79 protein-coding genes and 3 pseudogenes are annotated in these 88,445 nt (G+C 67.8%); 36 read left to right on the top strand and 46 right to left on the bottom strand.

The window, feature by feature from the left end; genetic code table 11:
• The 3 genes from CYU89_RS00330 to pilH form a co-directional block, all read left to right on the top strand.
• The coding region (locus CYU89_RS00330; protein ID WP_343125233.1) for a GIY-YIG nuclease family protein at positions 1–391 on the top strand (391 nt) is incomplete at its 5' end.
• Positions 392–502: 111 nt separating this feature from the next.
• On the top strand, positions 503–1,501 hold the full coding sequence (locus CYU89_RS00335; RefSeq protein ID WP_296278227.1) for an oxidoreductase: 999 nt from the start codon (positions 503–505) through the stop codon (positions 1,499–1,501).
• 102 nt (positions 1,502–1,603) lie between these two features.
• Positions 1,604–1,996 (top strand): twitching motility response regulator PilH, encoded by a 393-nt coding sequence (pilH, locus tag CYU89_RS00340; protein WP_055942820.1) that lies wholly within the window; start codon positions 1,604–1,606, stop codon positions 1,994–1,996.
• A 63-nt stretch (positions 1,997–2,059) separates the two neighbouring features.
• On the opposite strand, the gene cfa is transcribed toward pilH, so the two are convergent.
• The 3 genes from cfa to CYU89_RS00355 form a co-directional block, all read right to left on the bottom strand.
• A complete protein-coding gene (gene cfa / locus CYU89_RS00345) occupies positions 2,060–3,178 on the bottom strand; it encodes a cyclopropane fatty acyl phospholipid synthase (protein ID WP_296278228.1) in 1,119 nt (372 codons plus the stop codon).
• A 5-nt stretch (positions 3,179–3,183) separates the two neighbouring features.
• Positions 3,184–4,032, bottom strand: a complete 849-nt coding sequence (locus CYU89_RS00350; protein ID WP_296278229.1) for a DUF3298 and DUF4163 domain-containing protein — start codon at positions 4,030–4,032, stop codon at positions 3,184–3,186.
• A gap of 66 nt (positions 4,033–4,098) precedes the next feature.
• Positions 4,099–4,392 carry a GNAT family N-acetyltransferase gene (locus CYU89_RS00355; protein ID WP_296278230.1) on the bottom strand — a complete coding sequence of 98 codons (294 nt, stop codon included), beginning with the start codon at positions 4,390–4,392 and terminating at the stop codon, positions 4,099–4,101.
• Positions 4,393–4,591: 199 nt separating this feature from the next.
• On the opposite strand from CYU89_RS00355, the gene CYU89_RS00360 reads away from it, so the two are divergent.
• A complete protein-coding gene (locus CYU89_RS00360) occupies positions 4,592–4,795 on the top strand; it encodes a hypothetical protein (RefSeq protein ID WP_296278231.1) in 204 nt (67 codons plus the stop codon).
• Between the two features lie 144 nt (positions 4,796–4,939).
• Here CYU89_RS00360 and CYU89_RS00365 read toward each other — a convergent pair whose 3' ends face one another.
• From CYU89_RS00365 to CYU89_RS00375, 3 genes are all read right to left on the bottom strand, one after another.
• Positions 4,940–5,650: a hypothetical protein gene (locus tag CYU89_RS00365; protein WP_296278232.1), complete on the bottom strand. Its 711-nt coding sequence runs from the start codon at positions 5,648–5,650 to the stop codon at positions 4,940–4,942.
• 80 nt (positions 5,651–5,730) lie between these two features.
• Entirely contained in the window at positions 5,731–6,345 is a 615-nt protein-coding gene (locus CYU89_RS00370) for a rhomboid family intramembrane serine protease (protein ID WP_296278233.1), read from the bottom strand.
• Positions 6,346–6,354: 9 nt separating this feature from the next.
• A complete protein-coding gene (locus CYU89_RS00375) occupies positions 6,355–8,022 on the bottom strand; it encodes an MFS transporter (RefSeq protein ID WP_296278234.1) in 1,668 nt (555 codons plus the stop codon).
• Between the two features lie 214 nt (positions 8,023–8,236).
• On the opposite strand from CYU89_RS00375, the pseudogene CYU89_RS00380 reads away from it, so the two are divergent.
• Positions 8,237–9,925, top strand: a pseudogene (locus CYU89_RS00380) (M14 family metallopeptidase); the annotation flags it as partial.
• 125 nt (positions 9,926–10,050) lie between these two features.
• Here CYU89_RS00380 and CYU89_RS00385 read toward each other — a convergent pair.
• Complete coding sequence (locus CYU89_RS00385; RefSeq protein ID WP_296278236.1) at positions 10,051–10,803, bottom strand: glutathione S-transferase family protein; 753 nt, start codon at positions 10,801–10,803, stop codon at positions 10,051–10,053.
• Between the two features lie 197 nt (positions 10,804–11,000).
• Here CYU89_RS00385 and CYU89_RS00390 point away from each other — a divergent pair, with 197 nt between their 5' ends.
• From CYU89_RS00390 to dbpA, 4 genes are read left to right on the top strand one after another with little or no spacing between them, the layout of a single operon-like run.
• A complete protein-coding gene (locus CYU89_RS00390; RefSeq protein ID WP_296278237.1) occupies positions 11,001–12,008 on the top strand; it encodes a YbaY family lipoprotein in 1,008 nt (335 codons plus the stop codon).
• A 7-nt stretch (positions 12,009–12,015) separates the two neighbouring features.
• Entirely contained in the window at positions 12,016–12,588 is a 573-nt protein-coding gene (locus CYU89_RS00395; RefSeq protein WP_296278238.1) for a ribonuclease domain-containing protein, read from the top strand.
• Positions 12,585–13,019 carry a barstar family protein gene (locus CYU89_RS00400; protein WP_296278239.1) on the top strand — a complete coding sequence of 145 codons (435 nt, stop codon included), beginning with the start codon at positions 12,585–12,587 and terminating at the stop codon, positions 13,017–13,019. Before CYU89_RS00395 ends, CYU89_RS00400 begins: the two co-directional genes overlap by 4 nt.
• 41 nt (positions 13,020–13,060) lie before the next feature.
• Positions 13,061–14,437, top strand: coding sequence for an ATP-dependent RNA helicase DbpA (gene dbpA / locus CYU89_RS00405; RefSeq protein WP_296278240.1), 1,377 nt, complete (start codon positions 13,061–13,063; stop codon positions 14,435–14,437).
• Positions 14,438–14,611: 174 nt separating this feature from the next.
• Here dbpA and CYU89_RS00410 read toward each other — a convergent pair whose 3' ends face one another.
• The gene (locus CYU89_RS00410) at positions 14,612–14,821 is read right to left on the bottom strand and encodes a cold-shock protein (protein ID WP_296278241.1); all 210 of its coding nucleotides are present in this window, start codon (positions 14,819–14,821) and stop codon (positions 14,612–14,614) included.
• A 310-nt stretch (positions 14,822–15,131) separates the two neighbouring features.
• Here CYU89_RS00410 and CYU89_RS00415 point away from each other — a divergent pair, with 310 nt between their 5' ends.
• The 3 genes and pseudogenes from CYU89_RS00415 (at position 15,132) to CYU89_RS00425 (ending at position 18,555) form a co-directional block, all read left to right on the top strand.
• Positions 15,132–15,689, top strand: a complete 558-nt coding sequence (locus CYU89_RS00415) for a YaeQ family protein (protein ID WP_296278242.1) — start codon at positions 15,132–15,134, stop codon at positions 15,687–15,689.
• 4 nt (positions 15,690–15,693) lie between these two features.
• Positions 15,694–16,875: pseudogene (locus tag CYU89_RS00420) on the top strand (NAD(P)/FAD-dependent oxidoreductase).
• Positions 16,876–16,944: 69 nt separating this feature from the next.
• Positions 16,945–18,555, top strand: coding sequence for a carboxylesterase/lipase family protein (locus CYU89_RS00425; RefSeq protein ID WP_296278243.1), 1,611 nt, complete (start codon positions 16,945–16,947; stop codon positions 18,553–18,555).
• Between the two features lie 60 nt (positions 18,556–18,615).
• On the opposite strand, the gene CYU89_RS00430 is transcribed toward CYU89_RS00425, so the two are convergent.
• The 4 genes from CYU89_RS00430 to CYU89_RS00445 form a co-directional block, all read right to left on the bottom strand.
• Positions 18,616–19,596, bottom strand: coding sequence for an LLM class flavin-dependent oxidoreductase (locus CYU89_RS00430; protein WP_296278244.1), 981 nt, complete (start codon positions 19,594–19,596; stop codon positions 18,616–18,618).
• A gap of 85 nt (positions 19,597–19,681) precedes the next feature.
• Complete coding sequence (locus CYU89_RS00435) at positions 19,682–20,353, bottom strand: glutathione S-transferase (RefSeq protein ID WP_296278245.1); 672 nt, start codon at positions 20,351–20,353, stop codon at positions 19,682–19,684.
• A gap of 131 nt (positions 20,354–20,484) precedes the next feature.
• Positions 20,485–22,053, bottom strand: a complete 1,569-nt coding sequence (locus tag CYU89_RS00440; RefSeq protein WP_296278246.1) for a YdiU family protein — start codon at positions 22,051–22,053, stop codon at positions 20,485–20,487.
• Positions 22,050–22,799 carry a sulfurtransferase gene (locus tag CYU89_RS00445; protein ID WP_296278247.1) on the bottom strand — a complete coding sequence of 250 codons (750 nt, stop codon included), beginning with the start codon at positions 22,797–22,799 and terminating at the stop codon, positions 22,050–22,052. Before CYU89_RS00445 ends, CYU89_RS00440 begins: the two co-directional genes overlap by 4 nt.
• An 86-nt stretch (positions 22,800–22,885) precedes the next feature.
• On the opposite strand from CYU89_RS00445, the gene CYU89_RS00450 reads away from it, so the two are divergent.
• Together CYU89_RS00450 and CYU89_RS00455 are read left to right on the top strand one after the other, a co-directional pair.
• On the top strand, positions 22,886–23,248 hold the full coding sequence (locus tag CYU89_RS00450) for a metalloregulator ArsR/SmtB family transcription factor (protein WP_296278248.1): 363 nt from the start codon (positions 22,886–22,888) through the stop codon (positions 23,246–23,248).
• Positions 23,245–23,694, top strand: a complete 450-nt coding sequence (locus CYU89_RS00455) for an SRPBCC family protein (protein ID WP_296278249.1) — start codon at positions 23,245–23,247, stop codon at positions 23,692–23,694. Before CYU89_RS00450 ends, CYU89_RS00455 begins: the two co-directional genes overlap by 4 nt.
• Before the next feature lie 40 nt (positions 23,695–23,734).
• On the opposite strand, the gene CYU89_RS00460 is transcribed toward CYU89_RS00455, so the two are convergent.
• Positions 23,735–24,097 carry a DUF6164 family protein gene (locus tag CYU89_RS00460; protein WP_296278250.1) on the bottom strand — a complete coding sequence of 121 codons (363 nt, stop codon included), beginning with the start codon at positions 24,095–24,097 and terminating at the stop codon, positions 23,735–23,737.
• A gap of 75 nt (positions 24,098–24,172) precedes the next feature.
• On the opposite strand from CYU89_RS00460, the gene CYU89_RS00465 reads away from it, so the two are divergent.
• Positions 24,173–24,607, top strand: a complete 435-nt coding sequence (locus CYU89_RS00465) for an FKBP-type peptidyl-prolyl cis-trans isomerase (protein WP_296278251.1) — start codon at positions 24,173–24,175, stop codon at positions 24,605–24,607.
• A gap of 144 nt (positions 24,608–24,751) precedes the next feature.
• Here the strand turns inward: CYU89_RS00465 and CYU89_RS00470 are convergent, their stop codons facing one another.
• Positions 24,752–26,341, bottom strand: a complete 1,590-nt coding sequence (locus CYU89_RS00470) for a serine hydrolase (RefSeq protein WP_296278305.1) — start codon at positions 26,339–26,341, stop codon at positions 24,752–24,754.
• A gap of 94 nt (positions 26,342–26,435) precedes the next feature.
• Between CYU89_RS00470 and CYU89_RS00475 the strand changes: the two genes are divergently transcribed.
• Entirely contained in the window at positions 26,436–27,698 is a 1,263-nt protein-coding gene (locus tag CYU89_RS00475; protein ID WP_296278252.1) for a TIGR03862 family flavoprotein, read from the top strand.
• Between the two features lie 175 nt (positions 27,699–27,873).
• Here the strand turns inward: CYU89_RS00475 and CYU89_RS00480 are convergent, their stop codons facing one another.
• From CYU89_RS00480 to CYU89_RS00490, 3 genes are read right to left on the bottom strand one after another with little or no spacing between them, the layout of a single operon-like run.
• Positions 27,874–28,086 carry a hypothetical protein gene (locus CYU89_RS00480; RefSeq protein WP_296278253.1) on the bottom strand — a complete coding sequence of 71 codons (213 nt, stop codon included), beginning with the start codon at positions 28,084–28,086 and terminating at the stop codon, positions 27,874–27,876.
• 3 nt (positions 28,087–28,089) lie between these two features.
• Complete coding sequence (locus CYU89_RS00485) at positions 28,090–28,434, bottom strand: RidA family protein (RefSeq protein ID WP_296278254.1); 345 nt, start codon at positions 28,432–28,434, stop codon at positions 28,090–28,092.
• Positions 28,435–28,463: 29 nt separating this feature from the next.
• A complete protein-coding gene (locus CYU89_RS00490) occupies positions 28,464–29,126 on the bottom strand; it encodes a DUF998 domain-containing protein (RefSeq protein ID WP_296278255.1) in 663 nt (220 codons plus the stop codon).
• A 176-nt stretch (positions 29,127–29,302) separates the two neighbouring features.
• Here CYU89_RS00490 and CYU89_RS00495 point away from each other — a divergent pair, with 176 nt between their 5' ends.
• Positions 29,303–30,385 (top strand): diguanylate cyclase, encoded by a 1,083-nt coding sequence (locus tag CYU89_RS00495; protein ID WP_296278256.1) that lies wholly within the window; start codon positions 29,303–29,305, stop codon positions 30,383–30,385.
• Between the two features lie 9 nt (positions 30,386–30,394).
• Here the strand turns inward: CYU89_RS00495 and CYU89_RS00500 are convergent, their stop codons facing one another.
• From CYU89_RS00500 to CYU89_RS00540, 9 genes are all read right to left on the bottom strand, one after another.
• Entirely contained in the window at positions 30,395–32,203 is a 1,809-nt protein-coding gene (locus CYU89_RS00500; protein ID WP_296278257.1) for a GGDEF domain-containing protein, read from the bottom strand.
• 51 nt (positions 32,204–32,254) lie between these two features.
• Positions 32,255–32,530 (bottom strand): hypothetical protein, encoded by a 276-nt coding sequence (locus tag CYU89_RS00505; RefSeq protein WP_296278258.1) that lies wholly within the window; start codon positions 32,528–32,530, stop codon positions 32,255–32,257.
• A gap of 131 nt (positions 32,531–32,661) precedes the next feature.
• On the bottom strand, positions 32,662–33,465 hold the full coding sequence (locus tag CYU89_RS00510; protein ID WP_296278259.1) for an SAM-dependent methyltransferase: 804 nt from the start codon (positions 33,463–33,465) through the stop codon (positions 32,662–32,664).
• Complete coding sequence (locus tag CYU89_RS00515; protein WP_296278260.1) at positions 33,462–34,010, bottom strand: GNAT family N-acetyltransferase; 549 nt, start codon at positions 34,008–34,010, stop codon at positions 33,462–33,464. The genes CYU89_RS00510 and CYU89_RS00515 overlap by 4 nt, the downstream gene beginning before the upstream one ends.
• Before the next feature lie 76 nt (positions 34,011–34,086).
• The gene (trxC, locus tag CYU89_RS00520; RefSeq protein ID WP_296278261.1) at positions 34,087–34,527 is read right to left on the bottom strand and encodes a thioredoxin TrxC; all 441 of its coding nucleotides are present in this window, start codon (positions 34,525–34,527) and stop codon (positions 34,087–34,089) included.
• A gap of 32 nt (positions 34,528–34,559) precedes the next feature.
• Positions 34,560–35,912, bottom strand: coding sequence for a M24 family metallopeptidase (locus tag CYU89_RS00525; RefSeq protein ID WP_296278262.1), 1,353 nt, complete (start codon positions 35,910–35,912; stop codon positions 34,560–34,562).
• Positions 35,913–36,036: 124 nt separating this feature from the next.
• Positions 36,037–36,630 carry an RNA 2',3'-cyclic phosphodiesterase gene (gene thpR / locus CYU89_RS00530; protein WP_296278263.1) on the bottom strand — a complete coding sequence of 198 codons (594 nt, stop codon included), beginning with the start codon at positions 36,628–36,630 and terminating at the stop codon, positions 36,037–36,039.
• A 168-nt stretch (positions 36,631–36,798) separates the two neighbouring features.
• The gene (locus CYU89_RS00535; protein ID WP_296278264.1) at positions 36,799–38,916 is read right to left on the bottom strand and encodes a M13-type metalloendopeptidase; all 2,118 of its coding nucleotides are present in this window, start codon (positions 38,914–38,916) and stop codon (positions 36,799–36,801) included.
• Positions 38,917–39,096: 180 nt separating this feature from the next.
• Entirely contained in the window at positions 39,097–45,141 is a 6,045-nt protein-coding gene (locus CYU89_RS00540; protein WP_296278265.1) for an autotransporter domain-containing protein, read from the bottom strand.
• Positions 45,142–45,477: 336 nt separating this feature from the next.
• On the opposite strand from CYU89_RS00540, the gene CYU89_RS00545 reads away from it, so the two are divergent.
• Positions 45,478–47,553, top strand: a complete 2,076-nt coding sequence (locus tag CYU89_RS00545) for a bifunctional diguanylate cyclase/phosphodiesterase (protein WP_296278266.1) — start codon at positions 45,478–45,480, stop codon at positions 47,551–47,553.
• A gap of 21 nt (positions 47,554–47,574) precedes the next feature.
• Here CYU89_RS00545 and CYU89_RS00550 read toward each other — a convergent pair whose 3' ends face one another.
• Positions 47,575–48,489: an HDOD domain-containing protein gene (locus tag CYU89_RS00550; protein ID WP_296278267.1), complete on the bottom strand. Its 915-nt coding sequence runs from the start codon at positions 48,487–48,489 to the stop codon at positions 47,575–47,577.
• 250 nt (positions 48,490–48,739) lie between these two features.
• Here CYU89_RS00550 and CYU89_RS00555 point away from each other — a divergent pair, with 250 nt between their 5' ends.
• Entirely contained in the window at positions 48,740–49,195 is a 456-nt protein-coding gene (locus tag CYU89_RS00555; protein WP_296278268.1) for a PA2169 family four-helix-bundle protein, read from the top strand.
• Between the two features lie 163 nt (positions 49,196–49,358).
• On the opposite strand, the pseudogene ligD reads toward CYU89_RS00555, so the two are convergent.
• The 5 genes and pseudogenes from ligD to CYU89_RS00580 all read right to left on the bottom strand — a co-directional run.
• A pseudogene (gene ligD / locus CYU89_RS00560) lies at positions 49,359–51,860 on the bottom strand (DNA ligase D); the annotation flags it as partial.
• A 70-nt stretch (positions 51,861–51,930) separates the two neighbouring features.
• On the bottom strand, positions 51,931–52,560 hold the full coding sequence (locus tag CYU89_RS00565) for a GIY-YIG nuclease family protein (RefSeq protein WP_296278270.1): 630 nt from the start codon (positions 52,558–52,560) through the stop codon (positions 51,931–51,933).
• Positions 52,561–52,563: 3 nt separating this feature from the next.
• Positions 52,564–53,481 carry a Ku protein gene (locus tag CYU89_RS00570; protein ID WP_296278271.1) on the bottom strand — a complete coding sequence of 306 codons (918 nt, stop codon included), beginning with the start codon at positions 53,479–53,481 and terminating at the stop codon, positions 52,564–52,566.
• 91 nt (positions 53,482–53,572) lie between these two features.
• Positions 53,573–53,839 (bottom strand): DksA/TraR family C4-type zinc finger protein, encoded by a 267-nt coding sequence (locus CYU89_RS00575; protein WP_296278272.1) that lies wholly within the window; start codon positions 53,837–53,839, stop codon positions 53,573–53,575.
• A 95-nt stretch (positions 53,840–53,934) separates the two neighbouring features.
• Positions 53,935–54,861 carry a M14 family metallocarboxypeptidase gene (locus CYU89_RS00580; RefSeq protein WP_296278273.1) on the bottom strand — a complete coding sequence of 309 codons (927 nt, stop codon included), beginning with the start codon at positions 54,859–54,861 and terminating at the stop codon, positions 53,935–53,937.
• A 121-nt stretch (positions 54,862–54,982) separates the two neighbouring features.
• Between CYU89_RS00580 and CYU89_RS00585 the strand changes: the two genes are divergently transcribed.
• Complete coding sequence (locus CYU89_RS00585; protein ID WP_296278274.1) at positions 54,983–55,825, top strand: MnmC family methyltransferase; 843 nt, start codon at positions 54,983–54,985, stop codon at positions 55,823–55,825.
• 9 nt (positions 55,826–55,834) lie between these two features.
• Here the strand turns inward: CYU89_RS00585 and CYU89_RS00590 are convergent, their stop codons facing one another.
• The gene (locus CYU89_RS00590) at positions 55,835–56,425 is read right to left on the bottom strand and encodes a hypothetical protein (protein WP_296278275.1); all 591 of its coding nucleotides are present in this window, start codon (positions 56,423–56,425) and stop codon (positions 55,835–55,837) included.
• 224 nt (positions 56,426–56,649) lie between these two features.
• Between CYU89_RS00590 and CYU89_RS00595 the strand changes: the two genes are divergently transcribed.
• Entirely contained in the window at positions 56,650–58,479 is a 1,830-nt protein-coding gene (locus CYU89_RS00595; protein ID WP_296278276.1) for a PHB depolymerase family esterase, read from the top strand.
• Between the two features lie 48 nt (positions 58,480–58,527).
• Here CYU89_RS00595 and CYU89_RS00600 read toward each other — a convergent pair whose 3' ends face one another.
• Together CYU89_RS00600 and CYU89_RS00605 are read right to left on the bottom strand one after the other, a co-directional pair.
• Positions 58,528–59,286 carry a hypothetical protein gene (locus tag CYU89_RS00600; RefSeq protein ID WP_296278277.1) on the bottom strand — a complete coding sequence of 253 codons (759 nt, stop codon included), beginning with the start codon at positions 59,284–59,286 and terminating at the stop codon, positions 58,528–58,530.
• Positions 59,283–60,575, bottom strand: a complete 1,293-nt coding sequence (locus CYU89_RS00605) for an alpha/beta fold hydrolase (protein ID WP_296278278.1) — start codon at positions 60,573–60,575, stop codon at positions 59,283–59,285. The genes CYU89_RS00600 and CYU89_RS00605 overlap by 4 nt, the downstream gene beginning before the upstream one ends.
• 188 nt (positions 60,576–60,763) lie before the next feature.
• Between CYU89_RS00605 and CYU89_RS00610 the strand changes: the two genes are divergently transcribed.
• The 4 genes from CYU89_RS00610 to CYU89_RS00625 all read left to right on the top strand — a co-directional run bounded on the left by CYU89_RS00610 (position 60,764) and on the right by CYU89_RS00625 (position 62,278).
• Positions 60,764–60,916 carry a hypothetical protein gene (locus CYU89_RS00610; RefSeq protein WP_296278279.1) on the top strand — a complete coding sequence of 51 codons (153 nt, stop codon included), beginning with the start codon at positions 60,764–60,766 and terminating at the stop codon, positions 60,914–60,916.
• Positions 60,913–61,383 (top strand): YaiI/YqxD family protein, encoded by a 471-nt coding sequence (locus tag CYU89_RS00615; RefSeq protein WP_296278280.1) that lies wholly within the window; start codon positions 60,913–60,915, stop codon positions 61,381–61,383. The genes CYU89_RS00610 and CYU89_RS00615 overlap by 4 nt, the downstream gene beginning before the upstream one ends.
• Before the next feature lie 9 nt (positions 61,384–61,392).
• A complete protein-coding gene (locus tag CYU89_RS00620) occupies positions 61,393–61,731 on the top strand; it encodes a DUF6122 family protein (RefSeq protein ID WP_296278281.1) in 339 nt (112 codons plus the stop codon).
• Between the two features lie 205 nt (positions 61,732–61,936).
• A complete protein-coding gene (locus CYU89_RS00625) occupies positions 61,937–62,278 on the top strand; it encodes a YkgJ family cysteine cluster protein (protein ID WP_296278306.1) in 342 nt (113 codons plus the stop codon).
• 20 nt (positions 62,279–62,298) lie between these two features.
• Here the strand turns inward: CYU89_RS00625 and CYU89_RS00630 are convergent, their stop codons facing one another.
• Positions 62,299–63,348 (bottom strand): LD-carboxypeptidase, encoded by a 1,050-nt coding sequence (locus tag CYU89_RS00630; protein WP_296278282.1) that lies wholly within the window; start codon positions 63,346–63,348, stop codon positions 62,299–62,301.
• Between the two features lie 80 nt (positions 63,349–63,428).
• On the bottom strand, positions 63,429–63,611 hold the full coding sequence (locus tag CYU89_RS00635; RefSeq protein ID WP_296278283.1) for a DUF2892 domain-containing protein: 183 nt from the start codon (positions 63,609–63,611) through the stop codon (positions 63,429–63,431).
• Between the two features lie 174 nt (positions 63,612–63,785).
• Here CYU89_RS00635 and CYU89_RS00640 point away from each other — a divergent pair, with 174 nt between their 5' ends.
• Both CYU89_RS00640 and CYU89_RS00645 read left to right on the top strand, forming a co-directional pair.
• Positions 63,786–64,403, top strand: coding sequence for a dihydrofolate reductase family protein (locus CYU89_RS00640; RefSeq protein WP_296278284.1), 618 nt, complete (start codon positions 63,786–63,788; stop codon positions 64,401–64,403).
• 84 nt (positions 64,404–64,487) lie between these two features.
• On the top strand, positions 64,488–64,970 hold the full coding sequence (locus tag CYU89_RS00645; protein WP_296278285.1) for a VOC family protein: 483 nt from the start codon (positions 64,488–64,490) through the stop codon (positions 64,968–64,970).
• A gap of 23 nt (positions 64,971–64,993) precedes the next feature.
• Here the strand turns inward: CYU89_RS00645 and CYU89_RS00650 are convergent, their stop codons facing one another.
• A complete protein-coding gene (locus CYU89_RS00650) occupies positions 64,994–67,132 on the bottom strand; it encodes a prolyl oligopeptidase family serine peptidase (RefSeq protein WP_296278286.1) in 2,139 nt (712 codons plus the stop codon).
• A 176-nt stretch (positions 67,133–67,308) separates the two neighbouring features.
• Between CYU89_RS00650 and CYU89_RS00655 the strand changes: the two genes are divergently transcribed.
• Positions 67,309–70,206: a two-component regulator propeller domain-containing protein gene (locus tag CYU89_RS00655; RefSeq protein WP_296278287.1), complete on the top strand. Its 2,898-nt coding sequence runs from the start codon at positions 67,309–67,311 to the stop codon at positions 70,204–70,206.
• A gap of 28 nt (positions 70,207–70,234) precedes the next feature.
• Here the strand turns inward: CYU89_RS00655 and CYU89_RS00660 are convergent, their stop codons facing one another.
• A complete protein-coding gene (locus tag CYU89_RS00660) occupies positions 70,235–71,377 on the bottom strand; it encodes a beta-eliminating lyase-related protein (protein ID WP_296278288.1) in 1,143 nt (380 codons plus the stop codon).
• 232 nt (positions 71,378–71,609) lie between these two features.
• On the opposite strand from CYU89_RS00660, the gene CYU89_RS00665 reads away from it, so the two are divergent.
• The 3 genes from CYU89_RS00665 to CYU89_RS00675 are packed head-to-tail and all read left to right on the top strand — an operon-like array spanning position 71,610 to position 74,353.
• A complete protein-coding gene (locus tag CYU89_RS00665; protein WP_296278289.1) occupies positions 71,610–72,758 on the top strand; it encodes an SPFH domain-containing protein in 1,149 nt (382 codons plus the stop codon).
• A 12-nt stretch (positions 72,759–72,770) separates the two neighbouring features.
• Positions 72,771–74,096, top strand: coding sequence for a TFIIB-type zinc ribbon-containing protein (locus tag CYU89_RS00670; RefSeq protein ID WP_296278290.1), 1,326 nt, complete (start codon positions 72,771–72,773; stop codon positions 74,094–74,096).
• On the top strand, positions 74,093–74,353 hold the full coding sequence (locus CYU89_RS00675; RefSeq protein ID WP_296278291.1) for a hypothetical protein: 261 nt from the start codon (positions 74,093–74,095) through the stop codon (positions 74,351–74,353). Before CYU89_RS00670 ends, CYU89_RS00675 begins: the two co-directional genes overlap by 4 nt.
• A gap of 119 nt (positions 74,354–74,472) precedes the next feature.
• Here CYU89_RS00675 and CYU89_RS00680 read toward each other — a convergent pair whose 3' ends face one another.
• Positions 74,473–75,633, bottom strand: a complete 1,161-nt coding sequence (locus CYU89_RS00680; RefSeq protein WP_296278292.1) for an AraC family transcriptional regulator — start codon at positions 75,631–75,633, stop codon at positions 74,473–74,475.
• A 101-nt stretch (positions 75,634–75,734) separates the two neighbouring features.
• Between CYU89_RS00680 and CYU89_RS00685 the strand changes: the two genes are divergently transcribed.
• Positions 75,735–76,538, top strand: coding sequence for a DUF2306 domain-containing protein (locus CYU89_RS00685; protein ID WP_296278293.1), 804 nt, complete (start codon positions 75,735–75,737; stop codon positions 76,536–76,538).
• 146 nt (positions 76,539–76,684) lie between these two features.
• Positions 76,685–77,539 carry a PA4780 family RIO1-like protein kinase gene (locus tag CYU89_RS00690; RefSeq protein ID WP_296278294.1) on the top strand — a complete coding sequence of 285 codons (855 nt, stop codon included), beginning with the start codon at positions 76,685–76,687 and terminating at the stop codon, positions 77,537–77,539.
• A gap of 55 nt (positions 77,540–77,594) precedes the next feature.
• Here CYU89_RS00690 and CYU89_RS00695 read toward each other — a convergent pair whose 3' ends face one another.
• The 3 genes from CYU89_RS00695 to CYU89_RS00705 form a co-directional block, all read right to left on the bottom strand.
• The gene (locus tag CYU89_RS00695) at positions 77,595–79,883 is read right to left on the bottom strand and encodes a bifunctional diguanylate cyclase/phosphodiesterase (RefSeq protein WP_296278295.1); all 2,289 of its coding nucleotides are present in this window, start codon (positions 79,881–79,883) and stop codon (positions 77,595–77,597) included.
• Positions 79,884–80,205: 322 nt separating this feature from the next.
• Positions 80,206–81,027 carry an amidohydrolase family protein gene (locus tag CYU89_RS00700; RefSeq protein ID WP_296278296.1) on the bottom strand — a complete coding sequence of 274 codons (822 nt, stop codon included), beginning with the start codon at positions 81,025–81,027 and terminating at the stop codon, positions 80,206–80,208.
• 115 nt (positions 81,028–81,142) lie between these two features.
• Complete coding sequence (locus CYU89_RS00705) at positions 81,143–82,231, bottom strand: carboxypeptidase-like regulatory domain-containing protein (RefSeq protein WP_296278297.1); 1,089 nt, start codon at positions 82,229–82,231, stop codon at positions 81,143–81,145.
• Between the two features lie 184 nt (positions 82,232–82,415).
• Here CYU89_RS00705 and CYU89_RS00710 point away from each other — a divergent pair, with 184 nt between their 5' ends.
• Together CYU89_RS00710 and CYU89_RS00715 are read left to right on the top strand one after the other, a co-directional pair.
• On the top strand, positions 82,416–82,712 hold the full coding sequence (locus CYU89_RS00710) for an autorepressor SdpR family transcription factor (protein WP_296278298.1): 297 nt from the start codon (positions 82,416–82,418) through the stop codon (positions 82,710–82,712).
• On the top strand, positions 82,709–83,089 hold the full coding sequence (locus tag CYU89_RS00715; protein ID WP_296278299.1) for a hypothetical protein: 381 nt from the start codon (positions 82,709–82,711) through the stop codon (positions 83,087–83,089). Before CYU89_RS00710 ends, CYU89_RS00715 begins: the two co-directional genes overlap by 4 nt.
• 196 nt (positions 83,090–83,285) lie before the next feature.
• Here CYU89_RS00715 and CYU89_RS00720 read toward each other — a convergent pair whose 3' ends face one another.
• From CYU89_RS00720 to CYU89_RS00730, 3 genes are all read right to left on the bottom strand, one after another.
• Positions 83,286–83,816: a hypothetical protein gene (locus tag CYU89_RS00720; RefSeq protein WP_296278300.1), complete on the bottom strand. Its 531-nt coding sequence runs from the start codon at positions 83,814–83,816 to the stop codon at positions 83,286–83,288.
• A gap of 388 nt (positions 83,817–84,204) precedes the next feature.
• On the bottom strand, positions 84,205–84,612 hold the full coding sequence (locus tag CYU89_RS00725) for a hypothetical protein (protein WP_296278301.1): 408 nt from the start codon (positions 84,610–84,612) through the stop codon (positions 84,205–84,207).
• Between the two features lie 327 nt (positions 84,613–84,939).
• The gene (locus tag CYU89_RS00730) at positions 84,940–87,123 is read right to left on the bottom strand and encodes an AAA family ATPase (RefSeq protein WP_296278302.1); all 2,184 of its coding nucleotides are present in this window, start codon (positions 87,121–87,123) and stop codon (positions 84,940–84,942) included.
• A 182-nt stretch (positions 87,124–87,305) separates the two neighbouring features.
• Here CYU89_RS00730 and CYU89_RS00735 point away from each other — a divergent pair, with 182 nt between their 5' ends.
• Positions 87,306–88,181, top strand: coding sequence for a type II toxin-antitoxin system RelE/ParE family toxin (locus tag CYU89_RS00735; RefSeq protein ID WP_296278303.1), 876 nt, complete (start codon positions 87,306–87,308; stop codon positions 88,179–88,181).
• Positions 88,182–88,445 lie beyond the last annotated feature (264 nt).

The following is an 88,445-nucleotide window of genomic DNA, read 5'->3' on the forward strand; positions in this document are numbered from 1 at the left end:
ATCCCGGCGAAAGCCGGGACCCAGCGACTTTCGCTTGAAAGTGAAACGTGCAAGAGCGCAGGATCGCGTCGGGACCAAACAGGGCAAGGAGTGCCCGATGCGACAGCGCAATCCCTGCGTTTACATCCTGGCGAGCCAACGCAATGGAACGCTCTATATCGGCGTCACGTCCGATCTGGCGTCACGCGTTTGGCAGCACAAGAACGACCAGGTCTCCGGCTTTACTCGCCGCTACCGCGTCCACACGTTGGTCTGGTACGAGTCGCACGACACAATGCCGTCTGCCATCGCGCGGGAGAAAGCCCTGAAAGAGTGGAAGCGCGAATGGAAACTGAGACTCATCGAGGACACGAATCCGTACTGGCTTGACCTGTATGGTGGAATCGCATGAGCCTGCATGCCGGACCAAAGTCGCATGTCGACGCTTTGGCATTTATCCGGCAATGACCGCAGAATCCAGGTCACTGGGTCCCGGCTTTCGCCGGGATGACGGAGCACACGCATGACCCTGCCTTCCACCGCCTTCAACGCCTTCCGCATCCACAGTGACGACACCGGCTATCGCAGCGGCATCGAGTCGCTCACGCTCGATGCGCTGAATCCCGGTGAAGTGGTCATCAAGACCGCCTACTCATCGGTCAACTACAAGGATGCGCTCGCCGGCACAGGCGAAGGCAAGATCCTGCGTCGCTTCCCGCTGGTCGGCGGCATCGACGTGGCCGGCCACGTCGTGGCCTCCACCGATCCCGCCTTCAAGGAGGGCGATGCGGTACTGGTGACCGGGTCGGGACTCAGCGAAACCCGCGACGGCGGCTACGCCGACTACGCGCGTCTCGATGCCAAGTGGGTCATTCCCCTGCCCACCGGCCTGAGCCTGCGCGAAAGCATGATCCTGGGCACGGCAGGGTTCACGGCCGCACTGGCGCTGTATCGCATGCGGGAAAACCGCCAGACGCCCGATCTCGGTCCGCTCGCGGTCACCGGTGCCACCGGCGGCGTCGGCTCACTGGCCGTCGATATCTTCAGCAGGGCCGGGTTCGAGGTGCACGCGATCAGTGGCAAGCCCGAGAACGCGGCCTACCTGACGTCGATCGGCGCCACCGAGGTACTGGGTCGCGATGCGCTCGCGAAGGCGCGCCCGATGGAATCCGCGCGCTTCGGCGGCGGACTCGACAACGTCGGTGGCCCCATGCTCGCCAGCCTGCTGGCGCAGACCACGCCGTATGGCAACGTGGCGAGCGCCGGTCTTGCCGCGAGTGCCGACCTGCCCATAACTGTGATGCCCTTCATAATTCGGGGTGTATCGCTGCTCGGCGTGGCATCGGCCGGCACCGCGCGCGACATCCGCGAACAGGTCTGGCAGCACCTCGCCAGCGACTGGAAGCCGCGGCACCTCGAGACCATCTGCACCCGCGAAACCACGCTGGCAGGGTTGCCGGAGGTGTTCCGCACCATGCTGGACGGGCGCTCGTTCGGACGCACCCTGGTACGAATGGGATGAACGGCATCGGCGGCGCGACGGACGTTGTCCGTTGGCCGCCCAGCCCATTGTGTTGTCACGGACAAGGTCTAAAATCGGTGTCGGGGAACACTGGGGACATCCATGGCAAAGATTCTGATCGTCGACGATTCACCGTCGCAACTGCTGGGCATCCAGCGCATCGTCGAGAAACTGGGGCACGAATCCATCACCGCCGAGGACGGCGCCGCGGGCGTGGAAGTCGCCAAGCGCGAGCTGCCCGACATGGTGCTGATGGACGTGGTGATGCCGAACCTCAACGGGTTCCAGGCCACGCGCACGCTGAGCCGCGAGGCCACCACCAAGCACATTCCGGTGATCCTGGTGACCACCAAGGACCAGGATACGGACCGCATGTGGGGCCTTCGCCAGGGCGCCAAGGCATACCTGACCAAGCCGTTCTCGGAAGACGAACTGGCCGAGGTCATCGAGCGCATCTTCAACGCGCGCGAACTGCCTTCCGCGCCCTCCGCCTGACGCCGGTCGCGATTGCACGCTGAAGAGCAGGCCCCGGCCTGCTCTTTTCGTTTGCGTGTCCGTTCAACGTGGCGCCATGTAGCCGCCCGGTACACCGCGTGGCGAAAGCACCAGCTGCCACAGCTGCGAGCGGCGGCTGCGGAACGTGGCCATGGACGCGGCCAGGTAGAACCGCCACATCCGGCGGAAGCGCGCGTCGTAACGCGTGTCCAGGGATGCCCAGGCCGATTCCACGTTGTCCTGCCACGCCTGCAGCGTACGGTCGTAGTCGGCGCCGAAGTTGTGCCAGTCCTCGATGACGAACCGTCCTTCCACCGCCGCGGCGATCTGCGCCGCCGATGGCAGCATGGAATTGGGGAAGATGTACCGCGCGATCCAGGGATCTGTCCGTCGCACCGATCGGTTTCCCCCGATGGTATGCAGCAGGAACAGGCCTTCCGGCGGCAGGCAATGGCGAACGACGTCGAAATAGGTGGCGTAGTTCTTCACTCCCACGTGTTCGAACATGCCCAGCGAGAACGCCGCGTCGAAGGGCTCTCGCAGCGCCCGATAGTCCTGCAGGCGGATCTCGACCGGCAATCCGGCGCACAGCTGCCTGGCATACGCCGCCTGCTCCCTGGAGACCGTGATCCCCACGCCTTCAACGCCATAGCGCTCCACGGCGAACTTGAGCGCTTCACCCCAGCCACAGCCGATGTCGAGCACCCGCATGCCAGGCAGCAGGCGGAGCTTGCGGCAGACCAGCTCCAGCTTCGCTTCCTGCGCTGCGTCGAGATCGGTGGCGTCGCGCCAGTAGCCGCAGCTGTAGACCAGGCGGCGGCCCAGCATCGCGGCGTAGAGATCGTTGCCGAGGTCGTAATGGCGGCGCCCTACTTCGCCACTGCGATGCGGCGACTGCAGGTTGGTCAGGCGGGCGCGCAGCGCATCGAACAGCTCCCCTGCACCGTGTACCTGTTCGTCCACGCCGGCGGCAAGCAGGCGGAACAGCAGACCATCGAGCGAGGGGCTGTCCCACCAGCCGTCCATGTAGCTTTCGCCCAATCCCAGCGACCCCTGCCCCAGCACCCGGGCATGGAAGCGGGGGTCGTGGATCCGGATATCCCAGGGGCGGTCGCCCCCGATCCGCACATCCGCTCCGGCCAACAGGTCTGCGATCCTGCGCTCGAAGCGGGCGTGCGGCATGTCGGTCAGCGCGCGAAGAGCTCCGCGTACGCCGGGGCGACGTGCGGCAGCAGCAAGGCAGCAGGCACGTCCACCGTCTGCGTACCGTCGGCGTACGGGCCCACCTGGTAGGGGGGGAAGACGAAGCGAAGGGCCGTGATGCGGCCTGCCGCATCCAGCACCGGCACGAATTCGCTGAAGTTGGCAGCGTCGGGTTCGGTGCCTTCGTCGATCATCCGGAACGTGCTCTTGATCAGGGCGGCGCGGTCCACCGGGGCGAGTTCGTCCTCGTCGGCACGGTTCACCACGGCGGTGTGCAGCTGTTCGCGGACGTAGTCGCTGACGGCCTGCCAGCCCTTGGTGCCGGGGATCAGCGCGGCCGCGGTCAGGCGCGCGTCCTGCTGCGGCAACCAGACGAAGCGCGCGATCAGCGGCTGGCCGTGTGCGCCGCCCGTGTAGCGGCTGCCATCCGCCGCCACCGCGACGATCTGCGGGGTATCCACTACCTGCTCGAATGCCAGGGAAAGCTCGTAGGGTGCCGACGGCTTGTCGTTGCCGAAGGCGTCGACGGCCTGCATCAGTTCGGCGCGCTCGGCGGCCGTGTAGTCCGACAGCGCCTTCGCCAGCCCGGGATGGCGATTGACGGCCGCGGGATAGCTGATGCCGATGACATAGCGGTCGTTGCTTTCGATGACATCCTTCAATTCGACCGGCGCTCCGGCGGTGGCCGCCGGCGTGGCCACGGGAGGCGGCGGTTCGCCGGCCGCGTCGGATGCCGGCGGCGTCTCGCGCTGGCAGGCCGCCAGTGCGAGTGCGGCGACCAGAACCAGGCTCGCGTGGGGGAAAAGGTGGCGTGACAAGGGGGGGGGTGACACGTTCGGGCTCCTTCCGAGTGTGATGGCGATCATTCTAAGGCGGCGCCCGTGCAGCCTCCATCACGCTCAGGCATCCACCAGATCAGCGTACTGGGGATGACGCTGGACGTACGCGGCGGAATAGGAACATGCAGGCACCACGCGCCATCCCTGTGTCCGTGCATGGTCCAGCGCCGCCTTGACCAGCGCGGCCGCGATCCCCCGTCCGCCGATCGCCTCCGGCACACCCGTGTGCTCGATGACCATGCGCCCGTCCCGCAGGGAATAGACGAGTTCGGCTTCGTGACCCTCCAGGCGGGTGGAAAAGCGGCGAGAGTCCGCGTCGTGATGCAGGTCGAAGGCAGGCAGGTCGTCGGTCATGGCGTCTCCGTGGTGAGGGGCTCAATGGCATTGTGACCCACTGCCCAGCCGGCGCCGTGGCAGAACTGGACGCAGCGCGTCACATTCATGCTTGTGAAAGGCATGAGGAGCGCCAGTGAGCGTGATCGACTTCGCAGTTTCGACGTTGGCACGATTGCTGCGAGGTACGGACCATAGACCTGCCTCTCGGAGTTTCGCCATGAGCCTGATCGACACACTGCCCGACGTCTCCAACGCCAACAATTTCACCCTGCTGGAAGGTCTGTTCCAGCTCACGGTGACCGGCCATACCGACGCCTGGGAATTCGAACGCCTCAACAACGCCGTGTACGAGCGCCTGATGTCGGCCTACTCCGGCAGCGAGAAGGCGGGCGTACACGCCGTGCATTCCCTGGTGGACTGAGTCGCCGCACCTCTTCATCGGGTGCTCCGGCGCGGCGCAGGGGTCCGCCTTCGGGTGTGACTGCCGCGTCGGAGTCCCGTCCCACCTGCTTCGTCGAAGCAGGCAGAACGAAACATTCCCTCCCATCGATCCCGCCGCGGTTCACTATTCGCCGCGATTATCCCGTTTGCCCTGGTTGCGACGATCCTGCGTGCCTGCGCTGCCCTGGATCGCTTTGAGCCGGCTTTCCGCAGCATGCAGTTCCATCGCCTTGTCAGCCGCCTCGTTCGATACGAAGCCCGCTGTCGCCGTGGCACCCTGCCCATCCTGGTCCAATTGCTGCCATGACGCGGGCTGCCGATCATGCGCCTGCTTCTGCTCGAGCAACGACCGGGCGTTGGCCAGCGCCTGCGCCGGGGTAATCTTCCGGGGCGCACGTTTGCGCGCGGTCGCCTTCTTTGTCGTCCCCTTGCGTACGCTCGGCGTCCGCCGCGCTACCGTTGTTGCGGCGACCTTTTTCGCCGCCTTCGAAACCGCCTTCCTGGCTGGCTGCTCGACCGCTTTCCTCGGGGCGGCAATGCCTGTGGTCTTCTTCGCTACGTTGGGTGCCGCCTTCTTCGTTGCCGGAGATGTCGGCGCCTGCTTCGCGGCCTTCTTGGTTGCGGCCTTCTTGGTTGCGGCCTTCTTGGTTGCGGCCTTCTTGGTTGCGGCCTTCTTGGTCGCAGTCTTCCTCGGCGCGGTCTTCTTGGCCGTCACCGTTCTGGCGGAGGTCTTGGCCGGGACCTTCTTTACGGGTTTGCTTGCGCGCTTACTGGACGCTGCCTTGCCTGCGACTTTCTTGACTGCCTTTTTCGCTACAGCTTTGCGGGTCGCCATGTGCGGCTCCACGGGTGGGACACGACCCCGGGATAGCATGGCCCACCTTCAATGCAGGTGAGCAAAGCCGCAAGGTCGGCTTAACCGAAGCTCGGGCGCGAGAGCTCCTGCAGGAAGTGTTGCACCACCTCCGCATCCATCACCACCAGGAAAAGCACCCCGTAGGCGGCACCCGCCAGGTGGGCACCATGGTTGATGTTGTCGCCGCCGCGCTTGTCCATCCAGATGCTGTAAGCGATGTACAGCACGGCGAACACGATGGCCGGCATGGGAATGAAGAACACCCCGATCGTAGCCCAGGGGGCCAGCAGGATGAAGGCGAACAGCACCGCCGACACCGCACCGGACGCGCCCAGGCTGCGGTAATTCGGGTCCTTCTGGTGCTTCAGGTAGGTTGGCAGGATCGACACCACCAGTGCCGAGAAGTAGAACAGCGGGAAAACCCACGGCCCCTTCTGCTCGGCCATCCAGCCTTCGATCTGGCGCCCGAAGAAGAACAGCGTGAACATGTTGAAGAACAGGTGCCAGATGTCGGCGTGGATGAAGCCATACGTCACCAGCCGGTCGTACTGACGGTGGCGATCGATGGCCGGCGGCCACAGGATCAGTCGCATCAACAGCGATGGCGTGCGCAGCGCGATGAGGCTCACCACGCAGGTCGCCGCGATCAGCAGCAGGGTGATGGGGGCGGTCATGCTGGTTCCTCAGGCCGCGGTGCGGTAGTTGTCCTGCATCGGATACGTACGTGCGTACAGCGCGAACGCCAGCGCCGCGACGAACGCGAAGCCAGCGAAGAAGAACATCAGGAACGCGTTCTCGGTCCAGCCCTGCCCCTGGATCCAGCCGATCACGGCCGGGTCGCGCACGCTGGCATTCGTCAGCAGCACCCACAAGCCGCCGAAGGTGCTGGTGAGGTACCAGAACGCCATGATCACGCCCTTCATCGCCATCGGGGCCTGGCTGTAGGCGAACTCCAGCGCCGTCGCCGACACCAGCACTTCGCCGAAGGTCAGCAACAGATAAGGCAACGCCTGCCATGCGAGCGAGACCTTTTCACCGTCGTCCATCTGCAGCTGCAGCAGGCCTGCCACGATCCAGGACAACGCGGAGATCGCGATGCCCCACCCCATGCGGCGCAGCGCGGTGACGTTGAAGCCCATCTTCCGCAGTGCGGGGTACAGCACCAGGTTGTTGAACGGGATCAGCAGCATGACCATCAGCGGGTTGAGCGACTGCATCTGCGCAGCGGCCGCGGATATCTGCTTCGTATATTCCTCGGTGCCCATCAACGCGGTGGGCGGCTGGATCAGGAAGCTGGGCCACCACCATGCGTCGCCCGGCACGAACATCGCCCGGCCCTGGATGACCCAGGTCGACGCCTTCTGGTCGAACAGCGACCAGAAGGGCGTGACCAGGGCGAATACGATCAGGATGCGGAGCACCGAACGAACGCCTTCGATGGCGGCATCCGGGTGCAGGCCACGCGCCCGTTCGAGCTGCAACGATGCGCCGAAACCGACGCCGGCAATGATGGCGCCGAGCGCGAGGCAAGCGGTAATCACGAAACCCCAGGCGTCGGGCCAGAGGCCAACCCCTGCGAACTTCAACGCCCACAGCACCAGCATCGCCGCGGCGCCGATCACGCCAACGGCGGCGATCGCGGTGCCCAGGCCACGCTCGTTGCCCAACAGCGCGCTACGCACGATGTTAAGAAAAGAGTCCGGGTCGGTTCCGCGCGACGGCGGCACATTGACGTACTTCTTGCGCCCCGCCCAGAAGATCAGCGTGGCGATGAACATCAGGATGCCCGGGATACCGAACGCCCACGCCGCTCCCCAGTTGCGCAGCACCAGCGGCATCAGCAGCGAGGCGAAGAACGAACCGAAGTTGATGATCCAGTAGAACGCATCGAAGACGACCTTCGCCTTGCTCTTGTTGGTCTGGTCGAACTGGTCGCCGCAGAACGTCACCACCAGCGGCTTGATGCCGCCAGACCCCAGCGCAATCAGGAACAGGCCGGTATAGAAACCGGTGGCGTTGCTCTCGAACAGTGCCAGGCACGCATGGCCCGCGCAGTAGATGAGCGAAAACCACAGGACGGTGTTGTATTTGCCGAAGTAGCGGTCCGACAGCCAACCGCCCAGCAGCGGGAAGAAATAGACACCGATGACGAAACTGTGGAAAAGATCCTTCGCCGCACCCTCGCGCGCCGCCTGGTCGGGCAGGTACGCCAGCAGCACCGAACTGATCAGGAACGGCACCAGGATGTTGCGCATCCCGTAGAAGCTGAACCGTTCGCACGCCTCGTTGCCGATGATGTAGGGAATCTGGCGGGGCATGCGGCCCGGGCTGGCTTCTGCGGTCGTGCTCATCCGATCTTCCGGTGAAAAAGTCCCGGAAGGTTACCGTATCGGGCTGCGGCGGGTCGAACCGCCAGACCTGCATTCGCCCGTCCGACAGGGGCTGGGACTGACCGCGATTGCCGGGCATCATGCGCCCTGCCCTGTTCAGGATATGACCATGCTGCGACCGCTCTGCACCACGCTGTTGCTGGCCCTCGTGCCGCTCGCGCAGGCCCAGCCTGCCCTCACCACGGCGTCCGAGCGTTCGGGATTCGTCGACACCGGGCGGTACGATGAAGTGGTCGCGCTCTGCGATGCCTTCGCGCGGCAGTATCCGAAGGCCGTGCGCTGCACCACGTTCGGCACCACGCCGGAGGGTCGGCCGATGAAGGCGCTGGTCGCCTCCACTAGCGGTGCGCTCACGCCGGAACAGGCACAGCGCCGCCAGTTGCCCGTCGTGCTCGTGCAAGGCGGCATCCACGCCGGCGAGATCGATGGCAAGGATGCGGGCTTCCTCGCGCTACGCGAGGTGTTGGAAGGCAAGGCAGCCGCAGGCGCCCTCGACAAACTGGTCTGGGTGTTCGTGCCGGTGTTCAACGTCGATGGCCACGAGCGTTTCGGCGCCTGGAACCGACCCAACCAGCGCGGCCCGAAGGAAATGGGCTGGCGGACCACCGCGCAGAACTACAACCTCAACCGCGACTACGTGAAGGCGGACACGCCGGAAATGCAGGCCATGCTGCAGCTGGTGCAGCGTTGGGACCCGATCGTCGCCGTGGACCTGCATGCGACCAATGGTGCCCAGTTCGAACACGACATCTCCATCCAAGTGGAGCCGGTGCATGCCGGCGATGCCGGATTGCGCAAAGCCGGCCTCGCATTGCGCAGCGGCGTGATCGACGATCTGGCGAAGCAGGGGTCGCTGCCGCTGCCCTACTACCCTTCGTTCGTGGTGCAGGACGATCCCACCTCCGGCTTCGAGGACAGCGTGCCACCGCCGCGCTTCTCCCACGGCTATTTCCTGCTGCGCAACCGCATCGGCATGCTGGTGGAAACGCACTCGTGGAAGGAGTACCCGGTACGCGTGCGGATTACCCGCAACACCGTCGTCTCGGTGTTGGAGCACGTCGCCCGTGATGGCGCTGCGTGGTACGCCGCCGCGAAGCAGGCGGATGCTTCCGCCACGCAGCTGGCCGGCACCGCTGAGCCGCTGACCTGGGCCGCGGCCCCGACGTCCCGCACGGTCGACTTCCGTGGCTATGCCTACACCCGGACGAAGTCCGACGTCTCGGGCGCGTTGATGACGCGCTATGACGAGAACACACCGCAGATCTGGAAGGTGCCGCTGAAGGACGACATCCGTCCCGGCGTCGTCGTGGAGGCACCGCGTGGCGGCTATCTGGTCCCCGCCGCGGAAGCCGCCTGGGTCGCGCCCGTTCTGAAGACGCATGGGGTTGAGTACCGCCTGCTCGGCAAGCCGTGGCAGGGCGACGCGCAGGCGTTCCGCGCGACGAAGAGCAGCTTCGGTAGCGCTTCCGTGGAGACGCACCAGCGCCTGACCGTCGAGGGCGAGTGGGCGCGCGAAGCGCGCACCACGCCCAGCGGCGCGCTGTTCGTTCCGATCGCGCAGGCCAAGGCGCGCCTGGTGATGGCGTTGCTGGAGCCGCTGGCACCCGATTCCCTGCTAGCCTGGGGCCGTTTCAACAACGCCTTCGAGCGCAAGGAGTACATGGAGGACTATGTGGCCGAAAGCGTGGCGCGCGAGATGCTGCGCGACCCCGCGATCAAGGCCGAGTTCGAGCGCAGGCTGCGCGAAGACAAGGCCTTCGCGGCCGATCCCGCCGCGCGGCTGGAGTTTTTCTACCGCAGGCATCCGTCATGGGACGAGCGCTACCAGCTGTATCCGGTGTTGCGCATCGACACGGCGCCTTAGCCCTGACGCTCCTTCAGCCGCGGCGCATGTCGGGACCCTGCAGCCAGCGCGGCCACCGACGTTCACCGAGCTTTCGCCATGCGGTCGTGATCCGCGCCAGCCCGTCGGCATGGCAAGGCGCGCGCTCAGGCCAGCCGCCGCATCCCGTAGCGTGCCGGCGCATTGCCGAGAGTCGTTTCGGTGAGCGGTGCGCCCATCGCTGCGAGTACGCTGCGCTGCTGGTCCAGCGGGGTACGCAGCATGTCGTTCTCGTACGTCGCCAGCGTCTGGAACGCGGACAGCGCCCAGGCGCGTTCCAGCAACCCGGCCACGCGCGGCCACCGCGACGCATCGACGTCATGACACACGAAGACGGCGTTGCGGAAGAAGGCGGCAAGCGTGATGTCGGCGATCGAAAGCTCGCCGAAGATCCAGCCCCGCTCCGGCAGCTGCGACTCCAGATAGTCCAACGCAACGGGCAGTTCTTCGTCGCGGGCCTTGCGGACGACATCGTCGTCGGTACCTTCATTGAAGAGAAAGCGCCGCACGCCTTTCTGGAAGAACATGCGCCAGACGATGACGTCGCCCAGCTGGGAGTCCGCATATTCCTCGAGCCAACGCGCCTGGGCCCGCGGCACGGCGCCTGACGGATACAGCGACGGGTCGGGATAGCGGTCCTGCAGATATTCGCAGATCACCGTGGAGTCGTTGAGGACCAGCCCGCCATCCAGCAGCACGGGGATGCGCCGGAGCGGACTCAGGCGACTGAACTCCTCGTTGCCGACGAACGGTGCGATGGGATCGATCCGGTACGGGATGCCCTTCAGTTCGAGACAGACCAGCACCTTGCGCACATACGGCGACAGGTAGTTGCCGATGATCGTGACGGGTTCGCTCATGTCCGGCCTCCGCTCGGGTGCGGACAGCGTGCGCAGCCCAGCCCGAAGGGTCAACCCCACGCTGGGCCCGCAGCGGCGACGCATGCGCGCATGCGCCGGGCATGGAGAAACGTCCGCGTATCGACGCTCCCTGCGTTGACGGACCATTACGTCCGCCATCGGTAAGCTGACGGGCCATCACCTGCGGGGAGCACGTCATGTTCCGTCCTTTGCTGACCACCGCCTGCCTGCTGGTGCTGGCAGCGTGCCAGTCGCCGCCTGTCGCGCCGGCCGCCGATGACGCACCAGCCGCGACGCCGCCTGCGACCGTGATCGAAGGGCGGGCGACGTATCTGCAACGGATAGCGCCACCGCCGGGCGCGGTGCTGAGCGTGGAGTTGATCGACAACCAGCTGGCCGACACGCCGGCCGCCATCGTCGCGCGTGCGGACTTCACCGACCTCCAGGGCCCACCGTTCGCCTTCTCCCTGCCCTATGACGCCTCCAAGCTCCGCCGCAACGGGCAGTACGGCCTGCATGCCGGCCTGCGCGATGCCGAAGGCAGGCTCTGGTTCGTCACCGACACGCGCGTGCCGGTCACGCCAGGCGCGACGTCACCCGTGGAATTCCGGATGGTGCAGGCAGGCGCCGAACCGACCCCGCCGATCGGCACCACCTATTGGCAATGCGGCGACCAGCGCATCGGCGTCCGCCCCGACACCGCGAAGCACCAGGTGGCGCTGGATATCGGTGGCGACGTCCTGACCCTGCCCCATGCCACGAGCGCATCCGGCACGCGGTATGCCGATGCCGCAGGCAACACGTTCTGGAGCCAGGGTACGGACGCTACCCTGACGCTTGTGGGCGAGCCTGCGGTGCCCTGCCTCGCCGCGGAACAGGGCTCGCCCTGGGATGCCGCGAAGGCGCGTGGCAGCGTGTTCCGCGGGCTGGGCACCGAGCCTGGCTGGTCGGTCGAGGTCGGCGGCGGTGAAATGCCCCGGCTGCAGGCCGAACTGGACTATGGCGAACAGAGGGTCGACGTTCCGCAGGCCCGCAGGACGGCCGAGGGTTACGCCGGCAGTACCGGCGATGGCCGGGCCGTGTCGCTCGTCACGAAGAAGGAAAGCTGCAACGACGGCATGAGCGACAACACCTATCCGGCCTCCGTGATCCTGACGGTCGGCGACAACACCTACCGCGGCTGCGGCCGCTTCCTGACGGAATGATGCACGCATGAGTCGACGTTCCCGCGCACGCCGCCAGAACCGCCAACGCCTTCCCCTCTTCGCCTTCCTTGCGCTGCTCGTACTCGGCGCGGGTGCGTGGTGGTGGTCCCAAAGCGACGAGGCTCCCGCCGCCGCTACGGCCACCCGCGACGCCGCTCCCGATCCGAAGCACACCAGCGCCGTGCTGGCGCTGCCGCCGGTTGAACACACACGCCCCCGCGATCTGGCCGGCAACGTGCCCGACGTCGCGCCTCCGGCGACGCCCGCACCGTCCGCTCGCGACGCGGACGCGCTGCCCGCCTTCCTGCCGCCGGAAGCACGGCAGACGCTCGCGCTGATACAGCGCGGCGGCCCCTTCCCGCATCGGCAGGACGGCAGCGTGTTCCAGAACCGCGAAGGACGCCTGCCGCGCCGGGAGCGAGGTTACTACCGCGAGTACACGGTCGACACGCCGGGGCTGGACCACCGGGGCGAGCGCCGCATCGTCGCCGGCGGGCAACCTCCGCGCGAGTACTACTACAGTGACGACCACTACGAGAGCTTCCGGCGTTTCGAGATCGGCAGCGGAGCGGCGCGATGAGCGACTCCGGTTTCGACCCCGGCCTTGCCGATCCCGCCCGCGCCGGTGTGTTCTTCGTTACCGAAGACGACCTCGGCCCCTTGGCCGCCGTCGGCCGCGATGCCGGCCTGCTGGCACGCCGCATCGACCTGTCCGGCTGCGACGGCAAGTCCGCGCTGCTGCTCCGAATCGCGACGGTGCTGGATTTCCCGCAGACATCGGGCCGCAACTGGGACGCGCTGTCGGACAGCCTGCGCGACCTGTCCTGGCTTGAAGCGCCGGGTTACGTACTGCTGTTCGAGCAGGCGCATGAACTGCGCGACCGCGCCGAGGCGGATTTCGACACCCTGCTCGACGTGCTCGACGAGGCCTCGCAGGCCTGGGCGGTGGATGACGTGCCGTTCTGGGCCTTCATCGCGTTGCCGGAAGAGGACTTTCCCGACCTCCAGTAGCGGTGCCGGGCAGCGATCGCCGCTATCTGCGAAAATGCGGCATGCTCGATTTCACCTCTCTTCCGCTGGCGCCCGGCCTGCAGCAGGGCGTCCAGGCGCTCGGCTACACCCAGCCCACCCCGATCCAGGCCCGCAGCCTGCCCGCCATCCTCGACGGCCGCGACGTCATCGCGCAGGCGCCGACCGGCAGCGGCAAGACCGCCGCGTTCGGCCTGGGGCTGCTGCACCGGCTGGATATCGCCATCGTGCGCACCCAGGCATTGGTGCTGTGCCCGACGCGCGAACTGGCCGACCAGGTCGCGCAGCAACTGCGCAAACTCGCGGTCGGACTTCCCAACCTGAAAGTGCTGACGCTGTGCGGCGGCATGCCGCTCGAACCCCAGTTGCGCTCGCTGGAGGCGCACGACCCGCAGGTGGTCGTCGGTACGCCCGGGCGCATCCAGGAACTGCTGCGCAAGAAAGCGCTGCATCTGGGCGGCGTGCGCACCTTGGTGCTCGACGAGGCCGACCGCATGCTCGACATGGGATTCGAGGAGCCTATCCGCGAGATCACCGGCAAGACCCCGAAGGACCGCCAGAGCCTGCTGTTCTCGGCCACCTTCACCGACGCCATCCGCGACATCGCCCGCAACACGCTGCGCGACCCCCTCGAAGTGACGGTGGACGCACCACAGGCGCAGTCGGCGATCGAGCAGCGTTTCCTGCAGGTCGATCCCGCGCGCAAGCAGACCACGCTGGCGGGACTGCTCGCGCAGCATCGCGTCGAGTCCGGGGTGGTCTTCTGCAACATGCGCAAGGACGTGGACGAAGTCGCGATCTCATTGCAGCACTTCGGCTTCTCCGCACTCGCCCTGCACGGCGACATGGAGCAGCGCGACCGCGACGAGGTGCTGGTGCGCTTCGCCAACCGCAGCTGCAACGTGCTGGTCGCCAGCGACGTCGCTGCGCGCGGCCTGGACATCGAGGACCTGGCGCTGGTGGTCAACTACGACATGCCCAGCGACGCGGACACCTATGTGCACCGCATCGGCCGCACCGGCCGTGCCGGACGCGATGGCCTGGCGATCAGCCTGTGCACACCGCGCGAGCTGCCACGCGCAGCGGTCATCGAGGAACGGCTCGGCGCTCCCCTGTTGTGGGACCGCAACGCACCGCCCGCCCCCAAGGCCAACACTGCGCCTCCGGCCGCGATGACCACGCTGCGGATCGACGCCGGCAAGACCGACAAGCTGCGGCCGGGCGATGTACTGGGCGCACTGACCGGCGATGCGGGCCTGTCGGCGTCTGCCATCGGCAAGATCAACGTCTTCCCGACGCGTACCTATGTGGCGGTCGCACGCGACAAGGCCGCCGCCGCGCTGTCGCGGCTCAACGCCGGCAAGATCAAGGGCCGCAGCTTCCGCGTGCGCAAGCTCTGACACCCTGCAGCCCTGTAGGAGCGCCCCATGGGCGCGATGCTTTTTTCAGGATCACAAGGCAACAGCATCGCACCCATGGGGTGGTCCTACGGATCGTGCGAATTCCTGCCCACAAACAAAAACGCCGGCGCTTGCGCACCGGCGTCTTCTTGAACCATCGGGTTCAGCGCTGGATTACAGCGGCTGCACCTGGTCGGCCTGCATGCCCTTCTGGCCCTGCACGGCGACGAAGGAGACCGACTGGCCTTCCTTCAGCGACTTGAAGCCATTGCCCTGGATCGAGCGGAAGTGCACGAACAGGTCGGGGCCGCTCTGCGGGGTGATGAAGCCGAAGCCCTTGGCGTCGTTGAACCACTTGACGGTACCGGTCTGACGATCAGACATCTTTACTAACTCCTGAAACATGGATGAAAGGACCACAACCCCGGCATATGACCGGGACGGGACTGGGTTTGCAGGCGTTGGTAAAGCGGGAAGATGTAGCAGATGTATCTACCGCATCAGGCTCACGATTCACGGTGACCCTGGCAAGCACAGTGCCGCGCACTCTACCGGGCTTTTCATGTAAAAGCGAATCCCTTTTGCAAGAAAGCTGAACAGGGCTCTTTCCCGGCAGGCTTTAACCGATTGCAGCCGACGGCGGGCAGGCTCCGCCGCCGGCGTATCATGGCGCCCCGTTTTCCGAACCCCTGCCATGGCGCTCAAGTCCACCGTCGTCAAAGCCGAACTGCAGATCAGCGACATGGACCGCCACTACTACGGCACCCACAACCTGACCTTGGCGCAGCACCCGTCCGAAACCGATGAGCGGCTGATGGTCCGGCTGATCGCCTTCGCCCTGATGGCGCAGGACCGCCTGGAATTCGGCAAGGGCCTCAGCAACGAGGAAGAGCCCGACCTGTGGCGCAAGGATTACACGGGGTTGATCGAACAGTGGATCGACCTGGGCCAGCCCGACGAATCGCGTATCCGCAAGGCGTGCGGGCGGGCCCACGAGGTCATCGTGGTCAATTACGGGGGGCGCGCCGCCGACCTGTGGTGGGACAGGAATGCGGCATTGCTGGCCCGTCACCGCAACCTGACCGTGCTGGACATCGCGCCCGAGTCGGTGGCTGCCATCACGGCGCTCATGGTCCGCAGCATGCGCTTCAACGTGATGATCCAGGACGGCGAGATGCAATGGATGACCGACGACCAGGTGGTCGCCATCACGCCGACCGTCCGCCAGGCGGGTCTCGCGCGGGCCGCCTGACCGCATGGCGCCCACCCACGACGTACTGGTGGTCGGAGGCGGTGCGGCCGGCCTGATGGCCGCCTTGACCGCCGGCCGGCGCGGCCTGCGCGTGCTGGTGATCGAACACGCCAACAAGGTCGGCAAGAAGATTCTGATGTCCGGCGGCGGGCGCTGCAACTTCACCAATACCGGCACCACGCCGGCCAACTTCCTTTCCGCCAATCCGCACTTCTGCAAGTCGGCGCTGGCGCGCTAAACGCCGGGCGATTTCATCGCACTGGTCGAGCAACACCGCATCGCCTACCACGAGAAGGAACTCGGGCAGCTGTTCTGCGATGTCTCGTCCAAGCTGATCGTGAAGCTGCTGGTGGACGAATGCCTGGCCGCCGGCGTGCATATCGAGACGGGCTGCAGTGTCGGTAACGTCGAACAGACGGACGGCGTGTTCCGCCTGGACACCCCGCTGGGGCGCGTGGCCGCGCCGTCGCTGGTGGTGGCCACCGGCGGACTGTCCATCCCGAGCATGGGCGCGACCGGTTTCGGCTACGATCTTGCGCGCCGGTTCGGCCACGACGTGCTGCCTACGCGCGCCGGCTTGGTGCCGCTAACGCTGAGCGGCAAGCACCAGGAGCGCCTGGCCGACCTGAGCGGCGTGTCGTTCCCGGTCGAGGCACGCTGCGGCAAGGCGCGCTTCCGCAACTTCATGCTGCTGACCCACCGCGGCGTCAGCGGCCCGTCGATCCTGCAGATCTCCTCGTACTGGCAGCCGGGCGACGACCTGCGCCTGGACCTGCTGCCGGACCGCGACACGCTGGCATGGCTGCAGGCACAACAGCAGCAGCGGCCGGATGCCGAACTGAAGACCGTCCTGTCCGACGCGTTGCCACGTCGTTTCGCGCAGCGCCTGTGCGAGGTCTGGCTGCCCAACCGCCCGATGAAGCAGTTCAACGCTCCCCAGCTGAAAGAGGCCGCCGCCCTGATCGCCGACTGGCCGCTGGTCGCCAGCGGAACCGAGGGCTATCGCACGGCCGAAGTGACCCTCGGGGGCGTGGACACCGACGGCGTCTCCAGCAGCACGATGATGTCCAAGCGTGTGCCCGGCCTGTTCTTCGTCGGCGAAGTGCTGGATGTCACCGGCTGGCTGGGCGGCTACAACTTCCAGTGGGCGTGGGCATCGGGCCATGCTGCGGGCACGGCCGTCTGACGCAGTGCGGCGTTTCTGTCCGGGAGCGGTTTGTTAGCCTCTGGAAACCGGTGTCATCACAAGGTTTCCATGGCGGCCTCCCCTCCTCCTTCCCGTCGGCAGTTCCTGGCGCAGGTCGCCGGCACGTCCGGGCTGGCCCTGCTGGCCTCCACGTTGCCCTTCGGCGCCAGCGCGCAGCGCCAACCCGTCGCCACGACACGCAGTGGCCGCGTTGCAGGGACCACCGACGGCGGCGTCCAGGTGTTCCGCGGCATTCCTTACGCCGGCGACACCACCCGCCGACGCTTCCAGCGCGCCCTGCGCGAGACCGGCTGGACGGGCGTGCGGGATGCCTCCCGCTTCGGCGCCTCGGCTCCGCAGCGCGGTGACGCCGACGGGCAACCGGTCAGCGAAGACTGTCTGTTCCTGAACGTCTACACGCCGGCTCTACGCGATGGTGGGAAGCGCCCGATACTGGTCTACATCCATGGCGGCGGCTACAACAACGGCTCAGGCTCGCATCCGCTCTACGACGGCGCGAACCTCTGTCTTCGTGGCGACGTCGTCGTCGTCACCGTCAATCATCGGCTCAACGCGTTCGGCTACCTCTATCTGGGCGAAAGCGGCGACGAGCGCGTGCGGGAGTCGGGCAACGTCGGGCAGCTCGATCTGATCGACGCGCTGAGCTGGGTCCGCGAGCACGCACATGCATTCGGTGGCGATGCTGACAACGTCACCGTGTTCGGCCAGTCCGGCGGCGGCGCCAAGATCGCCACGCTGATGGCCATGCCGGAGGCCGATCGCCTGTTCCACAAGGCGATGACGATGAGCGGCCAGCAGGTCACCGCGGCCGGCCCGCGCGCCGCCGCGCAGCGCACGGCGCTGTTCATGGCCGAACTGGGCCTGGGCCCTCGCGATGTGGATCGCCTGCTGACGATGCCGATGGCCCGCCTTCTGGACGCCACGCGGGTGCGCGACCCGTCGCGCGTGGAGGACACCGCGCTCTACTTCGGCCCTGTGCTGGATACGCACCAGCTTCCGCGGCATCCGTTCTACCCCGATGCGCCCGCGCAGTCCGCCGGCATCCCGATGGTCATCGGCAATACGCGCGACGAGACGCGCGCCTTCCTGGGCAACGATCCGGCGAACTTCAGCCTGACCTGGGAACAGCTCCCGCAGAAGCTCCGCGAGCAGCAGTTCGTGGATGTGTCACCAGACGTGGTGATCTCCGAATACCGGCGCCTGTATCCGGACTACACGCCGTCGGAGGTCTTCTTCGCGGCGACCACCGCCGGGCGCTCATGGCGCGGCGCCATCGTCGAGGCCGAAGCGCGCGCGCGACAAGGATCGCCGGCGTGGGTCTACCAACTCGACTGGCGTTCGCCGGCAGACGGTGGAAAGCTGCGCGCGTTCCACACGCTCGACATTCCGCTGGTGTTCGACAACATCGCGAAAGAAGGATCGAAGACAGGGACCGACGCCCGCGCCCGCGCCATGGCGGCGCGCATGAGCGATGCGTTGATCGCCCTCGCCCGCCACGGCGACCCGAACCATGCGGGCATCCCCGCATGGCGTCCATACACCCTGCCACAGCGGCAGACCATGGTGTTCGACGACGAATCGTCCCTGCAGGACGATCCGCGTGGCGGCGAGCGCAGGCTCTACGAGCGCGTGCCCTTCATCCAGCGGGGCACCATGTAGCGTGCGCTGCGGGCACGACTGCGATGGCCCTCATCGTTGCGGTCGTGCGCGTGGCGCACGCTACGACATGACGTCGGCGGCGATCTCGAACGAACGCAGGCGCTTGCCGTGGTCGAAGATGTTGGCGGTCAGCATCAGCTCATCCGGGCGATGCCGCTGGATGAAGTCGGCGATGCCCTTGCGCACGGTATCGCGGCTGCCGACGACCGCGCACGCCAGCGCCTGCGCGACGCCGGCCTTTTCGTGCGGCTCCCAGAAGGCCTCGATGTCGTCGATCGGCGGCGGCACCCGTCCCGCACGGCCTCGACGCAGGTTGACGAAGGCCTGCTGTTGGGTGGTGAACAGGTAGCGCGCTTCCTCGTCCGTCTCGGCGGCCACGACGTTCAGGGCGAGCATCGCGTGCGGCTTGGCCAGACGCTTCGAGGGACGGAAATCGCGGTGGTACAGCAAGAGCGCCTGGTCCATCGCGTCGGGCGCGAAATGCGATGCGAACGCATAGGGCAAGCCCAGCGCGGCCGCGAGTTGCGCGCCGAACAGGCTGGAACCGAGCAGCCACACGGGCACCTCGAGTCCCGCACCCGGCACGGCACGCACGGCCTGCCCGTCCTGTGCCGGCTCGAAGTAGCGCAGCACTTCCTGCACGTCCTGCGGGAACTGCTCGGCACTGTCGAAGTAGCGCCGCAAGGCGCGTGCGGTCGCCTGGTCGGTGCCCGGTGCGCGACCCAGGCCGAGGTCAATGCGGCCGGGATACAGCGACGCGAGCGTGCCGAACTGCTCGGCCACCTGCAGCGGTGAATGGTTCGGCAGCATGATGCCGCCGGAACCGACGCGGATCGTCGACGTCGCACCGGCGACGTGACCGATCAACACGGCCGTCGCGGCGCTGGCGATGCCCGGCATGTTGTGGTGCTCGGCCAGCCAGTAGCGGGTGTAGCCCCAGCGCTCGGCGTGCTGCGCCAGGTCGCGCATGTGGACGAACGCCTGCGTGGTGTCGCTGCCCTCGCAGACGGGGGCAAGATCGAGGAGCGAATACGGGATCATGGAACGGCCTTGCGATGACGATGACATCGTCATGGGGATCCGCGGCGACGGATTCCACCGCCGCGTGCGGGATGCTGTATCCCGCTCAGCCCATCAGGTCGAACGGGCCGCCCTGGGCCAGGGCACGCTGGTAAGCGGGTCGCGAATGGATGCGCTGCAGGAAGCCGGCGAGGTTCGGGTAAGCATCGAGTCCGGCGCGCACGGCCGCCGCTTCCACCGGGAAACTCATCTGGATGTCGGCCGCACTGAACTGATCGCCCGCGAACCACGCGGCCTTGCCCAGTTCGGCGTTCATGTAATCTAGGTGCAGCTTCACCTGGGGCCCGACGAAGGTCCTCATCGCCTTGTCGGCGATGCCGCGTGCCACCGGCCGTGCGAAGAAGGGCATGGGGGCTTTCTTCAGGCGCGAGAACACCAGGCTCAGCAGCATCGGCGGCATCGCCGAGCCTTCGGCATAGTGCAGCCAGTAGCGATAGCGCAGGTGCTCGGCGGTGCCCGGCGACGGCGCGAACCGGCGCGCGGCGTCGTAGCGTTCCACCAGGTATTCGAGCACCGCGCCGGACTCGGCCAGCACGTGATCGCCATCCACGACCACCGGGGATTTGCCCAATGGATGCACCTTCTTCAATTCCAGTGGCGCCAGCATTGTCTTCGGGTCGCGCTGGTAGCGCACCACGGCGTAATCCAAGCCCAGTTCCTCGAGCAGCCAGAGCACGCGCTGGGAACGGGAGTTGTTGAGGTGGTGGACGGTGAGCATGCGCCAGCGCTCCGCGTGGGGTCCGCCATCCTACCTCGCGGCATATGCCGTTGTGGAAGCGACGTGAGTCGCGATGACGGAGCAGGGAAAGCGATCGCAACTCACGTCGCTCCCACACCTGTCATCACGCCCTATGAACTACACGACAGCATCGAACATCCCGCACGGTCACGTGCCCAGTCCGGCCGGCGCTGCGCGAACCGCTCGCGGCCGGGCTGGTCGTCGTAGGGCCGGCGCATGACGGTCAGCAGATCGTGTACCCCGGACAGGTCGCCGCCTTCGGCCGCCTCGATCGCCTGCTGCGTCAGGTAATTCCGCAGCACGTAGCGGGGGTTGGCCAGGCGCATGCGCTCGCGGCGCGTCGCGGGATCGAGCGGATCATCGTCGAGCCGGCGCGCGTGCGCTGCCAGCCAATCGCGGAGCGCTGGCGCCACGCGTTCGCGCTTGCCGGCGTCGTAGAACGCGTCGTCGAACGAAGCCAGCGAGGCATCGCCCAGGTCCGCATCGATCAGTGCACGGAAGAACAGGGTCATGTCGACCTCGCACTGCTGCAACAACGCCTGCAGATCCTGCATATGCTCGAGATCGCCGTCGCGACATGCCGCCAGGCCCAGCTTGCGCGCGACGGTCTCGCGTTCCTCGGCCGCATGGGTATCGGCAAAGGCCTGCAGCCCGTCCTGCAACGCGTCCACGCCTTCGAACAGGGGCGAGAGTGCATGGGCGAACCGGGTGAGGTTCCAGCCCGCCACGCGCGGCTGCCAGCCGAAGCGGTAGCGACGGCCCTGCGCATCGGTGGTGTTCGGCGTCCAGTCCGGATCATAGTCATCGACCCAGCCGTAGGGGCCGTAGTCGATGGTCAGGCCAAGCACCGACATGTTGTCCGTGTTCATCACCCCATGGACGAATCCCACGCGCATCCAGTGCGCCACCATCACCGCCGTGCGTTCGCAGACCTCGGCGAACCACGCGGCATACAGCGCCTCGCCTTCGCCGGACAGGTGGGGAAAATCGCGGCGGAGCGTGAAATCCACCAGCGCGCGCAGGAGATCGGTTTCGCCGCGCGAGGACGGCAACTGGTAATGGCCGAAGCGCAGGAACGACGGCGCCACGCGGCAGACGATCGCGCCGGGTTCCGCTTTCGGGTGACCGTCGTAGAACATGTCGCGCACCACCTGTTCGCCGGTACCGACCAGGCTCAGGGCGCGCGTCGTCGGTACGCCGAGATGGTGCATGGCCTCGCTGCAAAGGAACTCGCGGATAGACGAGCGGAGCACCGCGCGCCCGTCGGCGGTACGCGAATACGGCGTCGGTCCGGCGCCCTTGAGCTGCAGCTCCCAGCGTTCACCCCGCGCATTGATCACTTCGCCCAGGGTGATGGCGCGGCCGTCGCCAAGCTGGCCCGCCCACTGGCCGAACTGGTGGCCGCCGTAGTTGCCGGCGTAAGGCTGCATGCCCGGCAACAGGGCATTGCCGCCGAACACCTGCGCGAAGGCGTGGGACGCGACATCCGCCTCTTCCAGATTCAGCAGCGCCGCGACGTCGGGCGAATGCGCCAGCAGCGTCGGCGCGGCAACGGGCGTGGGCTGGGCCGGCGACCACACCGCGCCTCGAACCTCGCGACGCCGGTATCCCTGCTCCGGGTCCCCCGGCAGCTCGCGGACGAAGCGATTGTCGAAGCGCAGCGCGTCCAGGCCGCTCATGCGGCGTCCGCAGGCGCGTCCATCTGCGGCGTCAGGTCGGGCCACAGCGCCACCCGCTCGTCGAACACGAAGCAGGCACCCTCATAACCGAAACCGCCGACCTGCTCGAAGTAGCCGAGGATGCCGTCGTCGAGTTGCAGCACGTTGTCCATGCCATCGGCCTGCATCCACAAGGCCGCCTTCTCGCAGCGGATGCCGCCGGTGCAGAAGCTGACGACGGTAGCGTCCTTCAGTGCATCGCGATGCGGCGCCAATGCGGCCGGAAGATCGGTGAACTTGTCGATCGGCAGCGTCAGCGCGCCGGCGAAGGTGCCGTGTTCGGTCTCCTGTGCGTTGCGCGTATCCAGCATCACCACGCGGCGTCCCGTGTCGTCGTGGCCCTGCTCCAGCCAGCGCGCCAGCGTGCGCGGTTCGACGACCGGCGCGCGAGCGCTCTCCGGCGTCGTGCCGGGACGGCGGAAGCTGATGATTTCCGGCTTCACCTTGACCTTGAGGCGGGCGAAGGGAGCCCGGCGGCTGTAGCTGTACTTCACGCGCAGGCCGGCGAAGCGCGCATCCTCGTGCAGCGGTGCGAGGAAAGCGGCGATGGCCTCCGCCTCACCGGCCAGGAACATGTTCAACCCTTCGCCCGCCACCAGGACCGACCCGCGCAGCGACAGCGTTTCGGCACGCGTGCGCAGCGTGGCCGCGAATGTCTGGGGCGCGTCGATGGGCGTGAAGTGATAGGCGGCGATGTTGGTGACCATGTCGCGATTTTACCGCCCGTCAGCCTTTCCCCTTTATTCAACCAGATGGTTGACAGTAGGTGATGATCGAGCCAATACTCAACCATATGGTTGAACATGATGCCCCGCAACTCGATGCCGTCTTCCACGCCCTGGCGGATGGCACGCGCCGCCGCATGCTGCGCAGCCTGCGGGGGCAGGCCCGCAGCGTGGGCGAACTGGCGGCACCGTTCCGGATCTCGCTGGCGGCGGCGTCCAAGCACATCAAGGTCCTGGAGCGCGCCGGACTGGTCACGCGCCAGATCCGCGGCCGCACCCACCTGTGCTACCTGCAACCCCAGGCGCTGGCCGATGGCGAGGCGTGGTTGCGCGAGTACGCGCAGTTCTGGACCGCCCGCCTCGACGCGCTCGATACCGTCCTGCAAGCGGACACCCCACCTTCCGCCACGCCTACCCGGGAACAGCCATGACCTCTTCCGCCCCAGGCACGGTCGATGTCACCGTGCAACGCGCCTTCACGGCCTCTGCCGAACGTGTTTTCGACGCGTGGCTGACGCCGCGCCTGCTGGGCCAGTGGATGATGGGTCCCGACATTCGCGAGGAGAAACTGCTGCGCCTGGACGTGGATGCGCGCGTCGGTGGCCGCTTCTCGATGCTGGTCGAGCGCGACGGCGAGCGCATCGACCACGTCGGCGAGTATCTCGTCATCGACCGGCCGCACCGGCTGTCGTTCACCTGGACCATCGCCGGCGAGGCCGATCAGGACGGCAGCCGGGTCGATATCGTGCTCACGCCGACACCCGCCGGCTGCGAGCTGCGCCTGACCCATACCCTTCCGCGCGCCTGGGCCGACTATGCCGACCGCACGCAGCAGGGCTGGAGCACGATGCTCGAGGCCCTGCAGCGGCTGTTCTGATCCTCGGTACTGAACTCAGACCGGGCAAGCCGCCCAGCCGTCAGAGCAGCAACCAGGGCAATGCCAGCGTCACCGCGACGATGAAGAGCATCGCGGCCAGGATGCCGACGACGTACAGCGGCCGATCGCGCAGCAGCCCGGCGAACGTCTCGGCGTGCCCTTCGCGCTCGGCGGTGGCGCGTTCGGACCGTGCGTGCTCGCGACGCTTCGCCTGATAGCCCGCCATCAGCGTCTTCGCGCGCACCAGCTGGTCCGCATCGTCGATCCACAGGCCGCCGGCGGAGATGCCCCACGGGCTGGGCGGGGTTTCGTAGAAGTCGATCGCGTTGGCGCGCAGCAGTTGGCGCACGTCGTCGGCTTCGTCTACGGGCACGTTGCGCAGATTGAGGAACAGTTTGGCCATCGGGACAGTCTAGCGGGTCGACGTCGGGCGCACCGGCGTGCGGTACCCTGCACACCCCTCTCATCCGGACGACTCATGCGCTCCCTGCTGCTCGCCTTCTCGCTGACCCTGCTCGCTGCCTGTACGCCTGCCGGTCCGCCGCCTGGCGGCAGCGTGGCCGACCTGCAACGCATCGACACGCAGGCAGGCAGTGGCGCCATCGCCACCCGCGGCAGCGACGTCACCGTGCACTACACCGGCTGGTTGTACGACGAGACGGCGCCGCAGCAACGAGGCATGAAGTTCGACAGCTCGGTCGACCGCGGCGAGCCCTTCACCTTCCTGCTGGGCGCCGGCCAGGTCATCCGGGGCTGGGACGACGGGGTGGCCGGCATGAAAGTCGGCGGCAAGCGCACGCTGAAGATCCCGGGCGACCTCGCCTACGGCAGCAGCGGTGCCGGCGGCGTCATTCCGCCGAACGCTTCGCTGGTGTTCGACGTGGAACTGCTGGACGTGAAGGCACACGAGTGAGGGCGTGGGTTCTGTAGGAGCGACGTCAGTCGCGACCGCGCAGCCTGACCGCACGGCGCGGAAACTCGCGCGCGGCGTCGACGGTTCACGTGTCCTTTTTTCTCGCGGTCGCGACTCACGTCGCTCCTGCAGAGGAGGCCACGGCTACTCCACCGGCGCCAGCCGCAGGTCGTGGAAGTCGAAACTGAAATCGGTCAGCGGCGAGATCGCTTCCATCCGCGCCTCGCGGATGCCGCCGTCGGGTTTCAGCGAATACGTCAGGAAGGCGTCGGCGTTGAGCCAGCGTTCGCGCCAGCGCACCACGAAGGTGTCGTGCTGCCAGTGCTGCAGGTCGCCGACCAGTTCCGGCGTGCGGCTGAAGCGCAGCACCAGGCGCTCGCCTTCCTGGGCCACGACGACATCGCCATACCACGGGTCGCGCAGCGTGCCGGCGTATTTCGCCAGCGGCAGCGAGGGCTCCGACGTGGCGTCGCGCGCGGCCTGCAGTTTCTGCCAGTGTTCGTCGGCGTTGCCCTTGGCCTGCGCCACCTGCGCCTGGTAGGCGGCCAGCCAGTCGGTGCCGCTGTTCGCAAGGTAGGCATCCAGTACCTTCAGCGTCACGGCATTGAAGGCCGCACCCACCTCCTGGTTCGTCAGTACCACGACACCGAGCTTGCGCTCCGGCACCAGCGTCACGCGCGAGACCATGCCCGGCCATCCGCCGGTATGCCACACCAGCTTGCGGCCCTGGAAATCCGAGACCATCCAGCCTTCGCCGTAGCCGAGAAAGTTCGGCTTGGCGGCCTTCAGCGCCTCCACCTTGGGTTCCGGGATCGGGATCGGCGTGACCAGCGACCACATCGCCCTCTGGCGCTCCGGCGTGAACAGCGCATGCTCGCGCCCCTGCGCATCCCGATAGGTGCCGCCGGCGAGCTGGGTATTCATCCATTTCGCCATGTCGTTCACGCTGGCATAGAGGCCACCGGCGCCGGCCACATTGCGCCACGTCATCCGCGGCGCCGGCTGCAGCGTGGTGAAGTCGGCCATGGCGTGGCCGGTGGCGACATTGTCGCCCGGCTTCAGCGCATCGCTGTTGTAGCGCGTCTCGCGCATGTCCAGCGGCTGGAAGAAACGCGTGCGCAGGAACTGGGCGTAGGACTGGCCGCTGGCCTGCTCCACCACCAGCTGGGCCACACCGTAGAGGATGTTGTCGTAGGCATAGCGTTCGCGGAACCCGCCGCTCAACGGCACATCGCGCAGGCGCTCGGCCACTTCGCGGTTGCTGTAGGTGGTGGTGGGCCAGTACAGCAGGTCGCCCGCACCCAGTCCCAGCCCGCTGCGGTGAACCAGCAGGTCGCGGATGCGCATCTCGCGGGTGACATAAGGATCGGCCATGCGGAACCATGGCAGGTGGTCGATCACGCGGTCTTCCAGGGAGAGTTTGCCTTCGCCGGCCAGCATGGACAGCGAGGCCGAGGTGAACGCTTTCGTGTTCGAGGCGATGGCGAACATCGTGTGCGCGTCGACCTTGGCCGGCTTGCCGAGCTCGCGCTCGCCCCAGCCTTTCGCCAGCACCACCTCGCCGTCCTTCACCACCGCCACCGCGATGCCCGGTACATCGAACGCCTTGCGCACCGATTCGACGTAGGCATCGATATCCTGCAACTCGGGCGGCGGCGATGGCGCCCCGGCGAGCGCCACCGGCGTGGCAAGGCAGAGCAGCAAGAGCGCGCGGCGCGCGACCGCAGGCGACATCGACATCGGCAGATCCCCTTCACGTGTTGCGCACGACGATACCGCAGGCCGTGCATCCGCCGGGAGTGCTGTCCGGGCACGGCATACTATGCGGATGCCTTCACCCCGTAGCGATGCCCCACCCCTCCCGCACACCGTCGCCGTCATCGGCGGCGGGCCGGCAGGCCTGATGGCCGCCGAAACGCTGCGCGCCGCGGGGCTGCAGGTCGACCTGTACGACGCGAAGGGCTCGGTGGGAAGGAAGTTCCTGATCGCCGGCAAGGGCGGCATGAACCTGACCCACTCGGATCCGTTCGAGGTGTTCGTCACGCGCTACGGCACGCGCACGCGTGAGGTCGCCGCGTGGCTCCGCGACTTCGATGCGGATGCCTTGCGTACATGGGCGAGCGGATTGGGCGTGGAGACATTCGTCGGCACGTCAGGTCGCGTGTTCCCGTCCGATCTGAAAGCCGCACCCCTGCTGCGCGGCTGGGTGCGACGACTGCGCGAACAGGGCGTGCGGTTCCACGTACAACATCGCTGGCTGGGCTGGGACGATGCGGGCGCGCTTCGCTTCGCCGCCCCCGACGGCGAAGTCGCCATGCGCGCCGATGCTGCGTTGCTGGCCATGGGCGGCGGCAGCTGGCCGGAGCTGGGGTCCGATGGTGCCTGGGTGGCGCCGCTGAAAGCCAAGGGCATCCACGTCGCGCCCTTGCAGCCATCGAACTGCGGCTTCGACATCGACTGGAGCGAACACCTGGCGACGCGCTTCGCCGGCGCGCCCCTCAAGCCCGTCGTCGCGCATTGGCATGACGCCGACGGCACGCCGCAGCAGCGCCAGGGCGAATGCGTCATCACCGCCACCGGCATCGAGGGCAGCCTGGTCTATGCGCTGTCGCCGATGCTGCGCGACGCCCTCGCACGCGACGGCGAGGCCACGCTGGTGCTGGACCTGCTGCCGGGGCGCGAGGAACGCGATCTTGTGCGCCGGCTGGCGAAGCCACGCGGCTCGCGTAGCCTGAGCGAGCACCTGCGTCGCGAAGCCGGCGTGAGTGGCGTGCGTGCGGCACTGCTGTACGAAGTGCTCGACAAGGCTGCGTTGTCCGATCCCGCGAAGATCGCCGCGACGCTGAAGCGCTTTCCCTTCCGCCTGCAGCGTACCCGCCCGATCGCCGAGGCCATCAGCAGTGCCGGCGGCGTGGGGCTGGACGCGGTGGACGGGCGCCTGATGCTGAGCGACCTGCCCGGCGTGTTCGTGGCCGGCGAAATGCTCGACTGGGAAGCCCCCACGGGCGGCTACCTGCTGACGGCGTGCTTCGCCAGCGGTCGCCACGCCGCGCTGGGAGTGGTGGACTGGCTGGCGAAACGCAGCGCCTGAGTGGTCGTCCGCAGGGGCTGCGGCGCGCACCCGGGAAGTGCGTGCCGCAGCGGCTGCGGAACGTGGGGCGCACGATACGCGATGGATTGTTGAGGCCTGGTTAGCGTTTCAAAGCAGTTTTATTACAGACATTTACGGCGCGATGTGCATGCTGGCCCTCACGCCACTTCCACGTTCACTCTGCTTCATCGCGCGCCGTTTCGCCGACGCCGGCCACACGCCTGGCCTTGGCGGCCACATGCATGTTGTCGATCAGGTTGGGATACCGGCGGCCTGCGGCTGCGGCGCGGGCACGCGCCTCTTCCACCTGGGCCGGACTCAGCGTCGAGGGGCCACCGCGTCGTATCGGTGCGGGACGCTGCCAGGGAGGCGGATTGCGCTTCGCCATCGGTCAGAGGGCCGCGGTCACCACGATCTCGACCAGCCACGCGGGACGCGCCAGGGCGGCCTGCACGGTCGCGCGCGGCGGCGCATTGCCTTCCGGCACCCATGCATCCCACACGCGGTTCATCGCTTCGAAATCCTGCAGGTCCTTGATGAAGATCTCGGCACGCAGGATCTTCGTCTTGTCCGTGCCTGCGCGGGCCAGCAATGCATCGATCTCGCCGAGTACCTGCTGGGTCTGTCCGGCGACCCCCTGTGTCGCGTCCTCGGCGACCTGCCCGGCCAGGTACACCACGCCATTGTGGATGGCCATTTCGGACAGCCGCGTGCCTACATCGAACCGCTGGATCATGGGGGTTTCCTCCGTCGTGAGGCTGCAGCTTAGCGTCGCGAAGCGGCCGCCGCACCGGGCTCCATCCGCCAGAGCCACGAGCCCGCCAGCCACATCGCCGCGACGATCAGTGCGATCAGCAGCTTCTGCACCCACCCCTGCCCGGCCGGCGGCCACAGCGCGTGCAGCCAAAGCAGCGCATAGCAGGCGCTCGACCACGCAGCCGCCACCGGAAAATGGCGCCGCCAACGAGCGTCCAGCCGGAAACGCCACGCCTGCAGCAGCATCCCGGTGGTGACGCACAGGAACGCGGTGATCGCGCAGGTGTGATGGAACCACGCGTGGAAGTCCGGCGCGACCTGCGGCAACCACGAATCGCCTATCGCCACGCCCGCCAGCGCGAAGGCGCCCGTGCCGAACAGCAGCAGCGGTGCCGCGCTGCGCGCCGTCGCCGACAACTGCGCATGCAGCGCCCACGCCAGCAACACGACGGCCACCGCCAGCGCGCAATAGAGGCTACGCAGCAGCAGTCCCCACGGCCCGAGCAGGTACTGGCTCAGCGTTGCGCGCTGCCAGTCCAGATCGCCACGCACCATCTGCAACGATCCCGCGACCAGGAGGAAGCCGAGGGCGGCGGCCATCGCGGCCATCGCAGCCAGGCGGACACGTCCCGCAGGAATGCGTGGGTCGAGGGTGGAGGCGAGACGGGACATCGGGGCATCGCAGTGAGCGTCGACGCCGGATTATCGTCCAGCCACTCAAGAATCCGCGGGCGCCGCCGCTCTACAGGCATGGCTCCGCAGCGTGCCCGCCATCACGCTTTGGCCTACACTCGACCTGTCCCCGCCACCGGGGCATGGTCGCCACGAGCAAGGGAACTCACGCGCCAATGCCGTCCACCACGCCGCCGCCGGGCACCGATCCGGCGCGCCATACCCAACGTCTGCCGCGCCGGATCCATCGCCTCCGCACGCTCGGCATGGGGCTGGCCGCGTTGCCGACGGGCATGGTACTGCTGGAGAACCAGGCGGGTCCGGGGGCATGGGCGTTCCTTCTGTTCACCACCGTCGTGTGGCCGCAGCTCGCCTTGTGGCTGGCGCTGCGCCATCCGGAGCCGTTCCGGGGCGAGATCCGCAACCTGCTGGTGGACTCGATCCTGGCCGGCATGTGGGTGCCGCTGATGGCCTTCAACCTGCTGCCCAGCGTCCTGCTGGTCACGCTCACCACCGTCGACAAGATCAGCACCGGCATCGACCGCCTGTGGTACTGGTCGCTGCCGCTGATGGCAGCCGGCGCCGTGGCGGTGGGGGCAGCCACGGGCTTCGAGATGCAGCCGATGACGAGCATGGCGGTCATGGTCGCCTGCCTTCCCATGCTGATGATCCATTCCATCGCGGTCAGCCAGGCCAGCTACCACCTCGTGCGCAAGGTGAAGCGGCAGAACCGCCAGCTGGACGAACTGAGCCGGCGCGACACCCTGACTGCACTGGACAGCCGCCGCTACTGGCAGGAACAGGCCGCATTGTTGCTGGACCAGTGCGCCGCGACCGGCGAGCCCGCCACCCTGCTGATGATCGACATCGATCATTTCAAGGCAATCAACGACCGCCACGGCCACGCCGCGGGCGATGACGTGTTGAGGGCGACGGCGGAGGTCATCCGCCACAGCATCCGCCAGCAGGATGCGGCGGGACGGCTCGGCGGGGACGAATTCGCGGTGCTGCTGAGGGGCACCGACGTGACGGCCGCGGGCATCGTGGCGCAGCGCATCCGCGAGGGCGTGCAGGCGTTGAACGTGCAGAGCGCGCCCGGGCTGCAGCCCACGGTCAGTCTGGGCCTGGCCAAGGCGACGGCAACAGGATTGCGCACCTGGCTGGAGGCCGCCGACCGCGCGCTTTACCAGGCCAAGAGCCGCGGCCGCAACCAGATGGCCGTCGACGATGGCCTGCAGGCGGCCGTCGACCTGCCCTGAGCGACGCGCTCAGCTTCCCAGGTGTTCGGCGCGGTCGCGCTGGGGCAGTTCCAGCACATTGCTGGCGCGGACGTTGTCCTGCTCACTGTCGTAGACGCACACGCGGTTGCGCCCATTGTGCTTGGCGCGATACAGCTGCTTGTCCGCATGCGACAGCAGCCTGGCCAGGCTGTAGCCGGAGTGCTGGCTCGACGTCACCCCGAAGCTGCCGGTGATGGCGAAGACGTGGCCGGTCTCGCGGGTCTCGATCTGGGCGAGCCGCACGCGGCAGTCTTCCGCCACCCGCGCGGCGGCGCGCAGGTCGCAGCCATACATGAGGATCGCGAACTCTTCGCCCCCGAGACGGCCGAGCACATCGATGCGCCGACAGAAACCCTTGCTGGCCTCGGCCACTTCCTTCAGCGCCCAGTCGCCGGTGCCATGGCCGAAGCGGTCGTTGATGTTCTTGAAATGGTCCAGGTCGAACATGATCAGCGCCGCCTGCTCGCCATTGCGCGCGCACTCGGCCAGGGCGCGCTCGGCGCGCAGGGTGAAGTGGTGGCGATTGCAGATGCCGGTCAGCGCGTCCGTTTCCGCCATCTTCTTCAGCGACAGCTGCACCCGCTTGATCTTGAAGGCCCAGTAGCCGATCGACGCAATCAGCAGCACCAGCAGGATGACGATCAGCCGGGTGTTCTGCGCGGCCTGCTGGTCGACCTTGCGCTGCAGCTGCAGCACCTGGTTTTCCTGGTCGAGCATGCTGATCTGCTGCGTCTTCTGGAGAATCTGCTGGCGCACGATCTGGTAGGCAAGCTGGCGCGTCTTCACGTCGTTGAGGTACGCCTTGTCGGCATCGGCATACTGCCGGTAGCGCACGAGCGCGCCTGCCGGATCGCCCTGCCTTTCCGCGATCTCGTACAAGGTCTTGTACGCCACGACCAGCGGCAGCGAGGTCATGCCCGCACCACGCTCCACGGCTTCGTTCGCATGCGACTTGGCGGTGCGCATGTCGCCCAGCTTCAAATACATGCTGGCGAGCATCGCGTGGTATTCGCTGATGACCAGCGGATAGCCGGTCGCGGTGACAGCGGGCAGATAGCGTTCGAGGAGCTCGATCGCCTGGTCGACCTTTCCATCCTCGACCCATTTGCGGGCCAGGTAGGTGCGGGTAAGGCCGCCCAGGATCGGCTCCTTCTGCTCCTCGCACGTCTTGATGGTGCTGAAGATCGCCTCTTCCGAGGGTGACTTCTTCAACCCCAGCGCGGCCTCGGCCACCAGGTTGCCGGCCGCGCACCTGTTGCGCCCATCCGGCGCATCCGACAGTACCTGCTGCGCATACTGCTCACCGAGGGTGTACTCGCCGACCTGGTTGTACAGCAGCCCGGCGACGAGCAGCCCGCGGTGACGGACATCCTTCTTCTCCACCTTGGTGGCCAGCGGCAGGATGTCGTTGAGCGTGGTCAGCCCCTGCTCGAACTTGCGGGTCAACGCATAGGTATTGACCAGCAGCGATCCGGTCCAGAACAGCATCTCCGGGTCCTGCGTCTCCTGCTGGATCTGGCGGAGCTCCCGTATCGCGGGCTCCGACTTGCCCTTCATCAGGAATCCATGCGCCCTGAGCAGCCGCAGCTTGAGACGCTGCTCCGGGGTGGCTTCCTCGACGCGCTTTTCGAGCCGATCCAGCACCTCGTAGAAGCGGGCCGGCTGGGAGGTCTTGATCGTCTCCGCCTGCTCGATCAGCGCATCGATGCCCGGCGCCACCTGGGCCTGCGCCGGTGCGACGAACGCGCATGCCAGCGCACAGGCCAGCCAATAGGTACGTCCTTTCCCGAGCATCATCCCTTAGTCTCCCGACCGACTGCCGCCACCGGAGCCCGCTGGCCGCCGAGGTTACTCCTTTTCAGCCGGGTCCTCTTCCCCACCCGTCTGATCGTCCGCGTCTTCACGCGACTCGTCTTCCTTGCCCTCGTCCGGGGCGAGGATCATGCAGAACATGGCCGGCCGGGCGTCCAGCAGCCGGGTCAGCGATGCGACGTCGCGATCGCGCAACGCGGCACGCTGGTCGGCCTCGACATCGAGGGCGGCGACGGCGGCCAGATAGTCGGACGTCGCCTGCGACGAAGCGGCAGCACCCATGGACTCCAGGAAGCGGATGGCATTGGACACGCGGATTTCCCCAAAACAATGATGGTTGAAGCGATTCTGCAGCGCCCGCGCCGTACGCGCAGGCCTGCCCCCTTGGCGTGACAATACTCACTTTCAGGCGGGCTTGCCACGCCCCGGGCGGTCCGGCGCCCTCAGCCGCCCAAGGCGCGCAGGCGCGCCAGGACCCGCTCGTTCCTCCGCAGCGGGACGGCAGGCGGAACCACCAGGGTGGTCGCGACCGAAAGCGTCGCCGTGGGCAGCTGGTCCAGCGGCAGCCGGTCCATGCGGGGGCGCGAGATCGGCAGCGTGGCCGCCTCGTAGGCGATCACTTCATGGCCTGCCGGGTAATCGCCGAGCAACAGGTCCACCAGCACCTGCTTGGTACCGGCGTCGGTGGACAGCCGCCCGGTCGAGAGATCGCCCGCCACGCCGATCTGCCACAGGACCAGATACGCAGACGGGTCCACCCTGCGCTCGTAGAACATGAACTGGCTCGCTTCGAAATGCTGGCAACCCACTGCGCCCGGGTCAATGCCCAGGTCGGCGTAGAGGCAGTCTTCCGCCGACACCGCGGCTTCCATCACGGCCTCGAACCCCTCGGCGCGCGCCTGCTCCACCGCCCGGTGCGGCACCTGCGCGAACACGCCGGGGTGGCCATAGAAGGCACCGCATACACGTCGCCCCCGCCGCACCTCCGCCAGCATCGCCTCGACCATTTCACGGTATGTCTCGCGCCGCGGCTTGCCTTCCCGGTAGAGCGGCTGGAGGCTCCTGACATCGGCATTCATGCCCTGCACCCACAGTTCGACGATCGGGTCCGACATGGCACTGAACACGACGTCTGCCTGTTCGATATGGCTCCGCGCACGCGGTGCCAGGTGCGCCCCCAGCGTCATGCCCACGCCCACGCACGCCAGCCGGCCCCGCCCGGCGTCTGCTTCCTCGAGTCCCGTCACTGCCCTGCCCCTGCCTGAGCGGCGAACCGCCGCATCCACTCATCCCGCGTCATTTCCCAACCCCGGAACGCCGATCCCCCGGGCACCTCCGCCATCGCGTGGAACCCCAGCCGTCGCATGACGCCCGCACCGGCGTCATTGTCGCGCGCGTGGCGACTGAACGTGCGCGGCCACGCGCCTTCTTCGAACAGGTGGCCGGACAGGAACGCGATGGTCTCCTGCGCCACCTTGCGGCCTTGCCAGGGCGCCAGGACCATGACGCCGATTTCGGCCGCACCGGAATGCGGGGACAATGCGAGCAGGCCGACGACTTCGCTGTCGTCCCCTCCGCATTCGATCACCCAGCAACACGCACGTCGAAGATCCGCGTGCGCATTGGACCGGAGGAAGGCGTCGAACGCGCGCCGCGCGTCCGATGCCGTCATCGGCTCGCCGACATGACGCATCAGCGCGTCGTCCGTGTAGATGGCGACATAGAGCGCTTCGTCCTGCGCGGCCAGCGGACGCAGGCGGAAACGCTCCGTCGCGAGTGTCGGCAGCGTCACGCCCTGGCTCCTCCAGCGTCCGGGCTGCCCGCACTGCGCCCAGCACGGCCATCGCGGGCGGGCATCGCCTGCGCCCTCACGCCCGTTGTCCCCGTGCCCAGCGCACGATCGCATCCGCCTGCATCGCCCCGCTTTGCCGCGCGATCTCGCGCCCGCCCTGCAGCATCACCAGTGTCGGAATGCTGCGGATGCCGAATCGGTTGCCCAGTCCGGGACTGGCTTCCGTGTCCACCTTGGCCAAGCGCATCGCCGGCTCCAGCGCCATCGCGGCACGCTCGAAATGCGGCGCCATCTGCAGGCAGGGCCCACACCAGGGCGCCCAGAAATCGACCAGCAACGGCAGCGTGCTGCGCAGCGCGTGGCGGTCGAAATCGGCCTCGCCCAGTGCCAGCGGCCGGCCAGTGAACAAGGCCTGGTGGCAGCGCCCGCAGCTGGGCGCCTCGGCGAGCCGCGCCGGCGGCACACGGTTCATCGCCGCGCAATGCGGGCATGCGATCAGGTGGGCGTCGGCGCTCATGCGGGCATCCTATCGTCGGTGCGTACGGCGCGTCACCGCACAACGTGCCAGGCGACCTGGCGTCCAGCCAGGTAGGTCACCTTCGTTCCGTCGAACACAGCCATCTGCTCAAGCTTGATCTGCACGTTCTGCCCGCCCCACTCCGGCACATCCGCCTTCACGTTGCCCTCGATCGCGTAGACCGTGTCCGCATGCAGCGGCCAATCGCCTTGTCCCGGTGTCGCGCCCTGGTTGTCCCACATGCCGATCGTCGGCCCCGGTGCGTGGCCCACGAACCCGACCGGATGCGAATAGGTGGACGCACGCAGCTGCTGCCGCGCCACCTCGCGCTGCGTCGCCGCGAGGATCTCGTTGCCGGTGCGGCCAGCGACGAACTGCCCGGTCAGCACGTCCTGCCAGCGGTTGCCCCGGGCGAGCGCGGCACGCAGGCCGGCGGGCACGTCCGTTTCACCCGTACGGGCGACATAGGCCATTTCCTGGGTATCGGTGCACAGCTTGAGGTAGCACAGGCCCACGTCGGTATGCAGCACGTCGCCCGGCTGGATCACGCCCTCCTCGCCGCAGAACGGCGCGTCGTCGGTGCAGGCGGTACCGGCGCGCTGCAGGTTCACGTCCGGCATGAACCAAGGCGCCAGACCCAATGACTCGAAGCGCTGGCGGATGTACCACGCCACGTCGTCGGTGGTGGTGACGCCAGGCGTGATGACACGGCCCGAGAACGCTTCCCCGACCACGCCACGGGCGAGCGACACGATATGCGGATAGGCGGCGAGCTCACCCGGCGTGCGGGTCTCCATCCAGCGGACGACCAGCGTTTCCGCGGACACCAGCCGATCCCGCAGCGCGGCCGGCAACGCCGAGCGCAGGCGCTCGTGCAACGCATGCGTCAGTCCGTCGGCGACCGCCCATTCGTCCGACACGTCGATGCCGATCCTGCGCGGATCGCGCGCCGTGATCAGGGCGCCGAGCGCATCCCATTGGGCCTTCAGGTCGCCTCCGGCCCACGCCGTCTCGTACGGTGCGCCAAACGGGTAGCGATTGATCGACAGGCGCTGCACGCTGCCGTCGGGCTGACGATGGAACACCAGCATCGTGGTGCGCCTCGCGGCGTGTGCGGGTTGCGGGACCAGCGTGAAGTACACCGGATCCTCGGCGTATTCGCGCGCGATCACCACCCACATGTCGAGATCGGCGTCCTTCATCAGCCGTGGCAACAACGTGTCCAGCCGTTCGCGGAGCATGCGGTTCTCCGGATCGACCCGGTCGCGCGGCGCCAGTACCGCACCGACCTCGATCCCGTCCCGACCCTGCGTCGGCACCGGGGCCGCCTGGGATGCCGGCGCCATGCCGGCCAGCAACAGAAGCAAGGGAATGGCGACGCGCATGCGGGTACCTCGGGCGAAAGAGCCGTGACGCTAGCCGTCGTACCCCGATGGCGTCAACGCGGCGAAGCGCTCTTCGTGCATCCCTGCAGGACCGGCTCGCGGCCTGCAGGCGCGGAGGCGGGACCTATTCCGCCAGCGACCACTCGCCCAGGCGCGTGTAATCCGCCTCGCCTTCGATGCTCTGCAACAGGTGCACCGCCTGCGGGTGCAGCACTACCGACGGCACGTCCACCGGCGTGGTGCGGGGCGGCACATAGGCCAGCGTCAGGTGCGGCACGAAGCTGCGGCCGACATGCTGTTTGAAGCCTGCGCGCAGCAGCCGCTGCTGCAGGCTGCGCCAAAAGGCGACGACCGTCGGCGACGGGTGCAGGGCCGCAAGCGTCAGCGCCGGATGCTTCGGGTTGCCCAGGCACAGCAGGTGATCGAGGGTGATGCCGAGCGGTTCCGGCTGCCAGTCGCGCATCGCCTCGTGCGCGGCGGCCACCATGTCGTCGCGCGGCCCATCGCTCTCACCGAGGAAATGCAGCGTCAGATGGAAGCGTTCCGGCCGCACCCAGCGCGCCAGCGGGAACGCGGCCCCGAGGTCCTCGACGCGGTGCCGCAGCGCCTCGCGCTCACCGGCCGACGGCAGCAGCGCAAAAAACAGGCGATGCAGCCGCCCCGGCTGCGGGCCGCCGAACAGATCGCCTTGCTGGGAGGACGCGGGTGTGGCGGGCATGATGCGAACGGCATCGGACGACGACGATGGCCTGCATCATCGGTGCGCACGCAGCATGATGCAAGCCGGGCATACGCGTAGCTTGCGCCACGCGCAAGACTGTTTTCCTGCGTCAACGGGAGAAATACCTGCCGGACGCCGCCACTCGGACGGCGTCCCGATGCGATATCACCAGATCCGCACGCGATCCTGCGGAGCGATGTACAAGGGGTCGCCCTGCTTGATGCCGAACGCGTCGTACCAGGCGTCGATGTTGCGCAACGGTGCGAATGCGCGGATGTGGCCGGGGGAATGGGTACCGTTGACGAGTTGCTGGCGCAGCGCATCGTCGCGCCAAAGGGTGCGCCAGACCTGGCCCCAGCCCATGAAGAAGCGCTGGTCGCCGGTGAAGCCATCGATCACCGGCGCCGGCTTGCCGGCCAGCGAGCGGTGGTACGCCTCCAGCGCGATCGTCAGGCCGCCCAGGTCGCCGATGTTCTCGCCCATCGCCACGCGGCCGTTGATGTGCATGCCGGGCAGCTGCGGGAACGCGTAGGCCTCGTACTGCGCGCCGAGCTTGGCCGCCTGCACTTCGAACTTGGCTGCGTCCTCGGCGGTCCACCAGTCGCGCAGCAAGCCCGCGCCATCGGATTTCCTGCCCTGGTCGTCGAAACCATGGATGATCTCGTGGCCGATGACGCCGCCGATGCCGCCATAGTTCACCGCCGGATCGGCGTCGGGGTCGAAGAACGGCGGCTGCAGGATGGCCGCCGGGAACACGATCTCGTTCTTCACCGAGTTGTAGTACGCGTTCACCGTCTGCGGCGTCATGCCCCACTCGCCCTTGTCGACCGGCTGGCCGATGCGTGCGCGGCGGTACTCCCACTCGAACTGGCCGGCGCGCTGCGCGTTGCCGAACAGGTCGCCGTTCTTCACGACCAGCGCGCCGTAATCGCGGTACGTCTCAGGGTGGCCGATCTTCAGGCCGAAACCGGCGAGCTTGGCGTGCGCCTCCTTCTTGGTCGCCGGGCTCATCCACGCCAGCGCATCCAGGCGCGCGCCCATGGCCGCCTTCACGTTGGCGACCAGCGCGTCCATCTTGGCCTTGGCGTCCGGCGGGAAGTACAGCGCCACGTAGTCGCGACCGATCGCTTCGCCCATCGCCGACTCGGCGAACGACACGCCCCGCTTCCAGCGCTCGCGCTGCTGCGGTTGTCCCGACAGGAACTTGTCGCGGAACTCGTACTGCGCCACCGAGAAGTCTTTCGACAGCAGCGGCGCCGCGTTGTCGGTCGCGTGGAACGCCTGCCAGGCCTGCAGCGTGGCGACATCGGTCCCGGCGAAGATCGCGGCGATCTTCGGGATCGCGCTGTCCTGGCGGATCACCGCGCGGCCCGCGCCCTCGACGCCTGCCGCCTGGAAGAAGTCCGTCCAGGGGAAGCCGGGCGAGGTCGACGCGAACTCCGCCAGCGGACGCGGGTTGTAGGTCTTGTCGCGGTTGCGGCTCTCGGCGCGCGTCCAGTGCGCGTCGGCGATGCGCGTCTCCAGCGCCAGGATCGCCGTTGCGTTCTCCTGCGGCTTCTCCCAGCCGGCCAACTGCAGCATCTGCGCCATGTACGCCACGTAGCGCTCGCGCTGCGGCTTGAAGGTGTCGCGCAAGTACATTTCGCGATCGCCCAGGCCAAGGCCACCCTGGCTCAGGTAGAGCGCATACCGGTCCGGATTCTTCTGGTCGTCGCTGACGCTGAGGTTGAAGAAGCTGTCGTAGAAGCCGCCGCGTGTACCCATCAGGCGAGCCAGCGCGTTCCTGTCCCTGGCTGCGCGGATGTCGGCCAGGACCGGCTGCAGGGGCTTCGACCCGAGCGCTTCGACCCTCGTCTCGTCCAGGAAGCCCCGGTACAGCGCCGCAATCTTGGCGGGGTCGCCCGCCGTCGCGGGATCGCCCAGTGCATAGCCTTCCACCAGCACCCGCAGGCGGGCTTCGGACAGGTCGCGCAGGATGGCGAACCCCCCGTAGCTGGAGCGGTCGGCGGGAATCTGCGTCGTGTCGGCCCAGGTGCCGGAGACATAACGGAAGAAGTCGGTGCCGGGCTTCGCCTGCCGGTCCATGCCCGCGGTGTCGATACCCCAGGTACCGAAGCGTTGGGCCGCAATGGTCGGAACGGATGTCCCGGCGGTGTCGGGCTCGGCGAACAGCGACTGCAGCATGCAGCCCTCATCCAGGCAACTGCGGTCTTCGTGGGCCGCGAGCGGGGCGGCGGTGGCGAGGGCCAGCAGGGTGGCGGCGGACAGCAGGGTCTTCTTCAACGGGATCCTCCGGGACAGGGCGTGCGCGCATCGCGCGCGGGCGGGCCCCTCAGGGTACCCGCCAGCCGCCTGCGCCGACCCCTGCCGAAGGTGATGCCAGGGAGGTCGATGCGGTGCCCCCGCCCCCTGGCGCCCGGCGATCGCCGGGCGTCGTGGAGGCCGCAGGACCACGGGGGCGGGTCAGCGCGATGCGTCGGCGTTCGCGTTACCGGCACAGCGTCGTCCGCAACGACGTGCCTCCTCGCTCGCCATCGTGCCGTCGTCCCGTACGAAGCCGCCGCTCGACGGCTGGCCATACGACAGGCGCAGGCCGATGCTGCTCCCCTGCGTGCCGCCGCTCGCCTGTTCGTGACCGAACAGCAACGACAGCAACCAGCCGCGGCGCAGTTTCATGTCCACGCCCGCCGCCAGCGACAGGGCGTCGTCGTTGTAGCTCTGCAGGTCCAGTCGATAGTCGGTCGGATGCGGCCAGACCACGTAGTTCATCGTGGCATCGCCCCTGTCCTCGATCGCCTGGCGGTATTCGAGGCTCCAGAACGGTCGGTAGCGGCCATTCGCGCCGCCTGGCTGGTAACTGCCCTCCAGGCCCAGTGCCAGCGCCCGGTTCTCGACCACCTGCCGGCGGTACGCCAGATCATAGATATCCAGTCCGTGTTCGCGATACGCGTCCAGCGTGGTGCGACTCGCATCGAGGCGACCGTAGCCGGTGAGGGTCATACGATCGCTGCGGTGCTCATAGCCCAGTGCCAGCGAACCGAACCACTGTTCGCCATCGCGCACCGCCGTCGCCGTGGCGTCGGCGTCCTCGCTCCAGCGACGCAGGTCGAAGTCCAGCCGTCCGGTGGCGAGCATCGCATCCACGAAGACGTGTTCGCCGCTGCGCCACAGGCCATACAGCGCAAGCGAACGCTGGTCCGCCTTCAGCCGCGAGGCGTTGCCGTCCAGGTCGCTGTCGTTGCGCGCCAGGCTGCCGGCCACGCCCACCAGCAGATGCTCGCCGAACGCGCGGTCCGCACCCACCGTGATGCCGTCGGTCTGGACGTCGTAGCCACCCGCCCCGCCCCGCTTGCCGAACGTCGCGGTGCCCGAGGCCCAGCCGCCCCACCCCTGCGGCAGCGCCGGCCACGCTTGGCCGGTCGCCTGGCCTACCGGCACCGAAAGCCCCTGGCGATCCTCGTCGCCGGCATACGCGAGCGTCACGCTGTTGCTGGAACCGTTCGCACCGCTGCGCACCTGGCGCAGGCGGTCGCGGATGTTGGACTGCTGTACGTTGGCGAAGCGCACGCTGGCATCCACCTGCGCCTGCAACAGGCCCACCACGCCCGCATCGCGCGTGGGATCGGGCCGCACCTCCACCTGCAGGCGCATCTCCACGCTGGCAGCGGCGTAGTTGCCGGCCGCGGCCTGCGTGGCGGTGATGACCGTCTCCCCTTCCGCGTGCAGCGTCACCGTACGCCCGCTGATGCTGGCCACGGCGGGATCGCTGCTGGCGAAGGTGAACGCGCCGCTGCTGGGGCTCTGCGGGTTGGCCAGGTCGAATGCCGGCTCCCCATATACCTTCCGCAGCGTTTCCGGCCACACCAGCGTCGGCACCGCCGCGGCGATGTCGACATCAAGCCGCACTTGCGGTGCGGCCTGGTGGTTGGCATCGCCCGCCTGGTCCGCGGTCAGGCTGCAACGGCCGACCGCGCGCATGGTGACGGTCGAATCGCTGACCGCGCAGACCTGGGGCGTGGTGCTGGCGAAGACCACCGCGTTGCCCGATGCACCGCCCGCGGCCGCCACGGAGAACGTGCCGTCCGGAGTGAACACCGGTGTCGCCGGAGTGGCGGCGAAGCCGGAGATCGCCTGCGTCGCCTGCGCGACGACCAGCTCATACGGCTGTGCAGCGGTGAAGCCATTGGCATCGCGGACTTCGACGGTGAACGCGAAGCGGCCGGCCTGCGTCGGCGTACCCGCCAACACGCCGGCGGCGCTCAGCGTCACCCCTTGGGGCAGTTGGCCCGCCGTCACCGCATAAGCGTAAGGCGCGGTGCCGCCACTGACCGACAGTGTCTGGTCGAACGCACTCGCATGCGTCCCCTGCGGCAGTGCCGACAGCGAGAACAGGATCTGCGGCGCCGCCACCTGCAGCGTGTACTGGCGCTGCGCGGTGAACGGACCGGTGCCGGTACTGCTGTCGGTCGCGCGCACGGTCACCGTGAAGCTGCCTGCCACGGTCGGCGTACCGACGAGACGTCCGTCCGATCCCAGGCTCACGCCGTCCGGCAACGCGCCTCCCACCACGTCGAACACATAGGGCGATGCGCCGCCGCTGGCGATGAAAGCGTGCGCGTATGCCGCGCCGCCGATGCCATTGGGCGGACTCGTCGCGTCCAGCACCACGCTGGGCGGGGCCACCGTAATGCTGACCAGCGCCGGCGCCGTGGTCTGGTACGCGTCGGTCGCGGTGTACGTGAAGCTGTCAGGGCCGGCATACCCCGGCGTCGGCTGGTAGGTGATCGTGGTGCCGTTCACCGTCGCGGTGCCGTGCGACGGCGCGGTATCCACGGCCACCGAGTCGGGCGTGCCGGTGATCGGCAGTGTCACCGGCGCGGCGGGCGCGTTGTAGGGCAGCGACACGCTCGCCGGACCCACGGTCAGCGCCGGCATCGGCGTGACCGCGTTCGAGGCGGCCGATGCCGCGCCCATGCCCACGCTGTTGGTCGCGCGTACGGTGAAGGTATAGCTGGTGCCCGGCGTGAGACCGGTGAAGCGGACCGGACTGCCCGTGCCCGTCGCCGTCGCACCTCCCGGACTCGCGGTCACGGTGTAGCCGGTGATCGGGGCGCCGCCACTGCTCACCGGCGCGGTGAACGCGACATCGACCTCGCCCGGCGCGGCCATCGCTGCCGTCCCGATGGTCGGAGCACCCGGCAACACGGCGTTGACGGTGAACGAGCGGGTGACCTGCGTCGCCGCGAGGTAGCTGCCGTCGCCCGCCTGGTCGGCGTTGATGGTGCAGGTGCCGGACGTGACGAACGTCAGCGCGCCGCCGGTGGTGATCGTGCAGACCCCGGTGGTCGACGAGGTGAACGTCGGCGTCAGGCCGGAATCAGACGTCGCCGTCAGCGTCGGCGTGGTACCGAAGTTCTGCGCGCCGGGGTTGTTGAAGGTGATCGTCTGCGTCGCCGCCGGTGTGATCGCATTCGACGACGAGGACGCCGGTCCCACGCCCGCCACGTTTTCCGCCTCCACGGTGAAGGTGTAGCTCACCCCGTTGGTCAGTCCAGTCACCACGATGGGCGAGCTGGCGCCGCTGACAGGCGCTACATCGTTCGGGGTCACACTGACGATGTAGCCGCTGATCACCGTTCCGCCGGTGTTGGTCGGCGCCACGAACGCCACGCCGGCCTGCGTGTCGCCCGCGGTGGCCACGACCGCCGTCGGCGCACCCGGTATCACCGCATTGACGGTGAACGAGCGGCTCACCTGCGTCGCCGCCAGGTAGCTGCCGTCACCGGCCTGGTCCGCATTGATCGTGCAGGTGCCCGCGGAGACGAACGTCAGCACGCCCTCGGACGAGACCGTGCACACGCCCTGGGTCGACGACGTGAAGGTCACGTCCAGTCCGGACGTGGCGGACGCGCCGCCGTTGAGGATGCGGAGATCCGGGCTGGTACCGAAGTTCTGCGCGCCGGGATTGGCGAACGTGATGGTCTGCGGCGCCGCGGGCTGGATCGCGTTGGAAGCGGCCGAGGCGGCGCCGGTGCCGGCACTGTTGGTCGCCGTCACGGTGAAGGTGTAGCTCACGCCGTTGGTCAGACCGGTGACGGTGATCGGCGAGCCTGACCCCGTCCCGGTGCTTCCGCCGGGATTCGCCGTGACGGTGTAGCCGGTGATGGCGCTCCCACCCGTGCTGGACGGCGCGGTGAAGGTGATGGTCGCCTGCTGGTTGCCCGCACTGGCCGTGCCGATGGTCGGCGCGCCGGGCACCACCGCATTGACGGTGAAGCTGCGGGTGACGGTGCTCGCCGCATTCGTCGACGCGTTGCCGGCCTGGTCGGCATCGATGGTGCACGTGCCGGCGGCGACGAAGGTCAGCGCACCGCCCGTGGTTATCGTGCACACGCTGGTGGTGGACGAACTGAAAGCGATGGCCAGGCCGGTCGCGCCACCCAGCGCATAGTCCGAGCTCGCGGTCAGCGTCGGCGTTGCGCCGACGTTGTAGTTGCCCGGCTGCGCGAAGGTGATGACCTGGTCCGCTTTCGGCGTGACGCTGTTCGAGGCGCCCGATGCCGACCCCGTGCCGATGGCATTGGTCGCCGTGACAGTGAAGGTGTAGGCGGTGCCGTTGGTGAGCGACCCCACCGTGATCACGCACGCGGCCGGTCCGGCACAGGTACCGGTGGCGCCGCCGGGGCTGGCGGTCGCGGTGTAGGTCGTGATCGCCGATCCGCCATTGGCGGGCGCGGTGAACGTCACCGTTGCCTGGCCATCGCCGGCGGTGGCCGTGCCGATGGTGGGCGCCGCAGGGGCCGTCGGAATGGCGACCGTATGGGTGCTGCCGCCGCTGTAGGCCGCAATGCTGTTGCCGGCATTGTCGGTGACGTTGGTGCTGCCGTTGAGGTTGATCTTGAGGGTGCCGTTGCCGGTGATCGACGCGATGCCGACGTCGATCGAACTGCCGCTGGACGCCGACACGCTGGCGATCGTGCCTGTCGCAGATCCCGTACCGACCAGGGTGAAGTCATCGGTGGAAACGTTCACGACGGGTTCGCTGAAGGTGACCGTGAAGGCCATGCTGGTATCGGTCGACGCAGGCGATCCGCTGACCGCGATGCCGGAGACCGACGGCGCGACGCCGTCGATGACCAGGTTCTTGTTGGCGCCCAGCGAATTGGCGGCGCCGGGCGCTGCCAGCGTCAGCGTCGCATTGTTGCCGGCGGCGTCGCGGATGGTTCCGCCATTCAATGCCAGTGCCGACGTGGACACATAATCCAGGTCGGCGCTGGCGTTGCCCGACACGACGGTGTAGCTGAAGCTGAGGGTGCTGGTGCCGCTGCCACTGGCATAGGTGATGGTGCGGTCGGTGGCACCCGTTTCGAGGGTGAGCTGCGGAGTCCCGGAGACGGTGACCACCTCGCTGAAGTTCACCTGCACGCTGATGACATCGCCGATCCGGTACGTCCCGTTGGCGGTCGACGATGTCACCGAGGCGACCGATGGCGCGGTGCCGTCGATAACGAGGTTCTTGTTGGCGCCCAGCGAGTTGGCCGTGCCGGGAGAGGCCAGCGTCAGCACCGCGTTGTTGCTGGCCGCATCGCGGATCGAACCGCCATTGAGCGCCAGTGCGCTGGTCGATACGTAATCCAGGTCGGTCGAGACATCGCCCGCCTGAACCGTGTAGGTGAACGTCAACGTGCCGGTGCCGCTGCCGCTGGCATAGTTGACCGTGCGATCGGTGGCGCCCGTTTCCAGCGTCAGCTGCGGCGTGCCGAAGACCAGTACGTTCTCGTTGAAACCTACCTGGATGCTGACGACGTCGCCGATCTTGTAGGTGCCGTTGGCCGTGCTGGAGCTGACCGAGGTGACGGCAGGCGGCGTGGTATCGGGGGGTACCGCAGGATCGATGACGATGTTGTTCATCGAATGCCAGGTACCGGTCCCGCCCTGAGCTCCACCCGCAGACACGTACATGCGGACGTCGTCGACGTACTCGAACGCATTGCCCAGTGCGATCGTCATCGGAATGCCGCTGGGTGCATAACCTTCGAACGTCGTCGACGCGACCTGCACGCCGTCCCGGTAACCCACGACGGTATTCGTTACCGACTGGGTCTCGCCCCAGTTGTAGTAGCGGAAGGACGTCAACTTGAATTCGGCGCCGCCTGCGGAACGGATGGCCATGCCCTTCGCGGCGCCGTTGGCGCCATCGTCGTACGTCACGGCGGAATAGCTGCCGTCGCCGCTGAAGAGCCAGGTGTTGTCGCGCCAGTGGATCGCACCCAGGTTCGACCCCGCCGTGTCGGCGATGTTGTAGACCTGGATATCGAGACCGACGATATCGCCGCTGCCGCCATCACCATCCGATGCAACACCATCCCCCAGTCCGGCGTCGCTGGTGAACGTCAGCGTCGCGGCGCCGGCATGCGTGGCCATGGCGGCCATGCCCGCCAACACCATGACGCCGAACAGGCGGCCGAGCAGGCGGACGCGGCGCGCAGCGCCGGAAAGAGTGGACATGTGGACCCCTGGAAAACGTGAAGGTGCATCGCATCACGGCACCCCCGAAGGCTGCCGTCCCCTGGCCACGCATGTCAGCCCCGCCTCACGGAGGGACCTCCCCGACATGCACGATCCAACCTCGACCGGAGGCGCATCGACGCCCCCTGCTGGTGCGGCATGGTAACGGCCACAGGCGGCATGCTCCAGCAACCGCGTCCCACTGCGCCAGCGTCCGGGCAGATGCAAGGCGTGTGCCTGCGAGCGCCCCGTTGCGTCCCGCCACCCTCAAGACTGGCCGCGCGAGGCCGCTAGTAATGGCCGATACGCTCGCTTCCCCGGGTAACGCCCCACCCCATGACCGGCACGTACAACGAGATCCTCGTTCTCTCTTCCCTGCTGGTCGCCATCCTCGCGTCCTATACCGCCCTCGACATGGCGGGTCGCGTCGCGACCACGCACGGCACGGCCGCACGCTGGTGGCTGGCCGGTGGCGCGTTCGCGATGGGCCTCGGCGTCTGGTCGATGCACTTCGTCGGCATGCTGGCGTTCCACCTGCCCATTCCGCTGGGCTACGACCTGGCCCTCACCGTCTGCTCGATGCTGGCCGCGATCGGATCCTCGGCCTTCGCGCTCTGGCTGGTGTCGCGGCCGCAGTTGCCGCATCGCCGATTGCTGCTGGGCGCGGTGCTGATGGGGACGGGCATCGCACTGATGCACTACATCGGCATGGCGGCGCTGCAGATGCAGCCCGGCATCGAGTACCACGCCGGCTGGTTCACCCTGTCGATCGCCATCGCGGTCGCGGCCTCCGGCGCGGCGCTGTGGATCGCGTTCCACCTGCGCAGCGGCGGCCGCCGCAAGTACGCGCTGCGCGCGCTCGCCGCCGTGGTGATGGGCTTCGCCATCGTCGGCATGCACTACACCGGTATGGCGGCGGCGCGATTCCCGGCCGACAGCTGGTGCGGGGCGGCCCGGGACGGCGGCGTGCCGGCGCAGTGGCTGGCGATCCTCGTGGTCGTCGCGACCGTCGCCATCATGGGCATCGCGCTGATCGTGTCGGTGCTCGACCGGCAGATGCATGCGCGTACCCACCATCTGGCGCACTCGCTCGCACGTGCCAACGAGGAACTGGTGCAGGCCGCCCTGCACGACCCCCTCACACGCCTGCCCAACCGCATCCTGCTGCAGGACCGGATCGACCAGGCCATCGAGAAGGCCAGGCGCAAGCGCGAGCAGTTCGCCGTCATGTTCCTCGACCTCGACGGTTTCAAGGGCATCAACGACGCCTACGGCCACCAGGCCGGCGACACCCTGCTGGTGGAGGTCGCGGCACGCGTGCGCGGCCTGCTGCGTGGGCCGGACACCCTCTCCCGGCTCGGCGGCGACGAATTCGTCCTGGTCGTGGCCGGCACCGACCCGGATGACGCGGCCATGGTGGCCCAGCGCATCATCGATGCGGTGGGCGCGATGGCCCTGCAGGTCCACGGCGTCGAGCTGCATGTCACCGCGAGCATGGGCATCGCGCTGTATCCGTCCGATGGCGAAGACGAACGCGAACTCATGGCGCATGCCGACGCCGCGATGTACCACACCAAGGACAACGGCCGGAACGGCTACACCTTCTTCGCGCCCACGATGAACATCAGCGCCCACCAGCAGGTGAAGCTGCTGAACGATCTTCGCCGTGCGGTCGATCGCGGCGAGCTGGTGCTGCACTACCAGCCGAAGTTCGCGGCGCCGGACTACCGCATGGTCGGCGCCGAGGCCCTGCTGCGATGGCAGCACCCGGAACTGGGCCTGCTGCCGCCGGGCGCCTTCATTCCCGCCGCCGAACGCAGCGGCCTGATCCTCGCACTCGGCGACTGGGTGCTAAACGATGCCTGCCGCCAGATGCGCGCGTGGCGCGAGCAGGGCCACGACATCGCCCATGTGGCGATCAACCTGTCTCCGTTGCAGTTCTCCTCGCCGACCCTGGTCGACACCGTCGCCGGTGCGCTGGAAAGGCATGGGGTGCAGCCGGCCTGCCTCACCCTGGAAATCACCGAGACCACCGCGATGCGCGATGCCGACGCCAGCCTCGGCATCCTCGAGGAACTCACGCGGATGGGGGTGAAGATCTCCATCGACGACTTCGGCACCGGCTATTCGAGCCTGCTCTACCTGAAGCGGCTGCCGGCGTCGGAACTGAAGATCGATCGCGCGTTCGTCCGCGAACTGGAAACCAATGCCGAAGATGTCGCGATCGTGGCGTCGATCATCGCGCTGGGCAAGACGCTCAACCTGCGGGTGGTGGCGGAGGGCGTGGAGACGACCGGCCAGCGACAGCACCTGCGGCAGCTGGGGTGCGATCTTTACCAGGGCTACCTGATGGGTGAACCGGTGCCGGCAGACCGGCTCTTCGTCCCGCAGGCCGAGACGCTGCCCGCCTGACAAGGCATCCGCGACACGGGCTCAGGCGGCGTCGGCCACCGGCGGCGCTTCCATCGCCCCGCTTGCCTGGGGTGCCGCAAGGGCAAGACCGCGGGCCAGCGAACCCATCGCCGCGATATCGCCGGCACCCTGCTCGTCGAGCGCCTGCATCAGTCGTGCGGACAGATCCCACTCGCGGGCGACGGCCTGCCCCACCCGTGGCGCCCAGCGGTGCAGCAGTCCCGCGACCACGTCCGCAGGCGGCAACGAGCCCTTCGTCGCCGCGCAGGCATCCCGCAGCACCTGCACGACCACGACGGCACCCAGGCCTTGCAGCAGGGCCAGCAGCTGGGCAGCGAAGACGTCCTCGCGTCCGCCCGACCGCACCGCCTGCGCCGCGATCAAGGCCGTGCGCTGCGTGTGATCCCAGATCAGGTCCGGCAAACGCCCGAAGACGCCGCCCTCCACGCGCATCACCGGCTGCATCAGCGCGACCGCGACCAGATGGCGAAGGCCATCCACGCCGACCATCGCGACCGCCCGGTCCAGGCTCTCGACCGGCGCTTCGTGGCGGCGATACAGCGCACTGTTGGCCAGCTTCAGCAGGTTGGCGGCAAGTGCGGGATCGCGTCCGATGATCTCGGCGATGTCGCGACTCGACGCGTCGGCGTCGTTCAGCGTGCTCAACAGTTGTGGCAACAGCTGCGGTCGCCGCGGCAGCCGCTGGGGATCCGTGACGAAGCGTTTCAGCGCCTGCCGCGCCGCGGCGATGATGGGCTCACTGTCGTCGGGTATCGGCGGCAATGCCGCATCCAGTCCCGCCAGCCGGAGCAGCGGTCCGGCCCAGTCGCGCGCGACCGCGGGCGACGCAGCAGCGCCGGCCGGAAGGTCTCCGGCGGGAGCGACCGGGGACGCCGGGCGCGCGGCCGGTGCCTCGCGTTTCCACCATCCCGTCATTTTCGCAAGCAGCGGCACAAGGACCTGCCTTCGTGGGCATGTTCGACCTCATCCTATCGGCGGCGAGGCGCATAACTTGAGCAGGTCGATGCGTACGTCCGCGATCACGCCGGCATGACAAGCGCTTCTCGCCCCGACCACATTGGTGAACGCTTCATCTTCGCGGTCACGCGATGTTGATCGCCATTCGGCGACCTTGGAGCAACGAGGGCATCAGACCCCGTTCCCTTTTCCCCTTGGAGTTTCCCCCATGGATACGCAGAAGAAGATCCAGCACAGCCTCAATGACCTGATCGAGATCGCGCGCGACGGCCACGGCTTCTACACCGAAGCCGCCGGCAAGGTGAAGGATGCCGAACTGGCCGCGCTGTTCACGCGCATCGCCGGTGTGAAGCAGGACATCGTGGCGCGCCTCAGCGCGGTCGTTGCGTCCACCGGCGGCAAGCCGGCCGAGCACGGCACGCTGGTCGGCAGCATGCAGCAGTTCTACGGCAAGGTGCGCGCCACGCTGGGCGACACCACCTACGGCTACGTGGCCGAACTGGAAGAGTCCGAAGACCGCCTGCTGAAGGCGTTCAATGAGACGATCAACGACGAAGACACCCCGGCGACCGCGCGTGCGGAAGCCCAGGCCCTGCTGCCCAGCGTCCGCGAGTGCCACAACGTGATGCGCGACCGCAAGCAGGTCCTTAAGCACGCCAGCTGATCCATCGGCTGCCTGCCCGACAAGAGCCCCGCGGAAGCGGGGCTTTTCTTGTTCCGCCGTGCGCCAGCGTGCAACAGGCCGCACATGCCCGTCGCTAGCGCTGCTTCGTTTTCGCTTTTGTGTTCGTTCTTGTTTTCGTCTTGGCGCCGGTCTTCGACGCCAGCGCTGCGGCGATTGCGGCGAGATCCTGCTTCCTGCGCGCGTAATCCCCCCATGGATGGGCGCCCAGGCGCGCCATGCGGCGCGGGGCGGACGCCAGGGTATAGGCGTCGCCCCCCTTCAGGCGACCCAGCTCCTCCCAGCGCAAGGGCATCGCCACCGGCGCGCCTTCGCGTGCGCGCAGCGAGAACGATGCCACGCTGGTCGCACCCCGGCCGTTGCGGAGGTAATCGATGAAGATGCGTCCCTTGCGGAATTTCTTGGTCGCGGTCGCGACATAGGCGAGCGGATCGGCGGCCGCCATGGATTCGGCGAACGCATGTGCGAAGTCCTTCACCCGGGGCCACGGACACGCCGGCTTCAGCGGCACCACGACATGCAGGCCCTTTCCTCCGGACGTGCGCACGTAGGAGGCCAGTCCGAGCGCACGCAACAGGGTTCGCACCTGGCGGGCGGCGGCCACCACGCGACTCCACGCCACATCGGGGCCGGGGTCGAGATCGAACACGACGCGGTCCGCCAGCTCGGCGGCCTGCGCATGCGCGCCCCATGGATGGAATTCGATCGCGTTGAACTGCGCCAGTTCGAGCAGCCCGGCCTCATCGTGTACCACCAGATAGTCCGCGCGTGCGCCACCCTCTTCTTCCAGCGGCACCACGTCGACGCGCTCCATGCCCGGCGTATGGTGCTTCTGGAAGAAACATGGTCGGCCCGCGCCCTGCGGGCAACGGACGACGGACAACGGGCGACCCTCGATTTCCGGCAGCAGCCATCGTGCCATCGCACGGTAATAGTCGAAGACCTGCCGTTTGGTGATGCCGCTGTCGGGGAATACCACGCGTTCGGGGTGCGACGGTGCGACCGCCCGCGCATCGGTACTGCGGGAGGCACCGTTCGCCGGCATCGTCGTTTCCCTTGCGTGTCGTGACGGGGGCGTTCCGCGCAGGTCCGAGGGCCGCTTGTCGCGCCTTATCGCCTTCAGGGAGGATTGCCGCAGCAGGCCCTGGTTGCCCAACCCGTGATGGAACACCTCGGCCACCAGGGTCGGCGTCACCCAGCGCGCGCGCCGCAGTTCCGGATCGTCGACCTCGACGCGCGCCGTCGGGGTGCGGCGCACGCGCGGTGCCAACTGCGCGGCCAACGCGTCGAGCAGGTCGCGGCTGAATCCGGTTCCCACCCGTCCCGCGTAGCGCCAGCCGCTCGCACCGTCGGGCACCGCCAGCAGCAGCGCACCCAGACCGCTGCGACTGCCCTTCGGCGCCGTGAACCCGACGACCGCGAATTCCTCCGATGCGCGCTGCTTCACCTTCCGCCAGCTGTCCCCGCGTCCGCCGTGGTAGGGCGCGTCGGCGCGCTTGCTGATGATGCCTTCTAGTCCCCGCTCCAGTGCCATCGCCAGCGCCTCGTCTCCCCGCCCCACGATATGCGAGCTGTAGACCAGGCGGTCCGGCGGCGACTTCAGGATTTCCGCCAGCAGCGCCTTGCGCTGGTACTGCGGGCTGCGCATCAGGTCCACGCCATCGACCTGCAGGATGTCGAAGATCACGTAGGACAGGGTTGCGTTCTTCTCGCCGGACAGGGTCGCCTGCAGCAGGCCGAAATCCTCCTGCCTGCCCGCACCGGCCACCAGTTCTCCATCCAGTACGGCGTCGTCCAGTGCCAGCGCGCGCAGCGCCGCGACGATGTCAGGCGCGCGTGCCGTCCATTCGATCTCGTTGCGGGACCAGAGGCGGACGTTGCCCTTGCTGATCTGCGCGATCAGGCGATAGCCGTCCCACTTGGCCTCGTGCAGCCAGGCATCCCCTTCCGGGACGTGCGCCTGCAGCTTCGCCAGCTGCGGAGCACGGAATCCCGCATGCTGGCGGCTTGCGCGCGCACCATCCAGCCGGGCCGCGCGCTTGGCCCACCGATGGCTGGCCTTCGCCACCGACGCCACACGCTTGCGTGCGCGGCCCGCGGCGCGGGAGGACGTCGCGCCTGAAGGTGGTACCACGTCCTGCAGAAGATCGTCCGCCTCGTGCGTACCCGCATGGTCGTCGCGCTCCTTGAACAGCAACCACTGCGGCCTGCGCGACCGCGTTTGCGTTCGCACCAGGTGCCAGCCACCCTTCAACTTGTCGCCGAACAGGCGGAAGCGCAGGTGACCCTTGGCCAGTTGCGCTTCCGCATCGCCGTCCGTGGTCCACAGGCCACGATCGAAGGTGGCCACGTGGCCGCCCCCGTACTGGCCTTTGGGGATATCGCCCTCGAAGTCGACGTAGTCGATCGGATGGTCTTCCACCTCGGCAGCCAACCGCTTCACCGCGGGATCCAGACTGGGCCCCTTCGGGACCGCCCAGCTCTTCAGCGTGTCGCCCACCTGCAGGCGGAAGTCGTAGTGACGATGGCTGGCATGGTGAAGCTGCACCACGAACAGGGCCCTCGCGCCACGCGCGCGACGCCCATCCGCTGACGGTTCCGGCGTGCGATCGAAGCGGCGTTTGCGACGGTATTCCTGCAGGCTCATGGCGGTCCTCGGCCGCTGTTATGCCGCGCGCACCGTCAACGGGGCGTGCAAGGACGCAGCCAACCCGCGCTCACCGCGGCAAGAGGGTATTGCGCGCCAGCCACGCGTGGAGGGAGGGCGACATCGCATCGTCCAGGTCTATCCCGAGCGCGGCGTACGCATCGAGTGCGTCGCGCAAGCACGCCAGCGGCGGCCACGCCGCGGCGGCCGGCCAGGCATCGGGCGCCCCGTAATGCGCGACCGCCGCTTGTTCGCCGCTGTGCAAGCGCTCACGCTGTTCCCGCAGGCGGCGCGCGATCCAGGTACGCATGGGCGCGTGCACGACGAAGCCCTGCGATGCCAGCTCATGTCGCGCCTCATCGAGTATCGACAGAGCACCCCGGAACCACTCCGTGTGGCCGGCCGCCTGTGCGGGCACCTGCAGCGGCGGCGGTGCGGCATGGTCGCGCAGCGCACGCTTCCAGCGCGTTTCCCAGGCACGGGCCTCGCGGAGGCTGCCGGCCTCCGCGAACCAGCCGCGATCCAGGTCGAAGAACGCGTAGTAACGCGGCGAAAACGCCTGCATCCGCGCCAGCGGATCGGTCGCGATGCCGAGTTTGGCGTGGTCCTCGTAGGCGCAGGGGAGCACGTAAAGGCAGGCGCGCCCGCTGGCGCCCGTGCCGACGCCGTCCACCGGCACGACGCGCCTGCCTGTCGCCATGCGTCAGCGCGACGCCGCCTTGCGTGCGCGCTTGGCAGGACGCTTCTTGGCGGCCTTCGCGGTCTTGCGCGCGGGCTTCCCCTGCGCCGCCTTCTTGGTCGCGGCCTTCTTCGCAGGCGTGCGCTTCTTGCTGTCCAGGCTCTTCTGCAGCAGGGCCATGAAATCCACCACGTTGGTGGTGGCGTCCTCGTGTTCCACGTCATCCTCCACGATCTTCGTGGTGGCCCCGCGCGACTTGATGCGCTTCTTGATGATGGCTTCCAGGCGCTTGCGGAATTCATCCTGGTAGTCGTCCGGCGTCCACGGTGCCGACATCGAGGCGATCAGGGTCTCCGCCATCTCGCGCTCCTTCGCCGTGATGCGGTAGTCGGCCGCCTTTCCGCCCGGCAGCTTGTACTCCTCCGGATCAACCAGTTCCTGCGGGTAGCGCAACATCAGCAGGACCAGCGCATCGCCTTCCGGTACAACCGCGCACAGGTATTCGCGCGTACGGATCACCACCCGCGCCACGCCGGCCTTGCCGGTGCTCGCCAGCGTGTCGCGCAGCAGCACGTAACCCTTTTCGGCCTTCTTCCCCGGCACGAGGATGTAGGGCTTCTCGAAGAACCTCAGGCCGATCTCCTCCCGGTCCACGAACGCTTCGACGTCCACCGACTCGTGCGTCTGCGGTGCAGCGGAAGCGATGTCTTCCTTCTCGACCACCACGTAGCTGCCCTTGTCGTACTCGAAGGCCTTGATGATGTCCTTCCACGGCACCTCTTCGCCGGTCTCGGCGTTGACGCGCTCGAAGCGGATCGGCTTCTTGTCGCGCGAGTCGAGCATGCGGAAGCTGATGTCCACCTTGCGCTCGCCGGACATCAGCGAGACCGGAATGTTGAGGAGGCCGAAGGACAGCGTACCGGTCCAGATGGGGCGTGCCATGGCGTGCCTGCGCGGAACGAGGGGCATCCATCGTGTGCAGCGCCCGCGGAAACCGATGTGAAGACGTCGGCGCCGGCAGCCGGACCGTCGTTCAGCGCAACTGGCTGTCCTTGCTGCCGCGCCGGTTGTACAGGCCGGCACCGTGCTCTTCCTGGTCGGCCGCTTCCTGGCAGGCGACACACAGGCGGACACCCGGCACGGCTTTCCGCCGCGCGGCGGGAATGGGTTTCTCGCACGCCTCGCAGTGGGTCAGGCTGGGACCCGTCGGCAACGCGCGGCGCGCGCGCTCGATGCCATCCTTCACGGTCGCATCGATCTGGTCCTGCACGGCGCCGTCGCCGGCCCATCCGGTTGCCATGGTGGTCTCCTCGCGGATCTCGGTTGCCAGGCCAGCTTACGCCGCCACCGGCAACCGGATTTCACGAACAGGAACAGGGATGTACCGGCGCCACTTCAACCGTGCGCCAGCGCGTAGTCGATCGCCGCCACCACGGCCGCCACCTGCGCATCGTTGCACTGTTGTGGTGTGGCCTTGGGGCTGTCCGGGTACACCTCGGTGATGGTGGTGTAGCGCGCATCGGTGATGCCGGTGCACAAACCCAGCGACTTGACCGGATACTCGATCACACCTTCGGCGACGACCGGCGAACCGATGATCTCGCCCTTCGCATCGGCCGGCGCGATATGCGTCACCGCCGCGACCGCGGCGATCACCGCACGCTGGAAGTCGGGCTGGCGGCGCTCGCTGTCGTCCACCAGGTAGAAGCCGTCCGGGATCTCACCCGGCTCGTAAGGCTTGCCGTCGCGCGCGGCCAGCGCGGGACGGAATTCGGTCTCGTCGCTGTCGGTGGTCTCGTGCAGGTCGATATGCATCCGCACGCGCGTCCTGAGCGGTGCGACCAGGTCGATCAGCGCGGCGGATTCCTGGGCCGGACTGTCGGCCCGGAAGGAACGGTTCGGGTCCAGCGCCTCGGCGTTCCAGCGATGGATGCGCTCGTAGCCCCACGGGCTCACGCAAGGCACGACCAGCAGATTGGTCTTGCCGGCGTAACCTCCGGCGCGCTGCTCCAGGAACTGCAGCGCCCCATGCACGCCACTGGTCTCGTAGCCGTGCACGCCGCCGGTCACCAGCATCGTCGGCAGGTCGTCGTTCCAGTCGCGGCTGCGGACGGCGAACAGCGGATAGCGTTCGCCGGGGCCGTAGTCGAGCGTTCCATACTGCTGCACGTCGAAGCGGTCGCGCAGGGCGTCGACCGCCACCACGACATCGTCGACGTAACGCCGCCGCACGCGCTGCTGCCCGCGCCACTGCGCCTTTTCCGCCGCGCCCCAGGGCTGGCCAGGCGTACCGATGGGATGGAAGCGTTCGAGGGTGGTCATGGCGACGATGGCATGGAATATCGGGGGCCGCACTATACCAGCGGGTCCGTCGCCTCCCGCGCACTGTCCTCTTCGCGCCAACGCGGTGAAAATGGCGCGACGTCTCCCGCATGAATGCCCGATGCCCCGCTACGCCGGCCCCCTGCTCACCCGCGACACCGCCGCTGCCCTGCTCGCCGCCCGCGACCGCGGCGACACCCGCTGGCCGGGTTCGCTCGACCTCGGCCGTTCGCAGGACGAGGCATGGCTGGAGGCCGACGGCTGGCGCTGGCACGGCGTCGCGTACCCGTATCCAGGCAGACTCAAGGACCGCACGCTGTACGGGTGGGACGGCGAGGACTTCGCGCCGGTGTCGCGCTATGCGGGGTCGCTGATCAAGCTCGTGCCCACCGAGTGGGGGGTGCCGACGTTCGAGATCGACGGCATCAAGATGCTGCCGACCTCGAAGGCATCGCCGCTGGACGATGCGCGCCGCAAGGTCGCCCTGGTCGAGCCGAAGGGAAAGACCGTGCTCGATACCTGCGGTGGCCTGGGTTATTTCGCCGCGTGCTGCCTGGAGGCCGGCGCCGCGCGCATCCTGTCGTTCGAGAAGAATGCGGACGTGCTGTGGCTGCGCACGCTGAACCCCTGGTCACCGGATCCGGACGATGCGACCGCCGCAGGTCGCCTGCAGCTTCTCCATGCCGATGTGTCGCAGGCGATCGCGCAGGTGCCGGATGCGTCGGTGGATGCCCTGCTGCACGATCCGCCGCGCTTCGGCATCGCCGGCGAACTGTACTCGCAGGCGTTCTACGACCAACTCGCGCGCGTGGCGCGCCGTGGTGGCGCCCTGTTCCACTACACCGGCAGCCCCAACAAGCTGACCAGCGGGCGCGACGTGCCCGGCGAAGTGCTGAAACGGCTGGAGAAAGCCGGCTTCCGGGCACAGCGGGCGCTGGACGGCGTCATGGCCGTGCGTCGCTGACGCGCTGCATCAGTACTCCAGTGCGACGGCGTAGAGTCGAAGCCGTCCTGCGTAGGTGCCCTGCCGGTTTATCTCGAAGTACCACCACGGGCCGTCGGGATCGATGCCGTTGGTGTCGGTCACGATCACCGTGCTCTCTTGCATGATCGTCGGGGACTCCGGCACCGCCACCAGCGGCGTGCCATAGCTCGCGTAGGTCTCGAAGCCACTGCCGTGCTTCAGCGTGACCGGCGTGACCACGAACTGCAGGTCGCCGCCCGCATCGTCGGTGATTTCAAAGAGGAAGCGCAGGCGGACACGTGTGCCGGTGAAATCGTCGGGACGACGCATCGTGAACGACATCGCCCCGGTGTTTCCCGTCCAGTTCACGCCGCGCGTGTGCACGTCGAACGTGCCGAACGTCGACCGCGACAGCGCATGCGCAGGCACCGTGATGTTTTGCGCGAAGCGCGGGCAGCGCGCCGGCTGCTGCAGGCACAGCAGCGACACCCTGTCGACGACGGGCGCACCCTTCCGCAGCAGTTCGTCGGAAGGGGGTGCGGCGAGCGCCTGCCCGCAGGCAACCACGAGCAGTGCCGACATCATCGTGCGGATGGCCATGTTCCGTTCTCCATGAACGCGCCCTCGCGCGATGCGCGGGCTTGCACTCAGGCCCAACGCGGCGACGTGGCAGGAGCGGACAGGGCCGGGCTGCCCACGCCGTGCGTACGGCGCGACCGCCATCACGCCGCGGCGATGGTGCGCTGCAGCTTTCCCCTTTGGCCAATGTCCCGGCCGGAAGCGCTGTGGCCCACTGCCGGCACTTCACACCGGAGGTGCCGTCGATGTCGATCGCTGCGCTGCTGTGTCGTCCCGTCCCGCTCATCCCGTCCCGTCGCGCGGGCCTGTTGCTCGCTTCCCTGTTGCTGGTGGTGGCCAGCAGTCCGGCACTGGCGTTGACCGAAGTCACCGGCTTCGGCAGCAATCCGGGCAACCTGCGCATGCACAAGTACGTTCCCGCGGGGCTGGCCGCGGATGCGCCGCTGGTGGTCGCCCTGCACGGCTGCGCGCAGTCCGCGTCCAACTACGATGCCGAGACGGGTTGGGAGTTGCTCGCCAACCGCTTCGGTTTCGCCCTGTTGCTGCCCGAGCAGCAGACCGGCAACAACAGCAGCCGCTGTTTCAACTGGTTCGAGACGGCGGACACGACGCGCGGCCAGGGAGAACCGCTGTCGATCAAGCAGATGGTCGACCGCATGATCGCCGACCATGCGATCGATCCCGCGCGCGTCTACGTCACCGGTTTGTCCGCGGGTGGCGCGATGACCTCGGTGATGCTGGCGACCTACCCCGACGTCTTTGCCGGGGGCGCGATCGTGGCGGGCCTGCCCTACCGCTGTGCGACGAGCCAGAGCGCGGCGTTCAGCTGCATGAACCCTGGCAGCGACCTGAGCCCTGCCCAATGGGGCGCGAAGGTACGTGCTGCCAGCAGCTGGACCGGGCCCTGGCCGATCGTGTCGATCTGGCATGGCGATGCCGACTACGTGGTGCGCCCGGCCAACCTCACCGAGAGCCTGGAGCAGTGGGCCGACGTGCACGGCATCGATACCGTGGCCGACGCCACCGACACCGTCAGCGGCTTCCCGCACAGGGTGTACAAGGACGCGGCGGGCAACGCCAAGGTCGAAACCTACGTCATCACCGGCATGGGCCACGGCACGCCGGTCGATCCCGGCAGCGGCGAAACGCAGTGCGGCACCGCGGGCGCTTACATCCTCGACGTGAACCTCTGTTCCAGCTACTACATCACCCGCTTCTTCGGCCTGGACAACCTGGACGGCACGCCGCCGACCGTCGCCCTGACCTCCCCCGCCAACGGCGCCAGCGTCAGCGGTACTGTGGCACTGGCGGCCTCGGCCAGCGACGACATCGGCGTGGCGCGCGTGGACTTCCTGCTGGACGGTGCGCTGCTCGGCAGCGATGCCAGCGCGCCCTACAGCCTCGCCTGGAACAGCGGCGGCACCGGCAACGGCGCGCACGTGCTGCAGGCGCGCGCGCTCGACCTCGCCGGCAATACCGGCACCTCCGCTGCCGTGAACATCACCGTCAGCGGTGGCACGAGTGGCGGCTCGCCGGTCACGGTCGTGTTCAACAACGAGGATGCCAACGATGGTTACGTGAAGGCCAGCGCCACCGGCGGCAGTCCGGCCGTCGGCACGCTGGAGGCGTACTACGGCCTGGCGATCGGCCGCGGCACCGACGGCAACCACAATCGCGCGGTGCTCTCCTTCGATACGTCATCGCTGCCGGACAACGCGGTGGTGACGTCCGCCACGCTGACGGTGGCCTACCGCAGCGCGAGCGGCGATCCGTGGAGCAATCCCGCCGGCAACACGCTGGTCGTCGATGTCCGCAGCGGCTGCCTTGGCGCATGCCCCATCGAAGCAGCGGACTGGGCCGCCGCCACGACCACCGCCAGTAGCGCGCAGGTGCCGGCCTTCAGCGGCGGCAACCAGACCAGTACCGTGTTCGATACCGCCGGGCGCGCGGCGATCAACCGCACCGGGCGCACGCAGCTGAAGTTGCGCTTCGCCGCCAATCCCTCGGCGACGCACTATGTGTGGATCGACCGCGGCGCGACCGCCAAGCTCTCGGTCACTTACACCCTGCCCTGACGGCACGACGCAGCAAGCCGGCAGCGCGCCTGCGGGTTGCCCGATGCGTCAGGGCACGGGTTCGAACGCGATCTCGACGCCGTAGCCGACATTGCCCCAGTCGGCCCGGCCGGGCATCGGTGCGCACGCCGGCAGCGACATCACCGCACGCTCCCAACGTGCATCCTCGTCGGCCGTGGCGGTGGGTGTTGGCTGCACTCGCACTGCCCGCAGCACGCCATCCAGCCCCACCTCCACGAGGGCCCGCCGACCGGTGTCGCGGTGCCCGGCCGCACGACGGGCGTGCTGCAGGTGCCGCCGGCATGCCTCCTGATGCGCGCGCAGCGTCGCGTTATCGACGCTGTCGGGCGGCGGATCCATGCGTACCGTCCGCGTTTGGGGGGCCGGAGTCGGCGTCGCAGTTCCATCCTCAGCACGGAAGTTGAGCAACAACCGCGGGTTGAATTGATCCTCGAAGCCGCGGTATGGCAACGGACTGGCCTTGATCACCGCGCGTTCCACGGAATCGCGCCCCTGAGCGTCGTACGGACAGGTGGGCATCGCTTCCACGCTCACCACCTCGCCACCGGGCGCCTGGATCACCCTCACGGGGCATGGCACGTCCCGCGGCACGCTGGCGGGCCGGACCCAGTGCCGTTCGACGCTCTCCATCAGCGCTCGCGCGTACGTGCGCGAGTTAGCCAAGTCCGCCAAACGCGCCTCGGACTGCGCGGCGGCAGGCACCCACACCAACACCAGCAGGAGCGTCCATCCTGTGCGGCACCCGGATCCCTCGCCGCGGCGTGCGCCTCCCGGCAACGTCATCATGGCGGCGGCAGGATCTTCCAGAACATGCCTGCCCCCAGCTTCACCGACTGCAGTGGCTTGCGCTGCGCGGCGGGCTGGTTCGCGCGGAACATCTCGCGGATGTCGCCCATCACCTTGTCCGACTCCATGAAGTAGGAGTGCGCCAGCACGCTCTGGTCCACGCCGGAGACATCGATGGTGTCCACGCCGGAGACCAGCACGACGCCTTCGCTGGTGTCGCCGGCGCGCGGCCCGCGGTTGACCTGCTTGGACGCCTTCAGCGCCAGGTCCTCCGACGAGGCGTAGAGCGTGACCCGGCCACTCGCCCGCTGCAGCGCAGGCGCCAGTTCGGTGCGGAATACCTTTGCGTCGATATCCGGTGCGGCGAGGATGATGCCGCGGAAGCGCCCGCGCAGTTCCGGCCGGCGGGTGACCAGGTTGCGCACGGCCTGGGTCAGCCCGCGCGTGCCCATGCTGTGTCCGATCACGTACAGGTTCTGCGCGCCGGAGCGGTCGGCGAGGTCGGACAGGAAGTTCTCGATGTACGGTACCGAGCGCGCGATGCTCTGCTCGTCGGTGAAGTAGCCCGACAGCGCGGCCTGCGAAGGCCAGCTGTAGAACACCGGTGCGCCGTCGAAGCGCAGGTCGTACGCCAGCTGCGCCGTACGCCGGGCGGCGTCGCGGAAGCTGACGTTGTACCCGTGCACGAACACGAAGGCATTGCGTCCGCGGGAGGCGCCCACGCGGTCGTACAGGCGCGCGAAGAAGGGGGATTTATCCAGGCGGGTGACGTCCTGCAGGATGACGTGCTGCTTGGGATCCTCCTTGAATTCCAGCAGGTACCAGCGGGGCGATTCCAGTTCGCCGGCGACGTGGACCTTCGGGATGCTTATGCGCGCGGTGCCATAGGTGAGCTGGCGCGCGAGCGAAGGCGTGAAGCGATCGCCTGCCGGCAGCGAGGCGAACGCCGCCGCCGGCGTGCGGTTGGTGGCGTAGAACACGTCGACGTTGACGAAATCCTGCTGCGGAGGCCGGCCCGACTGCGCAGCCTCGCGGGCCCGGGCTTCGCGCTCGGCCGCTTCGCGCGCCGTCGCATCGCGTTGCTGGCGCGCCCGCGCTTCGGCCTCGGCGGCACGGCGTTGGGCTTCGGCGCGTGCGGCCGCTTCGGCCGCGCTGCTGGGCGGCGGCGGCGGCGGCGGCGGCGGCGGTTGCGGGCTCTCCACGGGCGGAGGCAACGGCGTCTCCTTGACGCGTTTCGCACAGCCGGCCAGCACCAGGGCCGCCAGCACCAGGCAGAGGATTCGCCGCATTCTTCACCCCATGGAAGGACGTCGGGACCGCACCCGTCCCCCGGGGGTGGCCGACGGCGGGATGGTAGCGCAGGGGCCGGCGCCGCAGCGAGCCTGCGGGCGCCGCATTCGCCAGCAGCGCGCCTGCGGGCTATCGTGTACGGGTACGGGCCGCCTCCGCACGCCCTCCCCTCACTGGAAGAACGCCCATGCCGACCCCCAACTACTCCTTCGAGAAACGACAGCGCGAGCTGGCCAAGAAGAAGAAGAAGGAAGAGAAGGACGCCAAGAAGCGCGCCGAACGCGACGCGGCCCGGACCGATGCGGGCGCGGAAGACACGCCGGCCGATACCCGGGAATGACCGAAGCGGCGGCGCCGCCCCCGCAGGTCTGGGTCGATGCCGATGCCTGCCCGGGTCCGGTGAAGGAGATCCTGTTCCGCGCTGCCGAGCGCGCGCAGGTGCCGGTCACCCTGGTCGCCAACCAGTGGCTGCGCACCCCGCCCTCGCGCTTCATCCTCGCCCTGCAGGTACAGGGCGGCTACGACGTCGCCGACGATGCCATCGCAGAGCGCGCGCGCCCGGGCGACCTGGTCGTGACCCAGGACATCCCGCTGGCCGCGCGCGTGCTGGCCAACGGCGCGCAGGCGGTAGACCCGCGCGGTGAGCGCTTCACGCCGGACAACATCGCCGAGCGCCTGTCCATGCGGAACTTCATGGACGAACTGCGTGGCGCCGGCGTGCAGACCGGCGGACCGGCCGCGTTCAGCGCGCGCGATCGCCAGGGCTTCGCCAACCAGCTCGATCGCTGGCTGGCCACGCGTCGCTGAGCCGCCGCCATGCCCGACGTCGAACTCCGTGCGCCGCTCCACCTGCTGCTGCACGTGCTGGTGCCGGTGGCGCTGGCGCGGCTGTGCTGGCCCAGGGACTGGAAGCGCGCCGCGCTGTGGATGCTGGCGGCGTGGGTCATCGACCTGGACCACCTGCTCGCCGATCCGGTCTATGCGCCCGGCCGCTGCAGTATCGGCTTCCATCCCCTGCACACCTGGCCGGCCATCCTCGTCTACGCAGGGCTGGCGCTGCCGAAGAAGACCCGCTGGTTCGGCATCGGCCTGCTCATCCATATCGCCCTCGATGGCATCGACTGCCTGCTGATGCAGGCATCGCACGCAACCTGACCCGCCCGTTCAGTTCCGGCGGCGCGCTTCAGGTACGCGCGGGACCCACGGCGTACGATGGCCGCGCTGCACCTTCCGCGTCCCGTCCGACCGCCGCCACCGTCGCCCGCTGCGCTTTCCTCCATGCGTTTCCGCCACGAGCACGGGCGGAGCGCCACCCCGGGAGCGCTCCATGCCTCGCGATCCGTTCCAGCCCCCCCTGCCAATCGACGCCGCCCCGCTTCCGCGGAGGACGACACCGGTGAGTACCGCGGTACCGCTCTGCGAACGTTGCGACGCGGTCTGCTGCCGCCTGACCGTGGTGCTGCAGCCCGAGGACGGCGTGCCTTCGCACCTGACCACCCACACCGACGCCGGCCTGCACGTGATGGCGCGCGATGAAGAGGGCTGGTGCGTGGCGATCGATGCGGCACGCATGTGCTGCTCGATCTACGACACGCGCCCGGACATCTGCCGCCGCTTCGTCATGGCCGGCCCGTACTGCCACGATGTCCGCACGGACTACCGGGACCGCACGTCGCGCGGCATTCCGCTCACGCTGTACTGACGCGGCACCGGCGTCCGCCTTCAGGCGGCGAACACCGGCTCGAGCATGCGGAACGTGCCTGCGTCCGCGTCCATTTCCACCCTGCCGCCCACGGGCACGATGAACTGCTGCCGGATGTGGCCGATCATCGCGCCGCGATAGACCGGGATCTTCAGCGGCTTGAAGTAGTCGTCGAAGATCTGCGGAAGCGTCAGCGAGCCGAAGCCGCCTCCCGGGTCGCATTCGGTGCATTCGCCGAAGACGATGCCTTCGACCTTGTCCAGCGCGCCCATCAACCGCAGCGTGCTGAGCATGCGGTCGATGCGGTAAGGCGCCTCCGACACATCCTCCAGGAACAGGATCTTGCCTGCGAAATCCGGCAGGTACGGCGAGCCGGCCAGCGCGGTCAGCACCGTCAGGTTGCCGCCGACCAGTTCGCCCTGCGCCTTGCCGCCGGTGATCGTGACCGTGCGGTTCCTGCGTTGCACCAGCTCGTCGCCCTTGTCCGCGCTGTTGGCGTACTGCATCTGCTCGCGCTGGAAGAAGACCCGGCGGAACTGGTCGGCGTTGAACGCGTTCCAGCTGCCGATGCCGATGGGGCCATGGAAACTTGTCAATCCGGCCTGCGACAGCAGGGCGTTCTGCAGCGCGGTGATGTCGGAATAGCCGAGCAGGATCTTCGGATTGCGGCGGATCATGCCGTAGTCGAGCAACGGCAGCAGGCGCGCGGCACCGGAGCCGCCCCGGGCGCAGATGATCGCCTTGACCCCGCGGTCGGCGAACATCGCATTGAGGTCCCCCGCGCGTTCGGCATCGGTGCCGGCAAGATGCCCGTAACGCGACGCCAGGTGCGGCGCCACCTTCACCTTGAGCCCCAGCGCTTCCATCGCCTCCTGCGCGAGCTGCAGGTCGAACGGCTCGTCGGTCGCGCCGGACGGACTGACCAGCGCGACGGTGTCGCCGGGATTCAGCGGCGGCGGCAGCAGGCGCGCGCGCGGCGTCGCCGCGAAAGCGTGCTGGCCGGCCGCCAACGGCAGCATCAATGAGGTCGCGGCCAGCGCGGCCGATCCGAGGAACTGTCGTCTGTGCATGTCATCGCCTGTCGTGGGACGGCGACCAGCTTAGCAAGACCACGTTCCTCGCCCGGTCGTTAGCGAGGCGGACCGGCCCCTCACCGCCTGCAGGTGTTGATGCCGAGCAGCCCATACAGCGGGCAGACATTGAACAGGCCCGTCACCAGCGGCACCACGCCGATCCATGCCCATGCCGGACCGCCCACCAGCGCCCAGCCGATCAGCAGCGAGCCGACGACGATCCGTACCCATTTGTCGAAACCACCCACGTTCGCCTTCATCTGCGTGTCCTCCGGGATGAGGTGCCAGCGTGCGGTGTGCCGCTGCGCCCCGCATTGATCCCGATCAAGATCAGGGGCGGCGAGCCGCGTTTTTCTCACCCGGCATGTCGATTCCGCGCTCCCCGGGGCGTCGCAGGGATGAGGGCCGGCATTCCGTCCGGCCAGGCGCACACCATGGGCAGACTCGTTGCAGCGGCCATGATCAGTCTCGACGGCGTCATGCAGGCGCCGGGCGGGCCGGAGGAGGACGCCAGCGGCGGCTTCGCGCACGGAGGCTGGGTGTGGCCTTATGCGGGCGAAGACGAGGCGATGGATGGCCTGTTCGCGCACCCGTTCTCGCTGCTGCTGGGGCGGCGCACCTACGACATCTTCGCCGGCTACTGGCCCAACGTGCCGGGCGAGGCACCGCATGGCGGCATCGCGGACGCGTTCAACGGCGCCACCAAATACGTGGCCACCCATCGGCCCGACACGCTCGCCTGGCCGCACAGTCACGCACTGGGCGCGGATATCGCGGCTGCCGTGCGTGTGCTGAAGCAGCGCAGCGGCCCCGACCTGGTTACCCAGGGCAGCAGCGACCTGCTGCACCAGCTGCTCGCGACCGATCTGGTCGACGAGTTGCGCCTGCTGGTCTATCCGGTCCTGTTGGGCCGCGGCAAACGGCTGTTCGGCGACGACAGCCTGCCCGCCGCGTTCCGGCTGGACGCCACGCGCAGTACCCGGGCGGGCGTGATCGTCAGCCGCTATCTGCGCGATGGCGATGTCCGCACAGGCACGTTCGCCGATCGCTGACAGACCTTCGCTTCACCCGGTTTTTCCGGCCGGACGGCAAGATCGCCGCGCCGGCTTTCCTCCCTCCGACACTGGAGTTTCGCCATGACCCCGAAGAACACGATCTGCCTCTGGTACAACCGCGACGCGGAAGAGGCCGCGCATTTCTACGCGAAGACCTTCCCCGACAGCGCCGTGAAGGCCGTGCACCGCGCACCCGGCGACTATCCCTCCGGCAAGGCGGGCGACGTGCTGACGGTGGAGTTCACCGTCTGCGGAGTGCCTTGCATCGGATTGAACGGCGGCGACGCGTTCACGCACAGCGAAGCGTTCTCGTTCCAGATCGCGACCGATGACCAGGAGGAAACCGACCGGCTGTGGAACGCGATCGTCGGCAACGGCGGACGCGAAAGCGCCTGCGGCTGGTGCAAGGACAAGTGGGGGCTGAACTGGCAGATCACGCCGCGCGTGCTCACCGACGCCATGGCCAACCCCGACCGCGCGGTCGCCAAGCGCGCCTTTGAGGCGATGATGACGATGCGCAAGATCGATGTGGCGGCCATCGAGGCGGCCGTGCGCGGCGGCTGAGCCGCGCGCGCCGGGCCACGCGCCTACCTGTCCGTCGCCTGGAAGGCCGGCCTGCCGGCCTGCGCCAGGGTGAACGCGTAGATGTCGGTCCACACCTCGTCCAGCTGGCTGCGGCTGGAGCCCATGCCGTGGCCGGCGCCGAAATCCAGGCGCAGCAGCACGGGCACCTTGCCGTCCTGCGCGGCGGCCAGGCGCGCGGCGTACTTGGCGCTGTGGAAGGTCGCTGCGCGCGGATCGTTGAGGCCGGACACCACCAGCGTGGGCGGGTACGCCGTGCCGGCACGGATGTGCTGGTACGGGTCCAGGTCGAACATGGTCTTGAACGAGGCCGCATCGGTGATCGGTCCGCCCCATTCCTCGATGTCCGCGTAGTTCTGCTCGGACACGTAGCGCACCGGATTCATGAAGCCGACGTTGGCGATCGCGCCGGCGAACAGGTCCGGGCGCTCGTTGATCGCACCGCCCAGCATCACGCCGCCAGCGGAAGTACCGATCAGCGTCATCGTCTTCGATGAGCCCACCTTGTCGCGCATCAGCTGCTCAGCCACGTCGATGGCGTCGCGCCAGGTGGTGGCCTTGGTGCTTGCCTTGCCGGCGTAATGCCAGTCGCGGCCGAACTCTCCGCCGCCGCGCACGTTCGCCAGCGCGTACACGCCACCGCGGTCGAGGAAGGCGAGCACGCGCGCGTTGAAGCGCGGCAGCGCGGCGTAGCCGTAGGCGCCGTAGGCTTCCAGCAACACGGGTGTCGTGGCATCCAGGGTGGCGCCCTTCTTCATCACCAGCGTGTACGGCACCCGGGTGCCGTCGCGCACGGCGACCTCACTGCGCCGCGCTGCGTAGCCGGCGGTGTCGAACGGCAGCGGCGGCACCAGCGCGAGGTCCTTCAGCTGGCCGTCGCGCAGGTCGAGGCGGTAGACGGTCGATGGCGTGAACCAGCCGGTCATCGCCACCAGCACCTCGGGCGACGGTGCCCAGCCCTGCAGCGCAGTGACCTGGCCGTCGAACGGCAGCGCGAGCTTGACGGCCTTGCCGTCCTCGCCCACCCGCCACAGTCCGGAGGCCGGGCCGTCGATGGTGCGCACCAGCAGCCCGCCCTGCACGGCGAGGATCGATTCGATCACCGGCGTGCCCGGCAGCGCGACGATCCGCGCGGTCTTCAGGTCCGGCGCCGTCGCCGAGGTCTGCAGGATCTTCCCCCCGGAGGCCTGCTTCTTCGAGACCAGGTACAGGCGGTCTCCATCGACGCTGGAATCCACCACCACGTCGTCGAACCCGGCGACCGGCGTCCAGGTCGCGTTGCCCGTCATCGCGGTATCGGCATCGGCACGGTAGATCGCGATCTCGTTGCGGCCATCGCGGACGACGGCGAGCGCCGTGCGGCTGTCCGGATCGAAGATCACCGGCACGAACTGCTCGGCCTTCGCGCTGATGCCGCCCTGCCCGCGGCGGGCCAGCAGTACGTCCGGCGCGGTGCTGCCCAGGCGATGCAGGCGCGCTTCGTTGCCGACGAAGTAAGTGGGCTTGCCCGGTTCGCCGACGAACTTGAGGTAGCTGAAGGCCTCGCCGTTGCGGGTCCAGCTCATCATCCAGGCGTGCGGAATGGCGACGGGCAGGAAGCCCCCGGTCGCCACGTCGAGTACGCGCAACGTGGAGTGTTCGGTACCGCGCCTGGACAGTGCGACCAGCACATGGCGACCGGTCGGCGACGCGGCCCAGCGATCGATCACCTGGTCGCCATCGGCATTCTTCAGCGTGGTCGGGTCGAGCAGCACGCGGGTGCGGCCATCGGCCTCGCGCACCATCAGCTTGGTGTCCTGCTCACCGGCCGCACGGATTTCGTGGAAGACACGGCCGCCGGCCTGTTCGGCTTGGCCGACGGTGGTGAGTTCGCCGGAGCGCGCGGCCACGTCGGCCAGCAGCGAGGCGCGGCCGGGCATGGCGGCGAAGACGCCCTGGGTGTGCTTGGCCTGCGCCTGCAGCCAGGGCATCCAGTCGGGGTCCTTGCCGCTTTCCATCCAGCGGTACGGATCGGTCACCTGCGTGCCGTAATAATCGTCGGTAACCGCCTGCACCTTGGCCACCGGCGCCTGCGCCAGGACCCCGACGAACGGACACAGCGCCACGAGCATCAACAGCGGACGGACCCCACGTGCAGTCGGCATTCGGCTTCTCCGGGTTGGGCCCACGGTCCCGCGGGCTGACCCGCCTATGTACGAGGGCGCCGGCGGGAACCGGCCAGCCGTCGCGTGCGACTCAACCGGTCGCCCTCGCGGCCGCTATCGACGTTGCTGCTAGCATGGCGCGTCACCGGTGGGGAGACCGATGCCTGGAATTCCGCATGTTCCTTGACGCACGGCGTACCTGCGCCCTGCTGGCCGGTGTGCTGGGCGCATTTCTCCTGTTTCCCGCCCACGCACTCGACGCGCGGCGGGCGATTGGCCAGTTCACCCATGTCTGGTACGAGAACCAGCTGCCCCAGGGGACCGTCCTCTCCATCGACCAGCAGGCCGATGGCGCGATCTGGCTGGCGACCTACGGCGGCCTGGCGCGCTACAGCGGCGACGGTTTCGAGACCATCGACCCGCGCGTCGCACCCGCGCTGAAGAGCTCGGCGATCACCGCGGTCAGCGCGGATCGCGAAGGTGGCCTGTGGGTCGGCACCCTCAACGGCGGCCTGTACCGACGGCAGGGACGCGCGCTCGAGCAGGTGGCGTTGCCCGCCGGCATCGAGAGCGTCTTCGGAATCGTCCGCGACACCTCGGGCAGCCTGTGGCTCACCACCAATGCGGGCGTGGTGCGGACCGCGAACGGCGCGCCCCGCCTGCTGGGCGACGCCGATGGCTTCCCGCCGCGCGGGTTCTACCGCGGCATCGTCGCCGACCGCGACGGGGGCGTCTGGATCGCGGCCGATGGCGTGGGCGTGGTCCACTGGCACGACGGTCGCGCACGGCTCTACGACGAACAGGACGGCCTGCCCAGCAATGCGGTGTACAGCCTGGCCGTCGACGCGGCGGGCGCGGTGTGGGTCGGCACCCAGTCCGGTCCGGCGTTCTTCCGCGAGGGGCGCTTCCACCGCCACCCGCGTGCGGCGGCGCTCGATGGGCGGCGCATCTACACGCTGTACGGCGACCGTGACGGCAGCGTCTGGTTCGCACCGCTCGACATGGGCCTCTGCCGACTGGTCGCGGGTGACTTCAGTTGCGACGACACGCTGGCCGGCCTGCAGGGCGAGACCGTGCGATCGATGTTCGAGGATCGCGAAGGCAACCTGTGGATCGGTACTACCTCCAGCGGCCTGCACCGGCTCAGCCCCTCCAAGCTGGTCACCGTCACCGGACAGATGGTGTCCAATGCAGTGCGTGCCGTGCACCAGGTGCCGGGCGGCGCGCTGTGGGTCGGCACCGATGGCGCCGGCCTGTCCCGTTACGAAGGCGCGGTACTGCGGCCGGCCGCGGCCTACAACCGACAGCTGCCCAGCCAGCTGATCCGTGCGATCCGTTCCGACACCCGGGGCCAGTTGTGGGTCGCCGGCACCGAGGGCGTGACCCGCTTCGACAGCGCCGGCCGCGCCCGCACCTTCGGCCTGTCGGACGGGCTGCCCGGCACGATCGTGTTCGCGTTCGCGCCCGCCCGCCAGGGCGGCATGTGGACCGGCACCCTGCAGGGCGTGGCCCGCATCGACGGCGAGCGGGTCGACGTGGCGGACGGCACCCGCGGCGACGACACCCGGGCCCTCTACGAAGATGCCGACGGGCGACTGTGGATCGGCCTGCGCAGCGGCCTGCGTTGCCTGTACCTCGGCAAGGTGGACAGCTGCGGCACCGATGGCCTGGCGGGCAGCAGCGTGTTCGCATTCCATCCCGCCGTCGACGGCAGCCTGTGGCTGGGCACCAGCGTGGGCATCGTGCGGATCCGCGACGGCAAGGTCACCCGTTATCTCCAGCGCGCCGGGTTCCATGGCGATGCGGTGTTCGCCCTGCTGGACGATGGTCGCGGGCACCTCTGGTTCAGTTCGAACCGCGGCATCGGACGCCTGGCGAAGGCGGACTTCGACGCGCTCGACCGGGGCGATGTGCAGCAGCTCGCGCCGCGCTGGTACGGCACCAGCGACGGCATGCTCAATGCACAGGGCAACGGCGCATCGCAGACGCCGGCCGACCACAGCGACGACGGCCGTCTCTGGTTCGGCACCGCGAAGGGCGTCGTCATCGTCGACCCCGACCGCATGCAGGGCAATGCGCAACCGCCGCCGGTCTCGATCGAGCGCCTGCTGGTGGACGGCGTGGACGTCGAACCGGCTTCGATCATGCGGCTGGGGCCCGGCGTGGAACGCCTGGAACTGCAGTTCGCGGCGATGAGTTACGTGGCCCCGTCGGCGGTGCGCTACCGCTATCGGCTGGACGGCTTCGACCGCGCCTGGAGCGAGCCTGGCGCCGGTCGCGCCGCGTACTACACCAACCTGCCTCCGGGCGATTACGTGTTCCGCGTGATGGCCAGCAACAACGATGGCGTGTGGAATGAACAAGGCGCGCAGTTGCGCTTCACCCTGTTGCCGCAATGGCACCAGACATGGTGGCTGCGCACGCTGGCGGCCCTGGCCGCGCTGGGGCTGGTGGCGGCGCTCGTACGGCTGCGCCTGCGCACCGCGCGCGAGCGCGAGCGCGCGTTGACGCACGAGGTCGCGCAGCGCACCGACGCGCTGCGCGAGGCCAACGAACGCCTCCAGCATCTGGCCGCCAGCGATGCGCTCACCGGTATCGCCAACCGGCGCGAATTCACCCGCCGCCTGCGGCTGGCCTGGGACGACCACGCCGCGCGCGATGCGTCGCTGGCGGTGCTGTTGATCGACGTGGACGACTTCAAGGCCTACAACGACAGCTACGGCCACCTGGGGGGCGATGCGGCGCTGGCGACCCTCGCGGCGGCCCTCGCCACCAGCCTGCGCGGCAGCGACGACCTGGCGGCGCGCTACGGCGGCGAAGAGTTCGCCATCCTGCTGCCGGATTGCGACACCGACACGGCACTGGGTCTCGCGCGACGCCTGGTGGACGACGTGCAACGTCTCGCCCTGCCCCATCGCGCGTCCAGCGTCGCGGACGTCATCACCGTCAGCATCGGCGCCGCCAGCCGGCATCCTGCGCGTGGCGGCAATCCCGACGCCCTGCTGCACGCGGCCGACGCCGCGCTGTACCAGGCCAAGGATGAAGGAAGGAATCGCGCGTTGCCGGCGAGCTGACGCGCGACGGTGGCGGACGCCGCCAGCGTTATCCCAGGAAGACGCTCACGTAGTCGCCTACGGGACGCCGCAGCAGCGTCGTATTCACTGCCAGCGGCACCCGACCTTCATGCCATCGGCCGACGCGGATGCCCGCCTGCCGACCACGCTCGAATGCAGCGTCCGCGAGCGGCTGCGCCATGTCGAGCCAGAACAGATTGGATGCGTCCGGCGAACTGCGTTCGCGTACCTTGCCGCTGGCCACCAACGTGGCGATCAGTTCGCGCGCCTGCGCATGAGCCTTCGCGATGTCCGCCAGGAACCCCGGCAATGCGTCGAGCGCCAGCAGTGCAGGCATCCATCCCTGGTACAGCGTGCCACCGAACACGTGGCGAAGCGCGCGCGCCTTGGCGATGTCCCCCTTCGACCCTGCAAGCACCGCACCGAACGGTGCATCCAGGTACTTGTACAGCGATACGTACACGGTATCGAATTCCGCCGCGTATGCGGGCAGATCGAAGCCGGGCGGCGCCATCAGCAGGCGCGCGCCGTCCAGGTGCAGGCGCGCGCCATGCGCCCGTGCCAGCGTGGCGATGTCGCGTACCCGGGCGAGCGGGACCAGTTCAGCACCGGCCCGGCGCACGGGGCTTTCAAGCGAAACCGCCCCGATCCTCATGGGATACGGCCCGCTCTCCGAGGCGCTGATCGCGGCACGCACCTCATCCAGCGACGGGCTGGCGCGACCGGCCGCCAACGGCAGCAGGTTGAGCGAGGACAATCGCTGGGCGGCATCGCTCTCGTCGCGGTACACATGGCTCTCCTGTTGCACCAGCACGCGCTGGTGCTCGCCGCAGAGCACGCGCAGGGCCACGTTGTTCGCCAGGGTCCCGGTGGGAAAGAACGCACAGTCTTCCTTGCCGAGCATGGTGGCGAAGGCCTGCTCGAGACGGCCCACTGCCCCCTGCTGCAGATAGCCGTCCCGCACGTCGGCCTGCGTGCGCGCCAGTTCCGCCAGCTTTGCCGCCATCGCCACCGGATCCGGCGGCGCGCTGTCGCCGACGAGCCACACGCTGCGCGCATCCACGGGCGGGAACACCGGGCCGGCCGGCGGCACTCCGCCCGCCGGAACGACGTCCGCGGCAGCCGCCAGCGCTGCGCCCAGCGAGCCTTGAAGGAAGGTGCGTCGGTCCACGGACATGCTCCGGCGTTGGCCATCGGGGTCTAGCCCGCATCGTACGGAGCCGTTCCTGCGGGGCGATGTGCCATTGGTGATGACCGTCGGACGAAGCGGATGCGGCAACCGGCATGCATACGTGGGCCGACCGCGCCCATGACGTATGCGCCATGCCGGTAACAGGGCGATGGGTATACTCGGCCACGATCGGCGGGTGCTCCTACCCGCCCACGAATCACGGAGCGATGTCATGGGTCTTGTACAGGCGGTGGTGGGTGCGGTCGGCGGCGTGCTGGGCGACCAGTGGAAGGATTTCTACACGGTGCCGCAGGGCCTGCCGTCCACGGCGGCGCTGTTCGCGGCGGTGCCGCAGGGCACCAATGCCGGTCGCGGGTCCAACACCAGCGGCTCGACCAACATCATCACCAACGGCTCGAAGATCGTCGTGCCCGAAGGCTACGGCCTGCTGCTGATGCAGGACGGCGCGATCACCGCCTTCGTCGCCGAGCCGGGCGGTTACGAATGGCGTTCGGACGACATCAACTCCAAGTCGATCTTCGCCGGCGACGGCATCGTCTCGACCTTCATCACCCAGAGCTGGGAACGCTTCAAGTTCGGCGGCCAGCCGGGCTCGCAGCAGGCGGCGTTCTTCGTCTCGCTCAAGGAACTGCCGGACAACCGCTTCGGCACGCAGTCCGAGATCTACTGGGACGACGGCTTCCTCAACACCCAGGTCGGCGCGGTCACGCGCGGCTCGTACACGCTGAAGATCGTCGACCCCATCCTGTTCGTGAAGAACTTCGTGCCGGCCAGCTACCTGCAGCCGGGCAAGGTGTTCGACTTCACCGACCTCGACAACGCCGCCGCCACCCAGTTGTTCAACGAAGTGGTGGGTTCGCTGGCGCCGGCCTTCAGCCTGTACACCAACGATCCGTCCAAGGGCAACCGCATCACCAAGCTGCAGCAGGATTCGCTGGGCTTCGCGCAGAGCCTGTCGGCCGCGGTCGAACAGGGCTACCAGTGGAGCTCCAGCCGCGGCCTGGCCATCGTCAAGACCGCCATCGTCTCCATCGAGTACGACGCGAACACGCGCGAACTGTTGAAGACCGTGCAGCGCGCCGATGCGCTGTCCGGCTCGCGCGGCAACTCCAACCTGCAGGCCAGCGTGGCGCAGGGCATCCAGTCCGCCGGCGAGAATGGCGGTGCAGCGGGCCTGATGGGCATTGGCATGGCGTCCGGGATGATGGGCGTGGGCGGCCTGCAACAGCCGGCCACGCCGGCCGCACCCGCGGCGGACGATCCGGTCGCCAAGCTGAAGAAGGCCAAGGAGATGCTCGACCTCGGCCTGATCACGCAGTCCGACTACGACGCGCTGAAGGCGAAGGCCCTGGGCCTGTAAGCGGACGCGCGCATGTCCACCCCGAACCGTCCGGCGCCGCCGCCGTTGCCGCCGGCTCCTCCTGCGTTGGGCCCCGGCTCGCCGCAGGAGGTACCGCCCTTGCCCGGGAGTTTCCCGGTCGATCCCGCCACCCTGCCCGACGCGATCCGCGAGGAAATCGAAGCGCCCGACCCGCTCGCCATCGACACCGCGGCGGCGGAGCTGAAGGACGGCCTGAACCGCTGCCCGAAGTGCGGCGCCACCGACATCCGCCACAAGCTGGGCAGCGATGTGCTGGTCTGCCTGTACTGCCGCAACGAATGGGTGGGCGCGCGGGTCGAGGAGGCCTTCGGCCTGGGTGAAGGGCTGGACCAGCTGCGCGGCACGGTGATCGCCAGCGGTGCCCGCGCCATCGACGCGGACACCGCCAGCCTGATGACCTTCAAGTGCACCGGCTGCGGTGCCGAGGTCACGGTGAACACCGAGAGCGCCATGACGGCGCGTTGCCACTGGTGCCGCCACGTGTTCGGGGTCAACGAGCAGATCCGCAATGGCGCGGTGCCCGACGCCGTGTTGCCGTTCCACATCAGGAAGGACGATGCGGTCGCGCGCATCCGCCAGTTCGTCGACAAGCGCAGGCTGTTCGCGCTGAAGGCGTTCAAGGACGAGTTCTCGCCCGAGAATGTCGTCGGCGTGTACCTGCCCTACATGATCGTCGACGGCAATGCGAGCGCCGAGGTCGCCGGCAAGGGCGAGATCCTGACGCGCACCTATACCCGCGGCACCGACAAGAACAAGAAGACGTACTACGACGCCGACGTCTACCGCGTGGAGCGCGCGGTCGAGTTTACCGTCGACGACCTGCCGCTGGAGTCCTCGCGCGAGCGCGGCAACCTCGATACCAAGGTCAACACGCAGAACATCATCAACACCATCCTGCCGTTCGACACCAAGAACGCAGTGAAATGGAATGCGTCCTACCTGTCCGGCTTCACCTCCGAGAAGCGCGATACCGACGTGGAGCAGTTGCGACCGAAGCTGGAAGACCAGCTGCTGTCGATCGCACGCGCACAGGTGGAGGACTCGGTGGGTCGCTACGATCGCGGCGTGCGCTGGGAGCAGGAGCGCCTGGACGTGCACCGCACGCGCTGGGTGTCGATGTACCTGCCGGTCTGGCTGTATTCGTACCACCAGCCCGGCAGCAACGGCGGCCTGCTGCACTACATCGCGGTCAACGGGCGCACCGGCGAGACGATGGGCAGCGTGCCGGTGCAGCAATGGAAACTGCTGCTGACCGCACTGACCGTGGGCACCTTCCTGGAGGGCATCGCCCTCTGGATCATCTGGGCAGGATCATGAGCGACGACAACGGCCTATGGCTGCTGGCGCTGGGCCCGACGGGCGCCGCGGCGCTGTACTGGGCCATCTACCGCTACTACCGAAACACCGACAAGTCGCACGCGTTCGAGCATGAGACGGACGTGGTGGCCAAGCCGGTGACCGGCACCGACCGCAAGATCGACGAGGTCAAGGGCACCCAGCGCACCCGCATCGACGGCGACAACGTGCGGGCCTACCGGCAGCGCGTGCAACGCGTGGGCGACGACGTCCGCTGACGACGCGTCGTGGCGGATGCGTAAAGGCGCGCCGCAGGCGGGAAAGCCCGCGGCGGTTGCGGCGCCCGACCTGCGGCTCGCCCGGCGCAACGTGTCCGGCGGTCCGCGCCGGGACAGCGCTAGGACAGTTCCAGCCTCGCGTGCGGCGACGCCCGGTGCGCGGCGCGGTACGCCGTCGGCGTGCAACCCATCGCCGCCTTGAAGGCCCGGTTGAACGGACCCAGCGACGCGAACCCGGCATCGCCGCTGATCTCCAGGATGGTCGCATCGTCGTCCGTATCCGCCAGCCGGCGGCATGCATGCGCGATGCGGTGGCGGTTGATCAGCTGATTGAAGTTGCGTTCGCCCAACCCCTGGCGGATCAGGCGACTTAGCCGGTGCTCGGCCGTGCCGAGGCGACGGGCAAGATCGGCGACCTTCAGGTCGGGCTCGCGATACACCTGCTGCGCGTCGAGATGGCGCTGCAACGCGCGCACCACGCGCGCGTCGTCCTCGCTGACCGTGCCCACCGGCGCGCGCGCCGCACCGACGGTGTCCGGCGTGGAGAGCGGTGCGCGGCGGCGATGCCGGACTGCCGCATGGGTGAACAGGATCATCGCCATCGCGCAGACCGGAATCACGCCACTGCGCAGCGCCGCCAATGACGGGCTGGCGCTGGCCAGCGCCCCCAGCAGCGTGGTGCCCAGCACGCAGGCGGCGAACAGCAGCATGAAGGCGAGCCGCAGGCGGCGTTCGGCACGCGGCAAGGCCGACCAGTCGCCGCGCAGCGCTTCCAGGAAGGTCAGCACCAGCAGGGTGGAGCTGGCCAGCGTGAGCAGGCCGTCCACGCCCGATACCCACGACGACACCGTCCCCTGCGCATCGAGGGTGCCGCCGCGGTAGGCGGCGATCAGGACGGCCACGCCACCGGCCACCAGCACGTGCACGCGCCCCACCCCGCCTTCGCCGCGGAACAGCGCCCGCGACACCAGCCAGAAGCCGTTGCACGTGGCGCTGCCACCGATCGCGACGGCCCACACCATCCACGCCGGGGCATCGGTCATCCACGGCGACATCAGCGAGAGCGCCATGGAGCCGCTGACGACCGCGAATATCAGGTCCAGATCGCGCTTGGGCCGCTGCCAGAGCAGCACCAGCAACGACCCCACCGCCACCGCGACCGCCATGGCGGTCGCGCCTGCCTGCCAGCCCTGCATCGTGTCGTCCTCCCGGGTTGCGGCACAGCCTGCGGCACGCCCGCGCGACCTCCAAGCGCCATCGGTCATGGCAGGTGCGGGCATGCCGAATCGCCATGCCCATCCGGCTGGCCGATTTCCGAATCGGCGAGACGCCCTCCCGACGCCTGCGCATCGTGCCTGCCTTCCCTGTCCGGAGCTTCGCCATGCCCGTCCCGCGTTCCCCTGCGACCCCTTCGCGCTTCCTGTCCGCCGGCGCGACCGCCTGGTTCATCGCCGCCACCCTCGGGCAATGGGCCTTCGTCCTTTTCATCGTGCTGTTCTTCGGCGGGCCGGTGCTGGACGGCGACCTGTCCCCACTGAACGCCAAGCCGCATGTTACGGGCCATGTGCCCGGCGACGTGGCGGGCAACGTGCAGTTCGTCGGTCACGCCTTGCTGGCTGGCCTGGTGACCTTCGCCGGGGCGTGGCAGCTGGTCCCGGCGCTGCGGCGGCGCTGGCCTGCGGTGCATCGCTGGAACGGGCGCGTGTTCCTGGCCGTCGCGCTGGTGGTGACGCTGACGGGGTTCTACCTGGTATGGGTGCGCGGCTCGCAGCTGGGACCGGCCAGCAACCTCTCGATCTCGCTGAACGGGCTGCTGATCGTGGTGTTCGCAGCGCTCGCATGGCGGAGTGCACGCAGGCAGGAATTCGCGGCGCACCGTCGCCACGCGCTGCGGGCCTACCTGCTGGTCAACGGCGTCTGGTTCCTGCGCATCGGCATCATGCTCGCGGGCCTGGTGCTGGCGCCGCTGGGCATCCGGATCGATTACAGCGGCGCGCCCTTCCTGCTGGTCAGCTTCGGCAGCTGGATGGTGCCCATGGCCGTGCTGGCACTGTACTTCCGCGTCGAGCGGTCGCCGCATGCGCGCCGGAAAGTGGCGATGGGCGGCCTGCTGGCGCTGCTGGCCCTGCTCACCGCCGCCGGCAGCCTGGCGGCCATCGCCTTCATGTGGTGGCCGTTCCTGTGACCGCCGGCGCGCCGGCATGCGGTCGCGCGGGCCATGGCCGGAACCCGCGCGTGCCATCGGCCGTCCGCTGCACGCCACGCCGCGTTCGGGCACACTGCGCGGCCGTCACGTGATTCGGCCGCGCGCCCGCACCCCACAAGGACTTCGTGAAGACCCCTGCCAGCCTGCTGATGCTGATCGACGAAGGCGTCATCGACGAGGTCCTGCGCCCGCTCAAGAGCGGCAAGGAGGCGGCCGTCTACGTGGTGCGGTCCGGCGACGACGTGCGTTGCGCGAAGGTCTACAAGGACATGGCGCAGCGCAGCTTCCAGAAGCGCGCGCAGTACCAAGAAGGCCGCAAGTCGCGCGGCAGCCGCGAGGCCCGTGCGGTCGCCACCGGCAGCCGCTACGGCCGCAGGCAGCAGGAAGCCGAGTGGAAGAACGCCGAGGTCGACGCCCTGTACCAGTTGCGCGAAGCCGGCGTGCGCGTGCCGGAACCCCATGGCTTCTTCCACGGCGTGCTGGTGATGGAACTGGTCACCGACGCCGAGGGCTTCTCCGCCCCGCGCCTGGGCGAAGTGGAGCTGACCCCCGAACAGGCCCGCGCGTACCACGCCATCCTGGTGCGCCAGGTGGTGCGCATGCTGTGCTGCGGCCTGATCCACGGCGACCTGTCGGCGTACAACGTGCTGGTCGGTCCCGACGGCCCGGTGGTGATCGACTTCCCGCAGGTGGTCAGCGCCGCCGGCAACAACGCCGCCCGCAGCATGCTGCTGCGCGACGTCAACAACCTCACTGCCTCCCTCGGCCGCTGGGCGCCGGAACTGCTCGATTCGTGGTACGGCGAGGAAATGTGGGTGCTGTACGAAGCCGGCACGCTGCTGCCGGACACCCCCCTGACTGGCCGGTTCACCCCGGACGAACGCAGCGTCGACCTCGACGGCGTGCGCGATGCGATCAACGACGCGCGCGAACTGGCCCTGATCCGCCAGCAGGGCCGCGAGGCGCAGGACGAGGATTGATCGGGCACCAGGTGGAACCGCGGACGCCGGTGCACGGCCACGCACCGCGCCCGCATCAGGCCCTTCGTGCCAGGCGACGCTCGATGTCCGCCATCACGCCTGGCAGCGCCGCCGCGTCGACGGGCGGCGAGAACCAGTACCCCTGCGCAGCGAAGCAGTGCAGCTTGCGCAGCGCCGTGGCGGTCTCGGCATCCTCCACGCCTTCGGCCACCACCTGCATGCCCAGCTTGCGTGCCAGGCGGATCGTCGACCCCACGATGGCTGCACTCGCTTCGTGCTTGCGCAGGTTGACGATGAAGCTCTTGTCCAGCTTCAGTTCCTCCACCGGCATGTCCTGCAGGTACGCCAGCGAGCTGTATCCCGTGCCGTAGTCGTCGATCGACAGCTTCACCCCCTGCGCTGCGAGCGCATGCAGCGTCGCCAGGCTGGTGGCGGGGTCGGACATCGCGGCCGATTCGGTCACTTCCAGCACCAGCCGGTGCGCCAGCACTTCGGCACGCGCAAGCTGGCCGCGCACCTCAGAGGACAGCGTGCCGTCCAGCAGGCTGCACACCGACAGGTTCACCGCCACCGTCAACGCCATGCCCGCCCGCTGCCACGCCGCGCACTGCTCCAGCGCCAGGTGCAGCACGTACTGCGTGACCTCCGGCATCAGGCCGGTGTGCTCCATCAGCGGGATGAACTGCCCGGGCGGCACCGTGCCCTTCTGCGGATGCTCCCAGCGCAGCAACGCCTCCACGCCGATCACGCGCATGTCGTGCAGCCTGACCTTGGGCTGGTACTGGAGCCGCAGCTGGCCATCGGCCAGCGCATCGCGCAGTTCGTTGAGCAGCAGCAGCGTGCGCGGGTCCTGGCGCGGGAGATCCTGCGTGAAGCGGGCGATGCCGTCCTGCTGCTGGCGTGCGCGGCGCATGCCGAGGGTCGCGCGATGCACCAGCACGCCGGGCTCGTCGCCATCGTCCGGGCCGATGGACAGTCCCATGCTGGCCGCCATCCGCAGCTTTGCCCCGTCGAGCCAGACGGCATCGCGCAGGGACTCCTGCAGCCGGTGCGCGACGGCGAGCGCCTGCGCCGCGTCCTGCAACGCCGGCATCACCACGCAGAATTCGTCCGCGCCCATGTAGACCAGCGCGTCGCGGGACGACAGCGCGACCCGCCAACGGTGCGCGAGTTCGCGCAGCAGCAGGTCGCCGGCAGCGTGGCCGTACGCCTCGTTGACCGCACCGAAACGGTCGATGTCGATGACCAGCACCGCGGTCTTCCGGCCGGCGTCCATCGCGCGCGCCACCACGTCCAGCAAGCGGCGACGGTTGGGCAGGCCGGTCAGCGGGTCGGTCTCCGCCGCCACCACCAGGGCGTCATGCTGCCGGTCGACCTGGCCACGCAATCCGCGCAGCCGCCACCACAACAGCAACGCGGCGGTGCTGATCACCGCGACGACGATGATGGCGGTGGTCACTGCATCCGGCCGTGCGGGCGCCAGCAGGCTCAGGGGCGCCGCCAGCATGGCCAGCGCCACGAGCGAGAAGCGACCGGCCGTGCCATCCACGCGGGATGCATCCCGGATCGCCAGCAGGCGATGCCGCGATGGATGCAGCGCCGCGGCGCCCCAGCAGACGTAGGCCAGCAGCCATAGCGGGAACAGCAGCGTGGGCGGCGTGGCGCCGCCGAAGCTCATCGCATGGTAGACGGCATCGGCGACGGTCCAGGACACCAGGCCGAGCACCAGCAGCTTCAACGAAGGCGAGCGCGTCTCCGGTGCGCTGGCCAACCACGCCGCCAACGCCAGCAGGCCCAGGTCGGCGACCGGATACAGTGTGCGGAAGCGATGCGGCGCGGGGAACGGCGGCGCCTGGTCCAGCGTGGGCTGCACGAACAGCCACCAGCCCAGCAGTCCGGCGCACAGCAACACCACCACGCCATCGAGCAACCCCTTCCACGCGATCGGCCCACTGGTGCGGTGGCGGATGAAACCGAGCAGCCCCGCCGCGAACGCAGCGGTCGCCGCGGTGTACAGCGCATCCGCGGCGGAGAGCCCGCGCGCCGACGTGCCGGCCGCATCCATGTCCGATTGCACGAACGCGCCCGCGACGAACAGCGCATGGGCCGCCGCCACCCACCACCACGGCCCGCGGCGCCGCCCATGCACCTGCGCCGCCCCGATGACCAGGCCGAGGGTGCTCCCGATCAGCAACGTGCCGCCATACCAGCGCCACTGGATCAACCCCAGCGCTGCGACGGCCAGCATGAATACCCACCACGCGTGACCCAGTCGCCCGCTCGCAAGCGGAAACCACTCGCGCCGCGTGGCCGTGATCGCTTCCGCGATGGCGTGACGGCTCATCGGGCGCATCCGGCCTCCGCGCGTGTGCGACAGGCGACGACGATCATCACCACGCAGTTCGGATCCATCCGCCAGCCTCGGGAGCCTATCGACACAGTCAAAATCTAGCACGCGTGTACGACACGCCCGCATCGCATCGATGAGGTGTTTCGCTTCCTAATGTGACATGCGCGACTACTGTGACTCGAGATCGCACCGACGCACGGACATGACCCCTGTCTGCGTCATCCGATCAGCGCCACGCACGCCTGGAAGTGATCGCATCACATGGCCCTGCCGCACCGGGTCGCGGCCTCGGTTCCGCGGGCCGCGGGTGCACGCATCAGCGATTGAACAGCGTCAGCGCATTGCCGCTGCGGATCTTCGCTTTCTCTTCGTCGGTCAGGTCCAGGCGTTCGAACGCGTCGACGGTGCGGCCCAGGCCGATCTGCGGGTAGTCGGAGCCGAGCAGCACGTGGTCGAGGCCGACGTTGCGCAGGGTCCACAGGAATTCTTCTTCCACCGGCGAATCGGCCACCACCAGCACGGTGGCGGAGATGTCGAAGTAGAGATTCTCGAAGCCGAAGCCGTCGGCGGTGCGGGCCAGCGCGAGGATGTTCCAGAAGCGGAAGTTCAGGCCGCCGATGTGGGCGAGGATGAACTTCGTCTTCGGCAAGCGCACGACCAGGTTGAACAGCTTTTCGCTGTCGCCGGGCAGGATGTTGGCGTTGTCCATCAGCACGGTGAGGCCGAGTTCGCCGGCCTTGCGCACCAGGGTTTCCACGCGCGGGTCGGCGATGTCGAAACCCTGGGTGTGGGCGTGGATCTTCAGCACCTTCACGCCGGCGGCAGCCACGCGCGCGAGTTCCGCCACGGCGGCATCGCCGTCGTACGGGTGCACGGTGGCGATGGGCAGTACGTCGGGATGCGCCGCGGCCAGCGCGATCACGCTGTCGTTGCCGGCACGGATCTTCGCCAGCTCGCCCTGCCGGGCCTGGTGCGGACCGCCGAACCACATCACGCCGATGCCGGAGAGTTCGAGGCCGGCGACGCGCACGTCGTCGCGGTACTGCCGCAGGGAGGTCTCGCCGTCGCGCAGGTGTACGTGGACATCGAACACGGGGACCGCCGCCGTCGCGTAGGGCGTGGCAAACAGTAGAAGCATCAGGGCGAGCAAGCGCAGCATCGTCGTCTCACAACATGAGGAAAGGGACACAGGGTGCCACGACACGTTCCGTATCGCGTTCACGCGGCACCGCCTCGCCTCCTCGCACACGCCGTCAGCGGCAGATGAAGAAGCAGCCCAGCATCGACTTGTCCAGGCTCACCTGCATCGCTTCGCCGTCCTTGAGGTGGACGGTCTTTGAGAAGGTGGTGTTCTTCTTGACGTCCTCGAACCAGTAGGCGACCTGGTCGTTCGAGCCGATGTGCCGGTTGCCGACGTACACATCCGTACGACCCACCACCTCGCTGCGGGTCGCGGTCTCCTTGTACGAGAAGTCGGCGATCAGCAGATACTCGCCGGGCGGCAGTTTGGTGAAGCGGAAGCCGCCCTGGTCGTCCAGGATGGTGGCGAACATGAAGTGCTTGGCGATGCGCTCCGGAATCCGGTCCGGCATCTTCTCGCTCTGCTTGACCGTCTCGAACCATTGCTTGAACTCATCGCTCATGTGGATCAGGCCCACCCGCTGGCTGCCCTTCGGCGGGTACTGTTTCTTGGCCAGCAGCGCGCCCTTGAAGAACGCGTTACCCGCAATGGACCCGGTGCCCATCAGGCGGATCTCCGACGTGGCCTCGGCGAGGCTCTTGCCGCCGGTGAAGCGCTTGCCGGCCAGGCAGTCGAGCATCGCGCTGCGCGCCTGGTCCAGCCCGTCGTAGGACAGGCCGAAGGCGTCCACGCCGTCTACCCGTGCGGTCATGCCGGTCTCCTTAACGCGCATGGAGCCCATGGTCTGCGCCAGGTCGCCGACGGGGATCATGATGAAGCCGCCGCCCTGGCCGCCGGCGGGCGGCATCAGCGCGCCGCGCATCGTGGCTGGCGGCAGGCCGTCCTGCTGCACCTGCACGCTGACCTCGCGGGCGGCCGGCGGTGCGGCGATGCGCGGGCCGTGCAGCAGGATGGCGGCCGTCGGCGATTTCGCGGTGGGGCCGACCAGGGCCAGTTGCGACTGGTCCTTTTTCGCGGACATGAACCGGGCCACGCAGCCCTTGCCGGGCGCGCCCTCCGGCTGCTGCAGGAACCATGCGCCGTCGGCGTTGCGGGTAATCAGGCGGCCTTCGTCGTCGCCGGGCGTGGCGGCATGCGCGGGAATGCAGACGGTGATGGCCAGAAGGACGATCAGTGCGGAGATGCGGCAGAGGGGCGTCATCGTGGTCGTTCCATGTCCAGGGTCGACGGAATTGTGAGGCATCCCGCGCTCCCGACGAGGGTCTTTCGTCACGCCGGACAGGTGGGTCCGGCCCAGTGGTTGGTCCGGACGACGCCTGTGCCGCCCTTTCGCGTCCGGACGGACGATGCTTGACACATTTCGATAGTTAGCTAACTATCGCATCATGAGCCAGGTCTTCCGCGCCCTTTCCGATGCTACCCGCCGGCAGGTGCTGCAGTTGCTGCGCCAGGGCCCGATGAGTGCGGGCGAGCTGAGCGATCAGTTCGATGTGTCGAAGCCGACGATGTCGGCGCATTTCGCGGTGTTGAAGGAGGCCGACCTGGTGCATGCGGAAAAGGTCGGCAAGTCGGTGATCTATCACTTGAAGCTGTCGGTGCTGGAAGACGCGCTGCTCGGCTTCGTCCACTCGTTCGGTGCGGGCAAGGCCGCGCCGAAGGCCAAGAAGGAGTCGTCGCGATGAACAGAGAAGTGGCTACCAGTCTGGCGTGGGGCATCGGCATCGTGATGCTGGCGCTGTGCGCGACGTTCGCTCGCAAGCAGGGTGTGATCGACAGCGAGATGGTCGACCGCATCGTGATGGGGGCGATCGGCTTGATGGTGGCGTGGTTCGGCAACCAGATGCCGAAGCGGTTCGTACCCAGTGCGCGGGCGCGGCAGGCGCAGCGGGTCGCCGGTTGGTCGATGGCGCTCAGCGGCCTGGTCTATGCGGGGTTCTGGATCGCGGCGCCGAAGGACGTGGCGGTGATGGGCGGCACGCTGGCGGTGCTGCTGGGTATCGGGGTGACGGTGGCGTACTGCCTGTCGCTGCGGAACAGGGCGCGGGTGTCGGGCGCCTGAGCCGGCGCACCGGTCGCTTCCTTCTCCCCGTGCAGCGGGGAGAAGGTGCCGAAGGCGGATGAGGGGCGCTTTTCAGTCGGCCCACGCGACACCCCGCGCAGCCCGGGCAAGTCCGCAGGCCGTACCCGGGGGCGATATCTCAACCTCCCGGATGCGCTGGTGATGCTTCACTTCTCCGGGCGATGAAGCGGGCGCGTCAGTCGCCTGCGCCCGACAGGCACGCCTGCATCCACGAGGCTGCCAGCAACGCGTCGCGCTGCTCGTCCGCCATCGGCACGGCCTGATAGTCGGCGAAGCAGCTGCCATCGGCACGCGTCAGATCAGCGAGCTTTCCGTCGCAAAGCCGCAGCGGCCTGTCGATGCGCTGCCACCCTTCTTCGCATTCGGTATCGGTCTCGGAACTTGGACGACCGCAGATGTGCGTACGTCTGGCGTCGGTGGAGGAGATCGCCTGCGCGATGACTCGGCCTGCGTACGCCTTTCCGGAGGCGAAATGGAACCAGGTTCCGCAGATGCGGTCGCCGCGCTGGAACAGGCGGTAGCGGCTGCACTCTTCCGGCGATGTCGTGCCTTCGCACGCCTCCCACTCCCCGGCGAAGGCGCTCTCGGTCGCCGTTGTCGGAACCTTCTGCGGTATCACCGCCGTGGCACGGCTACCTGCCGGCTCGGCACCGAATCCCGTGCATCCGCCCACGCTCACCACCATCAGCACGATCCAGCTGCGCATCCAGACTCCCTCCCGACCGGCGTTACCCCATGCTACGACGCCGGAGGCACATGGCGGCGATCCGACCTTCGCGGCCCCGTAGGCTGGGTTGCAAACCCAGCTGAGCGCGGCAGGACCGAAGCACACGCCCCGCCCGGCGCCATACCCGGCCCTTTCGGCCGATGCGCCAGCCGATGTGTGAGTAGAACCACCCTCTTCCGCTGACGCATGCACCTCTTTGGTGAAACGTTGGATGTTTTTCGGTGTCGCGACACCGTTAGTGAGAGAAGAACCACCCTCTGAGGTGGAACGTTGGACCTTAGTGAGAGAAGAAACACCGATTTAGGCGGAACGTTGGACCTTTTTCGGTCTCGCGACAGCCTTAGTGAGAGAAGAGACACTGTAAGTGTTAGAAGAAACACTCCCGGAGGGTCATGAGAGGCCCTTTTGGCTGTCGCGAGGATGTTTGTGTGAGAAGAAGGTGGACCAGGGCCCACCCTACGCCCTCCCGGCGAGCGATACGCCGCGATGATCGGCGTTCGTGGATGGGCAACGCCCGGCTGAAAACCGGATTTGATCTGCGCCCAGCGGTTGGCATTGTCGGCGTCGCCATCAGGCAACTGCCACACGCCATGCAGGTGTGGTCGGGTAACACCACGATGGCCAGCAGATGGAACGGTCGAAGCGCCCTCGCCGCCCGGAATGCGTCGCGCAGCAGGTCGATGTGTTCGACGAGCAAGCCGCAGTGGCGCTCCAGCAGGTTCACGGTGAAGAAGTAGGTGCCACCGGGCACCCAGACGCGGCGGTAATTCGACATGGCGGCAGGGTGCCGGAGGCATCACGCGATACCGTCGCCGCAGATCCCCCCTCCATGTCGGAGAAGTCCGACCCGCGCAAGCCGCACGCGGGTGGGCCAGGGCCCACCCTACGCAATCCATCGCCGCCCTACGCGCCCCGCTATCCCATCCAGCGTGGGTTTAAGCCCGCCTTACGGGTTATCGCGTGACCACCCTCACCGCAGACCGCGTATCCCGGCCAGAGAACCATCCCGCACAGGTGGTCCCAGGCCTACCCTACGCACCCCACCGCCCCGCCGCCCTACGTAGGACGGGCTTAAGCCCGCCTTACGCGTTTGGCGCGCAGATCAGGACGCACATGCTTCTTTCATGCCTGTTATGTGGTCCCGATCGAACTCTTCTAGTCTGAGCATCACTGAATCTAGCACTGCCTCAATCTCTGACTCATCCGGAAACTCATGCAGTGACGATGCGTTGTCCGAGTGGGAAAGATGATTTATCAGCTTGTAAGTCCTAACAGCCACTTCCTCATCGAATATTCGCAGGAGGCGCTGATCCAATGTCTCAGAGGAAGATGGAAACCTAAACTTCGTGTAGGTCTCCAGCATTCTCCTCAGGACATTCGGAATCACTATGTGATCCACCTTTGAACTGTCCTCCCGAAACTTTATGAGCGTGTCAAACAGTAGATGGTACTCAGAAGAGTACCTGCTCACCGCGCGCGGAAGAGCGCATAACTCAGAGGAATCCCCAGACCTTCTAATATAGTAAAAGCTTGCAACTCTCTTCTCTTTCTTGATCTCCCGAAAGAATGGATCAGTCTTAAGTAGCCGAAAGAATTCAAAGTTGTGGGTCGATATGAATATTTGCTTGCACTTACTCAATCTTGACTTGATAAGAGAAAACGTATTGAACACGTGATTTGAATCTAGACTTGATATCGGATCATCCACATAGACGGTCATACCTCCAATGTCTGATCCGACCTCCTCAAGCTTGGCGATGAAGTAAGAGAATGCAATTGCGGTTTTTTCACCCTCACTGAGGTTGCCCGCAACAGATCCACCCCTCATCAACTGAAATCGGCCAGAGACTGCAGCTATCCGCAACCTATCGCTACCGAAGTACATCTTAAGCAAGTAGTTAAGCCTATCAGCACCGATTGAGCGTCGACTTATCTCGCCCTCAAGATCCTGAATTCGAGACCTCAATGAGTTCTCATACCTTTGGCGTCCTTCGATTAGGGAGACCCAAGAATCAACACGCTCCTGCTGTCGAAGCAACATTCTATCTTTGAAAAGATTTACGGAGAGATATTCGGTCAGGCGGGTCTTAGCAACGGACCTCAAACTTGAGCCTTCAGCGACTCGACTATTGTGCTCAGCGACCACTAGAGACATATCATCTAGATATCTCCTAAGAAGTCTCATTAACGCAGCAATTGGTCTTTTCGGACAGTCGATGACAGCGTCTGGCGCATCCAACTTTCTTTCAAGGGCGGACCTGAGCTCGGCGATCCTCGCGTCAATCCTCTCCTTGAGTCTCAGCACGCGCACCGAGAGCTCCGAAACCCTCGAACGAAGGTCTGGGTAGAAATTTGAATCAGAGGGAATATGCAAGGAGATTGTTGTTGGCATCGTGCCAAGCGACCTCCTAATCGCGCCGCTTTGTTGTCGGACAGAATCCGAATGATGGTCTTCTAGTTCTCTCCAACGAGCATCGGTGATTTCCCCTTCACAGAAGGCACAGCGATCTCCCGCCGCGTGTAGATCAACACCCTCACTAACCCATGCGCTCAAAGCTGATTTCTCTACGAGTCGCTTGATGGAAATGCGAATGGCGACTTCTTTCAGATGGCATTGAGCGGCAGCTAGACCATTGATCCAGTCCGTACTAGGCATCGTGATTTTTTGGCTGGTCTTCTCCTCGGATTGAAGAACGCCCCACCACTTTGCGACATCCTCCGCACTGGCCTCCTCTCTTCTCGAAGCCGCCTGCAAAGCGTTTAGCAGGTGCGGGGCTCTATTGAATACGGGCAGTGATAGATCATTCTTAACTCTTAAGGCGATATCACTCATGTTTCTATCTATTTCAGCCTGGAGCCCAGCCTTGAATGCCTCCCGAGCCTCTCGAATTATCTGACTCTTTTTGAGCCTAGTTTTGAGCGCAGCTTGCTGTTGTTGAAACAGAACACTGTCTTCTCCAAGCACCAGGATGGGCGCAGCCCCTCCATTCCAGAGCAGACTGGCTTCGACGGAATCGGCATTGAACACGCGGACATTAGCGTCCGGGGAGGAAATGCTGCCACTGCTTAAGCTTGCTCCATCCATGAGAATTTCGAATCGTCCGCCCGCAGGCAAAGCGGATGTATTTCCTGATGACAGCGATCGCGCTATTCGCGAAAGAGTTGTCTTCCCCGAGTAGTTCCAGCCATAGATGACGTTTCTCGCGGAGAATTCTTCAAGATTCTCAGGCCACTCGTAGGCAGAGAAGACTCCAATTCCCGAGATCTTTGAGAACTTCCTGATCACGACTACTCCTTGTTGGCTTCTCTGAGTTAAACCAAGTTTGGATTAGCATATGCCTAGTCGCGGCACTCGTTCAGCTGCTGGGTCGCGGATCTCTTGACGACGCGCGGATCTCGGCGAGCGCACCACTCAACTTCAACCCCCGCCCCCATGAAGTCCCTCTACCCAGCCTGTCACCCCCCCAAATGAGCGACGCCCCCAGCCGCACCCGCGCGGCGTTGCTCCACCCGCTGGACAGGGAAGACGTCTACATCAAACAGAAGGAGCGCCGGATCGGCGTTCTGGTCAGCCTGTTGGTGCACGTCCTGTTCGTGGTGGCCCTGCTGCACTCCTCCAAGCTCACCCTGTCCCAGCCCGAGAGCAGTAGTTCTGGCGGCGCGCGCGTCAAGGTCGACTTCCTGGGCGACCCCACCGACGCCACCCCCAACCCGCCCGTGCCCCCGACCGGCACCCGGAACCCCAGCGAACGCCCCAAACCCCTCAAATCCCTGGTCACCACACGCGTCACCTCCCCCGTGGACGCCACCCGCGTGACCGAGTCCGACAACCCCGTCGCCCCCGACGAAGCCCAACCCCAGCCCCCCGCCAGCCAACAGGCCATCGCCCCGCCCCAGGACCGCTCCCCGTCCAGCCCACCCGCCTGGCGCCGCTCCGCCCAATGGGGCCAGCCCCCCGGCATGCTCGCCCAGGACACCGCCCCCGAAAACTACGGCCCCACCGTCGGCACCGGCCAGCGCCAGGGCAACAACCAGGGCAACGCCGCCGCCCCCAGCATGGAAGTGGACGGCCACCAGATCTACTACGACCTGCGCAACGAACTGCGAGTCGCCGAATGGCAGGCCCAGGGCATGAAGGAAGTCTCCTTTCCCCTGCCCGGCCGCCGCGAACTGATGGTCTGCGCCCTGGAGATCGTCGCCACCCGCGGCTCCGGCGGCTGCCGCCTGATGCAACCCGGCGACCCCGATCTGGCCAACATCGGCGACGCCCGCGACGTCGTCACCGTCATGCGCATCTACCGCCGCGGCGAACTGATCTGGAACGGGCCTGGGGTGTACCGTTAAAGCCCGACTTCGCTGCCTTTCCCTTCTCCCTGCATGGCGGGGAGAAGGTGCCCGGAGAGCCTGCCCCATACTCGATACGGGGGCGGATGAGGGCCGAGCGCGGTAACGAACCGGGCGCCGACGCATTCCCACTCCGTTCGCCCCTCACCCGCCTTCGGCACCCTCTCCCCGCTTCGCAGGGCGAGGGAAGCCACCGCGGACTCGTAGGCTGGGTTGATAAACCCAGCGTCGGATAACTCCGCGCCCGGGATGCTGGGTTTATCA

The sequence above is a fragment of the Pseudoxanthomonas sp. genome (genome assembly GCF_002863005.1).
Taxonomy (GTDB): domain Bacteria; phylum Pseudomonadota; class Gammaproteobacteria; order Xanthomonadales; family Xanthomonadaceae; genus Pseudoxanthomonas_A.

Excerpts from the sequence above, each read along its gene's own strand:
- CYU89_RS00335 (WP_296278227.1), top strand. The coding sequence starts at position 503 with ATGACCCTGCCTTCCACCGCCTTCAACGCCTTCCGCATCCACAGTGAC.
- pilH (WP_055942820.1), top strand. The coding sequence starts at position 1,604 with ATGGCAAAGATTCTGATCGTCGACGATTCACCGTCGCAACTGCTGGGC.
- cfa (WP_296278228.1), bottom strand. The coding sequence starts at position 3,178 with ATGCCGCACGCCCGCTTCGAGCGCAGGATCGCAGACCTGTTGGCCGGA.
- CYU89_RS00355 (WP_296278230.1), bottom strand. The coding sequence starts at position 4,392 with ATGACCGACGACCTGCCTGCCTTCGACCTGCATCACGACGCGGACTCT.
- CYU89_RS00360 (WP_296278231.1), top strand. The coding sequence starts at position 4,592 with ATGAGCCTGATCGACACACTGCCCGACGTCTCCAACGCCAACAATTTC.
- CYU89_RS00365 (WP_296278232.1), bottom strand. The coding sequence starts at position 5,650 with ATGGCGACCCGCAAAGCTGTAGCGAAAAAGGCAGTCAAGAAAGTCGCA.
- CYU89_RS00370 (WP_296278233.1), bottom strand. The coding sequence starts at position 6,345 with ATGACCGCCCCCATCACCCTGCTGCTGATCGCGGCGACCTGCGTGGTG.
- CYU89_RS00375 (WP_296278234.1), bottom strand. The coding sequence starts at position 8,022 with ATGAGCACGACCGCAGAAGCCAGCCCGGGCCGCATGCCCCGCCAGATT.
- CYU89_RS00385 (WP_296278236.1), bottom strand. The coding sequence starts at position 10,803 with ATGAGCGAACCCGTCACGATCATCGGCAACTACCTGTCGCCGTATGTG.
- CYU89_RS00390 (WP_296278237.1), top strand. The coding sequence starts at position 11,001 with ATGTTCCGTCCTTTGCTGACCACCGCCTGCCTGCTGGTGCTGGCAGCG.
- CYU89_RS00395 (WP_296278238.1), top strand. The coding sequence starts at position 12,016 with ATGAGTCGACGTTCCCGCGCACGCCGCCAGAACCGCCAACGCCTTCCC.
- CYU89_RS00400 (WP_296278239.1), top strand. The coding sequence starts at position 12,585 with ATGAGCGACTCCGGTTTCGACCCCGGCCTTGCCGATCCCGCCCGCGCC.
- dbpA (WP_296278240.1), top strand. The coding sequence starts at position 13,061 with ATGCTCGATTTCACCTCTCTTCCGCTGGCGCCCGGCCTGCAGCAGGGC.
- CYU89_RS00410 (WP_296278241.1), bottom strand. The coding sequence starts at position 14,821 with ATGTCTGATCGTCAGACCGGTACCGTCAAGTGGTTCAACGACGCCAAG.
- CYU89_RS00415 (WP_296278242.1), top strand. The coding sequence starts at position 15,132 with ATGGCGCTCAAGTCCACCGTCGTCAAAGCCGAACTGCAGATCAGCGAC.
- CYU89_RS00425 (WP_296278243.1), top strand. The coding sequence starts at position 16,945 with ATGGCGGCCTCCCCTCCTCCTTCCCGTCGGCAGTTCCTGGCGCAGGTC.
- CYU89_RS00430 (WP_296278244.1), bottom strand. The coding sequence starts at position 19,596 with ATGATCCCGTATTCGCTCCTCGATCTTGCCCCCGTCTGCGAGGGCAGC.
- CYU89_RS00435 (WP_296278245.1), bottom strand. The coding sequence starts at position 20,353 with ATGCTCACCGTCCACCACCTCAACAACTCCCGTTCCCAGCGCGTGCTC.
- CYU89_RS00440 (WP_296278246.1), bottom strand. The coding sequence starts at position 22,053 with ATGAGCGGCCTGGACGCGCTGCGCTTCGACAATCGCTTCGTCCGCGAG.
- CYU89_RS00445 (WP_296278247.1), bottom strand. The coding sequence starts at position 22,799 with ATGGTCACCAACATCGCCGCCTATCACTTCACGCCCATCGACGCGCCC.
- CYU89_RS00450 (WP_296278248.1), top strand. The coding sequence starts at position 22,886 with ATGGTTGAACATGATGCCCCGCAACTCGATGCCGTCTTCCACGCCCTG.
- CYU89_RS00455 (WP_296278249.1), top strand. The coding sequence starts at position 23,245 with ATGACCTCTTCCGCCCCAGGCACGGTCGATGTCACCGTGCAACGCGCC.
- CYU89_RS00460 (WP_296278250.1), bottom strand. The coding sequence starts at position 24,097 with ATGGCCAAACTGTTCCTCAATCTGCGCAACGTGCCCGTAGACGAAGCC.
- CYU89_RS00465 (WP_296278251.1), top strand. The coding sequence starts at position 24,173 with ATGCGCTCCCTGCTGCTCGCCTTCTCGCTGACCCTGCTCGCTGCCTGT.
- CYU89_RS00470 (WP_296278305.1), bottom strand. The coding sequence starts at position 26,341 with ATGTCGCCTGCGGTCGCGCGCCGCGCGCTCTTGCTGCTCTGCCTTGCC.
- CYU89_RS00475 (WP_296278252.1), top strand. The coding sequence starts at position 26,436 with ATGCCTTCACCCCGTAGCGATGCCCCACCCCTCCCGCACACCGTCGCC.
- CYU89_RS00480 (WP_296278253.1), bottom strand. The coding sequence starts at position 28,086 with ATGGCGAAGCGCAATCCGCCTCCCTGGCAGCGTCCCGCACCGATACGA.
- CYU89_RS00485 (WP_296278254.1), bottom strand. The coding sequence starts at position 28,434 with ATGATCCAGCGGTTCGATGTAGGCACGCGGCTGTCCGAAATGGCCATC.
- CYU89_RS00490 (WP_296278255.1), bottom strand. The coding sequence starts at position 29,126 with ATGTCCCGTCTCGCCTCCACCCTCGACCCACGCATTCCTGCGGGACGT.
- CYU89_RS00495 (WP_296278256.1), top strand. The coding sequence starts at position 29,303 with ATGCCGTCCACCACGCCGCCGCCGGGCACCGATCCGGCGCGCCATACC.
- CYU89_RS00500 (WP_296278257.1), bottom strand. The coding sequence starts at position 32,203 with ATGATGCTCGGGAAAGGACGTACCTATTGGCTGGCCTGTGCGCTGGCA.
- trxC (WP_296278261.1), bottom strand. The coding sequence starts at position 34,527 with ATGAGCGCCGACGCCCACCTGATCGCATGCCCGCATTGCGCGGCGATG.
- CYU89_RS00525 (WP_296278262.1), bottom strand. The coding sequence starts at position 35,912 with ATGCGCGTCGCCATTCCCTTGCTTCTGTTGCTGGCCGGCATGGCGCCG.
- thpR (WP_296278263.1), bottom strand. The coding sequence starts at position 36,630 with ATGCCCGCCACACCCGCGTCCTCCCAGCAAGGCGATCTGTTCGGCGGC.
- CYU89_RS00540 (WP_296278265.1), bottom strand. The coding sequence starts at position 45,141 with ATGTCCACTCTTTCCGGCGCTGCGCGCCGCGTCCGCCTGCTCGGCCGC.
- CYU89_RS00545 (WP_296278266.1), top strand. The coding sequence starts at position 45,478 with ATGACCGGCACGTACAACGAGATCCTCGTTCTCTCTTCCCTGCTGGTC.
- CYU89_RS00550 (WP_296278267.1), bottom strand. The coding sequence starts at position 48,489 with ATGACGGGATGGTGGAAACGCGAGGCACCGGCCGCGCGCCCGGCGTCC.
- CYU89_RS00555 (WP_296278268.1), top strand. The coding sequence starts at position 48,740 with ATGGATACGCAGAAGAAGATCCAGCACAGCCTCAATGACCTGATCGAG.
- CYU89_RS00565 (WP_296278270.1), bottom strand. The coding sequence starts at position 52,560 with ATGGCGACAGGCAGGCGCGTCGTGCCGGTGGACGGCGTCGGCACGGGC.
- CYU89_RS00570 (WP_296278271.1), bottom strand. The coding sequence starts at position 53,481 with ATGGCACGCCCCATCTGGACCGGTACGCTGTCCTTCGGCCTCCTCAAC.
- CYU89_RS00575 (WP_296278272.1), bottom strand. The coding sequence starts at position 53,839 with ATGGCAACCGGATGGGCCGGCGACGGCGCCGTGCAGGACCAGATCGAT.
- CYU89_RS00580 (WP_296278273.1), bottom strand. The coding sequence starts at position 54,861 with ATGACCACCCTCGAACGCTTCCATCCCATCGGTACGCCTGGCCAGCCC.
- CYU89_RS00585 (WP_296278274.1), top strand. The coding sequence starts at position 54,983 with ATGCCCCGCTACGCCGGCCCCCTGCTCACCCGCGACACCGCCGCTGCC.
- CYU89_RS00590 (WP_296278275.1), bottom strand. The coding sequence starts at position 56,425 with ATGGCCATCCGCACGATGATGTCGGCACTGCTCGTGGTTGCCTGCGGG.
- CYU89_RS00595 (WP_296278276.1), top strand. The coding sequence starts at position 56,650 with ATGTCGATCGCTGCGCTGCTGTGTCGTCCCGTCCCGCTCATCCCGTCC.
- CYU89_RS00600 (WP_296278277.1), bottom strand. The coding sequence starts at position 59,286 with ATGATGACGTTGCCGGGAGGCGCACGCCGCGGCGAGGGATCCGGGTGC.
- CYU89_RS00605 (WP_296278278.1), bottom strand. The coding sequence starts at position 60,575 with ATGCGGCGAATCCTCTGCCTGGTGCTGGCGGCCCTGGTGCTGGCCGGC.
- CYU89_RS00610 (WP_296278279.1), top strand. The coding sequence starts at position 60,764 with ATGCCGACCCCCAACTACTCCTTCGAGAAACGACAGCGCGAGCTGGCC.
- CYU89_RS00615 (WP_296278280.1), top strand. The coding sequence starts at position 60,913 with ATGACCGAAGCGGCGGCGCCGCCCCCGCAGGTCTGGGTCGATGCCGAT.
- CYU89_RS00620 (WP_296278281.1), top strand. The coding sequence starts at position 61,393 with ATGCCCGACGTCGAACTCCGTGCGCCGCTCCACCTGCTGCTGCACGTG.
- CYU89_RS00630 (WP_296278282.1), bottom strand. The coding sequence starts at position 63,348 with ATGCACAGACGACAGTTCCTCGGATCGGCCGCGCTGGCCGCGACCTCA.
- CYU89_RS00635 (WP_296278283.1), bottom strand. The coding sequence starts at position 63,611 with ATGAAGGCGAACGTGGGTGGTTTCGACAAATGGGTACGGATCGTCGTC.
- CYU89_RS00640 (WP_296278284.1), top strand. The coding sequence starts at position 63,786 with ATGGGCAGACTCGTTGCAGCGGCCATGATCAGTCTCGACGGCGTCATG.
- CYU89_RS00645 (WP_296278285.1), top strand. The coding sequence starts at position 64,488 with ATGACCCCGAAGAACACGATCTGCCTCTGGTACAACCGCGACGCGGAA.
- CYU89_RS00650 (WP_296278286.1), bottom strand. The coding sequence starts at position 67,132 with ATGCCGACTGCACGTGGGGTCCGTCCGCTGTTGATGCTCGTGGCGCTG.
- CYU89_RS00655 (WP_296278287.1), top strand. The coding sequence starts at position 67,309 with ATGTTCCTTGACGCACGGCGTACCTGCGCCCTGCTGGCCGGTGTGCTG.
- CYU89_RS00665 (WP_296278289.1), top strand. The coding sequence starts at position 71,610 with ATGGGTCTTGTACAGGCGGTGGTGGGTGCGGTCGGCGGCGTGCTGGGC.
- CYU89_RS00670 (WP_296278290.1), top strand. The coding sequence starts at position 72,771 with ATGTCCACCCCGAACCGTCCGGCGCCGCCGCCGTTGCCGCCGGCTCCT.
- CYU89_RS00675 (WP_296278291.1), top strand. The coding sequence starts at position 74,093 with ATGAGCGACGACAACGGCCTATGGCTGCTGGCGCTGGGCCCGACGGGC.
- CYU89_RS00680 (WP_296278292.1), bottom strand. The coding sequence starts at position 75,633 with ATGCCCGCACCTGCCATGACCGATGGCGCTTGGAGGTCGCGCGGGCGT.
- CYU89_RS00685 (WP_296278293.1), top strand. The coding sequence starts at position 75,735 with ATGCCCGTCCCGCGTTCCCCTGCGACCCCTTCGCGCTTCCTGTCCGCC.
- CYU89_RS00695 (WP_296278295.1), bottom strand. The coding sequence starts at position 79,883 with ATGAGCCGTCACGCCATCGCGGAAGCGATCACGGCCACGCGGCGCGAG.
- CYU89_RS00700 (WP_296278296.1), bottom strand. The coding sequence starts at position 81,027 with ATGCTTCTACTGTTTGCCACGCCCTACGCGACGGCGGCGGTCCCCGTG.
- CYU89_RS00705 (WP_296278297.1), bottom strand. The coding sequence starts at position 82,231 with ATGACGCCCCTCTGCCGCATCTCCGCACTGATCGTCCTTCTGGCCATC.
- CYU89_RS00710 (WP_296278298.1), top strand. The coding sequence starts at position 82,416 with ATGAGCCAGGTCTTCCGCGCCCTTTCCGATGCTACCCGCCGGCAGGTG.
- CYU89_RS00715 (WP_296278299.1), top strand. The coding sequence starts at position 82,709 with ATGAACAGAGAAGTGGCTACCAGTCTGGCGTGGGGCATCGGCATCGTG.
- CYU89_RS00720 (WP_296278300.1), bottom strand. The coding sequence starts at position 83,816 with ATGCGCAGCTGGATCGTGCTGATGGTGGTGAGCGTGGGCGGATGCACG.
- CYU89_RS00725 (WP_296278301.1), bottom strand. The coding sequence starts at position 84,612 with ATGTCGAATTACCGCCGCGTCTGGGTGCCCGGTGGCACCTACTTCTTC.
- CYU89_RS00735 (WP_296278303.1), top strand. The coding sequence starts at position 87,306 with ATGAGCGACGCCCCCAGCCGCACCCGCGCGGCGTTGCTCCACCCGCTG.